Consider the following 115,343-nt stretch of genomic DNA (forward strand, 5'->3'; position numbering starts at 1 on the left):
GACCGGATTGGGCACTCCAACCATCATGTCTTGCTTTTGCGCCTCTTCAAAATACACGCGCTGCAAATAGTCAAGGGAGTCGGTCCATTGCATGTTCATAATTATCAGACCGCACGATAAGGCCACCCCGAAGCTTGTTAAAAAAGAGCGCAGTGGCCATCGTCGAATCTGGCGCAACGCAATGCGGGTAGGTTGGTCTAGCCATCGTGCGTAGCGCGTATTAAAGTTGAGCGACTGGCTATAAACGGGTGGTGAGGGCGGTATCATTGCTTGGGCGGGCGGCAGTTTTATCGCTGCCCTCACCGCGAAATACGCGCCAATGAGCACCGCTACAGTCGTGATAAGCCCGCCTATGCTATAGGAGCTTAATCTGGGTTCGTATACAAACAGCGGGAATCGGTACATTTCAGTAAATATTTGTGAGTTTTCTCGGCCCAGGTAATAGCCCAAAGTGCATCCAATTACGAAGCCTATTAAGCAAATGAGCAGAACCAGCTTGGCGTATTGCCACGCAATTTGCGCTCCGCTATAGCCGAATGCTTTCAGCAATCCAATTTCCGTGCGTTCAGTGGCAATTAGGCGCGACAAAACCATGTTGGTCAAAAACACCGACACCACAATAAATATGCTCGGTAAAATGCGCGCCATCGATTTTTGTTGCTCAATTTCGTTCATTACAAACCAGTTAGAAATCTGGTCTTTTCTGTCTATTGAACTAATGCCGCCATATGGCTCAAGTAACGTGTCAATTTCCAGCAGCACCTGCTCGGTAGACGCATTGTGCATTAGTTTTAAAGCGATGGAGTTAAACGACGCATCTAAATCAAAGGCAGCCTCGAGTACGTCTCTGGCTAACCACATAACGCCAAAACGCTCATCGTCGGGCATCAAACCGCCGGGGCTGATGGCGTAGATAAATTCAGGGCTAAGCGCAGTTCCAACTACTCTAAACTGGCGTTTATTGCCATCCATAATGATATCTATACGCCCGTAAAGCGGAATGCCATGTGCCTGCGCAAACGGCTCGCTGACAATGATTTCGTCGCTGCGACCGGGGGCGACCCAGCGCCCCGTTCTGAGCACCAGTTGGTTTAGAAGGGGTTGATTGTTTTCGGGAATGGACAATAGTTGCCCGACAACAGGTTCCGCAAAGTCGGCAATATCCACGGTGACATATTCGGTAATGCGCGTATCGACAGTTTGTACACCGGGTATTTCGCTTAAGCTCTTTGCTAAACGTTCCGGAGCACGGGTGGCATAGGCAAATACATCGGCAAACTTATAGCGCTCGTAATAAGCCTCAGTAGTATCTCTAAGCGCATCAACCGTTGACAGTGACATGACCAAAGTTGCTACGCCTGAGCCAATCACTAAGGCAATAGCAAGCACCTGACCGCGCAAGCGCCACAGGTCGCGAAAGAGCTTTTTATCAATTGCCGAAAAAACTACCACTCTAAACTGCTCGCTGATTGTCGTGTTTGGTTTATCACTACATCTGAAATTGCACCGTCTGAAATACGAATGATTCTATCGGCCATACCACCGACGACCGTGTTGTGCGTGATTACAGCGGTAGACGTACCCAGTTGGTTATTAATATTTTCGATAGCTTCAAGCACAATGATGCCGGTGTGTTTGTCAAGCGCTCCGGTGGGTTCGTCACATAAAAGAATATCGGGCTGCTTGGCAATCGCACGGGCAATGGCAACCCGCTGCTGCTCACCGCCCGACAACTGTGAAGGGAAATGATGCATGCGATCGCCCAGTTTAACTAAATCCAGCGCCTCGTCAGGCTTAATTGGGTTCGGCGCAATTTCTGTTACCAGCGCCACATTCTCATAAGCCGTGAGACTGGGAATAAGATTATAAAACTGAAACACAAAGCCCACGTGGTTGCGCCTGAAGCGAGTAAGCTCTGAGTCGGTGGCATTGCTCAAATTTTCATTACCGTAAAACACTTCGCCAGAAGTCGGTAAATCGAGTCCGCCTAAGATATTAAGTAGAGTTGACTTGCCGCTGCCTGATGCACCCAACAGCACCGCCATCTCTTTTGGATAGAGCTCAAAATCAACGCCGCGCAGCGCATGCACCTTCACATCACCTGATTGATAGGTTTTTACGAGCTTGCGCGCTGACAGCGTTGGTACGCTGGTATCGATGGATGATGCAGAGGCATGTTGTTGCATGAGCACGTCATTATCAGAGTCATTATTGGTTCTAAGTTTGACAAAACTGGTATTGAGTATATTGATGCGGATCAAAAAGTAAGATGCTAAGTGCTTTGCTTAGTTAGCCGACCATAGGCACAGTTCCTAATTGCAGAAAGCAGAGCGTGTAGTTTAGCAAATGGGTAGGCACGACTTAGGGTGTAGCGCGAGCAATCACATAAAAGTAGCGCCCAAACTCTTCATCGTCCCCGGTACTTGAATGGGTCGAGTTGAATGTCCACCATGGTTGCGCACTCATGGCACTCATCACTTGACTGGCGATATCTCGCTGCGCTTCAAACCCCCGTATTTCACAAATACTTTTTTTGCAAATGACGGATTGTACAGATACCCGATCGCTTAACTCATGGGTAATAAAAAAGTCGCTAATCTTTTGTTGCATCATCAGCGCCCAGTCGTAATCCTCTTCCTGAGTTTGTAACTCTTTAAAGGTTTCTACCATCGTGCCCGTGCTGCGCGCTAATACTGAGGCGAAGGGCTCCGGTAGAATGGCTTTGGCTTCTTCTTCGCTGATGCTTTCTAACTTTTGGCCTTGTTGTTCCAGCATGTTTTGCGCTTGCTTAAATTTCACTTCAAGGTTGGCGTATCGGCTAGCAGATTGTTTTGCTTGAGATACAATCATCTCTTCAAGATTGGTAATTTGTGACTTAAGTCTTGTTAGTTCGTTTGAAGAGCTGGTGGCTGAATCCATATTTTGAATATTGGAAATCGCTTTTTCATCGCTTACGGTTTCAGCGCTAGCACTTGGCGTGTGAACACTGCCAATTGCGCTTAACTCGCTGTTTGCTGCAAGATCATCTGGTTTTCCAATGGGCGTTGAAATCTCTGCATTAGGCATATGATCTACGCGGCCTCCATTAAAGATAATCCACGCAATTGCAAAACCAATGATTAGGCCGATTGTCGTTGCAAACACTAGTGATTTATTCATGATCAAATCCTTATGAGTTCAAAAAACAATGCCACTTCGGGCAAGCAGTATGCTAAGTCTATCATCCTAAGCATTAGGTCGCGATGCTTAACATTCTACGGTGGTAAAACCGACCGAGCCTTGTGATGTGCTCCAGACTCGCGGCGTAAAATGCCGTAGGACTGTGTTGATGCAACGAGTCACTACTCGATAGTTGCGAATGTGCGACTCAAGTAGTACTTGAAAAAACGTGTTTGTTTCTCTATATTGTCGACAATGTTTTGTAAGGCAAGGATTTTTGCTCGTTCATGTCGCCCTTCGATGAAACGCCGGTAACCTCATCTGATAAGACTTTTATTGGTCTTAGAGCCGATATTGTGGAAGGTCACATCCCACCAGGCTCAAAACTAAGCGAAACTGAATTGTCGACAAAATGGGGCGTTAGTCGCGCTGTGGTGAGAGAGGCAATCAATCGCTTAGAAACCGTCAGTTTGGTCGAACGCAAGCCAAACGTTGGCGCAAAAGTAGTAAGGCTCTCCCAGCAAGGTTTGGTGCAGCTTTACCAAGTCAGAGAAGCACTTGAAGGCATGGCTGCTCGACTTGCCGCCGCGCATATGAGCGACGAAGAAGTCGAGGACTTAAACGCATTACTTGCTTCGCATTTTGAGGAGGTCAGAGGCTCTGCATCATATTATCAAGAGGCAGGTGATGTGGACTTTCACTATCGTATTGTGCTGGGTAGCCACAATCAAGCGCTCATAAGCATGCTCACTAACAATATTTATCACCTTGTGCGCATGTACAGAGTGCAACTCGGTATGGCGGGTCCACGTGTAAGTACGGCATTTTCAGAGCATCAGCAAATTGTCCAAGCCATATCAAATCGAGATGGTGAGCTGGCAGAGTTATTGATGCGTCGCCACATTTTATATTCGAAAAATAATATTGAGACGAAACTAAATACGGCTACTGGTTGACGAGAAAACGCGTTGAAAAAGGTAGATGTTGATCAATGAACGAGGAAGCAATTATGAGCGGGATGAGTCCTGGCAAGAAATTCAGAGAGGCACTTAAAGCCAATAAGCCTTTGCAGATTGTAGGGACCATCAATGCCTACAGCGCTATTATGGCGCAGAAAATTGGTCATCAAGCTATCTATTTAAGCGGTGGTGGTGTAGCAAATGCCTCATATGGACTACCCGATTTGGGCATGACTTCCTTAAACGATGTCATTGCCGATGTTCAGCGTATTACTTCAGCTAGCGACTTACCCTTATTGGTTGATATTGATACCGGCTGGGGTGGCGCGTTCAACATTGCAAAAACAATAAAAGATATGGAACGTGCAGGGGCCGCAGCGGTGCATATGGAAGACCAAGTAGCGCAAAAGCGCTGCGGACATCGTCCAAACAAAGCGATTGTGACAAAAGATGAAATGGTCGACCGGATTAAAGCAGCAGTGGATGCACGCAGCGATCCAGACTTCTTTATTATGGCGCGCACTGACGCTTTCGCTCAAGAAGGTTTGGAAAAGGCCATTGAACGCGCTAAAGCTTATGTTGCAGCTGGTGCTGACGGTATTTTTGCAGAAGCTATTCAAACGGAAGCGCATTATCGTGCTTTTGCGCAAGCCTTAGATGTGCCAATTTTGGCCAACATTACGGAGTTTGGCAAAACAGAGCTTTGGAATACTCAAGTGCTCGGAGAGTGGGGCGCGGCAATGGTCCTTTACCCCTTAAGTGCATTTAGAGCAATGAACAAAGCGGCTGAAATGGTGTATCAGTCTATTTTAAAAACAGGCGATCAAAAAGCCGTGCTCGACACCATGCAAACCCGCATGGAGTTATACGATTATTTAGGTTATCACGAGTATGAGCAGAAGCTAGATTCACTTTTTGAAGATGAAAAGAAGTGAGCAAAGCAGATCATAAGCAAACAAGCGCAGATCCATTTAGAGAGTTATTAGAATTTTGAGGAGCCAATCATGGCAAAAGTACTAAGCGGTGCAGGTTTACGCGGGCAGGTGGCAGGTAAAACAGCTTTGTCGACAGTGGGTGTTTCGGGCTCTGGCCTGACGTATCGCGGATACGATGTAAAAGACCTAGCAGATACATGCCAGTTCGAAGAAGTTGCTTATCTTATCCTTAAAGGAAAGCTTCCGACCCAAGCTGAGTTAGATGCATATAAGAGTAAGCTAAAAGGACTTCGCGCATTACCAGCAGCCTTGACCGATGTGCTTGAGCGTATTCCTGCTGACGCCCACCCGATGGATGTATTGCGTACAGGTTGCTCTATGCTCGGCAACCTTGAAACGGAAACAGATTTTAGTCAGCAGCAAGCAGTGACGGATCGCATGTTGGCTTGCTTCCCCTCTATTATTTGTTATTGGTATCGCTTTAGTCATGACGGCGTTAGAGTGGACGTTCAGACTGATGACGATTCGATTGGTGCGCATTTCTTGCATTTGTTACACGGTGAAAAGCCGTCTGAGTTATTCGAACAAGTCATGCATGTCTCCCTTATTTTGTACGCAGAGCATGAATTTAACGCCTCAACCTTCACCGCCAGAGTGTGCGCATCGACCCTTTCAGACATGCATAGCTGTGTTACCGGCGCTATTGGCTCACTGCGCGGTCCACTTCATGGGGGCGCGAATGAGGCAGCTATGGAAATGATTGAAGGATTTGAATCAGCCGACCATGCAGAGCAAGAAATGATGGGCAAACTCGCTCGCAAAGAAAAAATCATGGGCTTTGGTCATGCTATCTATTCGGAGTCTGATCCTCGAAACGACATTATCAAAGGCTGGTCTGAAAAGCTTGCAAAAGAAGTAGGAGACGAGGTGCTATATCCGGTTTCTGTGCGCTGCGAGGAAGTGATGTGGCGAGAGAAAAAGCTGTTTTGCAACGCGGACTTCTTCCACGCCTCTGCTTACAATTTTATGAATATACCGACCAAACTGTTTACCCCAATTTTCGTCATGTCGCGTTTAACGGGATGGGCAGCGCATGTAATGGAGCAACGTGCCGACAATCGTATTATTCGACCTTCAGCGGAATATACCGGCGAGGATATTCGACCCGTGCCGTCTATTGGCGAGCGAAACTAATACGCAGAACGAAAGCGTGAGTCCTTAAGTGCCAATTAACCGGCATGGGGTCGCGCATTAAGCATAGTCTTCTTTTGAGGTAAACATGAACTACGAACATCGTAAACCCCTTCCCAATTCAAACTTGGATTACTTTGATACCGAGGCGGCGGTCAACAGCATCAAAGAAGGTGCATACAAAGGCTTACCTTATACCTCAAAGGTGCTTGCTGAAAACTTAGTGAGACGCTGTGCGCCTGAGCATTTGCATGAAGCCTTAGAGCAAATCATCTATCGCAGACGTGATTCGGACTTCCCTTGGTATCCAGCGCGCGTGGTGTGTCATGACATATTGGGTCAAACGGCTTTGGTTGACTTAGCTGGCTTGCGCGATGCGATTGCGGAAAAAGGGGGAGACCCCGCCAAAGTGAATCCGGTAGTGCCCACGCAATTAGTGGTAGATCATTCACTGGCGGTTGAGCACGGCGGCTATGTTGAAAATGCGTTTGAAAAGAACCGTGCGATTGAAGACAGACGAAACGAAGACCGTTTTCATTTTATCAATTGGACAAAAACCGCGTTTAAAAATGTGGACGTGATTCCTCAGGGTAACGGCATATTGCATCAAATCAATTTGGAAAGAATGTCTCCTGTCGTGCAAGCCAGAGATGGCGTTGCCTTCCCAGATACACTGGTTGGCACAGATAGTCACACGCCGATGGTGGATGCCCTTGGTGTCATTGCCTTAGGTGTGGGTGGGCTTGAAGCAGAGAGTGTGATGCTTGGCCGTGCGTCCTATATGCGTTTGCCGGATATTGTAGGCGTGCGTTTAATAGGCAAGCCACAAAGCACGATTACTGCGACCGATATTGTATTGGCGCTTACTGAATTTTTACGTAAAGAGCGCGTGGTATCAGCATACCTTGAGTTTTTTGGTGAAGGTTGTCAGCATCTTACCCTTGGCGACAGAGCCACCATTTCAAACATGACACCCGAATATGGCGCAAGTGCGGCAATGTTCTACATTGATGAGCAAACCATTGAGTATTTGACCTTAACCGGACGTGAAGACAAGCAAGTGCAGTTGGTTGAAAACTACGCCAAGCACACCGGCTTGTGGGCAGATTCGATGACAGATGCTGAGTATGAGCGCGTTCTAGAGTTTGATTTATCCTCTGTTGTGCGAAACATGGCAGGCCCTTCTAATCCTCACGCCAGAGTTGCCACCACTGATTTAGTGAAACGGGGCATTGCGCATGCTAGCTCTGAATCAGCATCTGTGGATATTCATAACGATGATAAAATGCCCGACGGTGCGGTTATTATCGCGGCTATTACAAGCTGCACCAACACCAGTAATCCTCGAAACATGATTGCGGCAGGCCTAATTGCTCGTAACGCTAATCGCTTAGGGCTTAAGCGTAAATCTTGGGTTAAAACCTCTCTGGCACCGGGCTCAAAAGCGGTGAAATTGTATTTGGAAGAAGCCGAGCTTTTACCTGAGCTACAAGACTTAGGTTTTGATGTAGTGGCGTTTGCATGCACTTCATGCAACGGAATGAGCGGGCGATTGGAGCCGCATATCGAGCAGGAAATCAAAGATCGTAACCTGTATTCCACGGCGGTTCTTTCTGGCAATCGAAACTTTGATGGACGTATCCATCCGCATGCTGACCAAGCCTTTCTTGCTTCACCGCCCTTAGTCGTTGCTTATGCCATTGCTGGCAGCATTCGATTTGATATCGAAAAGGATGCATTGGGCTTTGATCAAAGTGGTAAGCCCATTTTGCTGAAAGACATTTGGCCTTCGGATGAAGAAATAGACGCCGTGGTAAAAGCCTCGGTTAAGCCCGAGCAATTTCGCAAGGTATATGAGCCTATGTTCGACATTCAGTCTGGCGAGATGAATCTAAACCCGCTGTACGATTGGCGTCAGATGTCGACCTATATTCGCAGGCCACCATATTGGGAGGGAGCACTTGCTGGTAAGCGCTCACTGTCAAAAATGCGACCGCTTGCCGTACTCGGCGATAACATCACAACCGATCATTTGTCGCCATCAAATGCCATTCAAGCTCACAGCGCTGCCGGTGAATATTTGGCAAAAATGGGCTTGCCGGAAGAGGACTTTAATTCTTATGCTACCCATCGCGGTGATCACCTTACCGCACAGCGAGCGACCTTTGCCAACCCTAAGCTGATGAATGAGATGGTCCTGGAAAATGGTGAAATTAAGCAAGGCTCGTATGCCCGAGTAGAACCCGAAGGTAAGCAAATGCGCATGTGGGAAGCGATTGAAACTTACATGCAGCGCAAGCAGCCCCTAATTATTATAGCCGGCGCCGACTATGGACAAGGAAGCTCTCGGGATTGGGCTGCAAAAGGTGTGCGCCTAGCGGGGGTTGAAGTTATCGTGGCAGAAGGTTTCGAGCGAATTCACAGACAGAATCTAATTGGTATGGGCGTGCTGCCTTTGGAATTTAAACCGGGCGTGACGCGAAAAACACTTAGCATCGACGGCAGCGAAACTTTTGATGTTAAAGGTGAGTTTAAACCTGGAAACACGCTCTCTTTAGTCATTACAAAAGCGACCGGTGAGCAGTTAACCGTGCCGGTAAGCTGTCGATTGGATACTGCTGAAGAAGTCAGTATTTACGAAGCGGGCGGTGTTTTACAGCGCTTCGCACAAGACTTTTTGGCCTCGGCAAGCTAAATGGAGTTAGCGGTTCACAAGGCCAAGAATAAGCGCATCGTGATAAAGGGATAATATGTATTCACCACAACTTAAAATACCAGCTACGTATATGCGTGGTGGCACCAGTAAAGGCGTGTTTTTTAAACTAGATGATTTGCCTTTACAGGCTCAGCAAGCTGGGGAATACCGCGACCGCTTGCTGCTCCGCGTAATTGGCAGTCCAGACCCCTACGGTAAACATACCGACGGTATGGGCGGTGCAACATCAAGCACCAGTAAAACCGTGATTTTAGGTAAAAGTGATAAAGCAGATCACGATGTAAACTATTTGTTTGGTCAAGTGGCCATTGATAAAGCCTTTATCGATTGGAGTGGCAACTGTGGCAATTTAGCCGCAGCGGTGGGCGCATTTGCCATTGAAAACGGAATGGTTGATAGCGCAAACTTGCCTGAAAACGGCATTGCCCAAATCAAAATTTGGCAGCAAAATATTCAGAAAACGATTGTTGCGCATGTGCCGATCACCAATGGGAAAGTGCAAGAAACGGGTGATTTTGAGCTAGACGGGGTCACTTTTCCCGCAGCGGAGGTCAAAATTGACTTTATAAAACCGATTGATGAATCCGAAGCGGTCTTTCCTACCGGTAATGTCGTCGATACGCTTGACGTGCTCGGCATAGGGACTTTCGAGGCTACGTTTATCAACGCGGGTATTCCCACAATTTTTGTCAATGCAGTTGATATTGGTTACACAGGCACAGAGCTACAAGATGATATTAACCAAGATGTGGACGCCTTAGAAAAATTTGAACGCATGCGGGCATACGGTGCATTAAAAATGGGGCTTATTCAGTCAATTGATGAGGCTGAGCAACGTCAACATACCCCTAAGATTGCGTTTGTCTCGCCGGCAAAAGAGTATGTATCGTCCAGTGGTAAAGCAGTGAATTCTGAGCAAATTGACCTATGTGTGCGAGCACTTTCTATGGGCAAACTTCATCATGCTATGATGGGCACCGCTGCGGTCGCAATTGGCAGCGCGGCCGCCATACCCGGAACGCTCGTTAATCTCGCAGCGGGTGGCACCGAGCGTGAATCAGTCACCTTCGGTCATCCCTCTGGCACCTTAAGCGTTGGCGCAAGTGCTAAGGAACAAAATGGCACTTGGCGCATCGAAAAAGTCAGTATGAGCCGCAGCGCGCGTGTCTTGATGGAGGGCAAAGTAAGAGTTCCACAGCTTACTTAACGCAAATACTTGCCGTTAGTTTTTCGGATTGGGAATAAAATCTACTACAGCCAAACTGGAGCATAATGCATTTAATCAAAATACTTGCCCGCACCTTGTTATTGATGATCGGAACCATTCACATTACAGCGTGCCATACATCCTCATCGCCTGAGTTATCTACGACGTCTTCTTCTGCCGATTCGCCTCAGCAACAAGCGCCTTATTTGCATCATGTGATCACACTTATGGGCGACCCAGACGGGCGCATTGATACTTACTTTGAGGACAATAGTGTTGCAACTGAAGCGGTCGAGTTCTCTCCCAATGGTGAACTATTTGCATCCGTTTCAAAATCCAAAAATACGTCTGCTCGCTTACGCCTTTGGCGACGCTCAGATTACAAAATGTTGTGGGAGCAGACCTTAAGCGGAGAAACCGAAAGTGTCGCGTTTAGTCTTGACGGTCAGTGGATTGTTGCCGGTGGCGAAGATGATTTAGGCTCGGGTGTACTTTATGTATTTGCGGTAACAAACGAAAAGCAAGTACTTACTAATCTTTCTACCGGTTTTAGTAAATCCATAGAAGGCATGCGCTTTTCGCCAAACGGCAAAATGCTAGCTATCGGCGATGAAGCTGGATTCGTTTCCATTATTGCCACGCATATGCCGAACCCTGAAGACTGGTATATTATTGGCAGACACAGCGTTAAAAACAGTGCAGACGATATAGCGGATGTCAATCAAGTTGATTGGACAAGTGATAGCGCATACCTTGTAACCGCTGAGCGTGATGGCGATGTTCACTTATATAGCGCGCTGTCTCTGGTGACAGAATACTTACCCAGGCCAATACGGCGTTATGAAGGTTTTACGGGAAATACGGTTAAATCCGTCAGAATTTCTTCTGATAATACGATGGTTGCAGCAGGAGCCGGTGGCACAATGGGTGTCATGATATGGGATTTTGAGAGCGCTGAATTGATTTCTCATATTAGATCTGAACACGCCCCGCGAAGCAATAGCGCTAAAGTGCTCAATGCTGAGCGTTACGAAAGCGTGGCCTTTAGTCCTGATAGCCAGCATTTAGTCGTGGGGGGGACTTGGCCCGCATGGTGGTTTGCAGCCAATCAACAAGAAAATCTCGGCTATAAGGTGCCCTTAACACATTTCGACATAATAGATTTGAAGAAGCAAGTGGCGGCTGATGCGCCCATACAGTTTCAGCATTATGACGCATGGCGAACTGAATACATCGATTTTAACACGGAGGGCGATCTAGTGGTTACGGGGCATGACGATGGCAGCATCAGATTGTGGCGCGTTAACAGCCCTTAATACTTTTGATTACGGGTCTTCGCCGTACTTTCAACATTAAAATTAGCGTTTGATGGAGAGACGATATCTGTCCACGCGGGTTTCGGCTTTTCAATCGCATAACCTTGCAATACATCAACGCCAATCTTTTTCAATTCTGCGATAATTTCCTCATTCTCAACATACTCGGCAATCGTCTTTTTGCCCATTGCATGTGCGACTGCTTGTATCGATTCCACCATCGCATAGTCAACGGAGTCTGCCGCAATTCCTTGTACAAAACGCCCGTCAATTTTTATATTGTCAATAGGAAGGGTTTTCAAATATCCATACGACGACAACCCGCTACCAAAGTCGTCCAATGAGAACTGACACCCTCTTTGTTGAAAATAGCCCATAAATTCAATCGTCTGATCAATGTTTTCGATTGCGTGTGTTTCGGTTATTTCGAAACATATCTTATTATGCGGGATTTTAAACCGCTCAAAGCATTGAATAATACGCTGTTTTAAGGCTTCGCTCCCAATCGACTGACCGCTTAAATTTATTGAGCAACGCTCAATCTCTTTAATGGCATTACCTTGCTCAGACAGCCACTCAAAACTATGCTCTATGACCCATTGGTCTACTTTAGCCATCAAACCATACTTTTCTGCTACTGGAATAAAATATCCGGGCGAATATAGCTCTCTGATGTCGCGTTCCTTGCCCTCACACAGCATTCGAAGAAGCATTTCATAACCGTAGAAACTCTGCTGTTTGTCATTTCTCACTAACTTTTGAGTATATAAGGTAAAAGTATGTCTGCTTAAGGCATCATTGATTAAGGTGGCTAACGCGACTTCATCGCGATGTTGAGAAAATTCGGCGCTATCGGATGAGTACACACGAATTTGATTTCGTCCCGATTTTTTAGCTGCATAGCATGCGGAGTCAGCAAAACTCATTACATCTTCGATGTTATTTAGACTTTCGCTAAGCTCTACCAAACCAATACTCACGCCCACACTAAACACGCGCTGTTGATGACTAAATCGATACGAGCTAATTGCCTCTAGGACGGCTTGCGCACGTTCAAACGCCAATTCACTGTTTTGTTCAAACAGTATTATGCCAAACTCATCTCCGCCTAAACGGGCAAGCACACTGTCTTGGCTGAGGGTTTTGCTCATAATATCGGAAATTTCGACTAATAATTTGTCTCCCACGTTATGACCAAAGGTGTCATTAACCACCTTAAATTTGTCTAAGTCTATGTACATAACATAGACCTTTGAATCGCTATGTGTCGCATCTATACTATGTTGCAAACGGTTTTCGAATTCGCGCCGATTGTTAATTTTCGTAAGCGGATCGTGTGAAGCAAAGTGTCGTAGCTTTTGTTCGGTAAGTTTGCGCTCGGTGATATCAATCAAAGAGCCTTCAAATACAGCATTATCAGGCGATTGCGCAGCTGTCTCTTCACTGTTCTGAGCGTGCATAAGACGCGTTCTGAAGGTAACTGATGCCCAAAACGGCGTGCCATCATATTTAACAAGCTCGATTTCTTCATCTATCACTTTGCCATACTTCAGGGCTTTGTGAAGCAATCGACTTCTGTCTAGCGGGTTTTTGTAGAGGCTATCCAGATTAGAGCTGAGCCCGTTTAACAAGGCATTTTTGTCTGGATAAGCAAACATTCGCACAAGCGCATCATTCGCGCGAACGACTTTTCGGTCAAAAGTGGTGGTAAAAATACCTTCCACTGCGTTTTCGAACAAATCTTCATAGCGTTCTAAATTAGTGATTGCATTGCGCTGTGCACGAATACGTTTGAGCTTTTCCTGATTGATGCGTTTTGATATCGCCACTGAAAGCCAAACAATTGTAATTACAGCAAAGAATAGCCCTGCAAATTCGGTATAAATTGAATAATCTATCAATTTAAAACGAATCGCTGCTGATACAATTACACCGATGCCAAAGGGTGTCCATGCAATAAGGTAAAGGCGAGCACTTTCATCCTCTTGCATTGTTCTGATGCCTGCATATATTAACGGTAGCATCAGCGCTGCTGTACCGAGCAGCAAAGTGCTTTGAACTATTGCGGCATAAGGAATGAAGGCATACAAACAGGCGATGCATAATGATGCGATTGCGATGGCGTAACACACGGTCAAAAGTAAGGATTTAATCTTTAAAAAATGAACCGAAAAAACAAGATGGCCAACGGTTGCAAATGCAATAGCAAAACCGGGTAAAAATGCGTTCCAATCAGGTGATTCTGGCCATAAAAACTGCATGCCAAGGCCGGATTGAATCATGACTAGAAACGAGACCGTCAATATAAAGGCTGAAAAGCTAAAAAAGAGTTTTTCTTTCGTGTTGAAACTCACAAAAACATTATAAAGACTAGTGATTATAAGCACGCCTAATAGCAGACCAAAAATGAGGTAAAAGTTAATCTGGTATTGGGCAAATTCTTGCGCGCTCCAAACTGATACTGGAACGATGAGATTGCCCGCACTTTTGATTTTAATCAGTGCGTTAACCTCCTCACCGGCGGAAAGTTCTATGGGAAACGCGAAGGAAGGATGCGGCAAAGGCCTCAAATCATGAGTTCGCATGTCGCCAGACTGAATGTGCTGACTAATTTCGTGTTCATTGCGCAAAACAAACAAGTCGACATAGTCGAGTGCGGCATAGCTATTTAATAGAACCAGTGACTGCTTAGTGGAAGCTCGATTTTGAAAGCTGATTTTAAACCAGAAAGTGGAGTCACTAATCCCTAAATTTAAGCTCGGGCTATTAGCAAGTTGCCATTTTTCATTGTCTATCGCAAACACTTGTGCGGCGGAGAGTTTACTGTTTTCATCTTCAATAAACATCATCGATGCACTTGTTTGCGTATATCTAAAATCATCCTCGATTATCAAAGTCTGTTTGCTTTGCGCACGTCCATCAAACGCGATAAGCACTATCATGATAGCCATCAACAAAGCAATAGTGCGATAGGGACTAAGCACCAATAGTGACTCCGGTATCCCAAGCTGGGCGTGTATAAACTAAGGAAAATGACTCAAACCAACAATCTGCTCAAGGTGAACAGGAAGTTTGTTTAAAAAATAGACTGGATTCAAATTAGCAGAGCTTGCGTGTCGGTACAATGTTTAGAACAAAAATACTAGGGCACTACCTTAGAAGGGCGCTTAACTCTGCTTGAGCTGCTTCGATATCAAATACAGGCATTGGGAGCGTCGCCTGTTGTTTAGCATAAGCAGCTCGGTACTTTGACTGGCCGCTCAAAGGAGACGCTACGTCAAGCAAAGAAGCCATTTCTTCAAATTCACCGCTACAATGCAAAACAACGTCGTTGCCAGCATCTAGCGCTTGCCTGGCGCGTTCGGAGATGCTGCCTTTGAGCGCCTGCATGTTGATATCGTCGGTCATCAACAAGCCTTCAAACCCGATGCGTTTTCGAATCAGCTCTTTAACGACTGTTTTGCTCACGCTGCCTGGGTTGAGGCTGTCGATGGCTTCGTAAACAATGTGTGCACTCATTGCCATTGGCGCATGATTTAAAGCCAAAAAGGGTTTGAAATCGCTGTTTTCTAGTTCGTTTAAGCTTGCTTCGACTCTTGGGAGCGTAAAATGAGAATCGCTTCGTCCTCGTCCATGCCCGGGAATGTGTTTGATAACCGCAGACACGTGAGCTTGCTCAAGTCCGCTGATGACCTGCTCACCAAGTGCAATCACTTGCTGGATATTGTCGGCGCTATGCGCATTTCCATATGAGCGCTCATGAATGATGTCAGCAGCGTCTTTTTGCGGGATATCCAGCATAGGCGCGCAATTGACGTTGATGCCGACAGACTTTAGCTCACAGCCGATGATTAGGTTATTGAGAAAGCATGCGCGCAACGCTTTGTGTTTATCTCGCTCGTATAGCTTAGCAAACACCTGTGGACTTGGTGGTATTCGCCATTGTGGATAGGGAAGTCGAGACACGCGACCACCCTCTTGGTCAATTAGCACGACCAGCTCATCGTCGTCCAAGGCCAGTTTAATATCGTCTAATAAGCGTCTAACTTGTAATGGAGACTCAATATTGCGAGCAAATAAAATTATTCCCCACGGCTGTAACTCGCTTAATAGACTGGCTTCGTCTTGTGTTAGAACGAGACCCGAACATGAGACGATGAGATTATTTGCCACTTGAGTGTGATTATCTTCGTTCAATGGACAAGACTTTTATACAGCGCATTTGCCGATTCAAAGGCATTGCGCTTTTCCAATATTGCCGCTAACAACATCATATCTTCTTGCGTGCGGTTAATCTCTATGGCCTTATTGATAGCGCGCTCAGCCAAATCAAAATCGTCACTGTTATAGGCTAAATGCGCCAATACAGAATATAACCGAGCATTTTCAGGTTGTTTCTTGATTTTATCTTCGACAAAACGAATGGCGGGTGTGAGTGAGCTATGACAAAGTTGTTTGAATAAGCCCCAGTAGGCATCATGCTCTTGCTTTTTTGCAAATTCAATGAGCGCATGTTGTGCATCTTCAGACATGCCTTGTTCAATCAAAAGCTGTGCGTAACATATTTGGTTTGCGACATCTTTTCGAGCCGAACGAGACAGATTTTGCCACTTCTCTTTAAGCGCGTTGGCGCCCTGCTTACTAGCCACTTCAGCAAACTCACCATACATTGCTCGTTGTGCCCACATGACGTGATCTTCTTTGAGCACTTTTTTGCTATCGCTCAGCACATCACGAATATCCGTCCAGCGCTCGAGCTTAGCAAGCGCCTGTAATTTCAGTTGTACAACGCTCTCTTGCTTCTGGTCTTTATCATCAAGCTCTGCAAGTACCTCCAAGGCTTTATCAGGCTTATTGTCGGCTAAACCTAACTGCGCTTGTTTTACAATTGCTTGGAACTTTGAAGGGGCATCTACCTGAGCTTTGGCAAGCATTGCATCAATATTGCCACCCTTATTAAGGCGGGCATCAATATCGGCAGCGAGCACATAATTGCTGCCTGCAAAATCGCCACCGAAGGATTTTTTGACATGCTTAAGTGCGTTTTCAAAGTCGCCAATTAAATAAGCGTTTAGGCCAAGATGAAAGGCTTTTTGCTGCTGACGTTTGGAATAGGAGCCAAACCAGTTTCTAGAGTGAGCCACTGCGCGCCAAATTCTCCGAATTAATAAGAAGATGATAAAGGTCGCGACTATAGAGAAAAACGCAACGATGACAGCACTGATTATTGACATTTCAATCACCGTCTCGGGCAGTGCAATAATGACCATGCCTTCCTGCCCGATAAGCGTGTGTCCGAACATCAGTGCAAAGAATAATATCAGTAATAGTATAATGACCTTAATCATTGCTATCACCTAATTGGCTCTCAAACTGGCGTTGCAACCTGCGCTCGGTAGCGTCTTTTAGTGCGTCCACGGCCATCAGTTTTTGCGGATAATCGCGCTCAAAATTACTGTTTTGGAGTTGTTGAAGAGCATTAGTGAATTGCACTACTGAGTTCTCTTCTATCTGATAGTGCTCAATAATCAGGGCCATAGCCTCTTGCAATGCACTTTGATACAGCGTGAAGTGCTCATCCAAAGCGGCACTTTTAGCCTGAGTCAGCGCGTGTTTAAGCTGTTGCTCAATCAGCCATTGCTGTCGCTCAGCTAAATAGGGAGAAAGAGGTTTATTCACCGGAGTAACGGTAATAAAATCGCCCACAATGTCTTCCCATACTATGCTTAAGTTCTCGCGCCAATCGGCCACATCGCTACTTAACTCAGTGTTTTCTTCTGGCTCAGCTTCAGGGAGTTTGAGATTTTCAAGCGGTAACTGGCTCACTTGGGGCAACAGACCCGAGATAGCAAGCGCAATGGATGTGGTAGACATTGGATTAACTTGCTGAAGAGATTGGATGTCACTGGCAATTAACGCTCGTATGGGTAATAGCGATGGGTCACCTAAGTCTTGTAAGCGCGCATCTGCTTCATTCAGTAGCGCAATGGCAGTGCGCAAATCCTGTTCTAAATAGAGTTTTCGACCTGCCATATTGACTAAGTAGTTTGCTTCGGCCAGCAGCCAATCAGAGGGACGACGACCCGATACTTCAGCAAGCTCATTGGCAAGTGTTTGGTCGCTTTGTGCGTTCGCTAGTACCTGCGCTAATACACCGTCGAGGGATTGGTTTAGTGCATCATTTTTGCTTTCAAGCTCTCGCTCTAGTTGCGATATTGATGCACTCAAGGCTTTTACTTCGCTATCTACAAAGCGCTGAACTTGTGCTACCTCCTCTTCGCTATTGTTGTGACCCTGTTCATGCTGTGTATAAAACCAATAGCCCGCTGCACCTGCGCCAACAATTAAGCAAAAATTGATAAAGGTGAAAAACCAAAGCGCCCCGGTTTTTGCTGGCTTCTTGGCTTTTTCAGACGCGCTCTTGGAATCTTGTGAGCGAGCGCTATAAGTCTTCCCCTCTGCTGATTCAGCCGAATAATCTGTATCAGAAGCTGCGTTTCCAGCAGAATGCCTTGCAAGCTCAGTGGAAGCGCTTGAATCAGCACTGGATGAGGCCTTTGCGCTATCCTCTGTCGCACTTGCCGATGAAGCTTTTGCTTTATTATCGTCTGTCATCCAAGACTCCTGATCGTGTTAATTGTTTGGCGCAATTTACTATGCTCAATGTTGATGCACTCTCGCTTTTGACAATGTTTTTAAAGCCCAAGGAGTGCAGATAGTCATAAATGCGTTCGCTTGTGACCATAAAATAGCGCGAGTGCAACCACTGACTCGTAAAGCTCGCTGCGATGTTTTGTGCAATCTCAACGCTGCTGATAATGATACACGCAATTGGTTCGCGCTCAATGTTTGTGATGATAGCACTGTTTAGCGCACTTACCCGTTGATATGCCTCAAAAATATCCACTTTACAGCCCTTTGTCAGTAAATGCTGCTCAATCAGTCCGCGTCCGCCGCGGCCTTTAACAAGTGCCACCGATGAAGTGGTGGATAAATCTGCAAATACCGATGACTGAATAATGCCTTCTGAATTTTGAGGTTCGGCAGTGCTTAGACTCGCATTAAGGCCTTTTTCAACAAGCATTTTAGCGACAAGGCTTGCGCTACCTTCCCCGACACATATGATGCGACTGCATTGATTTACCAAGTCGCTCAAATGCTGGTGCAAAAAATGCTCAGTAAATGTGCTGGTGACGATAATCAGGTCGTAAACGATTGGTATTTGAGTGGACGCAGTATCAATGGGTTCAATTTCAATCACGCAGCATACCATTGAGGCGAGCCCGGCTTCTGTCATAGCCGCGTGCGTTTCGTTGGCCTTTGGTTGTGGGCGCGTCACCAAAAACATGATGTGCTTGAACCCTATTCGCTTAAAGCAGCAAGAATATCAGCCGCTCCCTGCTTGATGAGCTTATCTGCTACTTCAATTCCGACTTTTTCCGGATCATCAACATCACCTGAAGCGCTAGCCTCCAGCACCGTTGCGCCATCCACTGTTGCCACAAGGCCTTTAAGATGAATAACGTCTTCTCTTAGTTGAGCGAAACTGCCAATAGGCACCTGACATCCGCCTTGCAAGCGCGCATTCATAGCTCGCTCTGCACGCACTCGCCAAGCGGTTTCTATGTCATTAAGCGAGCCCAGCAAGGCGATAAGCTCTTCATCGTCGTTGCGACATTCAATACCAACCGCGCCCTGACCTACCGCAGGCAGTGAAACTTCGGGAGGTAACTGTTGTGCAATACGTTGATGCATATTGAGGCGAATTAAACCTGCGGCCGCCAGAATAATGGCGTCATATTCACCGGCATCAAGTTTGCCTAAGCGCGTATTCACATTTCCGCGCAAATCTTTGATCACTAAATCGGTTCGCAATGCGCGAATTTGCGCTTGACGACGTAGGCTTGAGGTGCCCACTACCGCTCCCTGAGGTAAATCAATGAGTTGTGAAAAACGATTAGACACAAATGCGTCGTAAGGATTTTCGCGAGGACAGATGGCATGTAAACCAAACTCCTCTGGAAAGCTCACCGGTACGTCTTTCATTGAGTGCACGGCTAAATCGGCTCGCCCTTCTTGCATGGCGACCTCCAACTCTTTTATAAAAAGCCCTTTGCCACCGATTTTTGCCAAGGGCGTATCAAGAATACGGTCGCCTTGGGTGGACATTGGCACAAGCTTAACCGTGTATTCGGGGTGATAGCGAGCCAGTTGGTCTTTTACGTAATTGGCTTGCCACATTGCCAATGCGCTTTTGCGTGTGGCAATCTTGATGGTGCGCTTCGCGCTAGATGATTGTGTCATTAAAACTGCTTATCCTTTTGCCAACAGGCTCATTATCTAAAGGTGCTGTTGAATAAACTTGGAAATGTCGTTGATTTCTGGCAAGCATACGTTGTGCTGCATGACGTACTCTTTCCATTGCGCCTTATAGCCATTTTCAGTCAGGCTCTGGTAAGCACCTTTGCCTAAAAACAGTGGCACGACCTCATCTTGTAAGCCATGACAGCACAAGATAGGGACATTTGCGTTTTCTTCGCTTTTTTCGCTCGCTAAGCTCTGAGGGGCGCTCATGTAGGTTGAAAGTGCGACAATGCCAGCCAGCGGCTTTTCATAACGAGTGCCCAAATGAAGTGCAATAACGCCACCTTGAGAAAAGCCCGCTAGCAATATTTTATTCGAAGGGATACCGCTTGCGATTTCCTGTTCAATCAAGTCTTGAACCAATTTCGATGACTCAAGCACACCTTCTAAGTCAGCTCTGCTTTCCATATCCATAGACTTTATATCGTACCAAGCGCGCATTTCCATGCCGTTATTTATGGTGACAGGTCGAATCGGGGCATGTGGGAAGATAAATTTTACGCCCATCTCTTTTGGTAGTTTTAGTTCAGGCGCAATAGGCGCAAAACCGTTGCCTGAATCACCTAAGCCGTGTAACCAGATGATGGTGGCTTTATGCTCACCTTCTGCCTCTTGAATAACCCCTTCTAACTGCAATTGACTCATGCTTTTCCTATGTTGTGATAAAAGTAATGATGAATGAATACTAATTTATGATTCGTGCGCGCTAAACGCCCGCAAAGTTCGACATGAATTTGTTTATCTATGGTAGCATATTCGTCGTTTTTAAGGCTACGCGGCGCGCACGTAAAAGTCGTAAACGCAAAATGGCAAAACACACCAAGACATCAGATAATAACGCAAGAGTAAGTATATGGCTCAATCATTAGGTAATCTGTTTATTGTTGCCGCGCCGTCAGGTGCTGGCAAATCTAGCTTAATTAAGGCACTGATTGAGTCACATACTAAAGGCGGTTTGAGTAACTTGCCACAGCTGTCGGTATCACACACTACGCGCTCGCCAAGAGAGGGCGAAGTTGACGGCGAGCATTATCATTTCGTTGATAAAAGCACATTTGAAAAACTTATCGCGCAAGATGCATTTTATGAGTACGCCGAAGTATTCGGAAATTACTACGGTACATCTAAAGCGGCAATTAGCGACAAGCTCGAGCAAGGTATAGACGTATTTTTAGATATTGATTGGCAAGGCGCTCGGCAAATAAAAGCGATTAACGATAAAGTTATAGGGATTTTTATTTTGCCGCCTTCGGTAGAAGAGTTACACAAGCGTTTAGTAGGTAGAGGCAAAGACTCGGAAGAAGTGATTCATAAACGTATGAGCGAAGCCCTATCAGAAATGTCGCATTTTAATGAGTTTGACTACGTGCTGGTTAATGACGACTTTGATGCAGCACTGCATGATTTTAGGTCAATCGTAAACGCTAGTTCGCTGTTGCTTGAAAAGCAGATTCTCAAGCACAAGGATTGGCTTGCATCGCTTCGTTAAACGCGATGGTAAGAGCTACAATTCAATTCCATTATACCTATAAGCAGTAAAGCTCAAGACTGTTCAAAATTTGACAATAAGGATCACTTTTAATCAAAAAAATCTTGACGAATCTGAAAATCAGTTAATACTGATGTAATCAAATCGCTCAGTACCATCCTGTAAAGCAAGGTCGTATTTCAGTTTGATGTATTTGATGTTAACTCGCCATTAACTTAATACTTCAGGAATACAATATGACACCTTTCAAAAAGGCCAATGTCTTTGCATTGTCGTCTCTCATTCTTAGCTTACATGTGTTTACCAGCGCTCAAGCGCAACCGCTTCCAGATTGGTCTAAAGCAGGTTACCTAGAAGGCGCAGGCTTGCCCAGCGAATCGAATTTTACTAATAATGATAGCTGTCTTATTACGCCCGATGAGCTTCAAACTGAATTCGGCGTTTATAGTAACGACACTTATGATGATAGTGTCGGTATTCAATCGGCTATTGATTATGTGAAAGCGAATTGTAATGGCAATTACAACAATCTATCTCGTATAACGCTGCCTGCAGGGGAGCTTCGTATTGACCGTCAAATTGGTGTGGACGCAAGTTTTTTAGTGATACGCGGGCAAGGCAACAGTCCTTCAAATGCTACATCGACCCAAATTGTCTTTGACCCGAACGAGGACACTCGCTATGACGGTATATCCGATTTTAATTTAAATGACATGACCGGGGAAGGCACCGCAAAGGGCGGTTGGATTTGGCCTGGCCGAGGCGCATTCAGAGTGCAATCTCGCGCGGTACATGCCTCTTACGCAAGCAGCTATGGTAGTGCACCTGCAAACCGACGTGACTTTTTCGAAGGTTCAGTAAATTTTCATTGGAAAAACGAAAATATTACGGCCAATGCAAGTATGGGCGACAGCGAAATAAGGCTCAACAATGTGAATGGCTACACCGTGGGCAGTTATGTATGGGTGGGTTCGGCAAATAGCAATAATTTTTATGATTTACAGGGTGTACTCGATCAAGATCGAATAAATGGACATATGCGCCAGCAAATGTTCAAAATTGTATCAGTTGATAGTGGCGCCAAACGTATTGTGTTAGACAAGCCGCTAGAGTTTCCCGTATTCACGAACAATTCCGCAGATGGCTCACCTGCCCTGAAGGGAACAAACTACCGAAGCCGCGCTGCAAACCTCGATGTGGTAAAGGGTGTTGGATTTGAGAACTTCTACTTAACGCAAGTTGCCCCTCCTGGCTTTAACCCGGCGGATGCGAAAAACAATTACAATAATATCGACCATGAAGGCGCATTGCACGGCCTTGTGTTTAAGTGGGCGGTGAATGGTTTTGTTCGAAATGTCAGTGTATTTATGAGTGGCTCACATCCTATCGTAACTGAAATGGCAAAAAACATGCAGTTTGAAAACAATCGATTGGAAGGTTCTTGGAACAAAGGAAAAGGAGGCAATGGATACTTTAGAAACAGCAAGCTTTGGGATAGCCTTGTTCGCAATAATACACTTCGAGATTTGCGCCATCTTACCTTGCAATGGTCTGCTTCCGGAAACGTGGTGAGTGGTAACGATATCGATGCGGATTTAAATCTGCATGGTGGCTGGGAGCGCTTTAATCTAATTGAAAACAATACGGTAAACGTTCCCTTTGAACACCGAGACTGCAGCCCCGACTGCGCGGTGGGTGATGAAACCTGGTATCCAATTTGGTATGCACCTGGTGAGCATGCAGGTGGGTGGTCAGGTGCTTCTGGCCCGCAAAATGTGTTTTACAAAAACACACTTAAGAAACAAAGCGCTCCCGATGGTCCTTTTGTTGATTTCTCTCCATATGGCACAAATTCTGACACCATTTACATGTTCGCTTGGGATACCTTAAGTCCAGCGGGCAGTCAATGGCGACACTTAAGACAATCAGATTCGCTGATTCCTTTTTGGACTGGCAGAGAGTTGTTGGACTACACAACAAGTAACCAAGGCATTAACGCGAATTGTCGTTCTAGTGCATCATCGCTTGTGGGCGCAACGATTAGCTGCAGGGGTGAAACGGATCCCATTGATGACCCTGATCCAATTGACGACCCAGATCCAATTGACGACCCAGACATACCAGGTGCATGCATTGCCTACAGCAGCGGGCGACAAGACATTCAACTAACCGGGGCCAATTGTGTCAGCGTACCAAGTGGTTTAGATGGACGCCGTGTCCAAATTTGGAACAACAAGTCCGGTGACGGCTGTGGTTTTAAAGGCACTGTCAGCGACAATGCTGGTGGGTCATTTGCCATCACTAATACCTATGCAAGTGGCAGTGGGCTAGTTGGAAGTCAGCTCTCGTTTACCGGAAATGGGTGCACAAAAGTTCGCGTGCGGGTCTACTAGACCCTCTGTATAAAAACAATAATAGATACTAATTGGAGACGAGCGACACGCGTCTCATTTACTAGCTCTCGCATAAGTCCAAATCAGTCATGATATCCATCAGGATACGCAAAATATTGGAGTAAATTATGCAATTTCGATCGATACGGTCACAGAAGAAGTTTTGTCAAAGTGCGGTTCACAAAGGCCTTGCAGCAGTCTTACTATTAAGCGTGGTAAACGCTCAGGCGCAAGTTGTGTATACAAACGACTCAGAGGGCTTACCCCTAGGTCTGGTTAACGATGATGCAATTAAAGAAAACTGGGACTCCCGATACGCAAAGGGCCCAGACGAGGGCCGCGTTAGCATAGTCAATGATGCGATTACCGGCAAAGGGCTTCGGATTCTTTACCCTGCGGGTGGCAATCAGTCCTCGCCAAGCGGCGCCACGTGGGAAACCGACATCCAAATTAGCGCTGATGAGCTATACATGGCTTACTGGGTTAAATTCGATGCTGATTTTCAGTTTGTAAAGGGAGGAAAATTACCCGGCTTAGCTGGTTCGACGTCTTTTCCGTACGGTGATAACGACTTCACTACTCGACTCATGTGGCGAGAGGGAGGCAAACTAGAGTTTTACTTGCACGGATTTCAACTTGATAACAATGAAGGTTCAGAGCCATATCGTCTATTTTGGGACGATTTTGGCGAGCACGCCCGCGTGATACCCGGTCAGTGGCACCATATTGAAATTCGCCAGCAGCTAAATACGCCCGGGCAGTTAGACGGTCGCCTTCAGGGTTGGTTAGACGGCGTTTTAATGGTCGACGATTCCAGTAACTCCGGTGTCAGGGACGGTGGTCAATCAAATACAAAAATCAATCAGCTATATTTTTCGACATTCTTTGGCGGCTCAAGTGCCCCTGCTAGTCAATGGCAGCCTAGCTCCGATGTATACGCAAATTTTGATGATTTTATTGTATCCACACAGCGTATCGGCATAAACGGTGAAATACCGGATACGCCCCCAAGCAATCTAAGCCCTAGCGTTACGTTTACCTCGCCTAGCGGCAACTTAAGCGTGGATGAAGGATACAGCGCTTCATTTTCGGTTTCAGCGAGTGACTCAGACGGCGCTATCGATAATGTCAGTCTATTTATTGATGGCTCCTTAATCAGACAAATCAATTCCGCCCCATTCATCTGGGGTGCTGGTAGTGGCGATGATTCCAGCGAGCTTGATGGTTTAGGCGCTGGAGCATATGAAGTATTAGCCGTGGCTACTGACGACGATGGTGCAAGTTCTACCGATGCTTTTATTCTGACAGTTAACTCTGGCGCAAGTGGTGGAAGCGATGACACCTGCATTGCCGTGTCCGTGGCCAATGTCAAGACTGAAATTAATTTGGGTAGCGCTGGCTGTATTGAATTTAGTCAAGATTTAGCCGGTCGCAGACTGGCGGTATGGGATAGTGATAACACTGGCGCATGTGATTTTAGGGGTTCTCTTAGCTCTCAAAATGGCTCAGGCAGCCTAGTGGTGCCTGACAACTATGAGGCAACGCGTTCAGTTTCTGGCACAGTGTTTAGCGTAAATAATGTTAGTGGAAATACCTGCAGACAAATGAAAATTAGAGCTTGGTGACACCACTATCACACTTCACAAGAATTGCGACAAAGCAATCAGAAACCTTACTCGCCTTATTACATGCAACCCGCGAAGGTTTGCGCGTGATGCCAAGCGATTAGCTTGGCATGCATTATCACGCGTTCAAATAAATAATTTATCTAATCAGTTGGTTTGTGCTGTTAAGACACGTTATTCAACATGATGAGCATTTGTATAGCCATATGCCCTTCTGTTTTTTAACGCTTATTAATAGTTCAAATAGCTGAAAATATGGAGATTCAGATGAATCACTCAGTTACAGGCAGTTTGCAGCGTCTCAAAGCTGCATTTATTATCATAAAAAACCTGATCGACGCTCCTGCAGTTGCGGCGCGGCAAAGAAAACGCTGTAGAAAACTTGCTGTTGGCGTACTTACATTCACATGTTTTTGTTCAATTGGCAGCGTTAATGCAGTCGACCCAATTACCGTTGAAGGCTCGCAAGTTCTCGTAGGTGGGCAAGCTGATGGCATGGCTGGTAATAGCTATTTTTGGACCAACAACACTTGGGGAGGAGCGCCTTTTTACAATCAAAGCTCAGTAAGTTGGCTAAAACAAGATTGGAATACACGCATTGTGCGAGCTGCCATGGGTGTGGACGAGGGCGACGGCAATTATTTAGACGCACGAGCCGCTAATGTCAATCGGGTAAAAGCACTAGTTGAGGCAGCCATTGCGGAAGACTTGTATGTCATCATCGATTGGCATTCTCATCATGCTGAAGATTATGAGGCAGAAGCGATAGCGTTTTTTGAAGAAATGGCTTTGGAATACGGTGATAAGAATAACGTTATTTATGAAATCTACAATGAGCCATTAGACGATACAGATTGGAGCACCACCATCAAGCCTTACGCTGAAGCGGTGATAGCAAAAATTCGCGCTATTGATCCAGACAATCTGATCATCGTGGGTACGCAAACGTGGAGCCAAGAAGTCGAAAAAGCGGCCGATGATCCTATCACCGGTTACGATAACATTGCTTACACCCTCCATTTTTATTCAGGCACGCACACGCAATGGCTGCGTGACAGAGCTGAGCGCGCTATGGATAAGGGCATTGCGCTAGTGGTAACCGAATGGGGCACCACAAACTATAGCGGTAACGGGCCAATTTATCTGGAGGAATCCCAGCGCTGGGTTGACTGGATGAAAGAGTTCGACATTACGCACTTAAATTGGTCAGTTAACGATAAAAATGAAAGTGCTTCAATTGTGCGAGGTGGCGCATCACCCAGTGGAGGCTGGTCTGATTCAGATTTAACCGACTCTGGCCGATGGGTGAGGGATATGATGATCGCCTTCAATGGCCATTCTGATAATGGCGGCGGAGGTGGTCCAACACCACCCGGAAACACTGCGCCAAGCGTTGATTTTCTCATGCCAAATGGCGATATTACCGTAGAGCCTGGTTACTCGCTTGAAGTAGAGGCCGATGCTCAGGACTCAGATGGAAGCGTTCAATCCACCCGACTATACATTGATGGCAGCCTGGTACGAGTAGAAAATTTTAGGCGCTATCAATGGGGGCACAGCACCTCCCCAAATCCGGATGAGTTAAATAACTTATCACCAGGCACGTATACTATACGCGTTGAGGCCACAGATAATGATGGCGATATTGGCTCTAGTTCATTTACTTTAACCGTAAATGACACGAGCACAGGCGGTGGAGGCCCTGTCAGTGGTGATTGCCAGAACTATAGTGGTTCAAGTCGTGAAGAAATAAATCTATCATCGGCAAGTTGCATTACCTTTGCCGGCGGTTTGACGGGTAAAACTCTTCAGATATGGGATAGCGATACAAATTCATCGTGTGATTTTAGGGGCACGATAAACTCGGTAGATGGCAGTAGCGCTAGCACAGCGATTACCAGCAACTATAAAAAGATCACGGATTTGAATGGAAGCACGCTAGACTTTAATGCATCCAATGGTTGCCAATTTATTAAAGTAAGACGCTACTGAGCCAGATTTTCAGTACCACGTTGATCTTTGAACGATTAGTACTATGCTATAGCGAAAAACTACAGTATACTTCGCGACCGCTTTTGGTACTTGTATAGATTTATAGAATAATAGGGGCATTAAATGGCACGTGTAACAGTTGAAGACGCAGTTGATAAGGTTGGTAATCGATTTGATTTAGTCCTTGTAGCAGCGCGTCGTGCTCGTCAAATCGCCACCGAAGGTAAAGACCCATTGGTTGAAATGGGTAATGACAAACCGACTGTGGTTGCGCTTCGAGAGATTGAAGAAGGCTTGGTTAATGCAGAATCGGTTGAAGCAAGTGATCTACAAGATCAACGTGAGCAAGAAGCCGCAGAGTTTGCATCAGTGGCAAGCATTCTGGCTAATAGCTAGCCAAAACCAACACAAACTAAAATAAAAAACGCCGATGAAAATCGGCGTTTTTTTGTATCTAAACTCTATATTGCTTACTAAGCAGCTTTACGGCGAGCTCTAGCAGCAACGCCGAACATACCTAAGGTCATCAGCGCTAGAATGCCTGGCGCAGAAACTCTCACAAGGTTATTCGCGATGAAGTCAGCGTGAATGTATGTTGGAACATAACCACTAAATTCACCAAAGCTGTTATTAAGACCGGCAACGGCGTCACCAAAGTCTGCGCCGAAGCTCAAGCCGTAGCTATTCACACCAGAAATCAAACCGCGGATGAAGTTTGGACCGCCAGAATCTCCACCAGCAACTCCCACTTCACGATCTCCCAAACCTACATCATTAAACAACGCTGGAACGCCCAAAGCATTGGCAATCAGGCCAGATGTGTCGTTAGCTGCCAGTCCGTTGTCAAAATCCGAAACGTAAGAAAACTCAACATCGGCAGTACCAAAGAAGCCGTCAGTAAAAAAGTCACCGAATTCGCCCCAAGCGTAATCGTACATGTTGTCGCCTTGACGAAGACGACCTGTTAACCCGACAGATCCCTCTCCAGTACCCAGTCGACCGTAGCCCGCTACGTTGAACTCTTGCCCTGCAATGTCGTCTTCAGTGTAAATACCGTAAGATGTGGCCCATAACGGCGCCTCTTCTTCCAAGCGAAGGATGGCGATATCGTTTTGATCGATAACTTCGCCGGTATAGTCTGGATTGACGATATATTCCGCAACTTCAATTTCTACCGTTCCCTCTGGCGCTGGAACATTGTAGATACGCTCATCTGGATTAAGACCGCCTTCTGGTTGGAAGAAAACCGTTGTCGATATTGGGTTGGGCGTTCCTGCGCCACCAGAAACACAGTGCGCCGCTGTCAAAATCGAACGTCTGTCTTCCATCAAAGTGCCTGAGCAGATGAAGTTTCCTTCTGCGGTTTCCATCAGCATGCCCACTACGCCGCTGTATTCGGGATAGCTTGGGTGATACTGTGGGTTACCTATGAAGTCTGCCGTGAGTGGATCAGTGGGGAATATTTGCCCCGTGCCGCCATCTGCTGCGCCTACTAGCGTACTTCTTGCTTCCCAGCTAAAACCGCCTGAGGAACCGCTAGCAATTAAGCCGGCGTGAGCAACAAACGACGTGCCTACGCTGACTGTAAGTGCTACAGCAGCAATGGTGAAACCTTTTCTTACATTCATTTAACTACTCCTGAATCATTCTGTTCATTAATAATATTGGTTATTGTGAATGTTATAATTATTGTTGGTTTGCACCGGCCTTCATCTAGCGCTTATGCTAAAAGCAGTAAATTAAAAGGCAAACTATCCCATTGATGTAACAGCAATTTTCACGCCGCTATTGGGATTTATCTTAAGTATAGTAAAATCATACAGTTGCAAAGGGTTTGTCAGAATTAACTTTAGGCTGTGTAAAGAAAGCTGACACTTATTGAGGGTTCACGTGTGTCTTGAACGACGAACGAATTGTTTACTTATTCCGATGAGTAAAGGTAATCAGAGCCTTAGTTCAGCGGCATTTACTATCAATCGGTAATTCAACGGCTTTGCAGCATTTGCTCAAACATGAGCATCGCGTTTAAAAGTAGTAACTTGATTGGCGGCGCTTCATTAAGAATTATTTGCTTTTCAAGGTATCTAATACCGTAAATAACACAAAACGCTAAATGACGATGAAAATCGGCCGCTTAGCGTTTGCATGTTCTAAAAATAAACGTATTCTTAACAATAACTTTCCAATCCATGACTAATACGGTTTTAGCAAGCGCGTGTATTTATTTGAAGGCCTCAAGGCAAAAATTAGTGCCTACCTTTCACCAGAACAAGTTGAGTATGTGCAAGCGGCATATGTGTTGGCGCGCGATGCTCACGATGGCCAAACTCGCTCAAGCGGCGACCCGTATATTACTCATCCTGTAGCAGTAAGCGGTATTCTTGCTGATATGCGTCTTGATTACGAGACCTTGATGGCTGCGTTATTGCACGATGTGATTGAAGATACTGACTACTCCAAAGAAGACCTATCGCTAGCTTTTGGCGACACCGTTGCCGAACTGGTAGAAGGGGTGAGTAAGCTCGACAAATTAAAATTCGGAAGCAAACAAGAAGCCCAAGCCGAGAATTTTCGTAAAATGCTGATGGCAATGGTGCAAGACATCCGCGTCATTTTAATCAAACTTGCCGATCGTACTCACAATATGCGCACCTTGGGCTCGCTTCGGCCCGACAAACGTCGCCGTATTGCTCTGGAAACCCTTGAAATTTACTCCCCAATGGCACATCGTTTAGGTATTCACGATATTAAAAACGAGCTTGAAAACCTAGGGTTTCAGGCGATGTATCCGATGCGCTATAGAGCACTTAAATCTGCTGTATCGCAAGCCCGTGGTAACCGTAAAGAAGTCATAGAAAAAACGCGGCAAGAGCTTGAGAACACGCTTGAGAATTACGAGATCACCGGGCGTGTTGTAGGCCGTGAAAAGCACCTCTATAGCATTTACCGAAAAATGAAAAACAAAGAGCTGTCGTTTACCGAAGTCATGGATATTTATGGATTTAGGGTAATTGTAGACAGTGTGGACAATTGCTATCGCGTGCTTGGCGCAATCCACGGATTGTACAAACCCATTGAGAATCGCTTTAAAGATTACATCGCCATCCCGCGCACAAATGGATATCAGTCGCTGCATACTTCTTTAAAAGGTCCTCATGGTATTCCGGTGGAAGTCCAAATTCGCACAGAGCAGATGGATCATATGGCCGACAAAGGCGTTGCCGCGCATTGGCTATATAAAGAAACGGAAGAAAAAGGCACCACGGCGCAGCTTCGAGCGAATCAGTGGGTGCAATCTCTGGTCGAATTGCAACAGCGGGCGTCTACGTCTGCTGAATTCGTTGAGAGCGTAAAATCTGACCTTTTCCCAGATGAAATTTATGTGTTTACGCCGAAAGGCAAAATCGTTGAGTTACCGACTGGTGCGACTGCTGTGGACTTTGCGTATGCGGTGCACTCTGACGTGGGCAATACCTGTGTTGGTGCAAGGGTAGAACATCGCAACTATCCTTTGCATAAGCCATTAGAAAACGGACAAAGTGTGGAGGTGATCACTTCACCGCGCGCTAAACCCAACGCAAATTGGCTGAATTTTGTCGTAAGCGCGCGCGCTCGTTCTAACATTCGGCATTATCTCAAACGGCAGCATTCGCATGACGCGACCAACATGGGTAATCGCTTGCTTAGGCATGCGTTGGGCACGATAAAACTGGATGAAGTACCGCAGAGTGAAATTGATCGAGTGGTAGCTGAAACCAACTACGCAAGCTTTGAGGAGCTCCTAGCGGCAATTGGAATGGGGAACGAAATTAGCGCCATGATTGCACGGCGTATTGTGGGTGAGCAGGCCGAAATTCCGAACAAGAAAAGTAAAGTCGCGATAAAAGGCACCGAAGGCTTGATGGTGCATTTTTCGCGATGTTGCCACCCCATTCCTGATGATGAAATTGTGGCAATTTTAAGCCCAGGCAGAGGCGTGGTGATCCATCAAACGGGCTGTAATAACATCCGCAAATTAAGCAAAGAAGAACCCAACCGAGTGCTGCCAATGCTTTGGGATGATGAAGCGCAGGGTGATTTTAAAGCATCAATCCGACTTGAGCTGATTAATCGACAAGGTACCCTTGCTGCACTTACCGCCGCTATCGCAAGTTGTGATTCAAGCATTATAAATTTGCAAACCGAAGACCGAGAAGACAATCAATATATGATTGATATTGAGCTAACCACGCAAAATCGCTTGCACCTTGCCAACATAATGCGCAAAATTCGCGCCCTGCCTGATTTACAGAATATCTCTAGGCATAGCAAATATAAGCAGCAGTAGCCAGTATGAGGTGCAGTGTTTCATAACCGGTACTCGCTAAAACAAGAGGGCAACACCATGTCAAAATCGATTATTCAGACTAACGACGCTCCCGAAGCTATTGGCACTTACAGTCAAGCTGTAAAGGCCGGAAACACTGTTTACCTGTCAGGTCAAATTCCTTTAGTTCCAAGCACTATGGAAATCGTGTCAGAAGCGTTTGAGGCGCAAGCGGTACAGGTATTTGAAAATATTCAAGCGGTTGTGAGTGCAGCTGGCGGCAACATGTCTAATTTAGTGAAAGTAAATATCTTTTTAACCGACCTCGGACAGTTTGCTAAGGTAAACGAAGTGATGGCGAGATATTTTAAGCAACCTTATCCAGCGCGTGCAGCGGTTCAAGTAAGCGCGCTTCCTAAGGGCGTTAAAATAGAAATAGACGGCGTGATGGTGCTGCCCGAATAATGCGTTTTGAGTGAATGAATCGTGCGTATATTCTCTAGAGGAAGCTTATGCTAATGCAACAATGCATGAGCCCCGAGCGCTACCAAAAAATTAGACAAGTATTGGCCAAACGCCAACCTGATCTAACGCTCTTGCTTGAAGAAGTGCATAAGCCACACAATGTGAGTGCTGTCATACGATCTGCAGATGCGGTTGGCATTCATAAAATCCATGCAGTGTGGGAAGAAAACCGCGCCTTGCGAAAAGGCACTGCCATGGGCAGCCAAATTTGGGTGAAAACCCAAGTTCATCGAAGCACCGCAGAAGCCGTTTCTCATCTAAAAGCCAATAACATGCAGGTCTTAGTCACTCATCTTGACGACAAGGCTGTCGATTTTCGTGAAATTGATTACACTCAGCCCACCGCAATCCTGTTGGGTCAAGAAAAATCGGGTGCGACTAGTGAAGCAATCGCGCTTGCTGATCAAAGCGTTGTTGTTCCGATGGTTGGGATGGTGCAATCTTTAAATGTATCAGTAGCTGCAGCGCTCATTCTTTATGAAGCGCAGCGTCAAAGAGAAGCTGCTAATATGTACGCTCAGTCAAAGCTTGATGAAAGCGAGGCTCAAGATGTTTTATTTGAAGGGGGCTTTCCTGTTCTCTATCGTGAATGTGTGCGCCGTAAATTGCCCTTCCCACAGGTAGATGACAAGGGGTGTATATCAGCAGATAAAGCCTGGTGGGACGCGCTTCAATTTACTTCATAATTTACTTCTAACAAGATTTGAAATAAAAAGCAGCGTATGCCGGTCCAGTGATTGTCATCACTATTTTGCTCCTCAATGTTAAAAGGAAACTGAATGAAATCACATATTATGCGCCCCTTATTATCTGCAGCATCGATTATTTTCGTGCTGCTTGGACTGAGTTTGAATCATGCTAATGCCCTTGACCGCACTGTCATCGCAGATACAGCCGCGAATGTTACTCCCATACTTAACGGAACCACCATTCCGAACGTAATGGTCAAAACGGCAGAGGGAGACCCGGTGAGTCTGCCTGCGCTATTAATGCTAAAACCCAGCGTCATCGTTTTTTACCGTGGTGGTTGGTGCCCGTATTGCTCTCGACAGTTAGCGGAATTAAAAGATATTGAGCAGGAGTTAGTTAGCGAGGGTTATCAGATACTGGCAATATCTCCCGAAACACCTGAAAAACTTCAGTCGCAAAAGCTTGAAACAGAATTTGCAGCTCAGCTTATTTCTGATGCTGATTTAAACGCAATTAAAGAATTCGGTATTGGTTTTTACGTACCAGACGACACGCGCAAACTTTACAAAGACCGTATGCAAATTGAACTTGCAGCCGACGCTAGCGACGATAGCGAGCGCGCAGTGCTGCCTGCCCCTGCTATTTTCATTACCGACACCAGCGGTACGGTTTTGTTTAATTACGTGAATCCTGATTTTAAAACTCGCCCCTCCGCACAACTTGTGCTTAGTGCGGCAAAACTCGTCAAGGCAGACTAGAGCGCGATTGAGTCAGCTCGCTTTTCCTCGTAAAGCGGGCTGATTTCATTGCGAAGCAAGTAAATTCTACAATCTATTTTGAAGATTCTTTTCACATTAAAAAATGCATCTCATTTAATTAAGAAAAGCGCATAAAATTCAGCGAGTTAATTCCGAAGGACTTCGGCATGAGGCTTGCAGCTCTGACTTCGAGCAATGAACAGTGAACAATCTTACTCTTCATTTACTTTCATAAACAGATACAGGAGTTTTTTATGAGTAATCAAGTAAAAAAAGTCGCTGACGTAATTAAAGTATTGCAAGGTGGAATTGAGTTTTATCAAGAAGCGATAAAGAAAGTAGATACACAAAGCTTCATCGGAATTTTTCAGCGTATGATTTCTGAAAAGCAAGAGGCAATCAATAGTCTGCAACCTTTCGCCATTAATGAGCAAGGTGAGAAGGAGGACGATACGCATTGGATGATAGATTCCAGAAAAATGTATACCAGCCTAATCAGCAAAATGTCATCTGACGCTGAACATACCTACATTGATCAACTAGAAGAAGTAGAAGACAAAGTGTTAGAGTCATTGGACGATGCGTTGAGCGAGGAGCAGCCCGAAGGATGTTTATCAGCATTACGACAAGTGCGCATTAAAGCACAAAAGATGCATGATGAAATGAAAGATTTGCAGGAGGCGACAGAGTAAATTTTTCAAAAAATTGCAAAGTTTCAAATAAAAAGCTCGGATTCGTCCGAGCTTTTTTTGTGTGGACATTCTTCAGCGATAGTTCAGCTAGCCATGCACGGCTGCATATCCAGGCTCACCATTGAAGTTATACAAATTTTCGGTTTTGACGACATCGTATCCTGCGCTGTTTAAACGAATTTGAAGTGAGAGGACTTCGGCAAAATCAAGCTCGTCTTTCGATGACATGAATCTACAGCGCCAGTGATCAACGCAGTAGGTTTCTTCAAAGCCTTCTGGCCAAACTTTAACGCCACGGTTGGTAATTAACTTAAGCGCTAGCTCTTCGTTGCTAGTCAATTTAAGTGCTTCTCCTAAATCAGCTGGCGTACCGCCTTGCCATTGTAAGAAAATATCAATACCCACCAGTTCTTTTTTACAAGGTGTTTTATGACCAACACTCGGCAACGAGAGCGGTTTTGCATCGGCATATGACGGTGCTTTTAGCTTTGAAGGGCTTTGCCCTAATTTGCTGATTACCGCTTTTGCGAAGTCCTCGGTGCCTAGCTTTTGCGCGCTTGCCCCTTCTTTATAAATATCGGCAGTGTGCAGGCCCTCTTCTAACGCAACCAACCATGCATGATGAATTTTCTCTGCGACATCGCCTTGGCCAATATGCACCAGCATTTGTATTGCGCCGTGCAGTAAACCCGATGGGTTAGCAATATCTTGACCGGCCAAATCGGGCGCTGAGCCATGAATGGCCTCGAACATCGCGCATGATTCACCAATATTGGCAGAGCCTGCCATGCCAACGGAGCCCGCTATTTGGGCGGCAACATCGGAAATGATGTCACCATAGAGATTGGGCATCACGATCACATCAAAATCTTCAGGCGTGTCTGCAACGCGCGCAGCACCAATATCTACGATCATGCTGTCGTGTTGAATATCGGGATATTCTGAAGCAATGTCTTTAAACACACTGTGAAATAGACCGTCGGTTAGCTTCATGATGTTATCTTTAACAAAGCAAGTGACGCGCTTACGTTTTTGCGCTTTAGCGTATTCAAAAGCATAGCGCACAATGCGCTCACAGCCTGGGCGCGTGATGAGTTTTAAACACTGATACACTTCTTCGGTCTGTCTGTGCTCAATACCTGCATAAAGGTCCTCTTCATTTTCTCGAACAATGACCATGTCCATCTCAGGGTGCTTGGTGTCTACAAAAGGAGCATAAGCGATACAGGGGCGCACATTTGCATATAATCCAAGCGCTTTGCGCATACTCACATTTAAGCTTTTGTATCCGCCGCCTTGCGGGGTGGTGATAGGGGCTTTAAGAAACACTTTGGTGCGGCGTAAAGACTCCCATGCACTCGCTTCAATGCCGTTGGTTTGACCGCTTAGGTAAACCTTTTCGCCAATTTCGATGGTCTCTGGTGCGATTTGCGCGCCTGCAGCGTCAAGTACATCAAGTGTGGCCTGCATAATAGAGGGGCCAATGCCATCGCCATACGCGACTGTAATCGGTGTTTTCTGTTCTGCCATAGTCAATCCTATTTGTTAATTTTATGTTTATAGTTGTGAGCGACATTGTACTGATACTGGTGGTTTGCAATAATAGATTTATTCGTCACTTTATATCTATAAAAGTAAATGTATGGCTTGGGCTAAACGTTTTCACACTCGCCAAACGACCTTCAGGCAACTGGAGATATTTCTTGGTGTGGCTGACTATGCCAGCGTCACGCTCGCCGCAAAAGCTTTACACTTAGCTCAGCCCACTGTTTCTACTCAAATCGCTAAGCTTTCACAGTCTTTAGGCGTGACCTTATTTGAGCAAGTTGGCAAGCAGCTGTATCCTACTGACACCGGCTCAGAGGTGCGAGACGCTGCTCGTGAATTATTTAGCGTGATGGATAATCTAGAAATGCGCTTGGCTCAGCGCGAGGGTTTGTCGGTTGGGCAGTTAAAGATTAGCGTGGTGACAACCGCAAAGTATTTGATACCCAATTGGTTGGGCGAGTTTTGTCAACGCTATCCCAACATCGAACCCGAATTTCAAATTGGCAACCGAGCCGAAATCATTCAGCGTTTGAAACAAAATCTAGACGATTTATATGTCTTTAGTAATCCGCCAAACGACTTAGATATTCGGTCTGAATTTTTAACTGAAAACCCATTGGTGGTAATAGCGAAGCAAGGCCATCCACTTCAACACAAAAGCAACATAGTGTGGAATGAACTTAACAGTGAGCGTTTGCTCATTCGCGAAAATGGCTCCGGCACGCGCTTTGCCATTGAGCAGTTTTTCAATCAACATGGTTTAGTGCTTGCGCGTCCTGTTACTATTGCTAGCAACGAAGCAATTAAAGAATCGGTAATGGCCGGTTTAGGGATTGCCATTGTTAGTCGCCATGCGCTTAATCACATGGCGCCTGGTAATTTGGTGGAGCTGCCCGTGAAAGAATTTCCCATCCCGAATAGCTGGTATTGGGTCAGGCCAAACGGTAAACAGGACTCGCCTGTCGTAAAAGCGTTTAGAGCCCACGTTAGCCAAAAGCTTAAGGCAAAGTAGCGGGCATCATGAGCAAATAATACCGGCGTTATGCAGAGTTAGATGATGCGGCTTGGTTATATAGGTCATCTGCAATTGACTTATAGTCCAAAAAGCCGACCAGCTTATTCTGTTCAACTAAAGGAAGGGCTGCGTGCCCAGTTGCTTTTAAACGCTGATGAAGCAAAGAAAGGGTGGGCTTTTCATTAAACACTTCATCAGTGGTAATCAGTGAGGGAAATTCTCGCCAGTTTCCGGAAGCTAGCTTGCCTCTGAAATCCGAATATTCACGCTGATTACCTGCCAAACCGGCAATGACGTATTCAATTTCGATGGCGCCGACAAATTGCTCATTGCTGTAAAACGCTAAAAACTTCACTTTTGATGAAGCAACCGATAAGTATTCGAGCATTTTGTCATCGTCGTAGTGATTAAAAGGCTCATCGACAATGTAGCGTAATACCCCACTTCTGCCATCCACGCTCTCCATGCGCCGCACTAACTCCGCTTGAGTAGATTTAGCCATTTCGTCCATTGAAGAACTGCCGGAAAAAAGCGCATCAAAATTGCTGTTCATCTGTTCTAATGGCACTACAACAGGATGGGATGCCAAGGTAATTTCGCCGCTTAAAAGATTAAGCTTTACGGAGGAGAGGTTATCCATGAATTTACCCACTTCTTGCCCATAGAACAAAAGTAGAAATACGATGGGTATAAACACGGCCACTAAATTAGATAGATTAATGGGTTCGAATACAATGAGGTCTTTGAGTTTCATATGCACGAGTTCCTTGATGGAGAGTACTTATGTTCACGCAACAGCATATGCTTTTAGAAGAACCATGTGCAACAGAGAATCGCATTTATTCTATGATTTATTAACAAGAAAGGAGATTCCTATCACTCGATCTTTGATATGGGGGCATCAATGACAATAGTGTCAGCAATCATGTCATGAATACAGCGCCGATCTTCTCTGAATATGAACAGTGCATTCACCAGCGAAAATACAGAGCCTGCAAGAGGAACCTGGTAAAGCAATTGAATGAGCACAATTCTGAGTGACAATAGTCTTCTGAAACTGGCTCTAGATCCATCTCGACGCACAATCTTTATCTTCAAAAAACGTTTTCCTATTGTCTGACCATATCTGTACAGCAGCTGCCCGTTTATTAAAAAGTAAATGGTAGACATGACTATCGCTATCATAAACGGTACTTTCGACTGTGATAAATCAGCGCTGTTGGGTGAATCTGAGAAAAGGCCTGAGTATAATGCCATTATCAATCCACCGATTCCGGCCAATACGATAATGATTAGTGTATCGAGAACTACAGCACCCAGACGTTTCAAGCGATCTGCCAATACGAGCTTCGAATCGTATTCATAGAGCACTTGCAAGTCTGCTTCAGGCGCCGCATAGATATTTTCACTTGCTTTTTCGTTGGATACATCTTGATTGTCGTGTTGCATAGTTGTTTGTCTTATCCCTCAATACTGCTAGAGTGCCCCTGATTTTTTAATACTCAAATAGCTGTTGATTAAATCGCTGCTCAATAACTGCGCTTTGCTTTGAATACAAACCACACCTTGATGTTGTAGACGCCTGATATTGCGGTGAATACTGCGTTTGAGCAATACACTTGACGCATAATCTAGCGCATTATCGAGCTGCTCTACCGCTTTGTGTTCAATCTCATCATAGATGTTTTCCTCAATGCTGATGATGACAACGAGATGTTTTTCTTGGAGCAGCGTTGTGGCTAGAAATATGTCTTCAAAATCTTCATCACGCAAGCAGGTTACCAGCATGACCAAGGCACGTTTACTATGTTTACTGATCAAGTCCTGCGCTGCGCTTAAATAGTCGCTGGCGACTTTTTGAGGGTACAAATCATAGAAATGATGCATCACTTGGCTTACGCTTTTTGCGCCGCGCACGTGGTTCAGCCATCGCGTCTCACCGCCAAAGCTCTGTATGCTGATGCGGTCGCCATTTTTAAGCGCGGTAAAAGACAACATGGTTAATGCGTGTAAGCTGCGGTCAAAGTAGCTCAGCTCATCGTCTTGGACTCTCATTCTGCGTCCAGCATCAACCATTAGCACAACATGCTGATTTTTCTCTTCTTGAAATTCTTTTGATATGAGTCGTTTGAATCGGCTGCTGGCTCGCCAATCAATTTGCCGTAGGCTTTCCCCTTCCCGATAATCACGCAACTGCAAAAAGTCCATGCCAGAGCCGCGAAGGTTGAATTTTTTAAGACCTGCTTCGCGTAAATTTACACTACCATTTAGTCCGCTTAAATCGGCCAGCCCACTAAAATTGGGATAGACTTTATGTTCACTTGGGCAAGTATAAAACCATGTGTATTCCCACAGCCCAAGCCCAGAAGCTACGCGAAAGTAAATGCCATCGATGGTTTTGGGACCACGTTCTCGTGCCGTTACCTCATACTTGAAATGCTGAGTTTCACCCGCTTTTAGCGATACAACAAGCTGAGCGTCCATATTGTGCTCCCAATCAGGCGGAAGCTTTTCTCTAAATTCAAAGCTAAGTGGCGCAGCACTCTCATTGTGCAGCGCAAGATCCACCTTGGTGGCTTGATGTACCGATAGAATATCGATGAGGGTTCTGCTTGCGCCAAGTTTAGGCGACAAACGAGAGCGAAATAAGTCAAACCCCGATGCGGTGAAAAGCATAAACAACAGCGAAAAAGGCAACCATTCATACAGTGTCGCGCCGTGCCAAACGCTTCCTAGCAACGGATACAATAAAGACATCAGCATCAGGGCAACGCTTGCAATAATAAATCGGCGTGCAGGCCTCAGTGAAACAAGTTTCATTGGCGAGGAACGTCTACCGATTCACACAAATCGTTTAGCACTTCATCGACGCTAACGCCGGCAATTTCGCGCTCAGCGGAAAGCGTCACTCTGTGCCTGAGAACACAATTGACCATGCGTTTAACGTGATCGGGTGTAACATAACTTTGTCCTTGCATAAGCGCTGCGACTTTCGCCGCTTGAATCAGCGCAATACTTGCTCGCACGCCTGCACCATGCACAATGCCTTGCCATGCGCGTGTACTTCTCACAATATTCACTGCATATTGCATGATCTTATCATCCACAATGACGTTCTGAGCAAGTTCAGTCAGCCCGCCTAAGACTTCACTATCTAAAACTGCGCTTGCTTCAGCGCTTGAAGCATCGCCACCCGACTGCTTGTCTGATTGGCTGTGCGTAATTTGCTTGGTGAGCACAAGTTCATCTTCTTTGCTTGGATAATCAATGAGCACCTTCATCATAAAGCGATCAAGTTCGGCTTCGGGTAGAGGATAGGTCCCCTCATTGTCAATCGGGTTTTGCGTTGCAAGCACCATAAATGGATTGCCTACCATGCGAGCCTTGCCGTCTATCGTAATCTGGCGTTCTTGCATCACTTCAAGCAGCGCCGCTTGGGTTTTCGCAGGGGCTCGGTTAATTTCATCCGCAAGCAGTAAATTGGTAAAAGCGGGGCCTTTTTTGAGCATAAATTCACCGCTTTTCATATTCACGATGGAATGTCCGGTCACATCTGCAGGCATTAGGTCAGGGGTAAACTGAACGCGCTTGTAATCAAGTTTGATGCTCGTCGCCAAAAGTTTAACCAATAGCGTTTTTCCCAAACCCGGGACGCCTTCAATCAACACGTGACCACCAGCAATAAACGCCACCAATACCTGTTCAATTGCATCTCTTTGGCCGATAAGTGAGGTTTCAATATTGTCTATCAAGGCTTGAATATCGTGTCGGGCTTTTTCGATTTCGCCGGTAGATATTTGGCTATGGCTTTGTGCTTCTGGCGCACTGATATCCTGTGTGCTTTGGTTCTGAGTCTTCTCGTTTTCTGGGGAGTCGGGCTGCCCACCTAAGTTGCTCATATTATTTTCCTGAGTTGTTGCAGTCCTTGCATAATGCGGACAAATTCTACGTCATGGTTTTTTACGGGTTCAAATACATAGGCTTCAACGCTTTTGCGTTCCCACCCACTTAATTTGCAAAGTGTCTTGATTTGCGTCTCAACTTTGCCGCTTGTCTTGGATTGTGCGCTTGTATCGGCATCTCTATCGGCAGAAAGTGCCGTCCCCATTCGCTTGCTTAACTCTTCCAATAGTTGCTGACGCACTGCCTCTACCATTTCTTCACGCTGTTGATTGCGCCAGTAGTACTCACCCGCAGCGCGGATATGCTGTGAAAAGTAGCTGATAAAGTTATTCTTCAAGGGTTTGATAGTGCCAAAGCGCGCGCCAACATGCCATGCGCTGAGTAATATTGTGATCAGTAACAGGGTGTAAAACATGGGCGAATATTCATCGATAACTTCATACCACATCGGCGGTGAGCGAAAAGAGAATATAAAAATCTTCTGCGCTTGTTGGCTTAAGTCATGTAACCAAAACACATGGTCAAAATCATCAATTTTGAAGTTCGTCCAAATATCGATGTCAGTGACTAAAGTAATGTGACCTTGTCCAAAGCTCAGTTGCACCAGGGTGTCCGCAAATTGTGTCCCTGAATATCGAACCGACATCTCGGATAATTTGTCATAATCTTCATCGCCAAACTCAATGCTGATATCGGTATCAAGCGCGAGTCGCAGTTCTCCATAGCGTTCTGAATTGACAAAGCTAATCAAATCGTCGGAGGAGAGTGTTGCCTCAAGTTCACTGAGCATATTGGAAGGTGCGGTCATAAATCCGAGTCGTGTCAAAAATGCATTGGCACTAAAACTGCTGCTACTGCCGCTTGCCAGTCTGCCATCTTGCAAACTAGCAATTACATGACCGCCATTCTTAACAAATGTTAGCAAAGCCTCGGCCTGTGCTTCGCTAATACTCACTTCGGCGTTTGCCAGTACGATAAGATCATGTTTTGCTGGTTTGATGGACCCTGCTTCTAATGGCACCTTTGCTTGACCGGCAGTCCTAAATAATTGACTGTCATCATCGAAAATCTCTACTGAAATATTGTAAGCGTCAAGGTGGCGCTGCATGGCTAAAAATGGCTTCTGGTAGGCCTCAGCCTCTGCGGGGGTATAGGTTTGGGTTTCGTAAGCTTCTAAATTTAGCGCTATATATGCGCCAATCATCATCAAGCACAGGCTTAGCACTGCTATGTTTTTGCGTTGCGTCATGATTGTGCCTCGGCGTTTGCTAGTGCACTTTCTCGACTTTCATCAAGCGTATGTTGATCTGAGCTTTGCTTAATAAATATGCGCTTATATGCTTCAAGCATAGCCTGCATATCACCGCTAGTAGGATTTTGATGGGCCCAAGCAAGTCGCGACCAGGCCTCAATCAGAGCGCGCATTGTGTTAGACAAATCAAGGGTGCAGCTTTGCTTGATTTGGTAGATACACTCCTGTTCGGTCATGCTTGCCGTAATTTTTACGCCGCTTAATGCCAGTTCACTTAGACTGGCTCTTAGCAGTATCGACATAGCCAATCGGTAATCACCGTTATCAATCGCGTACTGGGCATGACTGCCAATATCATCCGGTAGCGGCTCATCAATTGAGCTGCCGACAAAGCTTGGCATATCCACGATGGCTAAGGTGTCTTGACTGGCTCTTTTAAGATGGGCAAACAGTGCTCGGTTGCTATAAATCAGATAGGCAAAGGCGAGGGCAAACAACACCCAAAAAATGACTTCAAAGGATGCGACTAACCATTTTAAAAAATTGAGGAAATCATCGTCGGGCATGGTTGGGGTTTCTTCTTCAACCTCATCCACCTTCCACCGATATCGTGTCACGGTATGGTCGCTACGTTGCTCAAATGGAGCTTCGCCCAGCACTTGAGATAAGTTTTGGTCAATATTCTGCGGATGCCATTCGCCAAATTCTTCTTTACTTAGGTTGTCAAAACGAGATAAGTCATCTGATGATATAAACCGCTTAGAAGGTGATGGCTCGGAACTCGCAGGTGTGCTCAACTCGGGTTCTTTTACACGGTCCTCATCACCAAAGCTTTGTGCACTTGCGGCAGTGGGGATTAAAACTGCGATACTCAAAACGATTGCAGAGCTTAAGCTGACCAGGGCAGGCAAGACTGAGTTTAAGGTCGTTTTCGGTGCTGTCGATTTTGCACCTACCACTATTTGCGCAGATGCTTTGTTTTTGTCAGTCGTGCTTGCCGCCCACTTTTTAAAACTCAGCTCAATATCCCAGCCTTCTAAAATGACGCGGCGATTTAGATAGGCGACAAAGCCCCCTGCAACATAAAACGGTGCTACCAAAGCCGCGCTTATATACACGCTGGTCGCATAAACTGCCTGTATCTGATAGGAGATTTGCAGAGGGAAGAAATCTTGCAAAGTGACACCCTCAAACTCCGTAGGCAGCATCATTTGCGCCAGCACAAGGATAGAAATGAGTAAAAATAATTCCCAGTGCACGCAGCAAATTGTCCACCATCCACTGTTGTCGTCTTTGGATTGATGAAGCACACTCAAACGCTTACTTCGCTTTTCGCCTGTTAGTTTTTCCAATTGTGCAACGGGAGCGTCAAAGCTGCGTGATGGTGCTAGACGCGCGTAGGATATGCTGGCAAACCATCGTGCTTTAATTTGAGAAGGCCAAGCGCGCAAGACTTGCAAAATAGACACGCGTTGATTGAATACTTCGCGACTTAAAATAAACAAAAGGCCTCGCTCAAACCAAGGTTTGAGCAACCAAAATATAAGTATAGCGATGCTGGGGCTAAACCAGAAGGCTAGACCAAACACCGGCAAGGATATAAGTAACCAAAAACAAAACAGTGGCCTAAAATGCTGCACCGCCAAACGGCAACCAAGGTCAAAGCATTGCCAACTCGATTTGGGTCTTGGGTCAATCTGAAGTTTATCGAGCTGCATGGGCCAATTGCTCTGATGGCGATTCTATTTTGCTCGATTGTGCTGTGGGCCAAAATACAAATGCGAGGATCCATAGCCAACACAGACCCCCAACAATATACTTGGCCTCATTTGGAATAGATTGACTGCTTGACCAAAAAGCTTCAACAAAGGCGGCCAATACTAACAATATAAAACAGCCCAAAATAACCGGGAAAGTTCGTTTGCCGGCTAGTTTCAGCGAATCTATTCGACTACGCTGACCCGGCGCGATGAGGTGTTTTCCAATCACACCGCCCGCAGCAGCAGATATTACAATTGCGGTGAGTTCAAATGAGCCGTGCGTGATCACAAAAGAGAAGAAGGTCGAACCGTAATCGATATTCACAATATGCGCACTGATTGCACCGAAAAATATTGCGTTGTATAGCAAATAGAACAGCGCGCCAATGCCAAAGGCCAAGCCACCTGCAAAGCACTGAAAAGCAATAGAAATATTATTGCGGATGTAGTGTCCAAACATCAAAAAATCTGAATCCGAAGCGCGTTCTTTAGCAAAGTGTTCAGAACTAGGATTGTACATGCGTTCAATTGAGGAAATGGTGCCAGGGTCAACAAAATGCTTGAGCGCATCTGGCGAGTAAATGACGAGCGCGGCTGAGCTAAATGCAAAGCCATAAAACAAAATATGTGCCCAAATGATGTAGGCCTTAATACTGCATAGGCTTTGCCTGAAGTCATTTGAAACAAAACGAATCAGAGAAGATAACACGCGGTTGCTCGGACGGTAGAGCTGACTTTGCCCGAGCAGCAATAAATCGTTAAGGCGTTGAATTAACTCAGGACTATATTGACGAGCTTTCGCATTAGCAAGGTCGTGGCTGATCTGGCGATATAGCTTGGGCAAATCATGGGGCTCAGCGACTTTCGATTCGTCGTCCTCATCCTCATCTGGCTGCATGTGTTTTGTGAGCGCTTCTTCAAATTGCGTCCATGCATCTTGTTTAGCCAGAATAAAAGCCTCTTGCTTCATGACTTATCCACCTTTGACTTTCCTATCAAAATCGCTGCAATAGACTGTATACGCTTTACCGCTTCGACTCCTGTTAACCCAAGTACTGGCTCAAGGATATTTGCAAGCTCGATTTGTCGAGCTTCACTCAATTGGGAAGAGCGTTGAGCAAAGGATATGATCATTTTTTGTTGTTCGGTGCTCATATTGGGCAATGAAAATTGATGCATTTCATATTCGAAACTTGGCGATGTTGCTCGCGGGTTCTGATAGATAACGGTAGTGCCAGCTACCATGTCGCCCAAGCGCTTATTTTGCTTATTGAGCAGCATAGATATGGCGCCCGTAGCATAGCAAAATGGTAAAAAGTCGATAAAGCGAAATAGATTGCGAGTCAGTGAGCCAGCAAACGTAATGGGTAAACCGTTTTCGTAGACGACTTTAAGATTAAAGGCCTTTTTTCCGGGGGTGGCTTGTTTTGTAATTTCAAACACAACCGGGTAAAACCATTCTACCAAAAACATGGTAATCAGGAGCAGACCAAACCCGAATTCTGCCATCATACCAAAGACAAAACTTGCGCTTAAAACAATGACGATACGAATTAAAAAGTCCAGAGCAAAGGCATACGTGCGAACAGCTAGACTCGCAGGCTCAATAGTAATGTCTATACCTTCGGCGGTCTCAACTTGATAGCGATTGTCAATCATAGAACATCCGTTTACAGCAATGAGCAAACTTGCCTGTTTGCACAACTCTTACTTCACTCCAGCTTGAGTATGCCAAAGCAATGGCAATATGGCTATGGAAAAAACAGCGCGTCTAGACCTTTAATGTTGAGTGTTGCGATGTCACCCAGAAATAGCACTTTATTCAGACACCACCAGAGCAGGTGTGCCGACATAAGTAATATATAAATATGCTAGGTCGCCAAAACTATGCGTAGACGTTGATACTTGAATACCCAAAATAGCATTCGCATCACTAGACGCAAGCGCCGCAAAGTGTTTTATAATATCGTCTTCTTCTGTTCGCTTGCGCTCATACATACCCACCACCGCGCCTCGGTCGGATATTTCTACGGTGCCAGTAAACTGAATCATTGGATAAACTTCAGCGACTTCCATTCCTTGGGGAAGCTTGTCGCTGGTAAATAGCATTTTGTCCATTTTCATGCCCTCTGTATCATCAATGTTATTAGTTCGATAATCATTACTCACCAGAAACTTAGCACAATACAGTATCTTATCAATATACGCTTTGATAAAAAGACCTGACTTGAGATCAGGTGTGCGTTTGTAAAATCTTTGATAGGCTTAAGATTATTTCTATCAAGAGCATCGCCAAACGCACATGCATTCACTTTCTGACATATCGGTCACGACGCTTAAAGGCGTTGGCGCAAAGGTGGCCGAAAAGCTAGCGAAACTTGGCCTTAGAAATTTGCAGGACGTGGTGTTTCATTTGCCTTTGCGATATGAAGATAGAACCCGGCTTTATCAAGTGGCACAACTTCATAGTTACTTGCACGTTACGGTGCAAGGTGAGGTACAAAGCGCAGATATCAAATACGGTCGCAAGCGCATGCTGATAGTGAAATTACATGACGGCACGGGCAGCATCAGCTTGCGGTTTTTTCACTTTTCAGCGGCTCAACTTAAAGGCTTCTCTACCGGACAAACTATACGTGCTTTTGGCGAGGTGCGCGCGGGTAGCTCAGGCATGGAAATGGCGCATCCTGAGTATAAAATTATTAGCGATAGCAGCGATGAGGGAATGGAAGAGACCCTAACGCCAGTATATCCAACCACTGAAGGCGTTAATCAACTCACGTTAAGAAAGCTAACGAAGCAAGCACTCACTCAGCTTGAAAAAGGCGCATTGATTGATTTGTTGCCAGACAAACTGTATCCGAATCAACTGAGCTTAATAGATGCGCTTAAACTAGTGCACCGACCCCCAGCAGACGTCAATATCGAAGCACTTAGTGAAGGCCAACACCCTGCGCAAAAACGACTCGTGGTAGAGGAATTACTTGCGCATCATTTAAGCATGTTAAAAGTGCGTGGTCAGGCGCAAGCGGAGCCTGGTTTCTCAGTGCTAAAAGATGACGCCTTAAAAGCACGTTTTCTTGAGACCTTGCCGTTTTCGCCAACCAATGCGCAGAAGCGCGTTGTGCAGGAAATAGAAGAAAACCTTGCCTCAGGTTTGCCAATGATGCGCTTGGTGCAAGGTGATGTGGGTTCTGGGAAAACATTAGTTGCTGCACTTGCTGCTCTTTCCGTTATCAGCGCCGGATATCAAGTCGCGCTAATGGCACCGACTGAGCTTTTAGCGGAGCAGCATGCGAATAACTTTTCAAACTGGCTTACGCCTTTGGGGATCAGTGTTGGTTGGTTGGCGGGTAAACTTAAAGGCAAAGCGCGAACCACAACGCTTGAGCAGCTAGCCAGCGGTGAAGTTCAAATTGTGCTGGGCACACATGCTATTTTTCAAGAGGCCGTGCAGTATAAAAACCTAGCGCTGGTCATTGTAGACGAACAACACCGCTTTGGCGTGCATCAGCGTTTGGCGCTGCGTAAAAAAGGCGAGGCACAGGGGAAGTATCCCCATCAACTCATAATGACAGCCACACCCATTCCGCGCACACTGGCTATGACCGCATACGCAGATTTAGACACCAGTATTATTGATGAACTTCCACCAGGCAGAACACCGGTCAAAACCGTTGTTTTACCCGATACTCGCCGCAGTGAAATTATCGACAGAGTGCGCCAGTCCGCCTTGGTCGATAAACGTCAAATTTACTGGGTATGTACGCTGATTGACGAGTCTGAAGTACTGGAATGCCAGGCAGCAGAAGACACTGCGGTTGGCCTCAGAACCGCGCTGCCCGATTTGAAAGTGGGTTTAGTTCACGGACGCTTAAAAGCTCAAGAAAAACAGGCCATTATGGATGACTTCAAGTCACAGAAGCTAGACTTACTGGTGGCAACCACCGTTATCGAGGTGGGTGTTGATGTGCCAAATGCCAGCTTGATGATCATAGAAAATCCAGAGCGATTAGGTTTGGCACAGCTTCATCAGCTAAGAGGGCGGGTAGGGCGCGGTAGCGTCGAAAGCCACTGCGTGTTGATGTACGCCAGCCCATTGTCAAAGACAGCCAGCAAGCGTTTAAGTGTGCTAAGAGAATCAAATGACGGCTTTTTCATCGCTGAAAAGGATCTCGAAATTCGTGGCCCTGGTGAGCTCTTAGGCACCAAGCAAACTGGTGTAGCCGACTTAAAAATTGCGGACTTAGTGCGAGACGCCTACCTGATTGATGAAATTAAAGGCATGGCTGATTATGTATGGCGCGAATACAACCGCAATGCGTTGCAGTTGATTGAACGATGGCTGCCGTATAGAGACGAGTTTAGTAAAGCGTGAGTCTCCCTGAACACTTTAACTAGGAAACTACTCAATGACATTGGATCAATACAAGCCATCTGGCAATCAAACGCAGCAAAACAAAGTCATCGTATTTAGCAGCCAAGCATATGACAAAGATTTTCTGACTCAGCATTGCCCCGATAGCATTGAGTTTCAGTTTTTCGAAACCAAGCTCGATGCAAAAAGCGTTGTGCTTGCCTCAGGATTTGATGTGGTGTCTGTGTTTGTAAATGACACCATAGATGCTGAGGTGATAGACGCGCTGCTTGAAATGGGCGTTGAGCACATTGCGCTTCGCTGTGCGGGCTACAACAATGTGGATGTTGAATATGCAAATGAGCGCGGAATGGCGGTGTCGCGCGTGCCGGCATATTCGCCGCAAGCTGTCGCAGAGCACACCATTGCGCTTATGATGGCGCTAAATCGGAAATTGCATAAAGCTTATAATCGGGTGAAAGAAGGTAACTTCGATTTAAACGGTCTCCTGGGGTTTAATCTATATGGCAAAACTGTTGGCATTATTGGTACGGGGAAAATAGGGCAGGCGGTAATAAATATTCTGCTTGGCTTTGGCTGTAAGATAATTTGCTACGATGTCGCACAGAGTGTCGATGTTACTGCAAAAGGTGCGCACTACACCTCCCTTGATGAGCTCACTCAGCAGTCCGACATTATTAGCCTGCATTGTCCTTTACTACCGGAAACTAAACACCTAATCAATAACGCCCGTTTAAGCGCAATGAAAGAAGGCGTGATGCTGATTAATACCTCGCGAGGAAAGCTTGTTGACACCAAAGCGGTGATCAACGCAATCAAACGTAAGCACATAGGAGCCTTAGGGCTTGATGTATATGAGATGGAAGAGAACCTCTTTTTTAAGAACCGCTCAAGCGAAATTATTGAAGATGATGTATTCCAACGTTTGCTGACTTTCCCGAATGTTTTGATTACAGGGCATCAAGGCTTTTTTACGCATGAGGCGCTTACTGAAATAGCGCAAACGACTATCAGTAATATCGAGTACTTTGCGTCGCAGCAAAAGCCAGAACAAGAAGATGCTATCGCATCCAATTTTTTATGAGTGATTACAAAACCGTCATTTTGATTGAAGACACTGGCAGTCTATCGGCTCAGGAGCGAGCACGTGCCTTAGCAGAGAAAACGGGTTTTGAGGTATTCGAAGTAAACCCTCAAAAAGCGGGTCATAAGTTTTCAACGCCTCAATGGCAACTGGTCTTTGCCGCAGACGGTTTGTGCTTGCGATTTACCGGCGAGCCAAGTTGGTCAGACATACGCGTCGATTTTGAATCAGCTGCGCTACGCTATCGAAAACAGCACGGCGGTGGGCGTAATGAGGCTATTGCAAAAGCGATTGGTATCAAGGGTAAATCGACACTTATTGTGGCAGATTGCACGGCGGGAATGGGCACAGACAGCTTCGTGATGGCAAGTGTTGGGGCGCAGGTAACAATGCTTGAGCGCAGCCCTCAAATTGCAGCCTTGCTAGACGATGCGCTTTTCCGTTTCAATGCGCTAAACACAATAAACACAATAAACACAATAAACACAATAAACACAATAAACACAATAAACACAATAAACACAATAAACACAATAAACACAATAAACACAATAAACACAATAAACACAATAAACACAATAAATACAACTCAAACGACAAAAGGCTCCCTAAATTTAATTGAAGAGGACGCAAGTGACTATCTTTCTCGCGCTGATAACGCGTTTGACGTAATTTATCTAGATCCCATGTTTCCACATAAAAAAAAGTCAGCTGCAGTAAAAAAAGAAATGCAGGCCTTTCAACTCTTACTTGGAGCAGACACAGATAGTGAGCGTTTACTTAGTCGCGCGATATCATACTGCCAGACTCAGCAGGCATCATCGAACGAGACGCAACAGAAGCGCATCGTAGTGAAGCGACCGAGCACCGCGCCGCAGCTTTCTAACCAGCAAGGGCTGAGACCAAACAGCGAAATTCGATCGAAAAAGCACCGCTTCGACGTATACATTTTCGACTAATCAAACTGACATTTTAAGGAAAGACTATGATTGAAGTTGGCGCAAGCTTACCCGATGCGACGTTTAGCATGATTGATAACGGCGATATGAAAAACCCGAGCACACAAGACTTGTTTGCGGGGAAAAAAGTGGTGCTGTTTGCCGTACCTGGCGCATTCACTCCAACGTGCTCAGAAGCGCACTTGCCCGGCTATGTTGCACTTGCAGACAAAATTAAAGCTAAAGGCGTAGACGACATTATTTGTTTGTCGGTTAACGACGCGTTTGTCATGCACGCTTGGGGCAAAGCATCCAACGCTGAGCACATCACCATGGTGGCAGATGGAGACGCAAGTTTCTCAAAAGCGGCTGGCCTCTCAATGGAAACAGATGGATTTGGTGGTACTCGCTCTGTGCGCTATAGCATGCTGGTAGACGATGGTGTGGTGAAGGCTTTATACCTTGAAGACGGCGGAAAGTTTGAAGTGAGTGATGCAGAGACGATGTTAAACGCACTCTAGGCGACTGGGTATATGGCATAGCCACTTGCAACTACGGTGGCTATGCACAGTAATTGACATCAACCCTCAAAAACACTAGCTTTACGTAATAACCAAAGGTCATGGATTGGTTACCAGATGACCCAGCGCACATCTTAATGTCCCTTGATTTAGATGAGCGTTTAAATCCGTCTGTCTATAAAGTTAACGTGGAAAATGGCAAAAAGCAGCGCGTTGAAAGGCACAAGCTTAATATTCGAAGATGGATGACAGACCAGCAACATGCAATTAGGCTAGGTATCACTCGCAATTTCAGCACGGGTAATACCCGTGTTTACCATCGCTTCGACAAAAGTGAAGATTTTGAAGTGTTGTTTAAAAATGAGGTGGGTGAAAAGTCAAAACGACCATATTCCTCCAACATTTTACTATGGCGATAGAGAAGAAGGCACGCTGTCATTTTTGTTTTCGCCCTATCCGCTGCTAAAAGATATTGCGCTATCTGAACATGAAAAAGTGAGCTTCAAAACCCGCGACGGTCTCACCATCGACGGCTATCTTACTTTACCTTTAAAAGGGGAAGCGCCATACCCCACCGTGATCCATCCGCATGGCGGGCCTGGCGCCAGAGATTACTCTGGTTTTGATACCTATGCCTCGTATTTGACCAATCGAGGCTATGCCGTGTTCCGTCCCAATTTTAGAGGCTCGACCGGATATGGTTTTGAATTCGCCCAAGCGCAGATGGGCCGTTGGGGACTTGAAATGCAAGACGATATTACCGACGCCGCTCAGTATTTAATTGAGCAAGGGATAGCCGCGCCTGAACGCCTATGTATTTTTGGCAGCAGTTACGGTGGCTATGCCGCAGCCATGGCAACAGTCAAAACACCTGATTTGTTTGCGTGTTCCGTCAGTTTCGCTGGCATAAGCGATTTGCGAGCCCTTGCGAAGCGCATTTCAACAACCTACGTAGGCGGAAAACTAAGCGCGCAGAAACAAATTGGTAAGTCATTTGCTGACCAACGCGCACGCTCTCCAATTAATGGCATAGATGCCATAAAAACCCCAATTTTGCTCATTCATGGGGAAGACGACATTATCATGAATGTTGAACAGTCGCGTGATTTTGCAGATGAACTAAAAGATGCAGGAAAAGAATTTAAATATGTTGAACTTGAATACGGCGACCACTACTTGTCTATTCAAGAAAACCGGACTCGATTTTTTCAGGAGCTAGATGCGTTTTTGGCACAGCACTTAAAGGACAATAAATAAGCTTCGTGTTTTGAAGCTGTTGACTTTATACGTCAGGATTTTACGTTCAATATGTGAGCTGCATTACTCATACGACTCGAAATAGACACTGCAGGATATAGACGGACTGAGGTTTCACTACAGCAACAACTTCGACTTAAAAGCCAGCTCGTGTTTTTATTGACCAATTTATACTCACTGAGTAAGCTAAGTCACTAACAAGTATAAAAATATAGATTCGTAAACTACTCGCGTGCGCACAATATGACCGACAAAACTCGTCAGGTACAAATGCTTTCGAATTGGCAGCACAAGCTTCTGCCTCTAATGGTTGCGATGACCGTTGGCATGACTTTGTTTTTCCTTATTTTTAGTATTATTCAGCTAGAAGATCTCAATCAAGCGGTAAAAGACTCTCCACAAGCAGAGCTTAAGACTGTGCTTGCGGATGCAGATGCTAAGCAAGCGTCCCCAGAATTGCTAAAGCTGCGTGCGTTATTAGTGCTTGAAGAAAACCTAATTGCGCGCAGGCATCATGAAGCAAGCGTTGCACTGCTCGCAAGAATATGGACTCGCTACATGGGTTTTTTGACCGGTATGACCTTAGCAATGATAGGCTCGGTCTTTGTTCTTGGAAAGCTAAGTTCTCAACAAAGTGATATGAGCGGCCAGTATGGCGACTTGTCTATGACAATCAAATCGTCCTCCCCCGGCTTACTGATGGTGATGCTGGGTACTATTCTTATGGTGGTAACCATTACCAATCATCCCAGAATAGATGTTTTTGACAGAGCCGTATATATCGATGCCGCTACTTCACAGGATGATGTTGCTTTTGAACCTCCTCCTCTTCCGGATTGGAGTCCCACCCCCGAAACTAAGGAATAATCTATGAGAGCGCTTTGTGTGAAAAGATTAACCGTGATTGTTACGTCTGCTTGGTTTGTCGTTGTTTCGTCAATGGCAAGCGCACAGGTAAATGTAGAGGAGCTTCAAAACGCATATCAACGATTCGCTCTACTATATAGCAAGTTACCATCGGGAGTATGCGAATCCAAAACGCTTACTAGTTACATTGATGCATTAAATGCTCTAACGCATTTTGAAGCTTTGATGTCGAACCGTAACGATATGCCGGATTTAAGCAGACCCAAACGTTTTTTAGAAAATGTTCTTGCTGATCGCTCTCCCTGCGTTGCGGGTGGTTCGTTTCACTGTGGCAGCGGGCCTTGTTCCCGTCCTAGCCCCACGTATGTCGTTCCAGAAGACTTACCGCCAGTATGGATAGAAAGCCAAACGAATCTGAGCGTCATGCCAGGCAATATCAAGGTTGCGCAAGTCCGAAGTAATCAAACTTTAATGTTTGAAAATAGTTACGATGACATTTGGTTTGAATTTGATCATAACTACAATAGGCGTTTTGAGTTTGAAGAAATAAATAAAGATGACTCATCTTTATACCTCTACGATAGCCGACGAGATATCTATTTACAGATTGATCTTTTCAGAATGATGACGGCCTTTCGACCGGGCAACGGCAATTGGCAAGACTTGTATGAAATTACACATATTGAATAGCAAAAACGGCGATCATGGTGCGCATCGCGCAATCAGCCTTTGCAAACCTTGATGTAAAGAAAGACTTTAAAGTGTCGAATGACAATGCTTTCTGATAAATTCGTTATGCGTAGGGAGCTGAGATACGCTTCGCTCAATTGAAGTGCGCATCTGCATCAAGTTTTGCGATAGGGTGTTTAGAGAAACCGAATCAACGGCTGGGTCATAGCTCTTCGCCTTGACGCCCATTCCATCAAACACGCTATACCAATTTACATCTTTAAATAAATCGTCATGCCCAGGGCGTAACAAGCCTCTTGTTTTGAAGATACTGATTTTATGCGCCAAGCTTTCAGGAATGCTCATGTTCTGATAAAACTGCCAAAAAGCCGTGTCGTTTCGTCGAGTTTCGCAGTAATGCAAAATTAGAAAGTCCCTTATTTCTTCAAAGTCTTTTGAAAGCGTGCGGTTAAATTCATGCGCCATAATTTGCATGTTGCTGGGGTTAGATGGCTCAGGGTATAGCCTCAAAAAGACCCTCAGCGCACGGCAAATCATGTGGATTGCAGTGGATTCCAAAGGCTCTAAAAACCCTGACGCTAATCCTAAAGCAACACAATTACCACGCCAGCTTTGTCGACGCACGCCGCTTTTAAAGTTGATGAACCGGGGTTCATTGACTGCTTTTGTGCTTAGGTTTGCATGCAGAGTTTGCAAGGCCTGCTCATCGCTGCACATATCTTTGTTAAACACGTAGCCATTGCCGATGCGATGTTGAAGCGGGATGTGCCAGGTCCAGCCAAAGTCTTGGGCGCGAGATTCGGTATATGGTGCAAGGTTTGCCGCATCCGCCTCTGTTTGAACGGTAAGCGCACGGTTCACCATTAAATATTCTGACCAGTCTTCATAAGGACTATTGAGCGCCTCTCCAATCAACAGCGCGCTAAAGCCTGTGCAATCGAAGAATAAATCAGCATCAACCGCTCTGCCTGAATCTAAGCTTAGCTGAGTGATATTCTCTTTGTGATCATCTGTTTCAACGCTTTCAACCTTTCCCTCAATACGCGTCACACCGAGTGATTCTGCTCTCGCTCTGAAAAACTTAGCGGCAAGGCCTGCGTCAATGTGCAGCGCGTAGGCGGCAGCTTGTATTGGCGTATTGGATGCGTTGCTGGGAACATAAAACTTACCAGAGCGCATCATTGCGTGGGCGGGGCTATAGTCTAAATAGGCAAGAGAATCGTCATGCTGTTTCGCTTTCAAAAAGCAATGATAAAAGTCTTGATAGGCAATGTTTTGACCAATCTGGCCGAAAGGGTGGGTGTAGCTACTGTGTCTATCCTTCCAATGCGTAAACTGAATGCCTAACTTAAAGGTCGCGCCGGTGGCTTTGATAAACTCGGCTTCATCAATATCTAAACTGCGAAGGGTGTCCAAAAATGGGGGAATGGTTGCTTCGCCGACACCAATAGTGCCAATTTGTTCTGATTCAACGAGCGTAACTTGGCAAGCACTACGCCCAGTCGCATCCTCGATAGATTTATGAAAATGCGCAAGCGCAAGCGCCGCAAGCCAGCCTGCTGTTCCTCCGCCTACAATACAAATTTGCTGCATCAAATAATATCTTACTTACGCTCACTCACTTTATTATGCGGGGCTTTAATGGGAAACACAATTGACTTAAATCTAGATTGTACGCACAATCGAAACGCTCAGTGTGACTGACACAAAACTACTTTTCATGACGCAACCAGTCCAAACTTATCGCGAGCGCAATCAATAAGGATATGAAATCGTGAAGTACATCATTATTATTCTATGGACGCTGAGTGTTGTGCTTGCGTACTTTTTCGGATTGTCGCAGCGATCCGAGACATTGGGCCCGACTGATACAAGCACACTTCAGTCTTCTCAAGTGCCTCACGATATAGCAGGTCATTCAAAACAACCGCCGTTGTACTCCAATAAAACGAACCAGTATGAAAGTGAAGCTCCTGCGGGCTCGAATAGACAAGACGCTGAACTAAATCATGACGCGTGGGATGCAGAGACTGCCAAACAGACCATTGACGCGCTCAATCTGAATCTTCAGTCTTTTGATTTGAGAAGCCTATCAATAACTTACGATATCGTATCAGCGCTCAATGACACTGAATTCATGTCACTTTTAGAGAGTTATCTACCGCTTGGTGAAGACAATCAGCAAACACAGGTCTTTGGCTTGTTATTGTTGAGCTATGCAGAAAAGCAGCCACAACGTGCGCTCAATTTAGCGCTTGACCACTCACCAGAAGGCATCACGAAAACACTATTTCTCGGACAGGTGTTGGGTAAGTGGGCTGAACAGGACACAAATGCTGCATTGTCCTGGTATACCTCAAATCCTGAGCAGTTTGCAGGACCAATGGGCGGTTTAGGCTTTAGTAAAATTGTATCGGTTATCGCCAGAGACGACATAGGGAGGGCTAGCGATTTGGTGATTGATAATATGCTTCAATCTCAAGATTTCAATACAGGACTGGGGAGTATCATACAGCATGTAAATTCAGCTTCTGACTTTGACCTTGTGTTTTCTAAACTTAATGAGATGGATGAGCGGGCTCTACCCCAATCTTCGGCTGTCAGGACAATGGCGATGTTCAAGCCAGATCTAGCTGTAGATTGGGTAGAAAACAAGTCTGAGGAATATGATGTAGACCAAGGGGCTTTGAGAGACGACATCTTTGGTACTTGGCAATCGCGAGACTTTGTTGAAGCAGCGAATTGGAGGCTGCAAAGTGCACCGCTTGAAGAGCGCCAAGCAGTCTTAGAAAAGATTTCGAAAGAGTATAGTCATGGGGAGAACTCGCAAAAACGATTTGTTTGGCTTGAGCAGCAGACTGACCTTGATATTACTTCAGCGAGAATAAACATGATTGGCGGGATGGCATTTTCAGCACCGGATGTTGCGAGCGAACACTTGAAAAAAGTGCAAGACCCAGAAGAGAAGCTGGACTTGTCATATCGGATTTATTCGGGATATGAGCGCATAAGCCCTCGTCGTGCTGAGGATTTTTTAACATCGTCCGACATAAAAACAAAATTAGAAGCTCGCATCAAAAGCGCCAAGGAATTTGAAGCTCAGCGTTAAGCACTTTTCCATGTCGCGTTGTAGTAGCGAAGTGCTTTGTCATGCTATTGATACTATAAGTAAAGCGAAGTTTGATAAGGTCGCATGGTCATTGAATCCGCATCGAGCATAGAATATATTAAGGCTTTAAGCTGATCACTCGTTAAGCACAGAATTGGTCTAGTTTCACTTTTTGATAAGGTCTGGGGAAACATATGTACCGGTCTTTATTTTCTATATCTGGACGCCCATAAGATGAGCTCTGTTGCTAACTTACCTGTAAAATCATGTAAACCGCTCAAAGTACAACTATTTGGTCGTTTCCGCGTTACGGCAGCCAACGGCAATGAGCTTGCTATAAGTGGTAAACGAGTTCGGGCGCTGCTGGCAATGTTGTGTTTACATCCGGGTAAAGCTATTGAACGAGAGGAAATTAGTCAGTTATTGTGGCAGGGGAAGTTTAGAGCGCAAGCTCGAGCTAGCTTGCGCCAGACCTTATTAGAATTAAAGCAGCAGCTTGCTGACGTCCACGACGATCCCTTTTTAGGGGGGCGAGAGCAGGTTGCGATTCGAGCGGAGGTAGTAAGTTCTGACCTGATAGATTTACACCAAGCACTGGCGAGGGGGCAGTACGCGCCAGCCGCTTCACAACTGCAAACTGTTGGGGCTCAAGCCATTCTTGAAGGTCTAGATAAGGGACAAGATTTAGGGCTAGCATTTGCCGAGTATCTGGATAAGCAACGAGCGCAGCTTGAAGCACAGTTGGTGCAGGCAGTTGAACAAATATTCACTGATACAAGCGCGCGTGAACTCGATTACGCCCGCAGTTGCTTGCAAGAAGCGCTGAAGCAAAGAGGGCATGATAGCAAAACCCATGGAGCCTTGATTCGAATCGCAATACTCCCATTTGCGGTACAGTCTTCAGACGAATCACTGCAACTGTTTGCCAATGGCTTGTTTGAAGAGCTAATCACCACGCTGGCACAGATTCCTCTGTTGCGGGTAGTAGGTCGCGGCTCAGCCCGTCAGTTCGCCTCTTGCGCATCAGCTATCGATACCGCTGCCAAACTCAAAGCTACCAATCTAGTAGAGGGCACGATTCGTCGGCAAGACAATACCATTGTTATTAACGCCGCTTTGCTCGACGGTGTCGACGGCTGTCAAAGCTGGTCTGGTCGCTTTGAGGGGCAAACTGATGACCTGTTCTCTCTGCAGCAAACACTGGCTACAGCCTTAACCGAAGAGTTAGGCTTAGTACTAAAGCGCCAGATAAAGCCACCTCCAGCACGTCGTCGCAGTACCGTTAACAAAGAGGCTTATTCCTTATACCTTCAAGGACGAGCCTTAACCGTTCGAGCGATTGGTGACGGCGTACTGGCTAAGGCCATTGAGCTGCTTGAGGCTGCTCTAGAGATTGATCCCGACTTCGCCGCTTGCTGGACTGCATTGGCCGAAGCACATGTTTACACCGCAGTTTATACGCCCTGTCTAGATCGGCTCGGACAATCACAGAAGATGGCCATATGCGCTAAGCGATCAATTGAATTAGACCCAAAACAAGGCCACGCACGCGCTATGCTAGGCATTCATCGCTGGACCGAGAACGACCCACTCGGCGCGCTAGATTTAGCGTTTGAGGCCTATCGTTTGGAGCCAAATAACCCAGATGTTTTGCTGCGCCTAGGTTCTTTCTTACTTTACATCGGTCGTACCCGAGAGGCTTTGCCCTACATTCAGGCCGCCGTTGATCAAGATCCAGTCAACGGCCGCAACTACGCGATGCTGTCGGTGGCTCAGCTTAATTTGGGTAATATTGACTCAGCCATAGAGGCGGGAAAACGTATGGTCGACTTAGGTCTGCCGTCTATGTGGCTTGGCGTTGCTACGTCTGCATCGGGTAACCGTAAGCTGGCAATTGATCAATATCGTCAGACCATAAAGCTGATGAACAAGACGATGTTCTCGCCAGCTGGCTCAAAGCCTCTGACCGGTGCCGCCCTCTATGTTTTTTGGGAAGTTGCTGCGCGCGGGGTCTGTAGTGGCAAAACCGTTCACCGAAAGCTTTACTGCACTTTGCTAGACCACTTACATAAAACACTTCACGACCCATGCGACACCAGTATTGTCCAACCGGCAATTTGGATGGGATATTCAGACATGGTCTTCAAGACTTTAGGTACTCAAATTACACCCGCCAATATGTTTTGCATGATGTCGCTATGGGCTGATATAGAACCCATTAGACAGATTCGCCTTCACCCAGAATTTTTATCCTTTGCCGATAGCATTGGGTTGGTCGCAGCTTGGGAACGATATGGCTGGCCGGATTTATTGCCCTCAAAGTAGCGCCACTACAACACATTCATCTAATCGTACCAATTGTCTAACCTTAGATTGGGTACTCTAGCGAACTCTTTAGTGTTATTCGTTACCAATATTCCCGTATTTGCTAAAGCAGTTCCAGCGATCAAAACATCATAAGGCCCAATTGGGCTTCCTTTCTTCTCTAGGTTTGCGCGAACTGAAGCAGATAATTTAGCCGCTTTTTCGTCGAATGGCAGAATATTGACTATCGAGCAAAGTTCTTTCAATTGGCTCTGTCTTTTTCGAGGAGAAGTAGATTTAGCAATCCCATATTCCAACTCACAGAGCACAACTGATGGGATACCAATATCTTTAGGTGAAATCCCTAGAAATTTTTCAGGAACATTTCCCGTGCCTTTGAAAAAGTAAATTAATGTATTGGTATCAACTACATACATTACAGTGTTTCTCGTTTGGTATCATTAACAAGATTGTCTCTAATACTTTCAACATCTGGAAAGTCTTCCCAAGCACCAACCATACTAGCAATAGATTCAGGCCATTCATTTGACACCTTTTCCTGAATAACCTTTGAAATCCACTTACTCTTTGATAATTTTGACGATTTTGCTGCAGCTATCATCTTCTTTTCGACATCTTCTTCTAAATAAATAGTAACTTGACCCATAGCAAATACCTGACTTTAATTATATGTGTAATTATATGTGCAATATAATCATAGTCAATATTGATTCGCTTTCAGTTCTCGCCAGCCGGCTCCAATCCTCTAAGCGGTGCGGGCCTCTATGCAGTTTGCGATGCACCGAGAATGGATGATGCGCGGATTTGCGCTAGGCCTGAGCGTGGGCATTTTCCGTCTCGCCCTGAACGACATCCTACCAGCATTAGGCTTCGATGACTTTAATCTGCGCTGGGATAGGGCCCCAATAAATAGATGCCTAAGTTTTATCTTTAATAGTGGTTAGCCGCTCTAGGATTTTGTCCACTCGCTCGCCGATCCTTTTACGCCACAATATAAACCCACTATGCACAAACATGAGTTGTTCGGCTGAGTTTTCGAATGCAGTGTCTTTACTAAGCTTTTCGAAATCATACGTCACCAGACCACTCGCTTCTGCTTTCCCTTCAAATAACGCAGAAGTTATATTAAGTTCGTCATTGTAGCTAAACGCTGCTGCATAATTCGGTAAAGCATGCATTACCATATCTTTAAAGTATTGCTGTGAAATGACAAAGCGTGTGTTTATAAAGTCTTCATAATCTACAAGTTCATCTAGCAAATTTCTGTCTTGTAAAATATTTGCTCTTCCTGATGACATAAGCTCAGTGAAAGTTCCAGACTGGTCGGCACTTGTTTGAAAGCCGATGCCTAATAGCAATGCTTCCTCAAAAGCTCTGACATTGTTAGGGGCTAGCTGTTCGGACCGAACCGACCTAACCACGATTTGTAGGTTGGCATGCATCTTCTCATGGTAGGCAAGACTTAGAGTAGCATCTTGTTTTATGCGTTCAAAATCGACAATCAGTCTTTCAATCAGAATTCTCTCTTCTTCTCGATTTTGACGCTCCCCATTCCAGTTTGCTACCTGGATACCGATAAATACACCAACAACGACGATGATGAAATCTAGAAAAACGGCGGTCCAATTTTGGGTTCTTACGTGTTCCATTACTCGACGTAGGAGCATTTTAATTTCCTAATTATATGTATTGTTTTTAGCTAATAGGGAATTTGGTGGCTACATTTTTAGTTTGAATTGAGTAACTGAAACCTTCATCTTCCCAACCAGCTTGTGCTCCGCCGTGTTCTCCATCGATACGTATCGCTGCCATGCCACCACCAAATTTATATCCGCGATCAGTTATTCGTTTAATCGCCGCTTTACAAGCGTTTTCAGGTGACACTCCTTGGCGCATTAGTTCAACAGCATGATAGGTTGGCATAAACCGCATCATGACGTCCCCATTACCCGTTGCAACCGCGCCGCCAACGTCTTGATCTCCATATGCGCCTGCACCGGCGATAGGTGAATCGCCCACGCGGCCTGGTATCTTAAACTCCCGCCCATTGGTGGAACAACCGACACATAGATTACCTGCTTTATCTAGGGCGATAGAACCCACGGTGTCATGACCATTTAAGGTATCTTCTTTGAATGGCTCTGGGGCGAAAGCATCACTTTGTTCGCCTTTTGCGGCCCACTCTTCCCATCGCGCTTGCGACACCGCGTTGGTAAGAGATGTCTCTTTAAAGCCCATGCGCACAGCAAATCGAGTAGCATCACCCCCAACGATTAATGAATGCTGCGTTTTCTCCATCACTTGGCGTGCAACGGAAATGGCTTTTTTTACCCGCTTTAAACAGCCAACTGCGCCCACATCATGAGTTGGACCCCATAAAATCATAGCATCGAGAGTTGTTTCGCCAATTTCATTGGGCACGCCACCATAACCAACCCAATATTCATCGGGTAGCAATTCGACATAATTGATTGCGGCCTCCACCGCATCCAAGGCAGAACCGCCGCTCGATAGTATTGGGAATCCGAGTTCGTTAGCTTTAGGTCCAAAGTCCCATGTCGTCAAAATAAACGGTTTACGCGGCGTAATTTTGCCTTCAAATGAAGGGCTTACTGGGTTACGTTCCAATCCACTTGACACTGAAGATGCCGCCAGTGCAGCCCCACCTGTGGCAGTTTTGAGAAGGAAATTACGACGAGAAAGGCTTGATTTAGGTGCAGTACGTTGATTTGTCATAGTGCGCGAATCCCTTAGCAGTTAATACGTTACAAATACTGACTATAAGTGAAATGTAGAGTGTGGGGTAGAGCAAAGCTATCTGCTACGTTGTTAAATCTTGTGCTACAGATGAGCAATGCATTTGATTTCAATGTGTAGCTCAGGTTGAACGAGGGCAACTACCAGCACAACGGTTTGGCTAACCTCGGGCATACCACCATAGGCAGATTCTCTTACCCCGTATACAGCTTCTACGTTATCCATCAAGGCATTCATATCTGTGACGAAAAAGGTTTCATCAACAATATTTCCCATATTTGCACCAAATTGCGATAAAACATGTTTCATGTTTGAGTAAGCAATAGCTGTTTGTTCAGCAATGCTAGCTGGCACTGTTCCGTCATCATCAATTCCAACTTGTCCTGCCATATAAAGCACGTTTCCTACTTGGTACCTTGTGCTATAAAATCTTTGAATGGGCCATTTCGATACGTTTTTTTGTGAATTGCCATTATTGAATCTTTCTCTGATAGTGGATCAGTATTAGTGTAAAAATATATGAAAGAGTCAGCGGGCTTACAATAGCGCTAACGTCAAAGTAGCGTCATTTTAATTCAACCCTTTAGAGTAAAACTGACGCTACTTTGACGTTAGCGATATTGAATACTCGCGCAAAGTATCTTAACTTCATCCGCATATGCTGTTTATTTGCTTGTATAACTGCTCGGTTATATGTCTATTTACTCACAAGCATAATAAGGAAAGCCATGAATTGGATACCAATAGTCATTACCTTATTTCTTTTGTTAGTTTCTTGCAGTGGCGCTAAAAATGTCCACAACGTGGTCATCATTGGTGGCGGGCTCATGGGAAGCTCTGCTGGATGGGAACTCTCCAAAAGCGGCGAAGAAGTACTGTTGATTGAGCAACAAGACGAAAAATATACCTTTGGTTCAAGCTTAGGCGAAGCAAGAATTTCTAGAAGTTTAGGCGAGCAAGGTGATATCTTTTCCTTTCTTCAGCAACATTCTGTCGCTCAAACTGCAGAATTAATTGACTATCTAAACGAAACAGAAAACGCTCAAAATCATTCGATGGATGATATTTACACAACCTCACCTATGACCTACATTCGCTACACATCTCAGCAAAATGATGTAAACAGATTACTCGCCCAACAAGCTGACCCGTATAAATTTGCACCTGACAGGAGCACTGACTATGCGCTATTTGGCATACACAGACACGCTAAACCCAAGCGTTGAGATTGAAATTTAGCCAGTTAGCTTTCTAAGTGTTTGCTTAATTTTTGCTTGGCATAGTGAGTCAATGATTTGAATATCTAACTTCTGTAAACAGGTAGCCAACCAAGCCTTATCCGTTAACAATTTATTGGCGCTATTAATAAAGCTAGTCAATACCTTGTCTCCCTGGGCATCAACCGCTTTTTTACTCCCTCTTTGTAAAAGTCCTTTTTCTGGATCCATAAAGACGATGTCTAGTATGTCGCGATTAAAATAGGCTGAGTCTTGACCTCGAAAAGTATTTGCTATCAGTTTTGTTGCAATCATATCAGTGTTTGTAATTTTCTTTACAGAGGAGATAGTATCATCAGGATCAGGCGTATCCAGCATCAACAAGTCAATTGAAACTATTTCAAACTTTATTTGAGAATTTTCAACTAAAACTGATGTGCGAATGCCATAGCGGTCGCTCTTTACTTCTGTATGTTGAATAGTGCGATTATTTCTAAGTAATGGTGCTAAACCTCTACCGGACAATAATCTTCGTAGCTTGTTAAAATACGCAATGTTTGAAACAAGAAAATCGATATCAACAGATTCTCTAAACTCATTATATTTTAGAGCAATCGCAGTTCCCCCTGCAAAATAACACTCATGTTCGCTTAACAAGTCTGCATTTAAGGACCTCAGTACATAGTCGATTTTATTATGATGCTGTCGCTTATAGTGAGCCATACACCTGCTCCAAACACGCAACAAGGCTCTGCTCCTTACGAGACATATTGCGCGTTTCAAAATCTGATTTTTTATTCTGATAAAGCGTAAAAGCGACTGGCGGTGTTACAGTATCATCTGCTTTGAGCTGCCAAGCACAGCGTCTCAAAACAGGATAATCGGAGAGCTTTATCTGCATTGGCAAGTATTCTTTATCCAATGCCTCAGACAACGCTTCGCACTGTGTCGGACTTTGTACGCTTACTGAAAAACCTAAACACTTAAGAATATGAAAGGCGGTACCTATTGTAATTGATGCATCACCACGCTCGAGCTTAGCGAGTGTTCGGCGGTCAATCTCAAGAGTCTCTGCTAATATTATTTGCGTAAGCGAATGAGATTTTCTGAATTGTTTGACCTCAGCACCAATGTCTTTGAGAGCCTCAATTGAGTCTTGATGTATTTTTTGTGTTGGTTTTGGCATTTCTTTTAATATCTGCAAGCTAAATAATACGTAATAGCGTACATTTTAACATAAATATGCGGTTTAATGTACTTTAAAGTAACGCGAGATTTTATAGTTTTTCGTATTTCATCCACCTATAACTCTCTAGCCCTTGCGGATCACAATAATTCACTAGATTCACACCCACATAAGCTTGGGTCTTTTGATAGAGAAACCCTAGAAGTCCTGAGAGTAAAACTGACGCTACTTTGACGCTGGCGATATTGAATATTAGCCTAATCTCTCTTAGTCTATTTTTGCGCAAGCGGTCCACTTGTAAGTCGAACCGCTTGCTTATATGTCTATTCGCTAACAAGTACAAAAAGGAAAGCCATGATTCGGATATCAACACTTATTAGCTTATGTCTGTTGTTGATCTCTTGCAGTGGCGCCAAACATGTTCACAACGTCATAATAATTGGCGGTGGACTCATGGGAAGCTCTGCTGGATGGGAACTCTCCAAAAGCGGCGAAGAAGTACTGTTGATTGAGCAACAAGACGAAAAATATACCTTTGGTTCAAGCTTAGGCGAAGCAAGAATTTCCAGAAGTTTAGGCGAGCAAGGTGATATCTTTTCGTTTCTTCAACAACAGTCTGTCGCTCAAACTGCAGCATTAATTGATTACCTAAACGAAACAGAAAACGCTCAACATCATTCAATGGATGATATTTACAGAACGTCACCTATGACCTACATTCGCTACACATCTCAGCAAAATGATGTAGACAGATTACTCGCCGAACAGGCTGACCCATATAAATTTGCACCCGACAGCAGCACTGCCAAGGCGCTATTTGGCATGCAGATACCTGATTCATTAATGATCATAAGAGAATACAAAAAGTACACAGGCACGCTCAACCCAAACGTGCTAATTTCAAAACTTCATAAAGCGATGAACTATGCTGGCAGCGACATTTGGTATAACGAGAAAGTCATCAGCTTAACAAGAAAAAATGCCCTATATGAAATACAGATTGAAAATACTAAAACCGGTCAAGTAAGGACAATTCTCAGTAAAAAAGTCGTCGTTGCAGCAGGTCCATACAATGGCCAAGTTATTAAGAGCATCGCTCCCTACTTCAACGAACTAATCACCCCAAAACGCCTGTTTCTTTCGTTTCTAAAAATTAATCCAAGTGTTTACAATAGTCTCTCATATGAGCAACAGCAACGACTGCAAGAGTCTTATCCAGTAGGAGATTTTAGCGCCGAAATCTATTATTCAATGATTGAGAACTACGACACCAATGGTCACCCTGTTTTGAAAGTTGGCGGTCATTTTCTTAGGACTGAAATCGACGATTTAGATTCAGTGTGGGCCAAAACGCTGACTCAAGACGAAATTGAGTGGAGCAAAATCAATACCATTCGGTATTTGAATATGCTCGATTTGCCTGTAGATATTGATGATCTGGAATTTGTTCAGGGCTACTCATGTGTTTATTCACTCACTGATTCTGAAGTGTCGTATGTGACGCATATTGTGGATGAAAATAACGAGATTGATAAAAACATTGTGTTAGTTGGTGGCATGTCTGGAATAGGCGCAAAAGGCTCCTTGGCCTACGGGTTAATAGCGTCTGTTTTATTATTCAACAAAGACGATCCATCAATAATGTATCAAAAAACCAAGGCTGCACTGGGTGTTGAGAGGTTGGAAGACGACATTGACGCCCTTGACAACTAGAACAGTTGTGTCACCAACACATTCTATCTTATTTACCGCTGGCCATTGCGTTTTGCTCATATCTAGGTGGCAGTGATTCATGCATTCTGATAGCCAAGTGTTGACAATAATTAGCAACATATAACAGCTCAAAACGGTCATACCTATGTGGGCAAGATTTTCAACGAATTTCAGTAAATATGACTTGATTTATATCGCTAGTTTACAAAAAGCCCAACCAACAAGACAATGGCGATAAACACTAATAACACGTTTGTAATATTTTGCTTAATTTCAAGTTTGTTGATTTTTCGATATAACTCTTCGGGCACGTCATAAATGTGCTGCGTTTTTTTAGTCTCAGTGGAGGCCTTTGCAAGAAGGTTAACCCCGACGCCAAATCCAATAAAAGTGACACACAGTGATAATAAGGTAAACACCACTTCCAAGAATTCGGCTGCTTCAAGACTCTTTATTGCCTTGTCTAGCCTTTCTTCAATGGACTCCAAAGATAATTCAGAAAAGTCAGTTGTTTTGTCAAATCGGCAGTCATTGTACTGGCTTGCATCCCCGCTGATTTGAGATTTATTTTCCAGTTCTTTTTTTAAATTCGTAAGACATACAACTTCATTACTGTGTATGCCCACCCAGTCTTCCGCAGTAGGTACTAATTTGTTGAATAATGGCGATAGAAACAAAGCGCAAAATATCAAAGCGAGCGAATATCTAAGTAATAAGCAGCGTGATTTTGATTGACGGGTAAAAACGCGATAAATCAGTATAAATATCACACTAACCATTAGTAGTAGCGTGCCGACAACTTGAATAATTATTGTAAGTTCTTGGTCAATGATGATCTGGATCTCGGCAATTTATGTTTGAACTACTCAGAATATCTTTTCACCTCAAACTAACTTACCGCCACCTCTCTTGTTTACGATTTAACTGACACGACAACTATTCTGACAGAGAGGCATGCCAATATATTAATCATACACATGAAAGATAATTTCTCCAATAATCAGATAGCAGATAAATTAATCGCACTTTTTGAGTTGGAAAACGACAACCAACTAGCAAATCATTTCGGGGTTGAGCGCCAGCAAATTAGACAGTTCAGAAATGGGACGCGAGTAAGTTTGGTTCAGGCAATCATTACTGAGCTTTTGAGTAAAATAGAAGCATAAAGCAAATTTAGCTAAAAGTGCGTTATCATTTATGCGGACCGCTCAATTTTTAAGGAATATTAAGCAGTATGAATACACTCTACAAATTAATAGCTGTAGCTTTTTCAATGTACGCGTTTTCGTCGGGGGCGACACTTATAGATACAAAATCAAACTCATTCATAGATACGCAAACGAATCTAGAGTGGGCTGACTTCCATGTGACTTCGAACTATAGCTTCCGTGATGTGGAAGCCGAGACTCTACCCGGCGGTAAATTTCAAGGCTGGAGACTACCTAGTGCTAATGAAGTGTTCGCTCTGTGGAATGATCAGTTTACTTTATTCAGTAATTCTTCAGTTACAACTACTGGGCCGGGTGAGCAATATCGAGAAGAAATTTGGGATTCAACCGATGGAATAGTCGAAAGCTCGTTAGACCCATTATTCGACATTATTGGTTTAGGGGACATTTTTGTCCCGGACATACAGCATGTTTGGAATTTTGAAGGCTTTACAGGCCTCTCTTTCATTGAGCCTGCTAAAAGACCATCACAAGACGGTTTTTTTCGCGATGCAATTTGGTACACCGATGCTCCTGACTGGTCAACTGAGCCGTACTTCAACTTCCGAATACCAACGTATGCAGTGATGATAGTGCGAGAGGTGCAAGAGGTCGCTGAGCCAGAATCACTTCTAGTTATTTTGGCAGGGTGCCTTTCTATTGTATATAGCCGCAGAAACAATCAAATGTGCAAGGACGTAGTTTCTTAGGACTGCCTTATAAGACGCGAGCCAAACATTCGTGTCACCCGCTTAACTACAATAGACGACTAAACTAAACAAATTTAAAAAGCCAGACATGTAGATGTAATATGTCTAGCTTTTTGAGCATTGATTTTAAATCTGATGATGATTAATCATCATTCTCCAGATCATCATATGCGGGAATATCCCTAAGCTTTCTTTTTTCTCCAATGTATTTGCAAATAAAACGAGTACCCTTTTCGTTGTGTTCTATTATCTGTGAGTTAAAGTCGCAATAAAGAGCGGGTGAAGCGGTAATAACTATATCTCCTTGCTCGCAATTATTGTCCATGATTTCGATTATGACAGCCATACTTTCATCGAAGCACGCCATGTTATCGTCTGCATTTGATGCATAGCTAATACTTACCAAAGATATGGCGGACACTAATGCAGTTACAAGGCGTTTTAAGAATGATATTGTCATTTAGGGCTCCTGCTCCTCTCCGTCTTCATCGTCTTTTGGAGTCGCATCGTCTTTTGGTCGAATTACAGTGACTATGACTTTACCACATTGGCATACATTGGCTTTGACTTTCGTTTTCTTACCATTAAATGAAATTACTTCGAAGCCGCCAGAACCGTCATAACTGGTAACAAACTCATTCCAAAGCTCTATTGCAAACAAATCTAGCTCTTTCTGTAAACCTTGCGTTATTTGCGCGTTGATAAACTCGGTTGCGTTTGACGTATCTATTACATACGTTACGTTTGATAAGAAAATTGCTTTGTAGTAAATCGTCCGGAACTTTGCTGGGCCGCCGGATTCATCAGTCATGTACCCCGTTACTTTTAAGACATGCACGTCTTTTTGAACGCCATTGTAAGCTGAGGGGCCAAGTTCCCAAGATGCATAGTTTCGAGCAGTTATTCTAGCTGAATCAACACTGCCTGTGTGTGCAATTTGCTTAGCCTTTATCTCATAATGTGCAAACACACTAGTTGTCAATAGCAAAAAGGTCGCTGAGAGTATTACTTTAAAGGAAAGTTTCATGATTACTCTCCTTCGTCGCTAACATCAAATTCATATTGAACATAAAAATTTCTATGTTCAAGTGACACTCTTTCGATAAGCTCTGCCAGCTCACCCTTACGATCATTAATTAACGCTGAACTATTGTCGCTTACAACATTATTAGCTGATCCTTCATCTGCAAATGATGCCCCCAACGATTCATCTCTTAACTGACGTATTTCACTCTTCACCGCCTCAAATCTATCACTATTCCCGTATAAATCTTGATAAATTGATTGGAACATTGCAAGTAAGTATTGTTTTTGATGGGTTTGTGAATATGCAATTGCCGCATACTTGAGTGCTTTTTCGCTTTCACCGTTCACATGATGATATTGCAATAACATGTACGCAGCTAAGGCATCGTCTTTTTGCGCTAAGTCTTTCCAAACATCTATGTTGTAGGACTTGAGTTGAAAATACTTATGTCCAGAGGTGCCTTTAAACTGCTGAATGAACCTGCTGGTTGTCATGTCGGACGAGAGGTTTTCGGCGATTGACTCCATGCTTACGTCTCTGGCATTAATTTGAGACGAAAACATAACTACTGCTAATAAAATTAACCATTTTTTCATAATAGAATCCTTCTATCTTCCTTTTAGGTCGCATGCGCGACTTGTTTTGCTCCAGTAACTTCCGTGAAACAGCTCTATCGTTCAATAAATAATCAAATTCCACTATTATACTTTAGTCTTATGACCAGGCAGATTAGTTAAATGGATTAAAGATGAATCCACTTTTGCATAATTGCCATCCTATAGTGATAATGGATTTAAGAGCTTATGTAGCATTCAGAGACTAGCCATAAGAATGCATTCAGATGATACCCTACACCAACTAATTTTAATTATCCGTAAGCAATGGGATGGACTCCTCCTCAACCTGACGATGCGGCATTTTTAGGCCACAATGGTAATTGTCAGAAAACCATGTTCAATTGAGGAGAAACCCATGGGTAACATTACTAGAGTAGGTGTTGATATTGCAAAGTCTATTTTTCATGTCCACGCGGTCGATAGATTTAGTGAAGTCAAATGGAAAGGAAAATATTCTAGATCTAAATGGCTCGCAGCAATAAGTCGGAAAGTACCTCATGGTGCGGAAATAGCTATGGAAGCGTGCAGCTCCGCAAATTATTGGGGGCGTGAATTACAAAAACGAGGATATAAAGTTAAAATTATTCATGCGCAATTCGTAAAGCCCTATGTCAAGAGCAATAAGAACGATGCTGTTGACGCAGAAGCTATTTGTGAAGCAATGAGTCGTCCAAGTATGCGGTTTGTTAGCTTAAAAACTGTCAGACAACAAGATGTGCAAGCGGCGCACCGAGTACGCGATAATTTAATGGTTCAAAGAACGGGTAAGGCCAATCAAATTCGTGGCTTAGTCGGTGAGTATGGATTAGTAGCGCCGATTGGTATCAAGAAGCTGCGCCAGGCTATTCCTTTGTGGCTAGAGGATGGGGACAACGGCTTATCATCCATGTTTAGGTCAATATTAAAAGGTTTATTTGATGATCTGATTAATCTTGATGAACGGATAGACGAACTAGATAAAACTATTCAAGAAGATGTTCAACAAGACCCTGTTGCCACTAAATTATTAGAGTTGAGAGGAATAGGCGTTTTGTGCGCTAGTGCTTTATCTAGTGCAATAGGAGACGGAAAGACCTACAAAAAAGGCAGAGATTTTGCTGCATCCATAGGTCTCACGCCAAGACAACATAGTACAGGTGGCAAGCCTAAATTATTAGGCATTAGCAAAAGAGGTGATGGCTATTTACGCAAACTTTTAGTGCATGGTGCTAGGGCTGTTATTAGACACGCGCATCGTCACAATGATGCTTTGAGTCAGTGGTTAATGAAGCTTACTTCCACTAAACATGTAAACATTGTCACGGTCGCGTTGGCAAACAAAACTGCTAGAGTCGCATGGGCAATAGTTAACAATAATGATAGTTATCGCCCAGAATTAATAGCTTCAGTATAAAAATTACAATTAAAACAGTTAAGTACAACAATTTCATCCAAAGTTGCAAGAGTATAGCGTGAGATGGCAAACAGGTAAGACCGACACTTGTAAAACCCAGAGCGGACGAAGAGCCTATCCGAGCTCGTGTAAGCGTTAGGGACCAAGTGTGCGAATAGCCCATAGAGGTTCGATGCTTAATAAATAGCATCATTCAGAAACCGAATATACGTAGGCAGTTTATACCATTAGCCATTAACCGAAATACTTGCAAATGAGGAGGAGTCCATATACGTCCAATCAAAAGGGGATTTAAGGTGCTAAAGCACATTTCTGCAACATTCTTGTTAAGTATGACTTTTTTATCACACGCTGAAAGCTGCTCGAACGCCGAGATAAAAGAAAGCTCCACAGCTATTTATAACTTCTCCGATGCTGCAATAGAAAAGCTGCCAGCTATCACACCATCTGAAAGTGAATATTTTGCAGAGGTGAAAGTAAAAATGTGGGACAACCCTGCAAAATACAAAAGAATCATCACTTCCCTCGGACCTATACATGATATGGGATACGGTGTGTCAGGATGTTTGGCAACTATTCTGACAGAGGGGGCTGTTTAGTGCATAACATTGAAAAATTAAGGAATGCGTGCGTATTTCGGTAAAAACAGTCAGTCATTTCGGTTCTATCCGATCGCTTCATAGATAGCCATGTTATTCAAAAAATACTGAAGCATTTAGATAAAAAATACCCTACTTCTTCACAAACAATGCTATTACCCCTTTTGCGTGCACCACCTCAAGAAGAGCACGACTTCAATATTCAACGCGACTTCAACTTTGGGTCGTAGACAATAAGCAAAATAAGATACTAAGACATAGATTCTTTTAGTAGGGCAGCCTGCACTCAAATTTCAATATTGCTGTGCCAAAGACTTGAAAAGATCAAACAATAAAAACTGTGCAATTAACCCAAATGCCTAAACCATCATCGCAACGAACATCTAGCCAAACTAAAAGCCAGCTGTAACAAGGGCTAGCATATAGCGTTTGTTTTACTTATACTCCAAAAAAGCCACTCTCCTTGCGGAAAATGGCTTTTGTTTGTTAACGTTATTTTACTTGTAAGGTTAACTATGCACTTAAAAGATATAATTAACGCTTAAGTTAATTAAGTTCGTATCTTCAGCGTTGTTTATATCACCAGCGATGTCGTCAAGCTTATTATCATATCGACTAATCTCAGCTTTGAGCGCGATGCTTGCGTCCCAATCGTAGCGAGCGCCAACTGTGAGGATTGAAAACTCTTCCATAAAAAATCCTTGCAAGCCAGCAACGGCGCCCGTTAAGCTTGGCTGAAATTCTGCTGGAAAAGCTGCGATTTGATCAAGAAATTTAATATCCTGATTGCCATCTCGCGTTTCATAAGTGATGTGCGGCGTCCATTTACCAAAACGCTTGCCTGCAGTAATGTACCAAGCCACATCTTGCGGGGAAAATGAATCTTCTATTTCAACGGAAGTGTATTCGCCAGAAACAAACCAGTTAAAGTTGTCGTATTCAAAGCCCGCGCCTAAAAACAGACTGCTATCGTCTTCAAGTGCAAGGCTATCAGCTAGTGCAGGGGCAATAGGACGAAGCGCTCCTACAGTCGAGTCGACCGCAGCTTGAGAAAAATTGTTGTTTCCTCGACCCGTTACCAAACGCACTTTGAAAAATTCATAACTAGCTTCAAAACTGGCGGCAAGCAGAGCGTCGGCGGTAACGGTTCCACCGCTTACGCTCTCACTATATTCGCCCGCAGAGATTTGGAACGCATAGTCCCAATCACCCATCATACCGGTATGGTCAAAGCGAATACCATTTATGTTGTTAAATGGTACGTTGTAAACAGACCGAGGCGCAGTAATCCAATGATACGAATATCCAACGTCTAAAGACTCTGAATATCGGAAAAGTGGCAGACGAAATCGTCCCGCACTCAAATTATTATTGCTGTCTATGTTGTACGTTAAATAAGCCCACTCAAATTCTGCACTGTAGTTGTCAGCGCCTCGAGATAAAATTTGCGCAGTAGCCGACACCTTTTCATTTACCTGTCCGCTCACCTGTAGCGCAAATAAACTTCCATCACTAAAGTTAACCTTATCGTTAAACCCATAAACTTCAGTGTCGTTAGTCGTCATGCCAGCAGTTAAGTTTGCAAACCCGTTTATACGAAGCTCAGCCTGCGCAGAAGATACCGCGGATATCGCAACTAGCGTCGCGCTGGCAAGTGCAGTTTTTCTCAATGTATTTCTCATAACTATCTCCTAAAGGTTTACGACTTTAACTGCGTCGGTCACCGATGAAGAATCGACATAACCAATCACACTGGGATTTTGAGACACAAGTTCAATAACTTCAGCGTCTGACATGACTTCTTTGGGTGGAATACCTTTGCCCGTGAAAACAAGTTTTGACCAGTAGGCCGAAACCTGAGACGTACTACGACCAAGAATGCTGTCGTCGAAATCCTGACGGATTGAGCTATCTGCACTTTGGTTTACCGGTACTGATTCACTGCCGTCTGCATACTTTTTGTCTTTACCTAAAAATATGCGTTGAACGGTTTTTGAATCCAAATTACTTGAATTTGCAGGGTTCACTATAACCGTAAGCTCAGCTAATGCTGAGCTGGCTAGCGAAAGTAATAGCGCACTAAGTGCCAATTTCTTTAACATAGGGTTGCCTTAACATTTTTAAAAACTAAATCAATAAGCACAAGCGACAAGCTGTCAGTGTGCTAATGAACACAGTTAGGTATCGGCAATTACGGTTAATGTCTTAGGAACTAACGCGTGGAATATAAGAAAAAATGAACAAAAAAAGGCAAAAACCTAACAATGGATTTCGCCTTCTTCTAGAGGTTATATGAGGTGCTTAATTTTGATGCCAGACTATTTTATCTTCGTACTTGCCCAAGATCACTTCTTTGAAACGCTCCTCAATAACATGACGCTTCACTTTTAAAGTAGGTGTGAGTAATTCATTTTCTATCGACCACTCTTGCGAATGCACTACTAAACGATCCAGTCTTTGATGACTTTCTAGCCGAGCATTGAGAATCTCTAACGTTCCTATTAAAGACGCTGCCACCTCGTCCTTATTTTTCCTTCTCGCTTCTTCAGATAACACCAATAAAGCGATAGGCTGGGGCAGATTAGTGCCTGTTACTCAGACTTGCTCAACAATGGGTTTTCCATTATTTTTGCTTCGATAGGCGCTGGCGAGACATATTTTCCTTTTTCTGTCTTGAATATTGCTTTTAAACGTCCTGTGATTTTTACGTATCCATCTGCATCAATTTCGCCTTTATCGCCAGTGCGCAAGTAGCCATCGTTTGTAAATACAACGCTGGTTTTTTCTTGGTCTTTGTAATAACCAATGATATTCCAGGGGGACTTCACCTGAATTTCACCATCTCCAGCAATGCGCACATCAACGCCATCGTAGGCTTTGCCGCTAAATAAGTCGCCCAGCCATCAGTATGCTGGCGACTATCGTAGAACTTTCGACTAAGAGGCGTTTCCAATTGAATACTTTTTGTTCTTTCATGTAATACACTCTCCCGCTGTGCAGATTTATTAGGCCAGCACAATGGCAACGATAACCACACCTACTATTTGCGCAATCTGAGCTATTTGATTCAGCGTCATATGCCCTCCTTACGTGGCTAAGATATAAAAGAAATACGTTTACCTGTTCCGTTGGCTGCTCTGATCGGATTAGATATCAAGACGTGAACCCTTCAGCTTCCAATTGTTCTAAAATCTTAGTGGTTTCTTCTAGTAGTTGTTCAGCATATAACGCGCAAACCAATAAGGTACCTAACCTTAGAGTCAGGAGATTATCCAACTGGCGATTACCTACTATCATTTCTGCACTGTTTTGGAATGGCCCTGCCGGAGTGTCATCGTCAATCACGAAATAGTACTGACCTATCGCACCAAAAGAGAGATCAGACACCAAATACGGTACAAAATTAAAATCCCGTTGCTCTATTGTATCCCTTTCACTTCTCAATAAGCGTTTATAAGCACTATTCCAATTTACCAAGCGCATCTTCAAGTGCCAAACGTAAATCTTTCAAGCTGGATTGAACGGAGCGAATAGCGTTCAGGTGCTGATAATAACCTCCCATCGTATACTGAAAGCGACTACGAAATTCGAGATGACTTCTCATTTTGTTCGCGTCACAAATAAAGACGTCGCTGTTAATCATGTCCGGCTTTGCGCTCTCTGAGATTCTCACTAATTCCGGATAATATGGTACTAGGAGCGTAGCGTTGCGAAAAACTGCCTCGTTGATGTCTCGCGCCCGTGCAGCTTGCAAAAGATAGCTGCGTATTGACGATTTCAGTTTCTCGTCCTGTACCAAATACAAGCGCCCTGTTGTTTGTAGTTCGTTTAATATTGCAAGATCGCTTGTTGGATTAGAGAGAATTGATGAGTAACCAATAGCGAAACACTCTTCTTTTGTGAGTGTTCGCTCTTCTAAGCCTAATATAGCCGGCGCGGCTGACATGGCACCTGCAAAGACGTTTTCGCGGAACTGTATCAGGGGAGCACGAGTCGCTTCGAGCCTAAGCACCTCATCATAAAGACGGGATAAGTAAGCCGCTTCCGTTTTCCTCTCTTCGTGAGCTTGCGCCCATTGTTGTACTTGCAAAGCGAGAACAACACCGATAACGACTATCATGATTTCAATTAGAACAGTGAACCAATCCTGACGACGGATGGCGACTGAAAGACGGTGTAAAATCATTTAAAGGCTGCCTTTTTGTCAGCTAAATCGGCGGTGTCGATTTGGCCACATATACCAATTATATCGTCACATACGGGTGAGTATGAACACTCACCATCTAGGAGAAATGCACCAACAAACATCTCTAGATACCAGATACTAGAAAAGACAAAGATAGTGCAATGCCCCCAATGCCTGTTATTATTAGTCCAAGTAAAGTGCCAATAAGGAGAGGCGCTGAGCGACGCGCGCGTATGGTTAAAAATAGTGTTAGTAAACCCAATAGCCCAGCAAGATAGCTGGCATAAACACCGTATTTTGCCCAGCCTATTAAACCGACTAAAAATAACAATTCACTAGCTTCAAAAGTCGCATACACGGCAGCGCCAAAAATGATAATTGAGGCGATTCCAATTAATGCCGTAAACCACGCACTGATTCGTGCACCTCGGCTAGGCTCTGTAGCTTGTCCATTAATCAATCGCGCGATAGGTGATAACGAAAGCATGAAAAACGCAACGGGAAGCACAAAAACGGCTATTGCCAGAAGGACCGCGGGTCCAGCGATCTGCTTTGGATCTTCTTTAAGCTTAGCCAGTGATAGTAAAAGTCCATCGCTTGTGTAAAGAGATCCTTTAAAAACAGGTTTTTGCATATCATCCGCGCAGGAAGTGTCCAGCTCGCCATTCGGCTCATCAAAAAACGCGGTTAAAAAATCGCCAGCGCAGGGGACTGAACGAGTAGGCCCATGGCCTGCATAGGGCCATTCAACGTATGTGCCATTAGAAAAATTCGGCATGATTGCTTTGGCAAAGGGTGGTGGCGTAATTGGATCCATTGCACCTTCAGCAATAATCGTTCTTGTGTCAATCATACGCGGGGCAAAATCCGATGGGTCTCGCGCGATTAATCCGTACTTTTCGCACAGTGCGACCATTCTATCCGCATCGTCAATCGGGCCATTAAGAAGCGACAACACAGGATGGTTTTGTCTATCTCGCTCATAACTTTCGCGATAAGTGTTCACCCAGCCATCGTTACACGCGATCGCATTATACATACCTCGACTGATGCCACTCCAAGGGCTTAGCCCTGCTCCGCTGGTAAGTATGCGAAATCGCTCGTAATCTCGCGCTTCAACTATACTAGCAAGTGCCTCGATAAAAGCCGGTAATGTGGGATAGTTATCTTGCTCATAAAATAGAAGAAAAGGCAGGCCAGCGATAATGTCATGAAAAAATGTCGCTTTGCCACTGGGATAAGTTTCTTGATCAATGGCGTTATTAATCTCAATAGGCGACTCATGTACCGCTTCTATTGCTTGTTTTAAGCGATTTTCAAAGTTGGGGAAATCTGCCGCGCATGTAGGATCGTCAGCGCATATATCGCTAAGCATGTTCAGTGCGCGCTGATAATATCTTGCTAAGCCTTGAAAGTTGATTTCTGGATCAATTGGTACTATTGCGTCAATTACAGCGGCGCGAATACCGTCGGGATCTTCATGCAAGTAAGCTTGTCCGAGCACGGAACCATAAGAAATTCCCCATACATTCCAATGTTCAAAACCGAGTGCTCGACGCAAGGCTTTTACGTCACGAGCATTTTCGATGGTGTTATACCCTCGTAAATCTACTCCGGCGTCTGAAGCTCTTTTAAAACACTTATCTATTTGCTGTATTTCGGCTTGAGTGCGCTGCTCAAAGCTTTCAACGTTCAAAGCGGCAGGTTCTATTGCGCTTATTTCAGGACAAAAATCATCTGAAAATCCAATGCCTCTTTGTTCTAAAATATATAAATCACGATGGTCTCGTAATCCGTGCTCGATAAAGCGACTCACGTAAAACGATGCCTCGGCCCCCGGACCACCGGTTAGATAGATAACAGGGTCCTCGCGCTTGCTCCACTCGCCTTTAAATTCATCATCCCAATCGTCTGGCTTGCGAGCGCCTATCTTGACTACATTGAGTTGGATAGTCCTTGATGCTTCGGTTTCACGATTTTCTGGCACTGCTAACCTAAAGCAATCCATGTGCTCAGAATCATAGTCCATTGCGCCTTTAAATGGACATACCATAGAGGTCAGAGCATAGGTATCTTTGGCGAACAAATCCGAAGATTCGCTCAGGGTTTCAGCGTTTTCGAATTGCGCCTCATTAGCTTGTTGTATTGACTCTATTGCTTGTGCTTTTGGTATCGCTATTGCAACTGATAAGTATAAAAATAAACACGAGACAGAGCAGAATTTAACGATTAGAACAGTGAACCAATCCTGACGGCGAATGGCGTTTATGAGACGGTGTAAGGTCATTGAGAGGCTTCCTTGATAGTATTAACGAGCGTTTGGCTAGTTTGTTATAAGCTTAGATGTGTTTTATAGCTCTGCGTAATCAAGCGCCCAGTTCACATACAGCTCGGTGCCCGTTTTCAATGCACTTTCATCGGCAAAGAAAAACGGCGAGTGGTTGCTAGGTGCTGTAGACGGGTCCTGCCCTTCTGGCGTTATGCCAAGAAACACAAACAAGCCCGGTACTTCTAATGCAAAGAAAGAGAAGTCTTCTGCACCCGTTATCAAATCATTAACAGCAACCTTGTCTTCACCCGCTACGCGATGCATCGTGGGTAGCATCTTACGTGTAAGCTCGGGGTTGTTGATCGTCACCGGATAGCCTTCGTTGATGTGAACATGGGCCGATGCGCCTGTGGCTTGTGCAGTCATTTCTGCAGTGGTTTTTAAGTTATCGAAGATTTGCTGACGATTATCCATATCAAAATTGCGGATTGTGCCTTCTAAATACACCTCGTCAGGAATGATGTTATTGCGCACGCCGCCTTCAACAATACCAAAACTCACCACGGCTGGGGCCTTTGTGATATCGACTTGGCGACTTACAATGGTTTGCGTATTGCCTATAATCTGCCCTGCCGCGACAATCGGGTCAACGCCGCCCCAAGGCCTTGAACCGTGTGTTTGTCTACCTTTCACTGTTATTTCAAAGGTATCTGCAGAGGCCAAAAGAGGGCCTTCCCGATAACCAATATGACCTGCTGTGCCTGGCGACCATACGTGTATTCCAAATACCACTTCAGGTTTGTAGCGCTCAAATAAACCCTCTTTTAGCATCAGTTCAGCGCCACCTTCTTCGCCCTTTGGCGCGCCTTCTTCAGCGGGCTGAAATATAAATACAATCGTTCCTGCAATATCATCTTTCATCAAACTTAACTGCTCGGCAGCGCCCATCAGCATGGCCATGTGCAAATCGTGACCGCAGGCGTGCATAACGCCAACTTCCTTGCCTCGATATTCACCCTTGGCAACGGATTTAAACGGCACATCTGTTTGCTCGACCACCGGCAGCGCGTCCATATCGGCACGCATAGCAATCACAGGACCCGGTTTGCCGCCTTCTAACACGCCAACTAAACCTGTGTGGGCAATACCCGTTTCAACGTCTAACCCAAGCTCACGAAGGTGGGCTTCAATCAGTTTCGAGGTGCGAAATTCACGATTGCTCAGCTCTGGGTTTTGATGCAAGTCTCTACGCCATTCGATGACTTTTTGTTCCAGCATCGATGAAATGCGTACGGGTTCTTGTGCATTCACTGAATGGTTAAAACCAGCGCTGGCAAACGCAATCAGTATAATAGTGGTAAGGCGAAAGCTCATTTTTGATTTGTCCTGATGTTGGATGAATGAATACAGTAATATCTTCTTCAGTGCGCCAACCGCTTTATCGCCATAGGCAAGTTCTCTTTCGCCATATATAGATTCAAGCTTGTCCATCAACGCCTTCATTTCTGTGAGGAAAAGATATGAAAGAATTAGCGGGCTTACAATAGCTTAAGCGTAAAAATGACGCTACTTTGACGCTAGCAACATTGTGCTTAAGTCAACTTTCTCATAACGTAGAATGTATGCAGAGTGTCACGCATGTCGGCAGGGGGCTGACGGCTTGCACCAGCTTTCTAAAGCGAGAATATTCCCTATGAAATCTTTCAAAATCACCACTCTTTTGTGCCTGTTTACAAGCTTCACACAAGTCCATGCCTCAGAATGGGACATAATCCATGCGGGTACTCTCCTCGCCCTGCCGGGTGAGGCTGTGACTGCGCAACAAAGCGTCATTTTAAAAGACGGCAAAGTCTATGGTATTGAAAGTGGCTACATCGATGCAGAAGACTTAACACTGGACACTGGCGATTCCCTTGAAATTCACAACTTAAAAAATCACTTTGTGATGCCAGGCTTTATTGATGGGCATGTGCATTTAACCTTAGCGCTTTCGCCCAGTGCTATGCTGAGCTGGGTACAAATGTCGGATGCAGATACCGCCATGCTTGGCGCAAAACATGCCCGCGATACCCTTATGGCCGGTTTTACCAGCGTTAGAGATATGGGCGCCTTCACCGATGATGCGGTCTTTGCTGTAAGAGACGGGATTAACGCAGGGTATATTGTTGGCCCAAGAACCTTTGTAGCTGGCAACCCCATTGCTATTAATGGCGGTCACGGAGACTTTACCCATAGCTTTAAAGAGCCGGTTGCAGAGGTATTGCGCACGTCGGGCGTGTGTGATGGTGTGGCAGAGTGTCGCAAAGCGGTAAGAGACCAGATAAGACGCAAAGCTGATCATATCAAGTTGACTGCCACAGCAGGTGTGATGTCTGACAGCAATGCAGGTTTGGAACAGCAATTTTTTGAAGATGAACTAAGTGCCATTATGGACACCGCAAAACTGATGGGGCGCAAAATAGCAGCCCATGCCCACGGTGCAGAAGGTATAAATGCGGCGCTAAAGGCTGGCGCAAACACCATTGAACACGGTACATTCTTAGATGACGAAAGCATTCGTTTGTTTATTGAAAACAATGCCTATTTGTCGCCCACACTTTCCGCCTTTTCATCCATGGAACCTGCACTTAACGATCCCAATAGTTTTTTAACCGACAACCAACGTGAAAAAGCCCAGCAAGCCATGACCGTAGTCAAAACCTATGTTGAAAGAGCCCATAAAGCCGGCGTTAATATTGCGCTCTCTACCGATGCAGGCGTGGGTCCTCACGGTGATAATGCTAAGGAATTTAATTTACTGGTTAAGTACGGTGGTATGAGCCCTATGGAGGCGATTGTTGCCGGAACGCTTAGCGGTGCCGACAATATTGGCAAACTCGATGAATTAGGCAGCCTAGAAGCCGGTAAATGGGGAGACATTGTTGCAGTAAAGGGTAATCCACTTGACGACATCACCATTTTGCAAAACGTCAGCTTTGTGATGAAGGAAGGGGTGGTATACAAGCATATAGCAGACTGAGTTTCTAAATTGTCGCTAATGAAAGTGGCTATAAAAATAAAAATAGGGAACGCGAAACGATGAATCAACCCAGCCTTGCTGCTGATACTGATGCCGCACCAATATCCACTAGCACACGCTATGATATTTTAGATGCCTTACGCGGATTTGCCTTATTCGGTATTTTCTTTGCCAATGTCCAGTTTTTTGCAGGCTGGTTGTTTTTAGATGCTAATGCAAAAGACTCCATCGAAGGCGCAGTTATTTATGATGCCTTTATGCTGATGGTGATTGATGGGCGGTTTTATACTATCTTCTCTTTTCTTTTTGGGCTTGGGTTTGCACTACAGTTATCTCGTTTACAAAACAAGGTAGCCGCCAAAGCTAATTTACTTTATCTGCGTCGACTCAGTATATTATTGCTTATCAGCTTGATACACCTGTGTGTGTTTTGGATTGGCGATATTCTCTTACTTTATGCCGTGCTAGGCTTTGTCTTATTCTTTATGCGCAACTGCACCGACCGCAGTTTATTGGTCACTGCCGCACTATTGTTTTTGCTGCCCATCCCCGGCTATTACTTATTTTGGAAGCTTGGTATCGACCCATCCCTTGGTTTATATCAAGTAGTAAGTAATTGGGTGGATGGCAGCAATGATATAAGTGGCTTTTTTGCGGGTTTTTACGAAACAGTCCATACCACAAGTATTATTCGTTATTTTGAATTAAACATGGAAATTGCCATTGGCAGACTCGGATACTATTTTGATACTTGGCGTATTCCAAAGGTATTGGGCATTATGCTGATTGGTATGTGGGCTGGACGCCAATTGATAGCAGGTAAGCTCCTAGAAAACGCCGCTTTATTAAAGAAGGCCATTTTATTTGGCCTATTGGTGGGCTTACCCTCAACTGTTATATACGCCAAACTATCAGGGCTAAACTCATTTCAAGCACACTCGGCAGAGGGTTTTTTATCGGTAATTGCGTATATGCTTGCCGTCTTTCCACTTGCCTTTGCATATATCGCATTATTTACTTTATTGTGGCGTAAGCATAAGTCGCTGTTGAGTGTATTTGCCGCGCCAGGCCGCATGGCCCTCTCTAATTACCTATTACAGACTTTCTTTGGCATTGGTATTTTTTACGGTGTTGGCTTTGGCTTGCACTTACAAGGCGCCCCGTGGAGTTTAGTCGCCATTGCCATTCTGATTTTTATATTACAAGTTGTGATTTCTCATCTGTGGTTGAAAGGATTCATGTATGGTCCTGCCGAATGGATATGGCGCATGTTAACCTATGGCAAGCTTTTACCGATTAAAAGATTGAGGTGAACAAGTAGAGCATAAAGTGAGCTAACACGATGTGCTATTCGGCGTTATTGCCAACTAAAAATCTCTATTGCTCCAAGCGCCGTCCCAATCAGAAAGATCTATTGGCAAATGGGTATTAATTCTAGGGCTTACTGCCACGCGTACGCCATCTAAATAAAGGGGTGAAGGGTCTGACTCTGAGTACCATAATTCCTGTTCCAGGATATGTATACGTCCGTTTGCTTCGGTAGCGATAATTTCCCACGTGCGCACTTTATCGCTTCTTGTGTCCGAGAGGTTTTCCAAGTCAATAACATTAGAAGCAACTACATTTCGCCATGTCCAGTTACCTTCAGCATAAAAGCCGCTTCCATCAAAGCTGTTTTCATCCGCAACACCACTTCTAATCGCAAACAAAGCAGTTGTATCAGGTAATAAAGTATAGGCTCGGATGGAATTTGCAGGCAACATCCCGCCTTTCCATAGTGACGCACTGGAACGTCCAAGTAAAGCGGCGTATGCAGTGGGCAAATCACGCGAAGCGTTTTGGGCGAAGTCCACACCAGAGCTATCAAACTTGATCATCTTTGACACGTAGTGGCGAATCAGTTGATCGTTCTCGTACACGCTAAAATGGCCAATAAGTTCTTTTCCATTTCGCTCAAAAGGAATAATCTCAAATCGAAACGTTACATTGTTTAAGGTAAGAACGCCTTGATTAAGAGACCACTCGTAGATATCGTCGGCAGTATCTAAAAATGCCGACTGACCGTTTTCGGAGAAGTTGATTTTCTCGGAATAGATTTTGTTTTCGGCATGTCCAGCTTCGCTCAGATTAGGGGTGATTCCTACTAACAATGGCATAGCCCAATTTCCCTCAAAATCGGCCATGTCTATGGATGTAAAAACAGAGTTTTGGTTATACAACCAAGTTTCGCTCACAAAATTCCGCTGACTCGCGGAAATATCAGCTAATTCTGGGTGCAAACGAGTAAAGGACTCAGAAAACCGCAGTCGGTAGGTGCTGCCTACCAACTTAACGACATGAGCAGCAGAATCGCTAATCTCATATATTTGAATGTCTTCGTTCAACTGTTCTTCGATAATTTCGAAAGAAGTAAAAGCGGAGGTTTGTCGATTAATGTCAAATAGAAGCATTGCTACGTCATTACCAAAATACCGAAAAACGTCGTCAAAAATAACGTCAGGGTTCAGGAACTCAAAGCTCGTTTTGACCTCATTTTTTAGGATTGCTAACTGGCCGCTCTCCACGGACCATTGTGCGCTAGTCGCACCTGTAGTGTCATCATCAATCCGCAGGTTACCGTCATTTGTGAAGTGATAAACTCGCGTATTATCTGCAGACATGCCAACTTGCGTCGGGGGAATAGCCGCAATCCAAGCAGTATTTAACGCACTGGGATTAAATTCGCTAAATCCAGCTTGTTGCTCGAATGCGGTCAGTTGGGCAGCTTCAATTGCCTGTTCAAGCGTGAGTAAGTCAATTCCTAAGTCAATCGCTTGTTGCGATATAAGCGCGTCTATGCTTGTTTCGGCTTGAGTTGTGAAGAACTCAAAAGGCTCGACATCAATAAAACCTTCAAACTCATTGAATTCCGACAAAAGCTTATAAATGCCGAGTAAATGAAAGACAGATTTTGGATTTGCAGCCTGCAGTGCTTGTTCATGAGAGAGGTCATTCTGATCTTCAAGATTTGACTTTAACCTGAACATCTCGACAGCTGACGAAGTAGAAAGAAAGCTAATGTTCAGATTGCTTAATTCGTCAGAAGTAATTTGACGTTCAGCATTCATCATCGCCAAAAGTGTTTCTAATTTCAGTAGCCCGCTATAAAGGGTAAAAGTACGCTCGTTTACGGTGGTTTCACTTTTTACAAAGACCTCAGAGCCTTTCGTGATAGTTAACTTCGCAGAAAAATTGCGCTGTTCAAATGATGCTTCTGTAACAACTGCATTATCCATAGCTGAGGAGAGAGACGATAAAGAGGCTGAGTCCTCTAATAAGCTGCCGGTAATCATAAAAGTTTGACTGACAGCAACTTCAACGTTTGCAGATGCGTTGCTTGTTCCGTCACTTATTTGATAGGAAAATGTATCGGGCCCTGCATAACCTGCATTGGGCGTGTATTGAATTTTTCCATCGATTAGCTCAGCTTGACCATTTTTGGGTTCGGTAGTGATCGCACTGATACTTAAAGCATCGTTGTCTGCATCACTATCGTTGGCCAGCACATCAATTGTGACTGCTTGGTCATTTTCGCTGGATACACTGTCATTATTCGCTATTGGGAGGCTGTTTGCTGGCGGGCTTGGGATTGGATCGCTCGAACTCGAGTCAGATCCGCCGGAACAGGCCATTAACAAGGTTATAAAACACAATAATACTGAGGGTTGTAAGTACTTAAGAGAGGGCATGTTGATAACATCCTTTGTTTTTACTTCTTGCTTCCTCAATAAATAGTACACAAGTATTAACAAAAAAGAAGTGGGATTTTCACAACTAAAAAATACAGATACATAAACTATTGAAACTGCTCAAGATGATACATTCCGAAGGCTCTTGCGTATGGTTACCAAAGTATAAAACTTAACCAAATTCAGGAGTAGTGATATGCCAGAAGGCCCTGAGATACGCCTTGCTGCCGACAAAATCGCAAAAGTAATCGAAGGTAAAGAGATTAAGGCCATTGAGGTGGGCATGCCGCATCTTGAGGCGCCTTCTAAAGATCTAGTGGGTAAACGTGTTGTTAGCGTAGAAACGCGTGGCAAAGCCATGTTGATTCACTTTGAGAATGACAAAAGCGTGTATTCGCACAATCAGCTGTATGGCGTTTGGAAAACGGCAAAGCGTGGGCAGTTGCCAAACACAAAACGGTCATTACGTTTAGCCCTGCATACGCAAGAAAAGAGCGCTATTTTGTATAGTGCCTCTGACATAGCCGTTTATGATACGCCGCGTTTGATAGAACACCCGTTTTTACAAAAAATTGGGCCGGATATTCTCGACCCCAAACTCACTTGGCAAGACGTACGGTCGCGATTGTTATCAAAGCGTTTCTGCAAAAGAGGCTTGAGTGCTTTGTACCTAGACCAACATTTTATTGCAGGCATTGGCAATTATCTGCGGACTGAAATGCTCTTTGCCGCAGGCGTGCACCCTGATTTAAAACCTTATCAACTGAGCAAAGCTCAAGTGCGAAAGCTTGCCCAACAAACCCTTGTCATCGGCAAGCGCGCATACGATACCCGAGGCCATACGGTGCCCAACAAACTGGCATTAAAGCTGGCTAAAACAAAGGGCGCTTACGAAAGCGTGCGATTTATGGCCTTTAATAGAGAGGGACAAAGCTGCAGAGAGTGCGTCACGCCCATCATCAAAGCCCAGCGCAATGGCAGGCGCATTTATTGGTGTGAACGCTGCCAAAGCAATACGCCAACAAATGAATAACTAGCTAATCTCAAAATACTGCGTAAAACACTTATACAGCTGCGTACCACTGAGTACCGACGCTGACGGGAAGTGCAGTATGGGGATGAGGTCGCAAGGCGCTTTAATTTCATCAATGGCGCGTTCGTTTTCTAGCTCATCAATATTCAGTACTTTGGCTAGAATCTCTCCTTTTGAAATATGTTCGCCAGGTTGAGCGCAATATTCAACCATGCCGCCAAAGTCGGTAAACAGCGTTTTATAGTCTTTGAGCATTACGCCGAAGCGCTGCATGCTTTGCGGTTGATGCTGCTTATCATCTAGCATGCCTTTGCAGGCCAAGTAAGCCAGAATGCTCTGCGCATCTTTTTTCCCTTCATCAAACTCAATGACTTCTTGGCTACCCATTTCAACAGTAAAAGCCTCTACGCCAAAGTCGAAGGCGCGTCCAAAGCGTTTTTCAAGTTCAATTTGCAGTGTCCACCACGGGCAAAAGCAAGCTTCGTCTAATGCGCCAGCAAATACCTTGGGAATAAAGATGCAGTGAGGAATTGAAAATTGTTTGGCGGCGTGTTTTGCATATTCAGGAATGTAAATATGGCGGGTGGACACCGGGCCATTGTGCAAATCTAAAACAATATCAGCGTCAAAGGCCAATTGCTGCAAAGTCAAATTAAGCCCTTGCGCCAATCCTAAGCCCCACGATTGTTCGAGCTTTTTAGTGATGGCTTCTTTACACACTTGCCGAAAACGCGACTTAATATCAGAAACATCTTCACGCTCTTCTACTGTTTGCGCAAAGGAAACCACCGCCTGTTCATCGTAATGGTAACCGCGATTCCAATTCGTGCCGTTTACCGGGTCAAAGCGCCCAAGCGTATATTCGCCTGCTTTTATATTGGTACCCACCGGATTGCAGTTGGGCACTAAAATCACCTCTCCTTTCAAGGGCTGTTGCTTTAGTGCTTGCAATAGATGGTAAATCACCACGTTACCTTGTACTTCAGCGCCGTGAATTGAGCTTTGTATGTATACCTTGGGGCCGGAAGTATTGCTCGTTAAATGGTATACAGGCACGTTTAAGTTGCGCCCGGACGCGTTTTGGGCAACCGCAATATGGTATTTATTGATAGAAAGGCTTGAAGACGGCATGGCACATCTTTACTAGTTGAGTGTGTATGCAGATTAATGTCATCGCTCAGCGCTTGCAACTATTGCGTGATCTCGCTATTTATTCAAAGCTTGTTGTTGTGCTAAATAGCTGACTCTGTTTAAGTTTGTGTTGGTATCGTGCATACTTTGAGCATTGTATTAAATCCGCTATTAAGCATAAGGGTAGCAAGCTACATGACATCTGCATTGCCATTAAATGTTGGCATTACCGGACATCGCGATATTCCCGTGGATGATAAGGCCAAGTTGGAAGCTGCCATTATCAACGAGCTTAAGTCAATGCGGGCGCGCTATCCAAATACCACCATCAACATATTATGCGGCCTGGCAGAGGGTGCAGATCAAATGGTAGCGAGCATTGCGCTCGTCAATAACTTTAGCGTGATTGCGGTATTACCCTTTGAGCAAAGCGAGTATGAAAAAGACTTTGAGACGCCGCAAGCGATTAGGGAGTTTCGTGGCTTATTGAGCCAATGCAGTGATGTAAAGATATGCCAAACCGAAGAAGGTGCACACAGAAACGAAGGTTACATTGAACTTGGCCGAACGCTTGTGCGATGCTGCGATATCGTGTTCGCACTGTGGGACGGAGAAACCGAAACCTGCTCAGAAACTGGCGAAAATTCACCCTTACCCGGCGGCACTGCTGATGTGGTATACATGTGCGTAGACGGCATTATGGACGATAATAGTCTGCTGTTTTCCAAACCTAATCAAACTCATTGCAAATGGTTGGTAGCAAGCCAAAGCAAACATGATTCATTGCCAAGCAACATTTGCTCGCCTGATGAAATTGGCACTTGGAAACCTTTGCCCATTGAAGGCAATCAAGATGAGCGCATTTTAAAAGACATTTTGTGTAAAATTGAGCGCTTTAATCTCGATGCCAACAGTATCTCTCAAGACGATAAAGATAGCAGCGTGGCCTATTTGCTTGGCTCTACTGAGGCCAAAGCGCAATACGCGCCCATAAGCAAACTCATCGACGTATATAGCTTGGCCGATTGTTTAGCCCAAGCCCGACAAAAGCAGCGCATGCTGTCTTTAAAATTTATCACTCTGCTTTCGTTTTTCGCCATTGCTGCTCAGCAAGTGTACGCAGGGCTTTCAGCTACCTTTGGTTGGTTTGTGGCGCATATGGCTTTGGTGCTTGTGGTGGTGTGCATTTATCGCATATTTTTTGCGGGCACAGACTCAAAAGAAGTGCAGTTTGTGGAGTGGCGAGTGTTTGCTGAAAACCTGCGAGTACAAATATTTTGGTATATTGCGGGTTTGCCGGATCACTGCGCAAACAATTTTCGCACCACTAAGCTCAACGAAATGGACTGGATAGTCGACAATTTGAATAAGCTGACCTTCACTATTCCCCCTCCGCCAAAAGCTGATATTGCATTCGTTAAACATCATTGGGTCGCCGATCAGCGTGATTACTTCAACGGACAAGAAGGCAAAATAGGTCGGGCTGCTGACCTGATGACCAAATCGAAAAAATATAAAATTTGCTCATGGCTGTTTTTCATTCTCGGACTGGTGGCCATGGTGGTCAGCGCCATTAAGCTCGAAACGCAAATTTTGCCAATGCTGTCAGACGACGCTGGCTTTTTTATTATTGCGCTGCTGTTTATCAGCTCTGCCTTACTGAAAACCTATTCTGAGCAAATGGGCTTTGAGGAGCTGAGCCATCGCTACACGCGAACAGGATACTTTTTTCAGCAAGCGCTTAAACGTATGGAGTCTTTAGACAAGCATATGGAATTTGGAGAGTTTGAACATACCAAGCGTTGTCAAAGCGTGATCAAAACCATTGGCGTGGAAGCACTGAGTGAAAATGCCGCATGGCTACAGCTTTATAAAATGAACGCCTATCAAGTACAAATTAACTAGCGGAATATCACCCACATAGTAGATACTATGAAGCAGAGGGACAACATGCGCATAAAGGACAATTAGCATGGAAGGACTATTTTTTCTTGGCATAATCGTGGTGCTTGTGATTCTTGTAGGCGCGATTTGGAGTTTTGTAAACGCCGGTCAAATCAGCACGCTCAAGCAGCAGGTAACGCAGCTAAAGGCGCATATTGCACATCAAGCCAAGCAACTCGAAAGCTTACGAGATGAGCTAACGCGCAGCGTTGCGAATACTCTAGAGCAGTCAAGCAACAGTTCGCAAGAAAAGGCACAAGCACCATCACCGTCAACGCAAGACCCGCAGTCAAGTGCTCTAGGAAGCGAGGTTGAGCCAGCACCGCCTGTGTCTAAATCTGTTCCAAGTGCCTCAGCTTCTAAGCCAGTTGCAACACAAGCGATGCAGGCTAACTCAAGACCTGTTCATGCAGCAAAACCCCCAGCGCACGCTAAAGCCAAACCCAATAAGGCCAGCAGTCCTTCATTTTCGCTTGAGCAGTTTTTAGCAGGTAATGGGTTATTGTGGATAGGTGCAGCGGTACTTGCTCTTGGCGGCGTATTTTTAGCGAAATACAGCATTGAAGCAGGCCTGTTTCCGCCGCAGCTGCGCATTATTCTAGGCGCAGCGTTTGGCATTGCCTTGGTCGCGGCGGCAGAATATTTAATGCGCTACCCCAAACGCTTCCAAATCAATTCACCCGTAGTCAGCGCAGCGCTTGCCAGCGGTGGGGTAATCACCTTATTTGCCATGACGCTGGTGGCCTTTGAGTTTTACGAGTATTTGTCGCCCACTTTTGCCTTTGTATTGCTTGCCATAATTAGCGTGGGAGCGTCTTGGCTATCGCTTCGCATGGGCCCTATTTTGGCGGCTATTGGAATGATTGGTGCGTATGCCGTGCCAGCGCTTGTTTCAACAGGCTCAAACAATGTTTTGATGCTTATGCTGTATGTGGTTGCGGTATCGTTCTCGTCGGTTTGGGTATACCAAGTGGTTAAGCGTGAGTGGTTATGGTGGCTCAGCGCCCTTGGGCATTTTTTATGGTTTGCTGCGGTAATACTATTGTCGATTGACGCCAGCTATGATTCAAGCGCCGTGGTGCAAGACTTAGCCCTCGAAAACCACATCGATTACGCAGAAGCTGCTGCGTTTAATTATACCTACGCCAATGCAGGCGTTATCACCGCTTTCGGCTTATTATCATTGTATTTGTTTACCTTATTCCCCGTGCTGTCTTGGAAGCTAAGCAATACCCGATACGATGCACTCTCTACCAAAGAGATGCTGCTCCCGCGCAAAGAAAACTTAGGCCTGCTGCTGACGCTTGCGGGCGTATTTTTCTACAGCCTCCAATTAGGCTTTCAGCCAGAGTTGATTTACATGCTAATTGCCTTTTCCATACCCATGCTGATAGTGCCCTTGCGTCATAGCGCATTTGACTCATGGCCATTTATCGCGCTAATAGCTGCCCTGTATGTGTATTTAAGAATGCCGGTGGACTACGACTATAGCGACAATATGTTTGTATTCACGGGCGGTTTTTTGTTTATCCAAACGGCAGTGCTGATAGCCCTAGTGTACGCCATGTTTGTGCAGTCGGTGTTTAAACAGCGCCCGGCTTATTTGCTGTTGCTAGTGCTTGCGCCCTTGAGCTTGTATTCAGTGGCTTATGCGCTGTCAGAAAGTGAAGCCGAGCAGTTTTTATACCCCATTTTTGCCATACAACTTGGCTTAATTGCATTGATTTTTGCGGCACTGAGCGTAAAAAGCCGCGTGAATATCCAAAAAGTTGCCTTTTTACTCTTAGCCAACGGTGCATTAACACTCATCTTCACCATGCTGCTCAGCGCCAGCACGCTCACACTTGCTTTAGCGGTGCAGCTTGCGTTGATGGCATCGTTAAGCAAAAAGTACACGCTCGCGCTTCCAAACTGGCTATACAAACTAGCCGTTATTGCCATCATGGCGCGCTTAACTTTCGCCCCATGGCTGCCCGATTATGCGGGTGAATTTATTCTTGGGCTGCATTGGTCCATTGTGATCTATCCAGCGTCCTTCGCCTTGCTCTTTTTTGCGCGCAAGCACCTACACGCACCAGACCTACGCCTATGGTTTGACGGCGCACTTTTGCACCTTATCGCACTATTTGTGACGACTGAAACCAGCTACTTCTTAATTGGTGAGTATCCAAATTTAAACAACTTAAGCTTTAAGCAAACTGCGCTGCTGGGCATGAACTACATCATTTTAAGCGGTATGTATTTGTGGCGCGCTACTTTAACTGACCCATCAAGCAAACATCGCAGGCTTTACTACGTATTTGCGACACTGCTGATAGTAGGTGCTGGTGCCATGCATGTGCAGGCGAGTTTGATAGATAACCCCTTTATTAGCACACAAAGCCTTGGTAGCAACCCACTCATTAATTGGCTGGTGCCGCTTTGGTTAGTGCCTGCTATTTCGCTCGCCATAATTGCAAAGCTTAAATTGGTAAAAATGGAGCTTAGCAAAGCCTTATACATTGCCTCAGCAGTTTTTGCTGTGCTGTATATTAATAGCGTAATACGCCTGGTGTTTAACGACAATATGTCGTTGTTTGTATCAGACATAGGACAAGCCGAGCGGTACACCTACTCCATTGTGTACCTGCTAATTTCAGTAGGACTAATTGTGCTCGCGCAAAAGCTCAGCTCCCAGCGTGTTAACCGAATAGGCTTTGTGGTCTTAGCTTTGGTTGTACTGAAAGCCTTTGTGGTGGATATGGCGAATTTAGAAGGACTTTATCGCGCCTTATCTTTCATAGGATTAGGCTTGTCGCTAGTGGGCATTGGGTGGTTGTTCCAGCGCTTTAAGCATACATCTAACGAAGCTGACAGTTCCGCTGAATCAGAGCAAAGTCCAACATAGCGCAGGCGTGAAACAAAGCGAACTTAAGCACTACTAAAAGCAATAAAAAGGTAACGTAGCCTATTTGCTGATGTTGTCACAAACCGCTTGTAGCTGCTGCGTAAAAGCAGCGTCTTCACCCAGTATATTGTTAAGGATCACCATACCGTCGCGACAGTCTTGTATGGCACGCTCGGTTTCGCCCATCGGGGCAAGCACCGTAGCCTGATTGATTGGCAGGTCATTACGAAAAAGATTGCTATAAGATAGACTTTTGCTGTGTATTAATCGTTTAATGCTGTGTTTGAAAAAATGAAGATAAGTTCGTGAGTGAAATAAAACGAGATGTAGTGGTGATTGGCGCGGGCGCCGCAGGGCTCTTTTGCGCAATGGAGGCGGGCAAGCGCGGCCGCAGCGTTGAAGTGCTCGACCATGCAAAACGTTTGGGTGGCAAAATTCTTATGTCGGGCGGTGGGCGTTGTAACTTCACTAATATGTATGCCTCACCTGAGAACTTCCTCTCTCAAAATCCGCATTTTTGTAAGTCGGCCTTAAGCCGCTACACGCAGTGGGATTTTATTGCTCTGGTTGAGCAATACAACATTGCCTACCATGAAAAAACCCTCGGCCAGTTATTTTGCGATAATACAGCAAAAGACATTGTGACCATGCTCATGCAAGAGTGCACAGAGGCTAAGGTGATAGTGAGCAATCGCTGCGAAGTGGGTGAGGTAAGCTACAAAGACGGTTTGTATTACGTGCAAAGTGCAAAAGGAACCTATGTGTGCCCATCGCTGGTGGTAGCAACTGGTGGTTTGAGCATGCCAAAACTTGGCGCAACGCCGTTTGGTTATAGGCTTGCTGAGCAATTTAATATCCCCATAGTGCCAACCAAGGCTGCGCTTGTACCCTTTACCCTGCATGATCACGATAAAGAGGTTCTTTCAGAATTAAGCGGGATATCTATTGATGCTAGCGCCGCCTGCAATAACACTGAGTTTAATGAAAGTATGCTATTTACCCATCGCGGATTAAGCGGGCCAGCGGTATTGCAAATATCCTCATACTGGGACGCGGGGCAGGCGGTCGATTTTAATCTTTTCCCGCAGGGCGATTTGTTTGAAGCGCTTAGCCGAGCGGCCGCCACATCGCCCGATGCTCAGCTTTCAACCGCACTGAGTAATACTTACCCTAAACGCTTTGTGCAAAGCGCAATGCCTTACTTGGGATTAGAAAACAAAGCTCTTAAACAATATCAAGGCAAACAGCTTGAGCAGGCCGCGTACAAAATGCAGCACTGGCAAATTAAACCCAACGGCACCGAAGGTTATCGCACGGCCGAAGTCACTTTAGGCGGTGTGGATACAGATTATATTTCATCAAAAACCATGGAAGTGAAGGCGCAAAAAGGTTTGTATTTTATTGGTGAGGTGTTGGATGTTACCGGGTGGCTCGGGGGCTATAATTTTCAGTGGGCTTGGTCAAGTGGGTGGGTTGCTGGGCAGGTGGTTTAGTGTATCCGCGAAATTATTTTGAAGACAGTTTTGATCAACCTACGAGTCTAAATCTAAGACATATTCGCTTTTGCATGCTAAGTTCAAGAAAAACCAAAACCTAAGCTTTTCTTTTCTTTCATAAAAACGCTCTTGCCTATTTCGCTATTATTGATTTAAATCTTTAGCTAACTGAATAAAGTCACGCAGATAGCCCATGTGTTCATCTTCTTTCCGTATTCCCAAATGAATCTGCTTAAAAATACCACTTTGGCCAAATCGAACGCTTTTAACATCTAATGACTTGCTATATTCATCGACTAACCATCCCGGCAATGCACAAATACCTCTTCCCGCAGCTACTAATTGCATCATAATCTCTGTTGTTTCTATGGTCTTATGTTTTTTTACACTGCAGCGTGAGGGGTTTAAAAACTGACTGAATATATCTAGTCTTTCAGGATCTACGGGGTATGTGAATAGGGTTTCCTGCAACAATTGCTCTGGCTCAATGCATGTATATGACGCCAAACGATGAGAAGAAGCAATCACTAGCCTATGCTCGTAATCAAAAACAGGAATAAAATGTATTCTTGGTTTAAATAAAGGATCAGGCGTAACGAGTACATCAATTTCATAGTTGTGCAATGCCGCCAACCCGCCGAACTTGAATTCCTGTTTTACATCAATATCAACATGTTCCCATTTAGATAAGAAAGACTCAATGACAGCTAGTAACCACTGATAGCAAGGATGGCATTCCATGCCAATACGCAAATGTCCCATTTGACCATTCGCTATTTGGCCTAACAGGCTCTCAGTGTGGGCAAACTGGGGTAATACCCTATTTGCAAAGTGCAAAATATGTTCTCCAGCCGATGTAAGCCTCAAGTTTCTTCCTTCTTTACGCCAAATGGGCGTGCCAATTTGGCCCTCTAATTTCTTGATGCTGTGGCTTAAAGCTGATTGTGACAGACTTAGTGATGCTGCTGCGCGAGTAAGCGTGCCATGTTTGCTAATGGCGGATAGAACTTCGAGATGAAATCGCTCTAGCATTTGCTATTTGCTCTCTTTTAGGTCATCTAAGTTATGAATAATACTCATAAATACTTGAGAAAGTATCACTATTCTAATTTGTTTCTTTCGAATAGTATCAATTTTAGACGTCTAGATATCAATTTTTACGGTGAGGCATAAATTGCGTTTCACCTTACGTGAGTTAAAACAACGCTAAACGACCGGAAGAGAGACAACTTTGGTCTGATCGACAGGATGCTATCAACATGAGCATGAATATTGATTTTGCAATTAGGAAGGTTAGTTTGGATGAAAACTATCGGCCTGCGACTAACACGAGAACAACAACCAATTTTGCCAATCTCGCCAGAGGTAAAATGCGACGACGCAATTTGCGCAATGCCCTTAAGATGATCGACGAGCGCTTCAATGAACTCGCGTTTTGGGACAATGCAACGGGCAAGCGTTACGGTGTGCAACTGGAAATCATTTCAGTAGATATAGACATTGAAAGTAACGGTAGCACATTTCCCAGCATTGAAGTTCTTAAGACCAATATTTTAGATCGCAAAACAAATAAGATAATAGAGGGCATTGTCGGTAATAATTTCTCCTCGTATGTCCGAGATTATGATTTCAGCATATTGCTGTCACAACACAATCAAAACAAAACACAGTTTAGCGTGCCTAAAACTTTCGGCGAATTGCATGGGAAGCTATTTAAGTCCTTCTTGAATGCAAAGGTATACAAAAATTGCTCAAGTAAACCACCGGTAATTTGTCTTAGTGTGTCGGATAAAAAAGTTTATAACCAACGCGACAATCAGCATCCTGCGCTTGGCATTGAATATCAAGCCAACGAGCCTTCTTTGACCGAGCAATACTTCAAAAAAATGGGGATGCAGGTTCGTTACTTTATGCCAAAAGGCTCTGTCGCCCCTTTGGCTTTTTATTTTATTGGCGATCTTCTCAATGATTACACCCATTTGGAGCTGCTTAGCACCATTAGCACTATGGAGACTTTCCAGAAGATCTATCGTCCAGAAATTTACAATGCTCATGCTGTTGCAGGAAAGCGCTATCAGCCTAATTTGATACAAGAAAATCATTCATTAACTAACATTGAGTATGACCGAAAGGAACGAAGCTTACTTGCAATTAAACAGGGCAAATTTGCTGAGAAATATTTTATCAAACGCCATAAACACTTCCTAGAACACTGGTCAGCTAGTTAATCCATTTAATTCAACTTATCGCGAAGTATCCCTATGAAAAAGCTATTACCTACTTCTACTGCTGGGAGCCTACCCAAACCATCTTGGTTGGCTGAGCCTGAGCTACTGTGGTCACCATGGAAGTTGCAGGGCGAGGAATTGGTTAAAGGAAAAAAGGAGGCATTGCGTTTATCCTTGCTTGATCAGCAAAGTGCCGGCATTGACGTTGTCAGTGATGGAGAACAAACACGGCAGCATTTCGTGACAACATTTATCGAGAACCTTAATGGCGTAGATTTTAATAACCGAAAAACCATTCAGATCCGTAAGCGCTATGACGCAAGCGTACCAGTCGTTGTTGATGAAATTACGCGTCCAAACTCGGTGTTTGTTGACGACGCCAAATATCTTCGTGGGTTAACAAAACAGACAATTAAGTGGGCTTTGCCTGGACCGATGACGATGGTTGATACGCTATATGATAACTATTACAAAAACCCTGAAACGTTAGCATGGGAATTTGCCAAAGTCCTTAATCAAGAGGCTAAAGCACTAGAGGCTGCTGGTGTGGACATAATTCAATTTGACGAGCCAGCGTTCAACGTTTTTTTTGATGAGGTCAATGAATGGGGAATAGCGGCTCTAGAACGCGCAACCGAAGGACTCTCGTGCCAAACAGCGGTTCATATCTGCTATGGGTATGGAATTAAGGCGAATACAGATTGGAAAAAGACCCTAGGAAGCGAGTGGCGGCATTATGAAAAAACGTTCCCACTGTTGCAGAAGTCAAGTATTGATCTTATTTCTCTTGAATGTCACAACTCTCGTGTACCGATAGATCTACTTGAGCTGATCCGCGGCAAAAAGGTCATGGTTGGAGCAATAGATGTGGCATCTAAACAAGTAGAAACACCTAAAGAGGTCGCCGATACGCTGAGAAGCGCCCTTCAATTCGTTGATGCTGAAAACCTATATCCTTGCACAAATTGTGGAATGGCACCATTGCCAAAACACATTGCAAGCGCAAAACTCAAAGCGCTAAGCGACGGCGCTGAAATTGCTCGAAGTGAGCTCTAGTGTTTTCGAGAATAATTTACGCGGGTCTCGCGATTATTTCCGACGACCCCAAGCGCAGAACGACATTCCACTAATGTATACTGCATCTGTCCGTTTTTTCTCCACGGTCAATTCGTTCACAAGGTTTTCTATTTCTTGATTATTTGCGATAGATAAGTTTTGTAGCCGAGTTGAGAGGAGTGGCAGCATCTGTTCAAGATCAAATTGTAATCCCTGTCCTTCGATCACTGCATGAGCACGAATCCCCTCAACTGAGTAACCCGCTACGTCAAATACATTTGGCAAATCAAAACCCATGGTAATACTGGCTTTTTCTGCAAGCAGCATACTTTTGATGTATTCATTGGCTTTATTGCGTGCGGGAAATGGTACTACGCTAGCCGGCACCATATTTAGATCTGCCTCTTCAGCTATGAAAACTCCTCTGTCGGTCAATAATGCTGACAGTTTGCGCATACTTTGAGACGGAGACGTCAAATACATTAATACGCGGCGGCATACGATTGCATCGAACAAACCTAACTTACGCTCATAAAGTGTTTCTATGTCACCGTTTAAGTTAATGCAAGCTACGCTAAGACCGTTAAAACCTTTACTCGTCATAGCTTGCTTAGTTTCGGTTAACATATTTTTATTGTAATCGGTGGCACATATACAACCTGTCGGGCCAACTAATTCAGCAATAATCTGTGTCACATCGCCTTTTCCGCATCCTAGTTCCATTACGCGCATACCCTCAGTGATACCAGCATCACTTAGATATTGCTTTGTCATTTCGTTACTTCTGTTCACCGGCACTCTCCTAACCTACTCGGTCACTTTGTTTCAAAGAAACCGACATTTAAATGAAATCGTTGAAGAGACAAGCTTCGTGCGATCCATCTCGGAAGCGTTTCAAAATAGTTCTTTTGGCTCTAAAAAGCATTATCAACTAGAACGTCGATTCGTTATCGCTTCTTTCTACTTGATATTAAAGTGATGACGATAGTCGCTAGGTGATACTTTAACGACTTTTTTGAAGGCTCGTCGCATAGCGTCAGCGCTCTTGTACCCTGTTATCATCGCTATATGCTCCAAAGACTTAGTCGTGCATTCAAGGTGGCGACGCACGGTATCAATGCGGGTTTGCTCAACAAACATTGCCGGTGTGATGCCAGTTTCTTCACTAAACACGCGGGAAAAGTTACGAACACTCATGTTGACTCTATCCGCCAATGCTTCCACCGAAAGATCTACTGCGGGATTGTCAGTTATCCACGCCATTAGCTCATTGATGCTATCTCTTTCAGCGTGTTGTGCTGCTAAGGTCTGACTATATTGCGACTGTCCACCTGAGCGGCGCATGAAAACAACAAGATCTCTGGCACATTCTAGGGCGATTTCTTTACCAAGGTCTTCTTCAACCAATGCAAGTGCTAGGTCAATGCCAGCGGTAACGCCTGCGGAGGTATAAACATTGCCATCTTTCACAAAAATTGCATCTGGCTGCACCTTAATACTTGGATAGCGCTTTGATAGTTCTCCGACGCCTCGCCAGTGCGTTGTCGCGCGTTTTTCGTCTAGCACTCCCGCTTCGGCCAATAAAAATGCGCCACCACAAATAGACGCAATACGCTTAGCCCGCTCGGCTAAGCGCTGAATAATCGGCGTCGAATAAGACATACATGACATATCTGCTGCCGGCACGACCAGTGTATGTATAGCGCCAAGTTCTTGTTCAGCGCCAAGGTGACTGGCTAGTGCAATACCGCCTTGAGAATCAATCAAACGGTCACTATTCCCACTTACTAGTTCCAATACGTAGGGTGATGCCCCTTTTGTTTGTTTATTAACGTGAGAAAAAACTTCCCAAGGACCTGTCAAGTCCAACAGTGCAACATTAGGAAAAGTAAGAAAAACGATGCGCTTTTTGGGCTCAGCAATCATAGCGGGGGTCTCAATCTTCATAATGTTGTTTTTAGTACAACCGAAAATGGCTTAAATTGTCTGGTTATTGTCATTTCAGCCATTCAATTTGTCAATATACTAGTATTTGAAAACGTTTATGAGATAAAAAATGAGCAATAACCGCGTTCAAAGGTCACCTTTTAAAGTTCCGACAATGCATGAACAACGCAAACCTGAAGTTGCAATGCTGTTGTACCCTGGTATCACATTTTTAGATTTGGTAGGACCTCAAGCGGTCTTGGCTCCATCGTGCAATGTCCATGTGGTTTGGAAAAATACCGATCCTCTTGAAACCGATAGCGGAATGGTGACGCAAGCTACCTCGACCCTAAATGACTGCCCCAAAGACTTGGATGTTCTCTTTGTCCCCGGTGGAGAATTTAGCATTATGGAGGATGCAGAGGTGCTTACCTTTTTGGCCGACAGGGGTAGTCGCGCAAAATACATTACAAGTGTCTGTGGTGGCTCAGTGGTACTTGCAGCTGCAGGGCTATTAGAAGGGTACAAAGCCACATCGCACTGGTCAGCTAGAGACGCACTCGCACTTTTTGGTGCTGAGCCTGTAGACGCAAGGGTAGTCACCGATCGTAATCGAATTTCAGGTGGTGGTGTCACGGCAGGTATCGATTTTGGTCTAGTTCTATTGGCTGAGCTTCTACACGCAGATATCGCAAAAATGTCTCAGTTAGCATTAGAATACGACCCTAAACCCCCATTTGATGCAGGCACTCCAGCAAAGGCTGGGCCTGAGATCATGAATAAAATGGAAAATTGGCTGGGTCCAATGAGCAACATCCTATTACCGATGATGAAAAGAGCAGCAAATAATATGCATAATTTTAAGTCGTGATGGTTGTCTTATGAGTCATACGCCTAAGCCTTTTCAATTTGAGCAACTCTTGCACAGTCCAATAGCTCGATTGCGATTAATAGGTAAAATTGAAGGTGCAACTTTGATTTTGTTACTTTTTATTGCTGTTCCATTGAAACATATATTTGAGCTACCCATAGGCGTACAATTTATGGGGCCTCTCCATGGAATTGCATTTCTAAGTTATTTAATTGTATTGATCGAATGTATATCAGGCGGCGGTTTTTCAAAGCGCGAAATATGCAGACTATCCATTGTTGTGATAATTCCTTTTGGTCCATTTTTCAACGAGCAGTTTCTAAAGAACCATCAGTCAAATAGACAAATAAGTTAATGCTCTATTTAGCAATCAAGACATTCCACATAGTTGCAGTTATTTGCTGGTTAGGGGCAATGCTCATTTTACCATGGCTTGTTAATTGGGCTGATCACGTGCCGCCTGCCCTGAGGCCTATGCTAATTAAACGATTGCGTAAGTGGTACATCTTATATTCGAGCATTGGAATGTTTGTCACTTTCATTCTCGGCTTCGCGCTGGCCTCGCTCGGAAATTGGTATGCGAGCTCATGGCTGAGTTATAAATTAATTGTAGTGATCGTCTTTGCGGCGCTACATGGCTTACTTTCTGGTCAACTAGGGAGGCTGGCCATCGAACCAAGTTATCGATGTCCGAGATGGATAACAAAGCTAACTTGGGTCAATGTACCCATTATTCTTAGCGTTGTGTATTTAGTTGTGTTTAAACCTTGATGGCTGTTTACCCATTGACTATAGTCTCCTTTAAACATTCGAAAGCTCATTCTCTTTGTTCAACTGCGGCTGTCTTTTAGTTTTTGGGCACAGTATGAAGATAGGTTGCTTGTGCAAGCACTAACGAAACAACGACATTCAAGATGGGTCGGTCAAAATCGCACATGCTAATAAGACCGCTAAAACAATCAAGCACAACACAATCTTGAGAGGCTTTTGTTCAGCAACATACAAAAAATATGTGGGTTTTTCAGCATTCTCTAGGCAATACGAGACCCACCACGTCGCAAGTAATATGAACAAAACGGATGCAAGTAAAAATAAACCTAATCCACCTATTACGTAGGTCTTAGCTGCGTAATAATTGGGCTCTGGCAAAGCGAAAATCACCATGGCTACTATAATTCCATAGCTGAACGCCGCTACCTCTAGTGAGAATTTTATCAGGGTATTGCCTCGCTCGAGCAGATATTTTCCCATTCTCTCAAGTATTTGAAAACTACAAAACAGAAAACCAAGAAGTATAAAAACCAATCCTAGAGTGGCAACTGAGTTCCAAAACGCAGGAGATACAGCTTGCTTTATTCCATCAACAAAATAATGATTGTCAGTAACGATAAAAAAAGTGTGGGCGACAACCATGCTAAGAAAGCCCCATAACATCCACGTTATGACAAACTTTGAAACAAAGGCAGAAAAGAGGTTGACAGGTTTTCCTTCTGGAAACAATGCGTGCCCACCCTCTGAAATAAGTGGGCCTCCAATATAGTTTTTAAGCTTTTCGAGCATAATGTTTTCTTAAAGTATTAAAATGAAGACTGGAATCGTCAATATGTCGGATTTTGCATAAAAAGTATATTGGAGTGTTTTGTGGGACTTAAAGCCGCATACTCCTATTTCCAGACTGGGACTATCACCCAATCGATTTTGGTTGAATCAGTTGTTCTATTGGACAGCTACGTTGATAACCGTTGTTTATTCTGCCATGGAATTTTTTAAACTTTTCAAGTATGCCCTTAAAACTGAAAAACAAAGACGATAGCTTCGACTTAAGCTATTGTTATTAAACCCAAGTGAACGGCAAAGGGCAAAAAACCTCTGTCAGCATGCAAGAGCGGTATTTCGTGTTCAATGCAAAACGAAGCAATAATGACGTCATTTGTTTTGCGAATAGTGACACCTTTTTTACGCAGGGTTCGGTAGTTATCTGCGCATTTGACAACCTGCTCTGGTCCGAATAACGAATATTGCTCTAATAGAGCAAGTTGGCTTTGTACTTGAATGAACTGTTTATCACTTTTAATACCTTGCAGAATTTCCAACAATATGAGGTCACCAATTATCACTTTTCCGTCTATCAGCAAATCATCCAGCAAGTTTGATTGCTGATTGACCGTTCCGTTTAAATAGTCAATCCAAACACTTGTATCAACTAAGATCATTCGGAACTTCTCATTTCATCGAGATTACCGTCCCATTTAATCTTGCCTCTGAGTTTGCGGATAGATTGCTGTTTTTTGCGTTGAACCAACAGTTTCAGCCCTAACTCTACCGCTTCTTTTTTTGTGCTGAGTCCACTTGCTTCAAGCGCTTGTTTCATCAAAGTATCATCAATTACAATATTAGTGCGCATAATTCACCGTGTGTATAGAATGTAGTCGTATACACATCATAAAGTCTTGATGATTTCTATGCAACGCCTTTGCGTATGTTCAGTAGCGTCTTCAATTAAACAACGACAAATTCACCGCATCAAAATTACCAAGCGTCGGCAAGGCGTGCCTAATTTCTATATCTGACAAGCCCCACCATTTCCCAAGCGGCGCGGCAAATTGCTCCACTGCCAGTGTCGGAATTAGTCTGCCGTTTCCTGCATCTAAGTCATGTCCAAGTAGGGCCGGTGGCACCTCTCCTAAAATGGTTTTACCTCGCACGGCGCCACCCATAACAATTTGGTTTCCTCCCCATCCATGGTCGGTGCCATCACCGTTAACGGTAAGTGTTCTTCCAAAATCTGAGGCAGTGAAGGTCGTGACATTTTGCGACAAACCAAGTTCTATCATGGCAGAATCGAACGCTGCGAGCGCACTGTCTAGTTGCGATAGTAGTGCGGGTAGGTCGGCGGCCTGATTGGAATGGGTATCAAACCCTCCGGTGCCAACAAAGAATATTTGTCTATTGGCCGAGAGGCTATCGCGAATGGACATGGTTTGTGCCACTGCGCGAAGTTGACTGCCAAGTGAGCTCTCAGGGAACGCCGTTGTCAGCGTCGGTGCCGTTGCTCTGGCGGCATCGAAAACTGAATTGGCATCAATGCCTTTTTGAAATTTGTTAGCAATATCTTGAGCCAGTATATTGGAGTGCTGAGAGCCTTGAGCACGGAATATTTCTCGCGCCGATGCAATAAATCCAGAGAGTTCACCGCCGATACCGCCGCCGTTTGGACCTTCAAGTGCAGTGATGCCAGCCGATCCATTTAAAGAAACTTGATACGGTGACACCGTGTTTCCTGTAAGAAAGGGACCAACACCTGCCGTTGCAAGGGTGGTAAATTCACCTATACCATTGTTTGCGCCTGCAGCGAGCATAGCGTCGGCGAATAAACCTCCCCATCCAAACTGTGCACCTTCTGGCGCGCTCGCTTGCCAAATAGACTGTTGGTCGTTATGCGAAAACAGTCGCGGTGGCAGCTTGGCTGAGCCGGATGCAAAACCTTGGGCGTTAAGGGGTTCGACAAGAGGCCCAACATTGCTAACGATAGCAACTCGCCCTTGGTCAAACACTGACTTGAGCAAGGGCATCTCCGGTGGTAGTGCAAATTCTCTGCTTCCAAAATGCGCACTGTTGTCTGGCGAGAGTGGTAATAGACTCTCTCGTGAGCGCGTGCCTCCATAAGTATTGAGCAGAGATTGGCGAATATTTGCAAAGCCGTTGTACGAGGACACGTCATAAGGAATCAGCAGGTCGTGACCATCTACGCCACCGAATAAAAACACGCAAACCAGTGCCTTATAGTCGTTAGTTTGAGCCGCATGAGCGGTAAGCGAACTGGGTAAGCCAATGAGTGAGGCGCCAGCAATGGAAGAAGAAATTGAATAGCGCAGAAAATCGCGTCGCGTTAATTTCATGAGAGGGCTCCTTAACGTTGAATCAGGTAATCGGGCATAGACATAAGCATGAGCACGGCATAACCCACCAGCGCTGATCTACCGGCGTCATCTTGCAAGGCGCTGCGAGGATATTCATCTAGAGTGGCAATCAATTGTTCTCGCGTGCTTTGACTCAGCGTGCCATATACCAACAGTTCGTTGAGATAATCGATCAATGATTCAGAATTATCTGTCAATGGAAGTGCTTTGTCATAGTTTGCAATAAAAGTTTGCTGCGCACGCGAAGCATCAAAACTCGCGCCAAACAACGTAAATACGGGCTGCATCACTTCAAAGTTATTGCGTTGTGATTGAAAAGTGCCAAACGACAGCAAATTGATATAACCCGGAATACTAGACGCGTTCACAATTTGTAACTCGGGTGCAACAAGGCCTTCTTGCGCCGAAAGTGTGCCAGGCGCGGTATAGCCGGGCCGATAGAAGTTAAATACAGAAGGTGAGCGATAAGGATGTTGACCTAATGAACTTAAAGACGAGGTGTCATAAAGAAGCCCTACGTATTCTGGATGAGTCATGTCTGTTTGAAAAGCGCGCATGAAATGAGTTAGACGCAACACAGGCTCGCGCACCTTTCCGAAGGAGTCATTTGCCAGCGCAAGCTCCAAATCATTTTCAGAGTCGAATAATATTGCGGCAACAGTCGCTTTAAGATCGCCCTTACGATTTTCTCCCACAAGGGTACCGTTCGGTAGGGTAAATGAACCTTCATCGAAAGCAGTTGCTACTCGTGCAACGTAAGCTGGACTTGGATTGCTGGTGACAAATCGCTGAATTAGCTGTTTTGAGACAAATGGCCCAACATTCGGATGTTCCATTATGTGATCAAGCGCCATATCAATTGAGGCTTCAGCAGAGGTGTTTGCGGGAATCGTATAGCCTAAAAAGGTTTTTTCACCGCTTTCGTGAGCACCATTGTTGATTTGCAAAGGCTCAACAACAGCTTGCCTTATTTGCGCTAGTCTGCCAATTAAACTTGATTCTAAATCGAGTCGAGGATTGTTTAGCCCAGTAAAAACTTTAGCAAGGCCTGTAATATCGTCGTTGTCATAGGTCTCAACTGGTGTCCCATTGGCATCTAGCACAACGGTGCCGTCTGGGTTTAGTTCAACTAATCCGATGGTAAAGAGTTGCAGTATTTCTCGAGCATAGTTCTCGTCTGGGACACGGCCGGTTGTCTCGTCGCCTTTTTCATTGCCCAAATACGTCAAATATTCAGCCATAGCGGGAGAGTAGGTGACCGCTTCAAGTAAATCGCGATAGTTACCTAGCGCGTGTTCGGCCAAGATATCTTGGAAGTATCCGACGGTTTGCGGGAAGATACCGAGTAATCCTCCACTGCCATTGGACACAACAGTAATTTGTGAAAGTGCGAATGCCATCCGTTGCCGAAGTTGATCTTCGCCATGCACTGCATTTTTCCAGAAAACCCAAGTTGTCGCGCCTTGATCAAATGCATCAGCAAGCATCCCGCGTTGCGGTGAGCCTAACTCGTAGTATTGTTGAACGTCTGGTAAAAACGGCGTAACGGGCGTTTCGAATTGTTCAAGTATCCAGTCTGACGCGCTAGTTCCTGTATATTTTTCAACGTCGTCTGGGGTGGGGCCAAAGGTTGCTATGGTCAAAAAGCGAGACGTTGTTTGCGGGGTATCGAATACACCCGAGGTATCTTCCACAGGCGGAGGTGCCGGCGGCGGCGCGGGCTCGATTGGGCTGGCCACCTCGTCACTGCCTCCTCCGCATGCTGACAACAACAGCAAAACAAGGGATACCATTATTAGACGCGTTTTAGCGCCGTTCGCTGATGCGAATTCATTTACGCATCTAGTCTTCTTTGCCTTATGCATTTCACTCATTCCTCTTTAAGATGGCAGGCTTTATCGGCGTCTGTAAACCGCATTGAGGTCGCAATCCTTCGGTAGGTGTCGACGAGTCGCCTAATGCATCACACGGGCAATGTAAGAAATTTCGCGGGTGCGCTTCAACAATCTTGTGGTGTATTTACTCAACCTTTACACAACATTGACTCAAAATTACATATAGAGAATTATTCTGCTGTTTTGAGTGACTGCAACGACATCCTCGCGAAGCTATGCGATACTGCTACAAAACACTGAAGTTATTTACACCATGACACGTCTTCGTTTTGCTCTAGCCTTATTCACACTTGCATTATCAATTTCAGCTTGCTCTCCCTCTCGGGACATCACTATAGAACCAAGCAAGCAATCACCTGCGGTTTTAACGAATGAACGCTACGACGTGCTGCTTGGCGGTATTGACGTGGGTGATTTAACGCTTGAGCGAAACGGGAACCAACTGAATATCGACTATGGCTTTAGCAATAACGGGCGTGGCGCGAGCACGGTTGAAACGCTTACTTTGTCTGATACGGGTTTGCCAATTAAGTGGCAAATCAATGGCAACACCGTGTTTGGTAATGAAGTTGATGAATACTTTAGCGTTACCGGCGAGCAAGCAAATTGGCGAGCAAGTGCCGGTGAGGGTAACAGCAGTTTTGACGGACAATCGATGTACATTGCGCAAGGTGCTAGCCCTTATTCGCTGTATATTTACGCGACCGCGCTCTTGGCCGACAGCGATAATGCCGTGAATGCATTGCCAGGGGGGCAACTTACGCTTAGCGAGATACAGGCCATAAATTTGAGTAATGAACAAGGGCCAATCAGCGCTAATGTGTATGCAATTAACGGTATTGAGCTAGATCCCAGCTATATTGCGCTGGATGAACATCAAAACATGCTCGCGTTTTTATCGCCGCGTTTTACCATGATGCGCCAAGACTTACTGCACAATGGCCTGGCTCAAGATACGCAGTTAAGAGAGTTGGCTGCCAAGCTTAATGCACAACGATTTGAGCGCATTGCGCAAAAGGTTACGCATAGCTTTGAGGGCAGAGTGAGAATTAACAATGTGCGTATTTTTGACCCACAAGCACTTGCACTGACTGAGCCTAAATCTGTCGTAATACAAGACAATAAAATTGTATCGGTTGATGAGCGACTGCAAAGCGCAAAAGCGGATGAAACCCTAATTGACGGTAAAGGTGGCTCACTCATTCCCGGGCTCTACGAAATGCATGCTCATATGAGCGACAACCGCGCGCTTCTAAATGTATTGGCGGGGGTCACATCAGTGCGTGATATGGGTAACGATATGGACGTGCTAGATGCGCTGATTGAGAAAATTGAAGGCGGTACTCTAATTGGCCCGCGCATCACAAAAAGTGGTTTTATTGAAGGTAAAAGCCCATTTTCCTCTGCCACTGGCGAGATGGCCGCCACCAAGCAAGAAGCCGTTGATTTGGTCAAAATGTATGGTGAGCGAGGTGACTATTTTCAAATAAAGATTTACAGCTCCATAAAAGGTGAATGGGTGCCAGCGATGGCAAGAGAAGCTGAAAAATACGGCATGCGTGTGGCCGGACATATTCCTGCGTTTTCGAATGTTGATGAAATGCTCGTTGCTGGATACGACGAAGTGACTCACATAAACCAAGTGATGTTGAGCTGGGTGCTGGAGCGCGAAGAGGACACTCGCACCTTATTTAGAATTACTGGTATGAAGCGCTTCGTCGACTTAGATTTAAACAGCGAAAAGGTGCAAAACACCATTAACACGATGGTGGAAAATAACATCGCGGTGGACCCAACCGTGGTCATTCACGAATTTGGCCTGACGGCTCGTAATGGTGAAACGCGAATCGGCATGCAAGATTATATTGAAAACATGCCTATTGGCGTGCAGCGCGGCGCAAAGCAGGCTTTACTCAACGTGGCTGATGAGCAAGAAGATGAGCAGTACAGACTGGCCTTTGCCAAAATTATTGAAGCGCTATCTATGATGCACGAACGCGGTATTTTTATTGTGCCTGGCACCGATCTTGGCGGCGCTTTTGAGCTGCATCGAGAGCTTGAGCTGTTCCAGCAACTGGGTATGAGCAATGCTGAAGTACTTAAACGCGCGTCATACGATATGGCGAATTACTTGGGTTACGGTGATAGCCTTGGCAGCATTGAAGAAGGTAAGCTCGCCGACTTCTTTTTAGTACCCGAAAATCCTTTAGAAGACCTAAGAGCGATAAAGCGTGTTGCCATGGTAGTTAAAGATGGCAAGGTGTATTACCCATCTGAAGTGTATCCTGAGTTTGGGATCCGGCCTTTTGTTACGCTTTAAATTGCCAATGTGAAAATATCATTTACATTGATTGGTATTTGTGCAATTTTAACTGTCTTGCCTGATCGTAATATCGACGGTGAATACTTTCGATAGTTAATCGATAGTAAATAACACAGGTTATCATCAACACCCGCTCGCATAGACATGACTATAAAAGGATAGAGTCAATGACTATTCAGCTTACGCAAACGCAAATCGAAGCGTTCGACCAAATTGCACAGCAACGTGTTTTAAATGACATGTGTGCTCACATAAAAACGTTTTTTCCGAGTCATTATGCCGACCTTGCGCCTGACAATCACCTTCGCTTCTGCAAAGACGTTGTTAAAAAAGCCGCCTCTTTTGGCTATGAAACCGAGCGCAATATCTTCATGTTTTTGAACATTATGATTATGTTGGGAGAGGACTTCGACACTAAACCTGAGTTTCAGTGGGCCCGCGACATACTTACGGACCCTATCCCAGAGCCTGAATACAATATTGAGGCCCTTGCTGATGCCGCACTTAAATGGACTCAGCAACGGGCGAAGGGGTAAATATAGTTTATGTGTAAAGCTGAAAAAGCAAGCAAATGCGCTAAAGAAAAGCCTGATGCCAAACCGTCGGCCACTCAAGCTTGCCCTGTTGTCAAAAAGATAAAAGTGTTGAAGGTAGAGGTAGTGGTAGACGCGCCCAGTGACAAACAAGTCATGATGAACAAACTCGACACCAAAGTGCTAGCCACTGCCACTATGACTTATCGAGACGACTCCACTGACACCGAAGACTTAGACAAACTGCCAAAGATTAGATTTACCTACACCGACCCGGGCAATAACAATACAAAACACAACAAATCTTACAAATACGATGGCACCAATAGGCTTGGTAAGCGCGACAATACCGCTGCCGTTTTTTGGGAAGCGCATCCTGAGTCAGCGGCAACCAGCAGTGATAGTTTCAACACCATGGCAAAAGCTGATGCAAAGCCTCAACCCGGTTCGGGCGAGACGAAAACGGCCGTCGCTAAAATTTGGTTTAAACCGTCGGGCGTTGGAGGCGATAATTTCACCATAGATGCGAGCGTATATAAACCTGACGGGACGACGAAAATATGCGACGCCAGCTCATCGGAAATCGAGGTTTGGCGGGAAATTAATTTCAACAACATTTATACGATGGACAGTGAAAGCTATATTGATGCTGCAACCAAAGATGCTGAGATCAATCCTGCCTTTAAGCCTAAAGCATACGTCGAATATACCCAAGGTACGGTGACTAAGCTGGCCAGCTCCTTAGATGTAAAATACATAGGTCTTTACAAAAGCGGCGGCGGCAGCTTGGTATGGCCTACCGACTTTTCTCCCGCAAAATTAGAAAGCACGCCCAATCAACTTGCCCCAACCGCAACGGAGTTGAGTGATTACAAAGGCACGAATAGCGCGAAAAAGGCAGCGGCGAAAACCAAAATTGAGGCAAAAGCCCAATTGTGGTTTAGCGCAATCATTACTGCCTACCGAAAGTCGCTTGATGCATGGTTTACGGATGCAGGCATTAGCACCGCCAGCAATACCTTATTAGCCGTTAAGTACTATCATCCGAAGCTATCAGGGCAGAGCGATGGGGCAACGACCTTTTGGCCTGCTGGCATTCAGATAAATGTTGCCAATCCGGGCTCAGGCTTAACCAACAACAAGCATCCCGATGATACAACTTGGCGAGAAGTGCAGGGCTTTAATCGCGGCAAAATAGTGGTGATTTTTAAAAACTATGGTACCGCAGCCCGGCTCAAAATTATCTGTCGGCATGAAATTGGCCATGCAACAAAAAGCGAATTTGAGCGAGACTTGTTTGGTACGGGCGATCATTCGTCAAGCAAACTTATGACGCCATACGGCAGTGCATCTACCTTTAGCGCAGCCGATATCAAAATACTGCGTGGAATAGCATGACAAGCCTGCAAAGGCATCATCTTCTAGCACTTTGTTTGCTGCATTTCAGCTTACCGGTGTTCGCTAGCAACATGGAAAACAATATGAATATTAGCATTCAAGTAGCAATGAGCAGCGCAGTTGATCCGGTTGACTGCGTTGACGAAATGAACGTTTATCGTTTTGGCACGCAGCTGAGGCTGGCGGCGAGTTTTACCAATGAAGGCAGCGAAGTGATTTCGATAGATAACCCGCAAACGTCACAGCAGTCTCTTTTGCTTTTGAAGCGTCTTGAGGAGCAAGAGGAGGAAACGGTTTTTGAGCTTAACCCTGCCTCAATCGATGTTACAGGTGAAATTACAGCCCCCGAATCCTTCAGCGTTGAAATGCAGACTCAGCAGTCAATAGACTTTGACATCAACATAAGTGAGCGCTTTGAACAGTCGACCTTTTTACCGGGTACATACGAGGTCGCGGTGCAATATCTCGACTATCAATCTAATACGCTTAAATATGTCGTTCGCTATAACGAAACCGCGAAGAAAAAGCTGCTAAACATAGCCATTGACGAGGGAGCGGATATTGAGATCCGCAGTTTAGCCGCTGATTTTTTGATGTCTCAGAGCGATACTAACGAGATTGAAATACTACTGCCCGAAAGAGATGAGTCGGCTGAGCAACGCGACGAGAGAGTAAAAAGAAATGAGCTCGCCGTAAAACAGTTGTTAGAGCCTTAATCGCAGGTCCAAATAAACCATTTAGCCAACATTGCTCTTTAGTAAATCTAGATTAGACTAAAGCTCAGCGAAGTTGTATCGAAAGGTATGAAATGTATATAAAAGTGAAAGCTTCTTCACATCTGATGGCGCTTTTTTTTGTCTTGGTTTCCCTAGCAGCGTTAAGCGCATGTTCGCCAACAAATTATTCCACAAGCTCTGACAATGATGCAGGTTTTGAAGCGCTTAGCGGTGAGCCGCAAGTGGCAAAGATTACCGAAACATCCATTCTCACTCTTCAGTCACATGTATCAGATGGCACGGGTGACATGTTTAATGGAAAAAGACGATTTGCAGGCTCTTTAGGTGCCCATGGGATTACCTACAATGGGTATCAATACATTGTTTACTATGAGGGTAAAAATCGAAATCTGCCAAAAAGTGAGCAATTTGCTGAGGTCGTCATCGCGCGCAGGGCAGTGGGCACACTAAGCTGGGAACGCAGTGTATTACAACATTATAAAATAAGGTCAGAGGATGCTCATAACCGCTCTACTATTGGTATATCGGCCGAAGACGGCACAATACACATCGCCTTTGATCATCACAATCAAGAGCGATTGAATTATGCACGCACATTACCCGGTGTTGCCAATCAACCAGAACAGCAAATATGGGATAACGGCGTTTTTACCTACACGCCTAACCTTGGATTAGACGATGATGTTGGTATTGTCACCTATCCATCACTTAAGTCGGTGCCGGGTGGCACTGTGGTTTTGTATTATCGCGATGGCCTGTCTTATGGCGGCGACAAGCGTCTTGCTTATTACGACAGTAAAAACAGCAAGTGGGATTGGGTAAGGGAGTTATCAACTCGCTATGGGAGTTATTTAGGTGTTGAGGACGAACGAGGTCCTTATCTGGCAGGCGGCATTCAAGTTGCGCAGGATAAAACACTCATGATGTCGTGGCTGTGGCGTGAAACCAGCTTAGGATGTGCACATAGACGCGAACGTGTGGATGAAAAGATGTGCAATCAAGGCGTATATTTTGCAAAGAGTACTGACTTCGGACAAACATGGCAAAGCGCAACAGGAACCAAGATTGCTGATTTAACACGCAACGAGCCCATCTCCATAGACACGATTGGAGGTCCCTTGATTCCAGTGCCGCATCAAGCAAGGCCTTCAAATGTGTTAAATCGCTCGGTTATTGATCCGGTAACAGGGCAGTTTCATCTATTTTTGTCACATCTTGAAAAGCCATATAACGACATCGAAAATCGGAAAGTTTATCACTATCAAATAGAGCCAGATGGCGCTTGGACAGGTAGTGAAACATCCTTCGCTGCACGCAGTGTTGAGCTCGCGCTTTTGGGCAACAATTTGTATGCGTTTTCAGGACGAAATAAAACTGAAATATTTGTTGCGACGCGAGAAGATGGCTTTAGCACTTGGCAACAGATCCCGTTTTCGCTTGATGCTGACGTGACCGACATTTTAGGAATTGAGGACATAGTTGGTGGCTACACTACATGGGATTTATCTCGCCTTGCAGAGGGAAAGGTAAGCGCATTATGGCACCAAGCAAGCCCTGATCTAAAGCTTGGCATAGCAACTCCTCTGACAGTTATTGATTTCACTTTAGAGTAGATGAGCTGTTATATAACGCATCTAATTGGGTGTATTACATGGTTACTTGCATTCGCGCTTTTTTATAAGCGGAAGAGATGATGGGCTTGTGCCTTTGCATAGCGCCAGTGGGTCGGCGCGTAAAGAATCTATTCAATCGTGTAGTCGCAAAATTAAAATTGATGGAAAACTCGTGCGAGCTGATGGGCCGAAAACGCTGAAATATAATTAACCCGAACTCTGGATAAGAGGCAGTGCAGGAATATAAACAACAAGACAAAGTTTGTGCATGCCACTGACGGTGTTTTGGTGTTTTCAGTTGATGAAAAAATCAAAACAAAAGGATTTTGGAAGTTTAAATCGCGATACCGAACCATCGTAAAACCAAAGGGAAAGTTAGCAGCAGAATTTGCGATTGAAGAGCTCAATTGACGCCGTAAGCTATGTTTTTGGCAAATATTTATCCATCGCAAGACGCAGGGTTTCTCGTTTAATCGGCTTGGTCAAATAATCGTTCATACCGCTTTGTTGGGCGTTGATATGATCTTCTCGCATAGCGTTAGCCGATAAACCAATGATAATAAGCTCTGTGTGCCCCATCTCCCTAATCTTGCGAGTCGCTTGCATACCGTCTAATACTGGCATTTGTATATCCATTAAGATCAAATCGTAGTGTGGGGAGTTTTGAACTTTTGTAACTGCTTGCTCACCGTCTTCTGCAATGTCAAAGCTTAAGCCGAATGAGTGCAGCATTTCACCTGCTACCATTTGATTGATGTTATTGTCTTCCACCAATAACACATGCCCACGATAGGTTTGTACATTTATACTAGCGGCCTGACTGGTAGTTCGATTAAGGTCATTTGAATGACTCGCGAAAAAAGTATCTGAGCCGTACAATTTGTTTGCAAACACGTAAAACTCGGTAGGCGTGAATGGATGTGAAATAATGGGACACTGCCATTGAGTAGCTAGGATCGTTTTTAGTTGTTCGGGCTGCGTATTGGTGATGCACCCGAACTGAATTTGCCTACTCTTAAGCACCCCAATACTGGGTTGCATTTTACGGCATTGTTTGCCATCGCTTATATCAATGAGAAGCAGTTTATTGTCAGATATTTGCTGCGTTAGCTCTTCAAACTCTTCGTGACTATAGTATTGAATCTCAGACGAGATACGCCGCAGATAATCATGCTCAAGCAGTCTGCTGCTTTCATCGGATACATAAGCAATAGATTTATCAAAGGCGTTGCTATCGTCCATCAGTGTTTGTGGTTCGGGTTCATGCTCGAGTTTGAAGGTGCATGTAAACTCACTGCCTTCAGTCAATGCTGAGCTTGCATACACCTCACCATCCATCAGTTCACACAGTTGTTTAACAATTGACAAACCTAAACCGGTGCCACCAAATTCGCGACTCGTAGAGCCATCGGCCTGACTGAATGGAGAGAATATGCGAGATAGCTGTTCTTCAGACATTCCAATTCCGGTATCAGCAACTGATACGTGTAAGTAAAAGTGTTCACTGCTCTTGCAAGCTTTAGATGCAAAGCTAAGGGATACGCCACCATGTTGAGTGAATTTAATGGCGTTATTGACAACATTAAGTACCACTTGAGAAATTCGCAGAGGATCGCCAATTGCATTTGTTGGCAAATCCGGCTCAACATGTAAACGTAAATTAAGTTTTTTTTCCGAAGCTTTCAACGAAGCGACGGCTAACAAGCTATCAAATAAGGAGGCAAAGGAAAAATAGCTATTTTCAATCTCGAGCTTACCCGCTTCAATCTTTGAAAAATCGAGTATATCGTTGATAACATTTAATAAAATCTGACTCGAATAGTGTATTTTGTTCAAGTTCTCCCTAACCGATGAACTGAGCTCTTGATCCAATGAAATATCCACAAGGCCAATGATTGCATTCATTGGCGTGCGTATTTCATGACTCATATTGGCCAAAAATATGCTTTTTGATGCATTGGCCTTTTCAGCCTGGTCTTTGGCTTCTTGGAATTGCTGATTGAGTATTGTTTGTTGTTCATTCAAAAGCTGTGATTCGCTTAGCAGCTCACGTGTTTGTGCATTTCGCGCGTTAAAGACTTTAGCCGCTTTTGCTAACTGTCCTATTTCGTCTTTGCGATGCGCCGCTGGTATTTCGGATATCTCAGCGTCGCGCGCGATTTTTTCGAATACTGAGGTTATGGATAAGATAGGATTAATTATACGATTAGCGATGAAAAGACCAATAAGCGCTGTCACGGCGATGGCAATTACAGAGTATAAATTTAGACTGGTTTGCGCCGCCACGATTGCGCCAGTGATGGTACTGTTTTGCACTTGCGAAAATTCTTGAGTCGTTTTTGATAAATCTTGAGCAAGATACAAAAACTCATTTGCAGACCCTGCCATCACAACATTGACGAGAAACAAGTAGCCCTGAGTGGTCAAAGTCAATTGGGTAAACTCCGAACTGATTTGAGTGATAGATGTATCGATTTGTTGTTTGCTTTTGGTTGGCAAGTTGCTCTGTTGAATTGCCTTTTGGGCAATGTCGATATTGTCTGAAAAGCTATTTTTCAAATCCACACTGGGCGCGAGCAAATATTGAAAGGCTTTGTTTTCTGCCATTGATAAGTGATATTTGAAAAGGTTGAGAGCCTGTGTTTCTTCCTCAAACATCAAGCTCTCTGATAGTGCAATAAGGGTGTTTAAGCCGTCAAGTACACCGTTTTCGAAATGATTGTCGCGAGCGTTTCTTCCTTCCACTACGCTATCAAAGTTTTCCTCGTAGTCGAGTAAGTGCCCTTTCATCGCTTCAATTGTGCTTAAATTTTCAATGGTCGTGAGTTGCTTAGGAAGGTTGGTTACCAAATCATCCAAACGAACGCGTATCTTGTCGACTAAAGTATCAAATCGATTAATAGATGATTGACTACCCGTATCTTTGAACACTAATACATGGCGCTGCAAATTAAGAACGTCTCGCTCAAGCTCCCTGACTAATTGTTCTTCTTGGGTTGCGTCTTGGTACGCGGAAAGAGAATCGATTAAGGATTGCTGATTAACTTTGGTAAATACAAGCTGGGCGGCGAGTAGAAATACAATAAACGCTAGGAACAGCCAGATCTGCGTTTTAAGTGACACTACACAATGCCTGAATAAAGTGACAAAGGACACCCTAAGGATGAAGTTAAGGTCATCATATAAAATGCACTAAGCACTGAGAAACTCGTACCATTTTTGCAGGCTGTACTCATAGGTTGGCATGACGGTATTCCAAACTGCCACATTTTCAAATCGTTTCTCGTAACTTCCACCCGTTCGTAACGTCCCTGCTGCTACTGACACTTTACCATCGGTACCTTTAAGCGCTGTTGCAGCCGCGTTACCCTCATACCAGTATGCGTATTCAGCCTGACTTAAATATTCTTTTGAGCGTTGAGGATTAGAGATATAGTAACCCTGACGGGCGATAAAGGCACCAGGCCACCCTGATAGCCACCAATTCATATATTCGTATGCTACGTCCTTCATTCTGCCAGTAGTTGCGCTTGAAAGGCACATTACACCATGCCAGCCACGATATCCTTCTTTAGGAGCGGCAAAGGTGACAGGCACATTTTGTCCATTGAGACTTGATACTGCCGGAGAGAACATACTCTCAATGACTACTCTGTCAGACTTCATAAACCTCACGGACTCGGGCACTGATGTCCAAAAACCACTAAAATGTCCGCGTTGCTTGTATTGAATAAGGACCTCAAATAGCTGATCCAATTC

The 115,343-nt window shown here is 44.8% G+C and carries 101 protein-coding genes and 1 pseudogene (2 of these 102 running past the window's edge); 49 read left to right on the plus strand and 53 right to left on the minus strand.

Annotated elements, in window-relative coordinates; genetic code table 11:
• From PN836_RS14340 to PN836_RS14350, 3 genes are all read right to left on the minus strand, one after another.
• Positions 1–1,452, minus strand: partial view of an ABC transporter permease gene (locus PN836_RS14340; RefSeq protein WP_395339412.1) — the 5' portion only. It extends 924 nt beyond the left edge of the window; the window shows 1,452 of its 2,376 coding nt (coding positions 1–1,452); its start codon is at positions 1,450–1,452; its stop codon lies off the left edge, out of view.
• A complete protein-coding gene (locus PN836_RS14345) occupies positions 1,446–2,261 on the minus strand; it encodes an ABC transporter ATP-binding protein (RefSeq protein ID WP_395339414.1) in 816 nt (271 codons plus the stop codon). The genes PN836_RS14340 and PN836_RS14345 overlap by 7 nt, the downstream gene beginning before the upstream one ends.
• A 100-nt stretch (positions 2,262–2,361) precedes the next feature.
• Positions 2,362–3,159, minus strand: coding sequence for a hypothetical protein (locus tag PN836_RS14350; RefSeq protein ID WP_395339416.1), 798 nt, complete (start codon positions 3,157–3,159; stop codon positions 2,362–2,364).
• Positions 3,160–3,446: 287 nt separating this feature from the next.
• Between PN836_RS14350 and PN836_RS14355 the strand changes: the two genes are divergently transcribed.
• The 6 genes from PN836_RS14355 (at position 3,447) to PN836_RS14380 (ending at position 11,483) form a co-directional block, all read left to right on the plus strand.
• On the plus strand, positions 3,447–4,115 hold the full coding sequence (locus PN836_RS14355) for a GntR family transcriptional regulator (RefSeq protein WP_395339418.1): 669 nt from the start codon (positions 3,447–3,449) through the stop codon (positions 4,113–4,115).
• Between the two features lie 62 nt (positions 4,116–4,177).
• Positions 4,178–5,053: a methylisocitrate lyase gene (prpB, locus tag PN836_RS14360; protein WP_395345668.1), complete on the plus strand. Its 876-nt coding sequence runs from the start codon at positions 4,178–4,180 to the stop codon at positions 5,051–5,053.
• Positions 5,054–5,122: 69 nt separating this feature from the next.
• On the plus strand, positions 5,123–6,247 hold the full coding sequence (prpC, locus tag PN836_RS14365) for a bifunctional 2-methylcitrate synthase/citrate synthase (RefSeq protein ID WP_395339420.1): 1,125 nt from the start codon (positions 5,123–5,125) through the stop codon (positions 6,245–6,247).
• 85 nt (positions 6,248–6,332) lie between these two features.
• The gene (gene acnD / locus PN836_RS14370) at positions 6,333–8,939 is read left to right on the plus strand and encodes a Fe/S-dependent 2-methylisocitrate dehydratase AcnD (protein ID WP_395339422.1); all 2,607 of its coding nucleotides are present in this window, start codon (positions 6,333–6,335) and stop codon (positions 8,937–8,939) included.
• A gap of 55 nt (positions 8,940–8,994) precedes the next feature.
• Entirely contained in the window at positions 8,995–10,167 is a 1,173-nt protein-coding gene (prpF, locus tag PN836_RS14375) for a 2-methylaconitate cis-trans isomerase PrpF (protein ID WP_395339424.1), read from the plus strand.
• Between the two features lie 65 nt (positions 10,168–10,232).
• On the plus strand, positions 10,233–11,483 hold the full coding sequence (locus tag PN836_RS14380; RefSeq protein WP_395339426.1) for a WD40 repeat domain-containing protein: 1,251 nt from the start codon (positions 10,233–10,235) through the stop codon (positions 11,481–11,483).
• Here PN836_RS14380 and PN836_RS14385 read toward each other — a convergent pair.
• From PN836_RS14385 to PN836_RS14415, 7 genes are all read right to left on the minus strand, one after another.
• Positions 11,480–14,467 carry an EAL domain-containing protein gene (locus PN836_RS14385; RefSeq protein ID WP_395339428.1) on the minus strand — a complete coding sequence of 996 codons (2,988 nt, stop codon included), beginning with the start codon at positions 14,465–14,467 and terminating at the stop codon, positions 11,480–11,482. The genes PN836_RS14380 and PN836_RS14385 overlap by 4 nt on opposite strands.
• Positions 14,468–14,633: 166 nt before the next feature.
• Positions 14,634–15,680 carry a beta-N-acetylhexosaminidase gene (gene nagZ / locus PN836_RS14390; protein WP_395339430.1) on the minus strand — a complete coding sequence of 349 codons (1,047 nt, stop codon included), beginning with the start codon at positions 15,678–15,680 and terminating at the stop codon, positions 14,634–14,636.
• Positions 15,677–16,831 carry a heme biosynthesis HemY N-terminal domain-containing protein gene (locus PN836_RS14395; RefSeq protein ID WP_395339432.1) on the minus strand — a complete coding sequence of 385 codons (1,155 nt, stop codon included), beginning with the start codon at positions 16,829–16,831 and terminating at the stop codon, positions 15,677–15,679. The genes nagZ and PN836_RS14395 overlap by 4 nt, the downstream gene beginning before the upstream one ends.
• Complete coding sequence (locus tag PN836_RS14400) at positions 16,824–18,098, minus strand: uroporphyrinogen-III C-methyltransferase (RefSeq protein ID WP_395339434.1); 1,275 nt, start codon at positions 18,096–18,098, stop codon at positions 16,824–16,826. Before PN836_RS14400 ends, PN836_RS14395 begins: the two co-directional genes overlap by 8 nt.
• Positions 18,085–18,822, minus strand: coding sequence for a uroporphyrinogen-III synthase (locus PN836_RS14405; RefSeq protein WP_395339435.1), 738 nt, complete (start codon positions 18,820–18,822; stop codon positions 18,085–18,087). The genes PN836_RS14400 and PN836_RS14405 overlap by 14 nt, the downstream gene beginning before the upstream one ends.
• A 23-nt stretch (positions 18,823–18,845) precedes the next feature.
• Positions 18,846–19,787, minus strand: a complete 942-nt coding sequence (gene hemC / locus PN836_RS14410) for a hydroxymethylbilane synthase (protein ID WP_395339437.1) — start codon at positions 19,785–19,787, stop codon at positions 18,846–18,848.
• A gap of 36 nt (positions 19,788–19,823) precedes the next feature.
• Positions 19,824–20,492 carry an alpha/beta hydrolase gene (locus PN836_RS14415; RefSeq protein ID WP_395339439.1) on the minus strand — a complete coding sequence of 223 codons (669 nt, stop codon included), beginning with the start codon at positions 20,490–20,492 and terminating at the stop codon, positions 19,824–19,826.
• A 208-nt stretch (positions 20,493–20,700) separates the two neighbouring features.
• On the opposite strand from PN836_RS14415, the gene gmk reads away from it, so the two are divergent.
• From gmk to rpoZ, 5 genes are all read left to right on the plus strand, one after another.
• Positions 20,701–21,336 (plus strand): guanylate kinase, encoded by a 636-nt coding sequence (gmk, locus tag PN836_RS14420; protein WP_395339441.1) that lies wholly within the window; start codon positions 20,701–20,703, stop codon positions 21,334–21,336.
• Positions 21,337–21,572: 236 nt separating this feature from the next.
• Complete coding sequence (locus PN836_RS14425; protein WP_395339443.1) at positions 21,573–23,729, plus strand: hypothetical protein; 2,157 nt, start codon at positions 21,573–21,575, stop codon at positions 23,727–23,729.
• A 128-nt stretch (positions 23,730–23,857) separates the two neighbouring features.
• On the plus strand, positions 23,858–25,354 hold the full coding sequence (locus tag PN836_RS14430) for a polysaccharide lyase (RefSeq protein ID WP_395339444.1): 1,497 nt from the start codon (positions 23,858–23,860) through the stop codon (positions 25,352–25,354).
• A gap of 267 nt (positions 25,355–25,621) precedes the next feature.
• Positions 25,622–27,346: a cellulase family glycosylhydrolase gene (locus PN836_RS14435; RefSeq protein ID WP_395339446.1), complete on the plus strand. Its 1,725-nt coding sequence runs from the start codon at positions 25,622–25,624 to the stop codon at positions 27,344–27,346.
• A 123-nt stretch (positions 27,347–27,469) separates the two neighbouring features.
• On the plus strand, positions 27,470–27,742 hold the full coding sequence (rpoZ, locus tag PN836_RS14440; protein WP_395339448.1) for a DNA-directed RNA polymerase subunit omega: 273 nt from the start codon (positions 27,470–27,472) through the stop codon (positions 27,740–27,742).
• Positions 27,743–27,819: 77 nt separating this feature from the next.
• Here the strand turns inward: rpoZ and PN836_RS14445 are convergent, their stop codons facing one another.
• The gene (locus PN836_RS14445; protein WP_395339450.1) at positions 27,820–28,974 is read right to left on the minus strand and encodes a trypsin-like serine protease; all 1,155 of its coding nucleotides are present in this window, start codon (positions 28,972–28,974) and stop codon (positions 27,820–27,822) included.
• A gap of 587 nt (positions 28,975–29,561) precedes the next feature.
• Between PN836_RS14445 and spoT the strand changes: the two genes are divergently transcribed.
• The 5 genes from spoT (at position 29,562) to PN836_RS14470 (ending at position 34,317) form a co-directional block, all read left to right on the plus strand.
• Complete coding sequence (gene spoT, locus PN836_RS14450) at positions 29,562–31,673, plus strand: bifunctional GTP diphosphokinase/guanosine-3',5'-bis pyrophosphate 3'-pyrophosphohydrolase (RefSeq protein ID WP_395339452.1); 2,112 nt, start codon at positions 29,562–29,564, stop codon at positions 31,671–31,673.
• 57 nt (positions 31,674–31,730) lie between these two features.
• Positions 31,731–32,117, plus strand: coding sequence for a RidA family protein (locus PN836_RS14455; RefSeq protein ID WP_395339454.1), 387 nt, complete (start codon positions 31,731–31,733; stop codon positions 32,115–32,117).
• Between the two features lie 65 nt (positions 32,118–32,182).
• A complete protein-coding gene (trmH, locus tag PN836_RS14460) occupies positions 32,183–32,863 on the plus strand; it encodes a tRNA (guanosine(18)-2'-O)-methyltransferase TrmH (protein ID WP_395345671.1) in 681 nt (226 codons plus the stop codon).
• 93 nt (positions 32,864–32,956) lie between these two features.
• Positions 32,957–33,625: a peroxiredoxin-like family protein gene (locus PN836_RS14465; RefSeq protein ID WP_395339456.1), complete on the plus strand. Its 669-nt coding sequence runs from the start codon at positions 32,957–32,959 to the stop codon at positions 33,623–33,625.
• Positions 33,626–33,879: 254 nt separating this feature from the next.
• Complete coding sequence (locus tag PN836_RS14470) at positions 33,880–34,317, plus strand: PA2169 family four-helix-bundle protein (protein WP_395339458.1); 438 nt, start codon at positions 33,880–33,882, stop codon at positions 34,315–34,317.
• Positions 34,318–34,404: 87 nt separating this feature from the next.
• On the opposite strand, the gene PN836_RS14475 is transcribed toward PN836_RS14470, so the two are convergent.
• Positions 34,405–35,847, minus strand: a complete 1,443-nt coding sequence (locus PN836_RS14475) for an NADP-dependent isocitrate dehydrogenase (RefSeq protein ID WP_395339460.1) — start codon at positions 35,845–35,847, stop codon at positions 34,405–34,407.
• A gap of 112 nt (positions 35,848–35,959) precedes the next feature.
• On the opposite strand from PN836_RS14475, the gene PN836_RS14480 reads away from it, so the two are divergent.
• Entirely contained in the window at positions 35,960–36,877 is a 918-nt protein-coding gene (locus PN836_RS14480; protein ID WP_395339461.1) for a LysR family transcriptional regulator, read from the plus strand.
• Between the two features lie 28 nt (positions 36,878–36,905).
• On the opposite strand, the gene PN836_RS14485 is transcribed toward PN836_RS14480, so the two are convergent.
• From PN836_RS14485 to PN836_RS14525, 9 genes are all read right to left on the minus strand, one after another.
• A complete protein-coding gene (locus PN836_RS14485; RefSeq protein WP_395339464.1) occupies positions 36,906–37,634 on the minus strand; it encodes a hypothetical protein in 729 nt (242 codons plus the stop codon).
• Between the two features lie 122 nt (positions 37,635–37,756).
• The gene (locus PN836_RS14490) at positions 37,757–38,329 is read right to left on the minus strand and encodes an RDD family protein (RefSeq protein ID WP_395339467.1); all 573 of its coding nucleotides are present in this window, start codon (positions 38,327–38,329) and stop codon (positions 37,757–37,759) included.
• Between the two features lie 27 nt (positions 38,330–38,356).
• Positions 38,357–39,700, minus strand: a complete 1,344-nt coding sequence (locus tag PN836_RS14495) for a DUF58 domain-containing protein (RefSeq protein WP_395339470.1) — start codon at positions 39,698–39,700, stop codon at positions 38,357–38,359.
• Positions 39,697–40,779, minus strand: coding sequence for an AAA family ATPase (locus PN836_RS14500; RefSeq protein WP_395339472.1), 1,083 nt, complete (start codon positions 40,777–40,779; stop codon positions 39,697–39,699). The genes PN836_RS14495 and PN836_RS14500 overlap by 4 nt, the downstream gene beginning before the upstream one ends.
• The gene (locus tag PN836_RS14505; protein ID WP_395339474.1) at positions 40,776–42,032 is read right to left on the minus strand and encodes a DUF4350 domain-containing protein; all 1,257 of its coding nucleotides are present in this window, start codon (positions 42,030–42,032) and stop codon (positions 40,776–40,778) included. Before PN836_RS14505 ends, PN836_RS14500 begins: the two co-directional genes overlap by 4 nt.
• On the minus strand, positions 42,029–43,753 hold the full coding sequence (locus tag PN836_RS14510; protein ID WP_395339477.1) for a hypothetical protein: 1,725 nt from the start codon (positions 43,751–43,753) through the stop codon (positions 42,029–42,031). The genes PN836_RS14505 and PN836_RS14510 overlap by 4 nt, the downstream gene beginning before the upstream one ends.
• A complete protein-coding gene (locus tag PN836_RS14515; RefSeq protein WP_395339479.1) occupies positions 43,740–44,765 on the minus strand; it encodes a stage II sporulation protein M in 1,026 nt (341 codons plus the stop codon). Before PN836_RS14515 ends, PN836_RS14510 begins: the two co-directional genes overlap by 14 nt.
• Positions 44,762–45,454: an RDD family protein gene (locus tag PN836_RS14520; RefSeq protein ID WP_395339482.1), complete on the minus strand. Its 693-nt coding sequence runs from the start codon at positions 45,452–45,454 to the stop codon at positions 44,762–44,764. Before PN836_RS14520 ends, PN836_RS14515 begins: the two co-directional genes overlap by 4 nt.
• A gap of 159 nt (positions 45,455–45,613) precedes the next feature.
• On the minus strand, positions 45,614–45,913 hold the full coding sequence (locus PN836_RS14525) for a hypothetical protein (protein ID WP_395339485.1): 300 nt from the start codon (positions 45,911–45,913) through the stop codon (positions 45,614–45,616).
• 184 nt (positions 45,914–46,097) lie between these two features.
• Here PN836_RS14525 and recG point away from each other — a divergent pair, with 184 nt between their 5' ends.
• From recG to PN836_RS14565, 8 genes are all read left to right on the plus strand, one after another.
• Complete coding sequence (recG, locus tag PN836_RS14530; RefSeq protein WP_395339488.1) at positions 46,098–48,173, plus strand: ATP-dependent DNA helicase RecG; 2,076 nt, start codon at positions 46,098–46,100, stop codon at positions 48,171–48,173.
• A gap of 34 nt (positions 48,174–48,207) precedes the next feature.
• Positions 48,208–49,257, plus strand: coding sequence for a 2-hydroxyacid dehydrogenase (locus tag PN836_RS14535; protein WP_395339490.1), 1,050 nt, complete (start codon positions 48,208–48,210; stop codon positions 49,255–49,257).
• Positions 49,254–50,216: a class I SAM-dependent methyltransferase gene (locus PN836_RS14540; RefSeq protein ID WP_395339492.1), complete on the plus strand. Its 963-nt coding sequence runs from the start codon at positions 49,254–49,256 to the stop codon at positions 50,214–50,216. The genes PN836_RS14535 and PN836_RS14540 overlap by 4 nt, the downstream gene beginning before the upstream one ends.
• Positions 50,217–50,242: 26 nt before the next feature.
• A complete protein-coding gene (locus tag PN836_RS14545; protein ID WP_395339495.1) occupies positions 50,243–50,716 on the plus strand; it encodes a peroxiredoxin in 474 nt (157 codons plus the stop codon).
• Positions 50,717–50,817: 101 nt separating this feature from the next.
• The gene (locus PN836_RS14550) at positions 50,818–51,135 is read left to right on the plus strand and encodes a hypothetical protein (RefSeq protein ID WP_395339497.1); all 318 of its coding nucleotides are present in this window, start codon (positions 50,818–50,820) and stop codon (positions 51,133–51,135) included.
• A complete protein-coding gene (locus PN836_RS14555) occupies positions 51,086–51,973 on the plus strand; it encodes an alpha/beta hydrolase family protein (protein ID WP_395339499.1) in 888 nt (295 codons plus the stop codon). The genes PN836_RS14550 and PN836_RS14555 overlap by 50 nt, the downstream gene beginning before the upstream one ends.
• A 243-nt stretch (positions 51,974–52,216) precedes the next feature.
• On the plus strand, positions 52,217–52,840 hold the full coding sequence (locus PN836_RS14560) for a hypothetical protein (RefSeq protein WP_395339501.1): 624 nt from the start codon (positions 52,217–52,219) through the stop codon (positions 52,838–52,840).
• A gap of 3 nt (positions 52,841–52,843) precedes the next feature.
• Positions 52,844–53,530 (plus strand): hypothetical protein, encoded by a 687-nt coding sequence (locus tag PN836_RS14565; RefSeq protein WP_395339504.1) that lies wholly within the window; start codon positions 52,844–52,846, stop codon positions 53,528–53,530.
• Positions 53,531–53,596: 66 nt separating this feature from the next.
• Here the strand turns inward: PN836_RS14565 and PN836_RS14570 are convergent, their stop codons facing one another.
• A complete protein-coding gene (locus tag PN836_RS14570) occupies positions 53,597–55,123 on the minus strand; it encodes a tryptophan halogenase family protein (RefSeq protein ID WP_395339507.1) in 1,527 nt (508 codons plus the stop codon).
• Positions 55,124–55,304: 181 nt separating this feature from the next.
• Between PN836_RS14570 and PN836_RS14575 the strand changes: the two genes are divergently transcribed.
• Both PN836_RS14575 and PN836_RS14580 read left to right on the plus strand, forming a co-directional pair.
• Positions 55,305–56,639: a hypothetical protein gene (locus PN836_RS14575; protein ID WP_395339509.1), complete on the plus strand. Its 1,335-nt coding sequence runs from the start codon at positions 55,305–55,307 to the stop codon at positions 56,637–56,639.
• Between the two features lie 234 nt (positions 56,640–56,873).
• A complete protein-coding gene (locus PN836_RS14580) occupies positions 56,874–58,964 on the plus strand; it encodes a hypothetical protein (protein ID WP_395339512.1) in 2,091 nt (696 codons plus the stop codon).
• A gap of 20 nt (positions 58,965–58,984) precedes the next feature.
• On the opposite strand, the gene PN836_RS14585 is transcribed toward PN836_RS14580, so the two are convergent.
• The 5 genes from PN836_RS14585 to PN836_RS14605 form a co-directional block, all read right to left on the minus strand.
• Positions 58,985–59,380: a type II toxin-antitoxin system VapC family toxin gene (locus PN836_RS14585; protein WP_395339515.1), complete on the minus strand. Its 396-nt coding sequence runs from the start codon at positions 59,378–59,380 to the stop codon at positions 58,985–58,987.
• A complete protein-coding gene (locus PN836_RS14590) occupies positions 59,380–59,610 on the minus strand; it encodes a hypothetical protein (RefSeq protein WP_395339517.1) in 231 nt (76 codons plus the stop codon). The genes PN836_RS14585 and PN836_RS14590 overlap by 1 nt, the downstream gene beginning before the upstream one ends.
• 271 nt (positions 59,611–59,881) lie before the next feature.
• On the minus strand, positions 59,882–60,631 hold the full coding sequence (locus PN836_RS14595; RefSeq protein WP_395339519.1) for a hypothetical protein: 750 nt from the start codon (positions 60,629–60,631) through the stop codon (positions 59,882–59,884).
• A 28-nt stretch (positions 60,632–60,659) separates the two neighbouring features.
• Positions 60,660–61,700 carry a N(4)-(beta-N-acetylglucosaminyl)-L-asparaginase gene (locus tag PN836_RS14600; RefSeq protein WP_395339521.1) on the minus strand — a complete coding sequence of 347 codons (1,041 nt, stop codon included), beginning with the start codon at positions 61,698–61,700 and terminating at the stop codon, positions 60,660–60,662.
• 105 nt (positions 61,701–61,805) lie between these two features.
• Entirely contained in the window at positions 61,806–62,111 is a 306-nt protein-coding gene (locus tag PN836_RS14605; protein WP_395339523.1) for a RidA family protein, read from the minus strand.
• Between the two features lie 338 nt (positions 62,112–62,449).
• Here PN836_RS14605 and PN836_RS14610 point away from each other — a divergent pair, with 338 nt between their 5' ends.
• Positions 62,450–62,947 carry an FAD-dependent oxidoreductase gene (locus PN836_RS14610; RefSeq protein ID WP_395339526.1) on the plus strand — a complete coding sequence of 166 codons (498 nt, stop codon included), beginning with the start codon at positions 62,450–62,452 and terminating at the stop codon, positions 62,945–62,947.
• A 9-nt stretch (positions 62,948–62,956) separates the two neighbouring features.
• Here the strand turns inward: PN836_RS14610 and PN836_RS14615 are convergent, their stop codons facing one another.
• Entirely contained in the window at positions 62,957–63,661 is a 705-nt protein-coding gene (locus PN836_RS14615; protein ID WP_395339529.1) for a nucleotidyl transferase AbiEii/AbiGii toxin family protein, read from the minus strand.
• A complete protein-coding gene (locus tag PN836_RS14620) occupies positions 63,648–64,124 on the minus strand; it encodes a helix-turn-helix domain-containing protein (RefSeq protein ID WP_395339532.1) in 477 nt (158 codons plus the stop codon). The genes PN836_RS14615 and PN836_RS14620 overlap by 14 nt, the downstream gene beginning before the upstream one ends.
• 453 nt (positions 64,125–64,577) lie before the next feature.
• Between PN836_RS14620 and PN836_RS14625 the strand changes: the two genes are divergently transcribed.
• Complete coding sequence (locus PN836_RS14625) at positions 64,578–65,837, plus strand: FAD-dependent oxidoreductase (protein ID WP_395339534.1); 1,260 nt, start codon at positions 64,578–64,580, stop codon at positions 65,835–65,837.
• 197 nt (positions 65,838–66,034) lie between these two features.
• On the opposite strand, the gene PN836_RS14630 is transcribed toward PN836_RS14625, so the two are convergent.
• Positions 66,035–66,463, minus strand: coding sequence for a hypothetical protein (locus PN836_RS14630; protein ID WP_395339536.1), 429 nt, complete (start codon positions 66,461–66,463; stop codon positions 66,035–66,037).
• A 351-nt stretch (positions 66,464–66,814) separates the two neighbouring features.
• Here PN836_RS14630 and PN836_RS14635 point away from each other — a divergent pair, with 351 nt between their 5' ends.
• Entirely contained in the window at positions 66,815–67,003 is a 189-nt protein-coding gene (locus PN836_RS14635; RefSeq protein ID WP_395339538.1) for a hypothetical protein, read from the plus strand.
• 68 nt (positions 67,004–67,071) lie between these two features.
• Positions 67,072–67,755 (plus strand): hypothetical protein, encoded by a 684-nt coding sequence (locus PN836_RS14640; protein ID WP_395339540.1) that lies wholly within the window; start codon positions 67,072–67,074, stop codon positions 67,753–67,755.
• A 142-nt stretch (positions 67,756–67,897) separates the two neighbouring features.
• Here the strand turns inward: PN836_RS14640 and PN836_RS14645 are convergent, their stop codons facing one another.
• The 3 genes from PN836_RS14645 to PN836_RS14655 are packed head-to-tail and all read right to left on the minus strand — an operon-like array spanning position 67,898 to position 69,378.
• Complete coding sequence (locus PN836_RS14645) at positions 67,898–68,215, minus strand: hypothetical protein (protein WP_395339543.1); 318 nt, start codon at positions 68,213–68,215, stop codon at positions 67,898–67,900.
• Complete coding sequence (locus tag PN836_RS14650; protein ID WP_395339545.1) at positions 68,216–68,782, minus strand: hypothetical protein; 567 nt, start codon at positions 68,780–68,782, stop codon at positions 68,216–68,218.
• A gap of 2 nt (positions 68,783–68,784) precedes the next feature.
• Complete coding sequence (locus tag PN836_RS14655) at positions 68,785–69,378, minus strand: hypothetical protein (protein ID WP_395339547.1); 594 nt, start codon at positions 69,376–69,378, stop codon at positions 68,785–68,787.
• A gap of 376 nt (positions 69,379–69,754) precedes the next feature.
• Here PN836_RS14655 and PN836_RS14660 point away from each other — a divergent pair, with 376 nt between their 5' ends.
• Positions 69,755–70,792 (plus strand): IS110 family transposase, encoded by a 1,038-nt coding sequence (locus tag PN836_RS14660; protein WP_395339549.1) that lies wholly within the window; start codon positions 69,755–69,757, stop codon positions 70,790–70,792.
• A 296-nt stretch (positions 70,793–71,088) separates the two neighbouring features.
• Positions 71,089–71,391 carry a hypothetical protein gene (locus PN836_RS14665; protein WP_395339552.1) on the plus strand — a complete coding sequence of 101 codons (303 nt, stop codon included), beginning with the start codon at positions 71,089–71,091 and terminating at the stop codon, positions 71,389–71,391.
• A 521-nt stretch (positions 71,392–71,912) separates the two neighbouring features.
• On the opposite strand, the gene PN836_RS14670 is transcribed toward PN836_RS14665, so the two are convergent.
• The 7 genes and pseudogenes from PN836_RS14670 to PN836_RS14700 all read right to left on the minus strand — a co-directional run bounded on the left by PN836_RS14670 (position 71,913) and on the right by PN836_RS14700 (position 79,220).
• Complete coding sequence (locus PN836_RS14670; protein WP_395339554.1) at positions 71,913–73,073, minus strand: porin; 1,161 nt, start codon at positions 73,071–73,073, stop codon at positions 71,913–71,915.
• Positions 73,074–73,082: 9 nt separating this feature from the next.
• Positions 73,083–73,493, minus strand: a complete 411-nt coding sequence (locus PN836_RS14675; protein WP_395339556.1) for a phosphate ABC transporter substrate-binding protein — start codon at positions 73,491–73,493, stop codon at positions 73,083–73,085.
• A gap of 199 nt (positions 73,494–73,692) precedes the next feature.
• A pseudogene (locus PN836_RS14680) lies at positions 73,693–74,273 on the minus strand (AMP-dependent synthetase); the annotation flags it as partial.
• A 271-nt stretch (positions 74,274–74,544) separates the two neighbouring features.
• Positions 74,545–74,835, minus strand: coding sequence for a hypothetical protein (locus PN836_RS14685; protein WP_395339558.1), 291 nt, complete (start codon positions 74,833–74,835; stop codon positions 74,545–74,547).
• A 16-nt stretch (positions 74,836–74,851) separates the two neighbouring features.
• Positions 74,852–75,577, minus strand: a complete 726-nt coding sequence (locus tag PN836_RS14690; RefSeq protein ID WP_395339560.1) for a hypothetical protein — start codon at positions 75,575–75,577, stop codon at positions 74,852–74,854.
• A 124-nt stretch (positions 75,578–75,701) separates the two neighbouring features.
• Positions 75,702–77,864, minus strand: coding sequence for an alpha/beta hydrolase (locus PN836_RS14695; RefSeq protein ID WP_395339562.1), 2,163 nt, complete (start codon positions 77,862–77,864; stop codon positions 75,702–75,704).
• Positions 77,865–77,927: 63 nt separating this feature from the next.
• A complete protein-coding gene (locus tag PN836_RS14700; RefSeq protein WP_395345674.1) occupies positions 77,928–79,220 on the minus strand; it encodes an amidohydrolase in 1,293 nt (430 codons plus the stop codon).
• A gap of 319 nt (positions 79,221–79,539) precedes the next feature.
• Here PN836_RS14700 and PN836_RS14705 point away from each other — a divergent pair, with 319 nt between their 5' ends.
• Positions 79,540–80,865 carry a metal-dependent hydrolase family protein gene (locus PN836_RS14705; RefSeq protein WP_395339564.1) on the plus strand — a complete coding sequence of 442 codons (1,326 nt, stop codon included), beginning with the start codon at positions 79,540–79,542 and terminating at the stop codon, positions 80,863–80,865.
• Positions 80,866–80,924: 59 nt separating this feature from the next.
• On the plus strand, positions 80,925–82,178 hold the full coding sequence (locus PN836_RS14710) for a DUF418 domain-containing protein (RefSeq protein ID WP_395339566.1): 1,254 nt from the start codon (positions 80,925–80,927) through the stop codon (positions 82,176–82,178).
• 54 nt (positions 82,179–82,232) lie between these two features.
• On the opposite strand, the gene PN836_RS14715 is transcribed toward PN836_RS14710, so the two are convergent.
• On the minus strand, positions 82,233–84,593 hold the full coding sequence (locus PN836_RS14715; protein WP_395339568.1) for an Ig-like domain-containing protein: 2,361 nt from the start codon (positions 84,591–84,593) through the stop codon (positions 82,233–82,235).
• A 196-nt stretch (positions 84,594–84,789) separates the two neighbouring features.
• Between PN836_RS14715 and nei the strand changes: the two genes are divergently transcribed.
• Positions 84,790–85,626 (plus strand): endonuclease VIII, encoded by an 837-nt coding sequence (nei, locus tag PN836_RS14720; RefSeq protein WP_395339570.1) that lies wholly within the window; start codon positions 84,790–84,792, stop codon positions 85,624–85,626.
• Here the strand turns inward: nei and PN836_RS14725 are convergent, their stop codons facing one another.
• Positions 85,627–86,757, minus strand: a complete 1,131-nt coding sequence (locus PN836_RS14725; protein WP_395339573.1) for a succinylglutamate desuccinylase/aspartoacylase family protein — start codon at positions 86,755–86,757, stop codon at positions 85,627–85,629.
• Between the two features lie 195 nt (positions 86,758–86,952).
• Between PN836_RS14725 and PN836_RS14730 the strand changes: the two genes are divergently transcribed.
• A complete protein-coding gene (locus PN836_RS14730) occupies positions 86,953–88,662 on the plus strand; it encodes a hypothetical protein (protein ID WP_395339576.1) in 1,710 nt (569 codons plus the stop codon).
• A gap of 67 nt (positions 88,663–88,729) precedes the next feature.
• The gene (locus PN836_RS14735; protein WP_395339579.1) at positions 88,730–91,588 is read left to right on the plus strand and encodes a DUF2339 domain-containing protein; all 2,859 of its coding nucleotides are present in this window, start codon (positions 88,730–88,732) and stop codon (positions 91,586–91,588) included.
• 60 nt (positions 91,589–91,648) lie between these two features.
• Here the strand turns inward: PN836_RS14735 and PN836_RS14740 are convergent, their stop codons facing one another.
• A complete protein-coding gene (locus PN836_RS14740; RefSeq protein WP_395339581.1) occupies positions 91,649–91,774 on the minus strand; it encodes a hypothetical protein in 126 nt (41 codons plus the stop codon).
• A 182-nt stretch (positions 91,775–91,956) separates the two neighbouring features.
• Between PN836_RS14740 and PN836_RS14745 the strand changes: the two genes are divergently transcribed.
• Positions 91,957–93,081 (plus strand): NAD(P)/FAD-dependent oxidoreductase, encoded by a 1,125-nt coding sequence (locus PN836_RS14745; RefSeq protein WP_395345677.1) that lies wholly within the window; start codon positions 91,957–91,959, stop codon positions 93,079–93,081.
• 147 nt (positions 93,082–93,228) lie between these two features.
• Here the strand turns inward: PN836_RS14745 and PN836_RS14750 are convergent, their stop codons facing one another.
• The gene (locus PN836_RS14750) at positions 93,229–94,116 is read right to left on the minus strand and encodes a LysR substrate-binding domain-containing protein (RefSeq protein ID WP_395339583.1); all 888 of its coding nucleotides are present in this window, start codon (positions 94,114–94,116) and stop codon (positions 93,229–93,231) included.
• Between the two features lie 227 nt (positions 94,117–94,343).
• Between PN836_RS14750 and PN836_RS14755 the strand changes: the two genes are divergently transcribed.
• Both PN836_RS14755 and PN836_RS14760 read left to right on the plus strand, forming a co-directional pair.
• Complete coding sequence (locus PN836_RS14755) at positions 94,344–95,312, plus strand: putative oxygenase MesX (protein WP_395339585.1); 969 nt, start codon at positions 94,344–94,346, stop codon at positions 95,310–95,312.
• Between the two features lie 33 nt (positions 95,313–95,345).
• Positions 95,346–96,368 carry a methionine synthase gene (locus PN836_RS14760; protein ID WP_395339587.1) on the plus strand — a complete coding sequence of 341 codons (1,023 nt, stop codon included), beginning with the start codon at positions 95,346–95,348 and terminating at the stop codon, positions 96,366–96,368.
• A gap of 33 nt (positions 96,369–96,401) precedes the next feature.
• On the opposite strand, the gene PN836_RS14765 is transcribed toward PN836_RS14760, so the two are convergent.
• Both PN836_RS14765 and PN836_RS14770 read right to left on the minus strand, forming a co-directional pair.
• A complete protein-coding gene (locus PN836_RS14765) occupies positions 96,402–97,160 on the minus strand; it encodes a methyltransferase domain-containing protein (protein WP_395339590.1) in 759 nt (252 codons plus the stop codon).
• A gap of 168 nt (positions 97,161–97,328) precedes the next feature.
• The gene (locus PN836_RS14770; protein ID WP_395339592.1) at positions 97,329–98,315 is read right to left on the minus strand and encodes a GlxA family transcriptional regulator; all 987 of its coding nucleotides are present in this window, start codon (positions 98,313–98,315) and stop codon (positions 97,329–97,331) included.
• A gap of 154 nt (positions 98,316–98,469) precedes the next feature.
• Here PN836_RS14770 and PN836_RS14775 point away from each other — a divergent pair, with 154 nt between their 5' ends.
• Genes PN836_RS14775 through PN836_RS14785 form a run of 3 tightly spaced genes read left to right on the plus strand, consistent with a single transcriptional unit; the run spans position 98,470 to position 99,936 of the window.
• Positions 98,470–99,165 (plus strand): DJ-1/PfpI family protein, encoded by a 696-nt coding sequence (locus PN836_RS14775; protein ID WP_395339595.1) that lies wholly within the window; start codon positions 98,470–98,472, stop codon positions 99,163–99,165.
• Between the two features lie 10 nt (positions 99,166–99,175).
• Entirely contained in the window at positions 99,176–99,520 is a 345-nt protein-coding gene (locus PN836_RS14780) for a DUF3817 domain-containing protein (RefSeq protein ID WP_395339597.1), read from the plus strand.
• A 59-nt stretch (positions 99,521–99,579) separates the two neighbouring features.
• Positions 99,580–99,936, plus strand: a complete 357-nt coding sequence (locus PN836_RS14785) for a CopD family protein (RefSeq protein ID WP_395339600.1) — start codon at positions 99,580–99,582, stop codon at positions 99,934–99,936.
• A 138-nt stretch (positions 99,937–100,074) separates the two neighbouring features.
• Here PN836_RS14785 and PN836_RS14790 read toward each other — a convergent pair whose 3' ends face one another.
• The 5 genes from PN836_RS14790 to PN836_RS14810 form a co-directional block, all read right to left on the minus strand.
• Positions 100,075–100,725, minus strand: coding sequence for a hypothetical protein (locus tag PN836_RS14790; protein WP_395339602.1), 651 nt, complete (start codon positions 100,723–100,725; stop codon positions 100,075–100,077).
• Positions 100,726–100,985: 260 nt separating this feature from the next.
• The gene (locus tag PN836_RS14795) at positions 100,986–101,378 is read right to left on the minus strand and encodes a PIN domain nuclease (protein WP_395339605.1); all 393 of its coding nucleotides are present in this window, start codon (positions 101,376–101,378) and stop codon (positions 100,986–100,988) included.
• Positions 101,375–101,569, minus strand: coding sequence for a type II toxin-antitoxin system VapB family antitoxin (locus tag PN836_RS14800; protein WP_395339607.1), 195 nt, complete (start codon positions 101,567–101,569; stop codon positions 101,375–101,377). Before PN836_RS14800 ends, PN836_RS14795 begins: the two co-directional genes overlap by 4 nt.
• A gap of 91 nt (positions 101,570–101,660) precedes the next feature.
• Complete coding sequence (locus PN836_RS14805) at positions 101,661–103,064, minus strand: DUF1501 domain-containing protein (RefSeq protein ID WP_395339609.1); 1,404 nt, start codon at positions 103,062–103,064, stop codon at positions 101,661–101,663.
• Between the two features lie 11 nt (positions 103,065–103,075).
• Entirely contained in the window at positions 103,076–104,950 is a 1,875-nt protein-coding gene (locus tag PN836_RS14810) for a DUF1800 domain-containing protein (protein ID WP_395339611.1), read from the minus strand.
• 217 nt (positions 104,951–105,167) lie between these two features.
• Between PN836_RS14810 and PN836_RS14815 the strand changes: the two genes are divergently transcribed.
• The 5 genes from PN836_RS14815 (at position 105,168) to PN836_RS14835 (ending at position 111,584) form a co-directional block, all read left to right on the plus strand.
• Entirely contained in the window at positions 105,168–107,300 is a 2,133-nt protein-coding gene (locus PN836_RS14815; protein WP_395339614.1) for an amidohydrolase family protein, read from the plus strand.
• A gap of 170 nt (positions 107,301–107,470) precedes the next feature.
• Positions 107,471–107,839 (plus strand): hypothetical protein, encoded by a 369-nt coding sequence (locus tag PN836_RS14820; protein WP_395339617.1) that lies wholly within the window; start codon positions 107,471–107,473, stop codon positions 107,837–107,839.
• Between the two features lie 9 nt (positions 107,840–107,848).
• Positions 107,849–109,234, plus strand: a complete 1,386-nt coding sequence (locus tag PN836_RS14825; RefSeq protein WP_395339620.1) for a hypothetical protein — start codon at positions 107,849–107,851, stop codon at positions 109,232–109,234.
• On the plus strand, positions 109,231–109,950 hold the full coding sequence (locus tag PN836_RS14830) for a hypothetical protein (protein WP_395339622.1): 720 nt from the start codon (positions 109,231–109,233) through the stop codon (positions 109,948–109,950). Before PN836_RS14825 ends, PN836_RS14830 begins: the two co-directional genes overlap by 4 nt.
• 92 nt (positions 109,951–110,042) lie before the next feature.
• Positions 110,043–111,584, plus strand: coding sequence for a BNR-4 repeat-containing protein (locus PN836_RS14835; RefSeq protein WP_395339624.1), 1,542 nt, complete (start codon positions 110,043–110,045; stop codon positions 111,582–111,584).
• A 420-nt stretch (positions 111,585–112,004) separates the two neighbouring features.
• Here the strand turns inward: PN836_RS14835 and PN836_RS14840 are convergent, their stop codons facing one another.
• Entirely contained in the window at positions 112,005–114,707 is a 2,703-nt protein-coding gene (locus PN836_RS14840) for an ATP-binding protein (RefSeq protein ID WP_395339627.1), read from the minus strand.
• Positions 114,708–114,776: 69 nt separating this feature from the next.
• Positions 114,777–115,343: the end of an ABC transporter substrate-binding protein gene (locus PN836_RS14845; RefSeq protein ID WP_395339629.1), read on the minus strand. 708 nt of this gene lie beyond the right edge of the window; 567 of the gene's 1,275 nt are visible here — the last part of the coding sequence; the start codon falls outside the window, past its right edge — the gene reads right to left on this strand; its stop codon occupies positions 114,777–114,779.

This window comes from Ningiella algicola, from assembly GCF_028401415.2.
Taxonomy (GTDB): Bacteria; Pseudomonadota; Gammaproteobacteria; order Enterobacterales; family Alteromonadaceae; genus Glaciecola.

What these genes read in the sequence shown, in the direction of transcription:
- prpC (WP_395339420.1), top strand. Translation starts at nt 5,123, where the DNA reads ATGGCAAAAGTACTAAGCGGTGCAGGTTTACGCGGGCAGGTGGCAGGT.
- PN836_RS14650 (WP_395339545.1), bottom strand. Translation starts at nt 68,782, where the DNA reads ATGAAACTTTCCTTTAAAGTAATACTCTCAGCGACCTTTTTGCTATTG.
- PN836_RS14760 (WP_395339587.1), top strand. Translation starts at nt 95,346, where the DNA reads ATGAAAAAGCTATTACCTACTTCTACTGCTGGGAGCCTACCCAAACCA.
- PN836_RS14515 (WP_395339479.1), bottom strand. Translation starts at nt 44,765, where the DNA reads ATGAAGCAAGAGGCTTTTATTCTGGCTAAACAAGATGCATGGACGCAA.
- nei (WP_395339570.1), top strand. Translation starts at nt 84,790, where the DNA reads ATGCCAGAAGGCCCTGAGATACGCCTTGCTGCCGACAAAATCGCAAAA.
- PN836_RS14570 (WP_395339507.1), bottom strand. Translation starts at nt 55,123, where the DNA reads ATGCAGCAAATTTGTATTGTAGGCGGAGGAACAGCAGGCTGGCTTGCG.
- PN836_RS14780 (WP_395339597.1), top strand. Translation starts at nt 99,176, where the DNA reads ATGAGTCATACGCCTAAGCCTTTTCAATTTGAGCAACTCTTGCACAGT.
- PN836_RS14585 (WP_395339515.1), bottom strand. Translation starts at nt 59,380, where the DNA reads ATGTATGTAGTTGATACCAATACATTAATTTACTTTTTCAAAGGCACG.
- PN836_RS14565 (WP_395339504.1), top strand. Translation starts at nt 52,844, where the DNA reads ATGAGAGCGCTTTGTGTGAAAAGATTAACCGTGATTGTTACGTCTGCT.
- gmk (WP_395339441.1), top strand. Translation starts at nt 20,701, where the DNA reads ATGGCTCAATCATTAGGTAATCTGTTTATTGTTGCCGCGCCGTCAGGT.
- PN836_RS14725 (WP_395339573.1), bottom strand. Translation starts at nt 86,757, where the DNA reads ATGCCGTCTTCAAGCCTTTCTATCAATAAATACCATATTGCGGTTGCC.
- recG (WP_395339488.1), top strand. Translation starts at nt 46,098, where the DNA reads ATGCATTCACTTTCTGACATATCGGTCACGACGCTTAAAGGCGTTGGC.
- PN836_RS14600 (WP_395339521.1), bottom strand. Translation starts at nt 61,700, where the DNA reads ATGACAAATCAACGTACTGCACCTAAATCAAGCCTTTCTCGTCGTAAT.
- PN836_RS14660 (WP_395339549.1), top strand. Translation starts at nt 69,755, where the DNA reads ATGGGTAACATTACTAGAGTAGGTGTTGATATTGCAAAGTCTATTTTT.
- PN836_RS14395 (WP_395339432.1), bottom strand. Translation starts at nt 16,831, where the DNA reads ATGATTAAGGTCATTATACTATTACTGATATTATTCTTTGCACTGATG.
- PN836_RS14825 (WP_395339620.1), top strand. Translation starts at nt 107,849, where the DNA reads ATGTGTAAAGCTGAAAAAGCAAGCAAATGCGCTAAAGAAAAGCCTGAT.
- PN836_RS14635 (WP_395339538.1), top strand. Translation starts at nt 66,815, where the DNA reads ATGAAAGATAATTTCTCCAATAATCAGATAGCAGATAAATTAATCGCA.
- PN836_RS14805 (WP_395339609.1), bottom strand. Translation starts at nt 103,064, where the DNA reads ATGAAATTAACGCGACGCGATTTTCTGCGCTATTCAATTTCTTCTTCC.
- PN836_RS14705 (WP_395339564.1), top strand. Translation starts at nt 79,540, where the DNA reads ATGAAATCTTTCAAAATCACCACTCTTTTGTGCCTGTTTACAAGCTTC.
- PN836_RS14730 (WP_395339576.1), top strand. Translation starts at nt 86,953, where the DNA reads ATGACATCTGCATTGCCATTAAATGTTGGCATTACCGGACATCGCGAT.
- PN836_RS14740 (WP_395339581.1), bottom strand. Translation starts at nt 91,774, where the DNA reads ATGGGCGAAACCGAGCGTGCCATACAAGACTGTCGCGACGGTATGGTG.
- PN836_RS14520 (WP_395339482.1), bottom strand. Translation starts at nt 45,454, where the DNA reads ATGATTGACAATCGCTATCAAGTTGAGACCGCCGAAGGTATAGACATT.
- PN836_RS14835 (WP_395339624.1), top strand. Translation starts at nt 110,043, where the DNA reads ATGTATATAAAAGTGAAAGCTTCTTCACATCTGATGGCGCTTTTTTTT.
- PN836_RS14830 (WP_395339622.1), top strand. Translation starts at nt 109,231, where the DNA reads ATGACAAGCCTGCAAAGGCATCATCTTCTAGCACTTTGTTTGCTGCAT.
- PN836_RS14400 (WP_395339434.1), bottom strand. Translation starts at nt 18,098, where the DNA reads ATGACAGACGATAATAAAGCAAAAGCTTCATCGGCAAGTGCGACAGAG.
- PN836_RS14700 (WP_395345674.1), bottom strand. Translation starts at nt 79,220, where the DNA reads ATGAGCTTTCGCCTTACCACTATTATACTGATTGCGTTTGCCAGCGCT.
- PN836_RS14355 (WP_395339418.1), top strand. Translation starts at nt 3,447, where the DNA reads ATGTCGCCCTTCGATGAAACGCCGGTAACCTCATCTGATAAGACTTTT.
- PN836_RS14645 (WP_395339543.1), bottom strand. Translation starts at nt 68,215, where the DNA reads ATGACAATATCATTCTTAAAACGCCTTGTAACTGCATTAGTGTCCGCC.
- PN836_RS14510 (WP_395339477.1), bottom strand. Translation starts at nt 43,753, where the DNA reads ATGCAGCTCGATAAACTTCAGATTGACCCAAGACCCAAATCGAGTTGG.
- PN836_RS14670 (WP_395339554.1), bottom strand. Translation starts at nt 73,073, where the DNA reads ATGAGAAATACATTGAGAAAAACTGCACTTGCCAGCGCGACGCTAGTT.
- PN836_RS14795 (WP_395339605.1), bottom strand. Translation starts at nt 101,378, where the DNA reads ATGATCTTAGTTGATACAAGTGTTTGGATTGACTATTTAAACGGAACG.
- PN836_RS14770 (WP_395339592.1), bottom strand. Translation starts at nt 98,315, where the DNA reads ATGAAGATTGAGACCCCCGCTATGATTGCTGAGCCCAAAAAGCGCATC.
- PN836_RS14550 (WP_395339497.1), top strand. Translation starts at nt 50,818, where the DNA reads ATGGATTGGTTACCAGATGACCCAGCGCACATCTTAATGTCCCTTGAT.
- PN836_RS14590 (WP_395339517.1), bottom strand. Translation starts at nt 59,610, where the DNA reads ATGGGTCAAGTTACTATTTATTTAGAAGAAGATGTCGAAAAGAAGATG.
- PN836_RS14800 (WP_395339607.1), bottom strand. Translation starts at nt 101,569, where the DNA reads ATGCGCACTAATATTGTAATTGATGATACTTTGATGAAACAAGCGCTT.
- PN836_RS14785 (WP_395339600.1), top strand. Translation starts at nt 99,580, where the DNA reads ATGCTCATTTTACCATGGCTTGTTAATTGGGCTGATCACGTGCCGCCT.
- PN836_RS14470 (WP_395339458.1), top strand. Translation starts at nt 33,880, where the DNA reads ATGAGTAATCAAGTAAAAAAAGTCGCTGACGTAATTAAAGTATTGCAA.
- prpF (WP_395339424.1), top strand. Translation starts at nt 8,995, where the DNA reads ATGTATTCACCACAACTTAAAATACCAGCTACGTATATGCGTGGTGGC.
- PN836_RS14540 (WP_395339492.1), top strand. Translation starts at nt 49,254, where the DNA reads ATGAGTGATTACAAAACCGTCATTTTGATTGAAGACACTGGCAGTCTA.
- PN836_RS14430 (WP_395339444.1), top strand. Translation starts at nt 23,858, where the DNA reads ATGCAATTTCGATCGATACGGTCACAGAAGAAGTTTTGTCAAAGTGCG.
- PN836_RS14445 (WP_395339450.1), bottom strand. Translation starts at nt 28,974, where the DNA reads ATGAATGTAAGAAAAGGTTTCACCATTGCTGCTGTAGCACTTACAGTC.
- PN836_RS14675 (WP_395339556.1), bottom strand. Translation starts at nt 73,493, where the DNA reads ATGTTAAAGAAATTGGCACTTAGTGCGCTATTACTTTCGCTAGCCAGC.
- PN836_RS14485 (WP_395339464.1), bottom strand. Translation starts at nt 37,634, where the DNA reads ATGAAACTCAAAGACCTCATTGTATTCGAACCCATTAATCTATCTAAT.
- PN836_RS14690 (WP_395339560.1), bottom strand. Translation starts at nt 75,577, where the DNA reads ATGATTTTACACCGTCTTTCAGTCGCCATCCGTCGTCAGGATTGGTTC.
- PN836_RS14495 (WP_395339470.1), bottom strand. Translation starts at nt 39,700, where the DNA reads ATGAAACTTGTTTCACTGAGGCCTGCACGCCGATTTATTATTGCAAGC.
- PN836_RS14535 (WP_395339490.1), top strand. Translation starts at nt 48,208, where the DNA reads ATGACATTGGATCAATACAAGCCATCTGGCAATCAAACGCAGCAAAAC.
- PN836_RS14810 (WP_395339611.1), bottom strand. Translation starts at nt 104,950, where the DNA reads ATGCATAAGGCAAAGAAGACTAGATGCGTAAATGAATTCGCATCAGCG.
- PN836_RS14525 (WP_395339485.1), bottom strand. Translation starts at nt 45,913, where the DNA reads ATGGACAAAATGCTATTTACCAGCGACAAGCTTCCCCAAGGAATGGAA.
- PN836_RS14775 (WP_395339595.1), top strand. Translation starts at nt 98,470, where the DNA reads ATGCATGAACAACGCAAACCTGAAGTTGCAATGCTGTTGTACCCTGGT.
- PN836_RS14505 (WP_395339474.1), bottom strand. Translation starts at nt 42,032, where the DNA reads ATGACGCAACGCAAAAACATAGCAGTGCTAAGCCTGTGCTTGATGATG.
- PN836_RS14715 (WP_395339568.1), bottom strand. Translation starts at nt 84,593, where the DNA reads ATGCCCTCTCTTAAGTACTTACAACCCTCAGTATTATTGTGTTTTATA.
- PN836_RS14465 (WP_395339456.1), top strand. Translation starts at nt 32,957, where the DNA reads ATGAAATCACATATTATGCGCCCCTTATTATCTGCAGCATCGATTATT.
- PN836_RS14640 (WP_395339540.1), top strand. Translation starts at nt 67,072, where the DNA reads ATGAATACACTCTACAAATTAATAGCTGTAGCTTTTTCAATGTACGCG.
- PN836_RS14620 (WP_395339532.1), bottom strand. Translation starts at nt 64,124, where the DNA reads ATGCCAAAACCAACACAAAAAATACATCAAGACTCAATTGAGGCTCTC.
- PN836_RS14735 (WP_395339579.1), top strand. Translation starts at nt 88,730, where the DNA reads ATGGAAGGACTATTTTTTCTTGGCATAATCGTGGTGCTTGTGATTCTT.
- hemC (WP_395339437.1), bottom strand. Translation starts at nt 19,787, where the DNA reads ATGACACAATCATCTAGCGCGAAGCGCACCATCAAGATTGCCACACGC.
- prpB (WP_395345668.1), top strand. Translation starts at nt 4,178, where the DNA reads ATGAGTCCTGGCAAGAAATTCAGAGAGGCACTTAAAGCCAATAAGCCT.
- PN836_RS14560 (WP_395339501.1), top strand. Translation starts at nt 52,217, where the DNA reads ATGACCGACAAAACTCGTCAGGTACAAATGCTTTCGAATTGGCAGCAC.
- PN836_RS14580 (WP_395339512.1), top strand. Translation starts at nt 56,874, where the DNA reads ATGAGCTCTGTTGCTAACTTACCTGTAAAATCATGTAAACCGCTCAAA.
- PN836_RS14415 (WP_395339439.1), bottom strand. Translation starts at nt 20,492, where the DNA reads ATGAGTCAATTGCAGTTAGAAGGGGTTATTCAAGAGGCAGAAGGTGAG.
- PN836_RS14610 (WP_395339526.1), top strand. Translation starts at nt 62,450, where the DNA reads ATGAATTGGATACCAATAGTCATTACCTTATTTCTTTTGTTAGTTTCT.
- PN836_RS14380 (WP_395339426.1), top strand. Translation starts at nt 10,233, where the DNA reads ATGCATTTAATCAAAATACTTGCCCGCACCTTGTTATTGATGATCGGA.
- trmH (WP_395345671.1), top strand. Translation starts at nt 32,183, where the DNA reads ATGAGCCCCGAGCGCTACCAAAAAATTAGACAAGTATTGGCCAAACGC.
- PN836_RS14500 (WP_395339472.1), bottom strand. Translation starts at nt 40,779, where the DNA reads ATGAGCAACTTAGGTGGGCAGCCCGACTCCCCAGAAAACGAGAAGACT.
- PN836_RS14745 (WP_395345677.1), top strand. Translation starts at nt 91,957, where the DNA reads ATGGAGGCGGGCAAGCGCGGCCGCAGCGTTGAAGTGCTCGACCATGCA.
- PN836_RS14605 (WP_395339523.1), bottom strand. Translation starts at nt 62,111, where the DNA reads ATGGCAGGACAAGTTGGAATTGATGATGACGGAACAGTGCCAGCTAGC.
- PN836_RS14595 (WP_395339519.1), bottom strand. Translation starts at nt 60,631, where the DNA reads ATGCTCCTACGTCGAGTAATGGAACACGTAAGAACCCAAAATTGGACC.
- PN836_RS14655 (WP_395339547.1), bottom strand. Translation starts at nt 69,378, where the DNA reads ATGAAAAAATGGTTAATTTTATTAGCAGTAGTTATGTTTTCGTCTCAA.
- PN836_RS14425 (WP_395339443.1), top strand. Translation starts at nt 21,573, where the DNA reads ATGACACCTTTCAAAAAGGCCAATGTCTTTGCATTGTCGTCTCTCATT.
- PN836_RS14790 (WP_395339602.1), bottom strand. Translation starts at nt 100,725, where the DNA reads ATGCTCGAAAAGCTTAAAAACTATATTGGAGGCCCACTTATTTCAGAG.
- PN836_RS14625 (WP_395339534.1), top strand. Translation starts at nt 64,578, where the DNA reads ATGGGAAGCTCTGCTGGATGGGAACTCTCCAAAAGCGGCGAAGAAGTA.
- PN836_RS14455 (WP_395339454.1), top strand. Translation starts at nt 31,731, where the DNA reads ATGTCAAAATCGATTATTCAGACTAACGACGCTCCCGAAGCTATTGGC.
- PN836_RS14435 (WP_395339446.1), top strand. Translation starts at nt 25,622, where the DNA reads ATGAATCACTCAGTTACAGGCAGTTTGCAGCGTCTCAAAGCTGCATTT.
- PN836_RS14820 (WP_395339617.1), top strand. Translation starts at nt 107,471, where the DNA reads ATGACTATTCAGCTTACGCAAACGCAAATCGAAGCGTTCGACCAAATT.
- PN836_RS14545 (WP_395339495.1), top strand. Translation starts at nt 50,243, where the DNA reads ATGATTGAAGTTGGCGCAAGCTTACCCGATGCGACGTTTAGCATGATT.
- PN836_RS14350 (WP_395339416.1), bottom strand. Translation starts at nt 3,159, where the DNA reads ATGAATAAATCACTAGTGTTTGCAACGACAATCGGCCTAATCATTGGT.
- PN836_RS14710 (WP_395339566.1), top strand. Translation starts at nt 80,925, where the DNA reads ATGAATCAACCCAGCCTTGCTGCTGATACTGATGCCGCACCAATATCC.
- PN836_RS14615 (WP_395339529.1), bottom strand. Translation starts at nt 63,661, where the DNA reads ATGGCTCACTATAAGCGACAGCATCATAATAAAATCGACTATGTACTG.
- PN836_RS14490 (WP_395339467.1), bottom strand. Translation starts at nt 38,329, where the DNA reads ATGCAACACGACAATCAAGATGTATCCAACGAAAAAGCAAGTGAAAAT.
- PN836_RS14695 (WP_395339562.1), bottom strand. Translation starts at nt 77,864, where the DNA reads ATGACCTTACACCGTCTCATAAACGCCATTCGCCGTCAGGATTGGTTC.
- acnD (WP_395339422.1), top strand. Translation starts at nt 6,333, where the DNA reads ATGAACTACGAACATCGTAAACCCCTTCCCAATTCAAACTTGGATTAC.
- PN836_RS14475 (WP_395339460.1), bottom strand. Translation starts at nt 35,847, where the DNA reads ATGGCAGAACAGAAAACACCGATTACAGTCGCGTATGGCGATGGCATT.
- PN836_RS14755 (WP_395339585.1), top strand. Translation starts at nt 94,344, where the DNA reads ATGAGCATGAATATTGATTTTGCAATTAGGAAGGTTAGTTTGGATGAA.
- PN836_RS14480 (WP_395339461.1), top strand. Translation starts at nt 35,960, where the DNA reads ATGGCTTGGGCTAAACGTTTTCACACTCGCCAAACGACCTTCAGGCAA.
- PN836_RS14750 (WP_395339583.1), bottom strand. Translation starts at nt 94,116, where the DNA reads ATGCTAGAGCGATTTCATCTCGAAGTTCTATCCGCCATTAGCAAACAT.
- rpoZ (WP_395339448.1), top strand. Translation starts at nt 27,470, where the DNA reads ATGGCACGTGTAACAGTTGAAGACGCAGTTGATAAGGTTGGTAATCGA.